Here is a 114410-nt window from a genome sequence, read left to right on the forward strand (position 1 = left end):
GCCAGCATGCCGCCGAGATAGGAACCTTCGTTCTGCTTGTACTGGATGGAATAGACATTGTCGTAGCCGCCTTCTTCATAAGGCACGCTCGCATCATAGAGGATGTATTTCTTGTCGGGATATTGCTGGGCAACGGAACCGACGGTTTCCGACATCTGGTAGGTGCCGCCGATGATCAGGTCCCAGTCCTGTTCGGACGCATCGAGGAACACCGGCTCCCATTTCGTCGGATCGTCGCCGATTTCGAGAATCTTGGTCTCGACGTCGTCGCCATACTTGTCCTTGATCATCTTCATGCCCTTGGCAGCGCTGTCGAAGAACGACTTGTCGCCGAGCGCGCCATTGATGATGAGCAGGATCTTGTCCTGAGCCTGTGCCGCCGTGGTGGCAAACGTGCCCATCGCCGTCGATGCGGCGAGAGCAAAGGCAAGGTGGATTATTCCCCGTCTGGTGGATTTGATCACAACAGAACTCCAATACTGTAGCGTTATAGAGATGGATTTTCTGCTTTGGATAATTTGCCTCCGCCCACAGAACCCCCACACCTGACAGCGATCAAACGCTGACGGCGTGTGTGAGTCAATCGCCAAACTTTTTGCCCGCTGTGGACAAAGCAAGTCTGTTGCGCGCAACGAGGCTAAAGCTTTCGATTATTTCAATAAAGCCTGATTTGGATGCCGCAGTGTCGGGTCGAATGGATTGAGCTTTTGCGAGATGATTGCCGCTTCCTTGCGCAGCAGTTCCGTCACCGTCTGCTGGCGCTTTTCAGTGAGGCGCGCGGCAAGCGTGCCGATGCTGAGCGCTGCCACGGCTTCGCCGTCGCCGTTCAAAATTGGCACGCCGAGACCTGCCATGCCGTCGATCATGTTGAAGTTGAAGGTTGCCGCACCGCTCTTGCGCACTTCCTCGATCATGATGCGCAGGTCGACCTCGTCCACTGACGATTTGTCCAGAATGCGGGGCATGTTGAAGCGTATGATCGCCTCTCGCTCTTCTTCAGGCAGGAAGGAGAGGATGGCGAGGCTGCCCTGACCGATGCCGAGCGGCACTTTGCCGCCAATGTCGCCGGTAAAGGAGCGGATCGGAAACGGGCCTTCCACGCGGTCGAGGCAGACCGCATCGAAGTTGCTGCGCACCAGCAGGAAGACCGTATCGTTGAACGTGGTCGAAAGCCGCAGCAGTGACGGGCGCGCAATGCTCAATATGCCGTCGCGCTGGCGCGCCTGCGCCGCCATTGCGAAAAACTCCAGCGACAGGCGATAGGCTTTCTTGTCGGGAAGCTGTTCGACAAGATTTTCCGCAATCAGCGTCTTCAGCAGGCGATGGGTCGATGGCTGGCTGAGTTCGAGGTCCCGCGCCAGATCGATCAGCCGCACGCCATCCTCGGTGCTGGATGCCAGACCTTTCAAAATATGGATTGCCTTCACCAAACTTGAGTTAAGTGCGGCGCCGGATTTCGGATTCTCAGATATATCATCCATAAGATTGCTTCCAAATTCTGTATTTTGAAAGAAATATATAATTTCTTCCGGATATGGAAATTATAATTTGCATTCCTGCGGGATTTTCCGCCAACTGGAACCGTCGCCAATGGGAAGGTCCGGCAAGGTATTGCAACCAATGCTGTAAGCGGGTCGGCGGTTTTAACTTGACGCAATGGGGAACGCTGCGGCTGCGTTAGCGGCTGGATAATCACGCGTTCAAAAGACCCAAGGTCCGGTCAGCGCAGAAAATGCGCGATCAAGCCGCTCCCGCCAGCCAGCCCCGATGAAGAGGCGACGTGAGACAATATCACGGCGTTTCTGCTCCCTGTCATTCAGGAGGAGATTGGGCCGAGAGGGAGATGCAATGAGCTTTTTGACCCTTTCCGGAATTTCCCGCCACTACGGCAAGTTCGCGGCTGTCGACAATTTCAACTTGGCGATTGAAAAGGGCGAGTTCATTTCGCTTCTCGGTCCTTCTGGCTGCGGCAAGACCACGACCTTGCAGATGATCGCCGGGCTGGTGACGCCGACGGCAGGTTCCATCACGCTTGACGGACGTGAAATCACGCGTCTCGCTCCGGCCAAGCGTGAACTGGGCGTCGTTTTCCAGAGCTATGCACTCTTCCCGCATATGACGGTGGTGCAGAATGTGAGCTTCGGCCTCGAAATGCGCAAGGTGCCAAAGGCAGAGCGCGAAAAGCGCGTTCGCGACGTGCTGGAACTGGTGCATCTCAGCGCACTTGCCGATCGTTATCCGCGTGAAATGTCGGGCGGTCAGCGCCAGCGTGTGGCCATTGCCCGTGCGCTGGTCATCAATCCGCCGGTCTTGCTGCTCGACGAGCCGCTTTCCAATCTGGATGCGCAGCTGCGTGAAGAAATGCAGTTCGAGCTGCGCCGCATCCAGCGCACTGTCGGCATTACCACCATCATGGTCACGCACGATCAGGCCGAAGCGCTTTCGATCAGCGATCGCATCGTGGTTATGGAAAAGGGCGTCATCACACAGGTCGATGCGCCCTACAAGCTCTATGAGCATCCGCATAACCACTTCATTTCCAACTTCGTCGGCAAGTCGAACTTCCTGAAGGCGCGCGCTGAAGGCGATATGATCGCGCTGGCCGAAACGACAATCCGCTTCCCTGCAAATGGCAGACAGGTTTCCGGCGAGCTTTCCGTCTTCATCCGTCCTGAAAAGGTGCAGCTCGTTGCAGCGGGTGAGGGGCATGTCGCCGGTGAAGTGACGACGCGTTACTTCATGGGTGCGCAGTGGCTGCTCGGCGTGACAACGCCTGCGGGCCAGCTTTCGGTGGCCCTGCCTAATCTTGGCAACCCGCCGCCATCGGAAGGCACATCGGTCGGTCTCAGCTGGAACCATGAGGATTGCCGTATCCTCACCGCAGGGGTGAACTGAACATGTCGGCCGTCACCTCACAGGATACATCCGCCGCGCCCAAAGGGCAGCGCGATCTGACGCCGCTCTTTCTGGTCGGGCCGTCGACGCTTCTGTTCTTCGCGCTGGTGCTGCTGCCGCTCGGTCTCACCGTGCTGCTTTCATTCAACAGCTACAGCTATGACAAGGGCATCGAGAACGTCTACACGCTTGCCAATTATACGCAGGTTCTCAAAGACCCCTATTACCTTTCGATCTTCTGGCGCACGCTCAAGCTGGCGCTGATCACAACCGTCATCACGGTGCTGATCGGTGTGCCCGAGGCCTATATTCTTTCCAATATGCGCAAGCCATGGCGCTCGATCTTCCTTTTGGTCATCATCGGCCCGCTTCTGGTTTCGGTCGTGGTCCGCACATTTGGCTGGAGCATGTTGCTGGGGCGCAATGGCCTCGTGAACAGCGCGCTCGATATGGTCGGCCTGCCGACGACGCAAATCCTCTACAGCGAAACGGCGATCGTCATCGGTCTGGTGCATATCATGCTGCCATTCATGGTGATCCCGGTCTGGACCGTGCTGCAAAAGCTCGATCCGTCGGTGGAAGCCGCAGCGCTGACGCTCGGCGCATCGCGCCTGACAGCACTTCGCCGTGTGGTGTTTCCGCAGGCAGTGCTTGGCATCCTGTCGGGCAGCCTCATCGTGTTTGCGCTTTCGGCCAGCTCCTTTGCCATTCCGGGCCTGCTCGGCGGGCGTCGTCTCAAGATGGCGGCAACGGTTGTCTATGACGAGTTCCTGATCGAGCTGAACTGGCCGCTGGGTGCTGCCATCGCCATCATCGTTCTGGTCGCCAACCTCGTGATCATGATTGCCTATAATCGTCTGCTCGAAGGGCAGGCCAAGAAGAAGCTGGGATAGAGCCATGACAAAGAACGGTCCTTTCGCTCTTTTCTTCCACACGCTGATCGTCATCTTCATGCTGGCGCCGATGGTTGTGGTGTGTCTGGTGGCCTTCACGCCGGAAAACACGCTGACAATGCCGTGGAACGGCCTTTCACTGCGCTGGTTCGCTGCCGTGTTTGCGCACAATGATTTCATGACTTCGTTCTATAACAGTGTGCAGCTCGCCTTCTTCTCGGCATCCATTTCGACGCTTCTGGCCGTGCCATCGGGGCTCGCGATTGCGCAGTATAATTTCCGTGGTCGCGATGCGTTGAACGCGCTTTTCCTGTCGCCGCTCATCATCCCGCATCTGGTGTTGGGTGTGGCGTTCCTGCGTCTGTTCTCGCTGATGGGCTTTACCGGCTCCTTCGTCTGGCTGGTTGCGGCACATTCGATTGTCGTCACGCCCTATGCGCTGCGCCTTATCCTTGCTTCGCTTGGCAGCATGGATCGCAATGCGGAAAACGCGGCGCGCACGCTGGGCGCCGGTGAATGGACCGTGTTCCGTCGCGTCACCTTGCCATTGCTTGTGCCGGGTCTGTCGGGTGGCTGGCTGCTTGCCTTCATCAATTCGTTCGACGAACTCACCATGTCGATCTTCGTGACCTCGCCGTCCACGGTCACGCTGCCGGTCCGCATGTATATGTATGCCAGCGAATCCATCGACCCGATGATGGCAGCGGTGTCGGCCCTGATGATCCTCGTCGCCACCGTGACCATGATTATCATCGATCGCATGTTCGGCCTCGACCGGCTGCTGGTGGGCAAGGGCTGAGCAGGCAGATCATGACGATCCCGGTTTCCCCTTCGGCGGCTCAGTTCCGCAGACGGTATCGGCTGACTGAGCAGCCGATCAGCTTCTCGCTTGACGGCGTTTCCTTCGAGGGACGCCGTGGCGATACCGTGCTGACCGCCATTCTCTCCGTGCAGGGAAAGCTGCGTCATACCGAGTTTACCGGTGAGCCGCGGGCAGGCTTCTGCCTGATCGGCGCATGTCAGGATTGCCACGTCATGACGGCTGAGGGCCACAAGCTTCGTGCCTGCACCACGCTTCTGGAAGACGGCATGGCCTTTGTGACGGAGCCTGCCATATGAGTGCGGTTCTCAATCCGGTCATTGTGGGCGCTGGTCCTGCGGGCATTCGCGCCGCCGAAACGCTGGTCAAGGCGGGTCTCAAGCCTATCGTGCTCGACGAAGGTTTTCGTTCCGGTGGTCAGATCTATCGTCGCCCGCCGCTCGATGACGGGCGCAGCTATCGCAGCCGTTACGGGTCGGAAGCGCATAGGGCCGAAGCGCTGCACAAGACATTCGACGCGTTGCGTAGCGTAATCGACTATCGTCCGGAAACACTGGTCTGGAATATCACGCGCGGTGAGAGTGATCGTCTCGATCTGCTGACCAAGGGTATGCATAGCCAGCTGCCTTACAGCCATCTCATTCTGGCGACGGGTGCGACTGATCGGGTTCTGCCGTTCAAAGGCTGGACCAAGCCCGGCGTCTATACGCTTGGCGCGTCGCAGACCGCACTCAAGGCGCAAGGCTGCACGGTTGGCGAACGCGTGGTGTTCATGGGTTCGGGGCCGCTGCTTTATCTGGTCGCCTGGCAATATCATCATGCCGGTGCGAAGGTTGCAGCCGTGCTCGACACAGCGCCCTTCGCTTCAAAGTTTCATCTGGCACATCTGGCGCTCTATGCACCGCGCATTGTCGCTCTCGGCGCTTATTACGGCCTGCGACTGAAGCTTGGTGGCGTGCCGATCCATTATAATGTGCGACCAGATGAAGTTCTGGGCGAGGGCCATGTCGAAGCCATTCGCTATCGCACGGGCAAGCGTGTTCGCGAGGTTGAATGCGATGCGCTGGCCTATGGTTTTGCGCTGCGTCCCGAAACCCAGCTTGCCGATCTCGCCGGTTGCGAATTCCGCTTTGAAGAACGTGACCGCGCATGGCTTCCTGCTGCCGACAAGCTCGGCCGTTCAAGCCGCGAAGGTGTTTACGTGGCGGGCGATGGCGCGGGCATCGCGGGTGCGGATGCTGCTGAAATTCGTGGGTCATTGGCCGCGATGGCCTTGCTGCGCGACAGGAGCCTGCCGTTTGACGAAGGCACCGAACGCGGCCTTCTCGCAAAGCTCGATCATATCTATCGCGAGCGCCTGATCGTCGAAAAAGCTTTCCCGTTCCCGCGCGACTGGTTCGATACAATCGCAGGCGATGTCACGCTTTGCCGTTGCGAAGAAATCGCGGTGCGTGATGCCAAGGCGGTTATCGGCAAGGGTGATGCGCGCGAGATCAACCGGCTCAAGGCGCTTACCCGTGTGGGGATGGGGCGTTGTCAGGGGCGCATGTGTACCGCTGCCGCCGCAGAACTTCTGGCGTCGATGCAGGACAAGGCGCCCGCAGAAGCGGGCCGCATCCGCGCCCAGGCACCGGTCAAGCCGATCCCGCTTGGCTTTGGCGCTCCGGCCAGAGAAGGCGCTTCGTCATGACAAAGCATCTTCAGGCCGATGTGGTCATTATTGGCGGCGGGATTGTTGGCGGTTCGGCGGCGCTTTTCATGCGTCAGGCCGGGTTGTCGGTCATTCTGCTCGACAAGGGCTTTTGCGGGGCGCAGGCAAGCGGCGTGAATTATGGCGGCGTTCGCAGGCAGGGTCGGGCGCCGGAACAGCTGCCGCTCGCACAGCGTTCGCACGCATTGTGGGCGCGTCTGCCGGAACTTATCGGCATCGATGGCGAATATATCCGCAGCGGCCATTTGAAGCTTGCCCGCACGGAAGCGCATTTTGCGAAGCTTGAAGCCTATGCGGCTACAGTGCAGCCGCTTGGGCTCGATGTCGAGCTGATCGGTGGCAATGCCGTGCGAGAGCGTTTCCCATGGCTTCCGGGCAACGTCGCGGGTGCTTCGCTTTGTGCGGAAGATGGACATGCCAATCCGCGTCTGGTTTCACCTGCCTTTGCCCGCGCAGCACTTGCTGCCGGTGCCACGGTGCTGGAAAACACCCCGGTCATCGAAGCGCGTGAAACCGGCGATGGTTTTGCCATTCTGGCGGGAAACGGCATCGAAATCCGCTCGCGTCTCCTGTTCAATTGCGCCGGTGCATGGTCGGATCAGTTTGCGGCCTCGTTTGGCGAGCCGGTGCCGCTCCAGCGTATCTATCCGTCGATGGTTGTAACCGAGCCAATGCCGTTTCGCCTGCCGATGAGCCTTGGCGAAGAGGGTGGCGGCTTCTACGGCCGTCAGGTCACGCGCGGCAATTATGTCATGGGTGGCGGACGCGGCACGCCGCTTGAGAACCCGGATTTTTCGCGGCCTTCGGTCAATGCGGCTTCATCGGTGATGCTGCGCGCCATCGAACTTTTCCCGCATCTGAAAAACGCCCAGGTCATCCGCTTCTGGTCCGGCACTGAATCGGAAATGCCGGACGACAATCCGGTGATCGGGCCAAGCAGCCGGGTCAAAAATCTCTTTCACGCCTTCGGATTTTGCGGCGCCGGTTTCCAGACCGGCCCGGCTGTGGGCGCCGTTCTTTGCGATCTCGCCGTTAAAGGCGAGACGGAAACACCGATCGATGCATTCCGCATCGACCGGTTCGATAAAAACTCAAACCACAAAGGGGAGTAGCATGAAAACTCAATTCACTAACAAGGCCATCACCAAGTCCGCCCTGTTGGCGCTCGGCCTGTCGGTCGCCTTTGCTTCCGCCGCATCGGCTGAAACCAAGACGCTCTATATCGGCATGAATGGCGGCAATATGGAGAAGGCCTATACCGAGCACGTTCTGCCGGAATTCGAGAAAGCCAATGACGTGAAGGTCGTTGTCGTGCCGGGCACCTCGGCGGATATTCTCGCCAAGGCAACCGCGCAGAAAGACAATCCGCAGATGCATGTCATGCTGCTCGACGACGGCGTCATGGTGCGCGCGATCAGTTCCGGCCTGTGCCAGAAGATTTCGGATGATCCGGTTCTGGCTGACATTCAGCCTGCCGCACGCCTCAAGGACGACATGGCCATCGGCATCGATATGGGCATGACCGGCATTGCCTATAACAAGAAGCTTTTCGACGAAAAGGGCTGGGCAGCACCGACCTCGTGGATGGACTTTGCCGACGAAAAATATGCGAACGCCGTCGTGTTCCAGTCGGCTTCCGCTTCGACTTTCGGCCTCCATGCCTTCCTGATGTTCAACCGCATTCAGGGCGGTGATGAAAAGAACCTCGAGCCGGGCTTCGAAAAATTCCCGGGCACAATCGGCAAGAACGTTCTGGAATACATTCCGTCATCGGCCAAGATTTCGGAAATGGTGCAGACCGGCGAGGCAGCGATCTTCCCGCTGACGCCGACGGGCGTCAACAATCTGAAGGCCAAGGGCATTCCGGTTGAATATGCACAGCCGAAGGAAGGCTCTGTCGTCCTCGCCGTGACCGAATGCGTGCTCGCAGGCAACAACGAACCGGAACTGAGCCAGAAGCTTGCTCACTATCTGCTTTCCGCCGATGCGCAGAGCAAGGCGCTCGACCATGGCAACCTCATTCCGTCGAACCAGAAGGCGAAGGCCGGTACGCCCGATGCGCAAGCCAAGCTCGACGCTTTCAACGGTTACATGAAGACAGCCAATACGCTCGACTGGGATGCCGTCAATGAAGGTCGCCAGCAGCTCAACAGCCGCTGGAACCGCACCATCGAAAAGTAAGATCAATATATGATCTGAGAAGCTCGCCTCGGGAAACCGGGGCGGGCTTTTTGCTGGAAAGCCGCTTACGCATCGCCCGCTGATATTGTAGCTTGCCCGCAAATCATCCGGGCAAATCGATGGATCGGGGCAAGCGTGAAAAAAGCGGCAGCATTCGCATTCCTTGGAATTCTGGTGGCGGCACCTGCACTTGCCGAAGATAATTGGAAAGCCGTCGAGGAAATCAAGACCTACGCCATTGCCGGGAAAACCGGTCCTGAACTTTATGAATCCATCGGCGAGCGTGGCCCGAAGATCGGCGGCGGCAAAACCCGTGTCATAGCCCATACCAGCTATGTGCTGACCTGGGACCGGGAGTTCGACCGCTCCAACAATGCCTGCACGATCCTGTCCGCCACGCCGAAGCTGAAGATCACCTATACGCTGCCGAGGCCCTCGCAGAAGCTCAATTCCCCGGTGAAAGAACACTGGGAAACTTTCTCCGAAGGCATCCGCAAGCATGAGCTTGTGCATGGCGACCATGCCAAGGACATGACGCGCGAGATCGTGCGCCGGACCGTTGGCCTGTCGGTTCCAAACGATCCGAAATGCCAGAAAATCCGCAAGGTGCTGATCAAGGAAATCACCGATATGGTGGATGTCCAGCGTGCTCAGGGCCGCGCCTTCGACAAGGTCGAGATGGGCAATGGGGGCAATGTCCATCAGCTTATTCTGGCGCTGGTGAACGGTGGCTGATTTTTCGTCAATAGCCTGTGCTTCGCACAGAAATCCGCTCTTTTGAACCAGATGGAACATTTCTGATATCCTTGTAATAAAGGCTTTCATGCGTTTGTTCAAACAGAACCGATTGACTTCCTAACCAGTTAGTACATTTTAGAGAGATGGCGCAGCTGACCGATGCGATTCCGTTCTGAAGCGGGATGGCTGAGGAGGATGGATTGCTGGTCACGATGAGGCACATGCCGGAGACCGGATTGGTTTTCTGGCAGGGCTTTCGTTGCGATGGTCGGCCCGGAATCGGTCAAGGACTGTGGGGAAAGCGATGTTTCGCCTCGGGATGTATGGGACATCCTGCCGGTGATGCCGCGTCGCTTTCACCCGAAACCCGAAAAGGGGCGGCAGTCTTTAAGTAATGCGCCGGGAGGAGGAACATGAAAGCTTTAGTCGATTTCTATTTTACCGCGGCGCGGTTCGCCATTGCCTGCCTTCTTGGTTGCATGGTCGTGCTCGTGTTCGGCAATGTGGTGCTGCGCTATGCCTTCAATCAGGGCATAACGGTTTCAGAAGAACTGTCGCGCATCTTCTTCATCTGGCTCACCTTTCTTGGCGCAGTGGTCGCCATGCGCGACCATGCGCATCTGGGCGTGGATTCGCTGGTGCGCCGCCTGTCGCCTACGGGCGCGCGCATTGCGCTGGTCGCCGGCCATATCATGATGTTCGGCGCGACATGGCTGGTTCTTTCGGGAAGCTGGACGCAGACACTCATCAATATTCCGACGCTGGCCCCGGCGACAGGCATGTCGATGGGCTGGTTTTATGGCGCAGGGCTGGCCTTTGCAGTCCCCGCACTCCTGATCATTGCGTGGAACGGTTTCGGCATCGCAACCGGGCGGATCGATGTCGCCGGGACGCATTTCGTGACGGATAGCGAGGAGCATGTCACGCCCGTCTCGACCGATGAAAATCGCAAGTAGGGCGCGCCGACCATGACCTTGCTCATCTTTCTTGCCGCCCTTCTGGTTCCGATGGCGCTTGGCGTCCCTGTTGCCTTCGCGCTCATCATCAGCGGTGCGGCGCTGATGATGTATATGGATTTGTTCGACGCCCAGATCGTGGCGCAGAACGTGCTGAACGGCGCAGACAGTTTTCCGCTGATGGCCGTTCCGTTCTTCCTGCTTGCCGGGGAAGTCATGAATGCGGGCGGCCTTTCGCGCCGCATCGTCAATCTGGCGCTGGTCATGGTGGGGCATGTGCGCGGCGGTCTCGGTTTCGTCGCGATCTTTGCAGCCTGTGTGATCGCAAGCCTTTCGGGTTCGGCGGTTGCCGATGCGGCAGCGCTCGGCGCATTGCTGTTTCCGATGATGCGCAATGCCGGACACGAGCCGGGTCGCGCCGCCGGGCTGATCGCCTCGGCATCGATCATCGCCCCGGTCATCCCGCCCTCTATCGGTTTCATCCTGTTTGGCGTGGTCGGCGGCGTTTCGATCACCAAACTGTTCCTGGCGGGGATTTTCCCCGGCCTGATGATTGCCGTTGCGCTGTGCGTGACCTGGTTCATTCTCGCGCGTCGCGAACAGTTCGAACTGCCGAAGAAAGCTGAACCCGGTGCACGGATGCGGGCTTTCCTCGACAGTATCTGGGCCTTGATGCTGCCGGTCATCATCATTGTCGGCCTTCGCTTCGGTGTGTTCACGCCGACGGAAGCGGGCGTGGTTGCCGCTGTCTATTCGCTGTTCGTCGCAACCGTGATCTATCGGGAATTGCCGCTTTCAAGGCTCTATCCGGCAATGGTCGATGCAGCGAAAACGACCGCCGTGGTGATGTTCCTCGTTGCCAGCGCCAGCGTTTCGGCCTGGATGATTACGGTTGCCGATGTGCCGGGTGAACTGGCCGAACTTGTGCGGCCTTTGATGGATAACCAGACGCTGCTGCTGCTTGCTATCATGCTCTTGGTTGTTCTCGTCGGCATGGCCATGGACATGACCCCGACAATCCTGATCCTGACGCCGGTGCTGATGCCGATCATCAAGGAGGCGGGCATCGATCCGGTCTATTTCGGTGTGCTGTTCATCATCAACAATTCCATCGGCCTCATCACCCCGCCTGTCGGCACGGTGCTGAATGTGGTGTGCGGCGTCGCGCGCCTGCCGTTTGAGAAGGTGATGACGGGCGTGCTGCCGTTTCTGATTGCGCAGCTGGTGGTGCTTTTCCTGATGGTACTGTTCCCGCAACTGGTGACGGTCCCGATGAACTGGTTCCATTAAATCAGAGCATGTCTCCCGAAAGTGGAAACCGGTTTCGGGAGACATGCGTAAAAACAGAGACAGAATTTTTGAGTGGGAGGAAGACATGAAGAAAATACTGAAGACAATGGCACTGGGCGTGGTGCTGCCGCTGGCACTGATGACGACCACCGCCATGGCTGAAATCCGTTCGCAGACGATCAAGTTTGCTGCCGCCAACAGCAAGGGCCATCCGCAGGTCACGGGCATGGAGAAATTTGCCGAGCTGGTGAAGGAAAAGAGCGGCGGGCAGATCAATGTGAAACTGTTCCCCGGCGGTGTTCTGGGCAGCGATCCGCAGACGCTTTCCGGCTTGCAGGGCGGCGTCGTGGAAATGACGGTGATGAATGCGGGCATCCTGTCCAGCACCGTCAAGGCATTCGAAGCGGTTGATTTGCCATTCCTGTTCAACAGCGGCGAGGAAGCCGACAAGGTCATGGATGGCCCCTTCGGTACCAATCTGATGAAACGCCTGCCCGATACGGGTCTGATCGGGCTTGCCTATTGGGAACTCGGTTTCCGCAATCTGACCAACAACCGTCATCCGGTCGCAAAGCTGGAGGATATTGCCGGGCTGAAGATCCGCACCCTGCAATCGCCGGTTCCGGTTGCCCTGTTCAATGCACTTGGCGCCAATGCGGTGCCGCTGCCCTATACCGAGCTTTATACGGCGCTTGAAACCGGTACGGTGGATGGGCAGGAAAATCCCAATGCCAACATCATCAATGCCAAATTCTATGAAGTGCAGAAATATCTGACGCTGACCCGCCACCAGTATAATCCGCAGATCGTCATGATCAGCAAGAAGTTCTGGGATCGCCTCAACGATGAGGAAAAAGCGGTGATCGAGCAGGCCGCTGTCGAGGCGCGCGATTATCAGCGCAAGGTTTCGCGCGAGCAGGATGCGACGGCGCTGGACGAGATCAAGAAGACCGGCATGCAGGTTACCGAGCTTACACCGGAAGAAACCACGCGCCTGCGCGATGCGGTAAAGCCGATCATCGACAAGTTTACCGCCGAAATCGGTGCAGAAACGGTCGATGAACTCTTTGCCGAATTGAAGAAGGTACGCGGCGAAAACTAAAACAGTACGGCTGAATATCTTGCCGATACTGAACTAGATGGTTCCGGGCCGATTTGTCCGGAACCAACAGTGGACTCCGGTCTGGCCGGAGACAGGAGTGTGACATGAGGACTTCGATAGCAACCGTCTCCATCAGCGGCGATCTCCAGCAGAAACTGGGGGCCATCGCCAAAGCCGGTTTCGACGGGGTTGAGATTTTCGAGAACGATTTTCTCACCTTTGACGAAAGCCCGCGTCAGGTGGGCCAGATGGCGCGCGACCTTGGCCTGGAGATCACACTTTTCCAGCCATTCCGTGATTTTGAAGGTATGCCGGAGCCTTTGCGCAGCCGCACTTTCGATCGGGCGGAACGCAAGTTCGACCTCATGCAGGAGCTGGGCACCGATCTCGTTCTGGTCTGCTCCAACGTGTCGCCAGCTGCCATTGGTGGCATCGACCGCGCGGCGGACGATTTTCGCGAGCTTGGCGAAAGAGCGGCACGGCGCAATCTGCGCGTCGGTTATGAGGCCCTCGCCTGGGGTCGCCATATCAGCGACCATCGCGATGCATGGGAGATCGTGCGCCGCGCCGATCATCCCAATGTCGGCCTTATCCTCGACAGTTTTCATACTCTGGCGCGCAAGATCGACGTGAACTCGATCCGCTCCATTCCGAAGGACAAGCTTTTCATCATCCAGATGGCCGACGCGCCACTGATCGATATGGATCTGCTTTACTGGAGCCGCCATTATCGCAACATGCCGGGCGAGGGTGACCTGCCGGTGCTGGATTTCATGCGTGCGGTGGCTGCGACCGGCTATGACGGTTATTTCTCTCTCGAAATCTTCAACGACCAGTTCCGTGGCGGATCGCCAGCCACCATCGCCGCCGATGGACGCCGCTCGCTGATCTATCTTGGCGATCAGGTTCGCCGGGTCGAGCCGGACAACAAGCTGACGGTTGCTGCCATGCCGCCCCGCGCAAAGGTGCACCGTGTCGGCTTTGTCGAGTTTGCCACCCATGCCGATGATGCCGAACGGCTGGTTTCCGCAGTTGGTGCGTTGGGCTTCAAACTCGCTGGCAGGCATCGCACGAAGGACGTTGCGCTCTACCGGCAGGGCGACATCAACCTCGTCATCAATACGGATACGCGCGGCTTCGCCAGCTCGGCCTATGCAGTACACGGCACTGCTGCTTATGCCATGGGGCTTGTCGTGGACGATGCGGCTGAGGCCCATGCCCGCGCAGTGGCCATGGGCGCGGAAAGTTTTGAGCAACCGCTCGATCCGGGCGAAATCGGTATGCCCGCCATTCGTGGCGTTGGCGGCGGGCTGGTCTATTTCCTCGATGAGAAGACCGATCTCAGCCGTATCTTTGATATCGAGTTCGAGCCGGTCGCAGGCAATGATACAGGGACCAGTGTCGGTCTCACCCATATCGATCACGTTGCCCAGACGATGAAGTTCGATGAACTTTTGACCTGGCTGCTTTTCTATACTTCGCTCACGGAATCGCGGAAGTCGCCCATGGTCGACATCGTCGATCCGGGCGGCGTCGTGCGCAGTCAGGTGGTGGAAAACGACGAGGGAACGCTGCGCATCACGCTCAACGGCGCGGAAAACCGTCGCACGCTGGCCGGTCGCTTCATTGCCGAGACCTTCGGGTCGGGCATCCAGCATCTGGCCTTTGCGACGGACGATATCTTTGCGACGGCTGCGGCTTTGCGCGACAACGGCTTCCATACGCTGGAAATCTCGCCGAATTATTACGACGATCTGGAAGCACGTCTCGGTCTCGATCCGGAATTCACCGACCGGCTCAAGGCCGCGAACGTGCTTTATGATCGCGACGAGAGCGGGGAATATTTCCAGCTTTACAGCCCGACCGACGATCAGGGCTTCTTTTTCGAAGTCGTGCAGAGGCGAGGCTACAAGGGATATGGCGCAGCCAATGCGATCTTCCGCATTGCGGCGCTGCGGCGATACATGCGTCCGGCGGGCATGCCAAAAAGTGCTGTGGCACTCTGAACGCTGAAGGGGGAGGACTATGGCAAAGGCACTCGCCAAGGCGCAGCCGCGCAAGAACGATCCTGACGCAACGCGCGAGAATATTCTCGATGTCGCAGCGCGGGAGTTCGTGGCATCGGGTTTCTCCGGCGCGCGCGTGGATGAAATCGCGGCGCAGACCCGCACGTCCAAGCGCATGATCTACTATTACTTCGGCAGCAAGGATGGGCTTTATCTCGCCGTTCTGGAACGGGCCTATGGCAAGATACGCACGCTTGAAAGCTCACTGTCGCTTGACGATCAGGACCCGGAATCCGCCATGCGCAGTCTGGTGGAAAGCACTTTCGACCATGACGATGCCAATCCGGATTTCGTGCGGCTCGTTGCGGTGGAAAATATTCACCGCGCCGAACATATGGAACGCTCCGATGTTCTGTCGCGCCAGAATGTAACCATTCTGGAAACGATCGAGAAAATCCTTGAGCGCGGGCGCGAGCAGGGCATCTTTCAACGGCGCATTTCAGCGCTCGACCTTCACATGCTGATCAGTGCGCAATGCTTCTTCCGTGTGTCCAACAGACATACGTTCGGCGCGATTTTCGGCACCGATCTGATGGCCTCCGACGTGAAGGCACGGCATCGCCGCCTGATCAGCGATACGATCATCGCTCTTTTGAAAAGCCCGGAATAACGAGGATCGACATGTCGTCCGATCCTGCGGAGATGAGAATTGATAAGTGAAGTGACCAAACGTCGTGTGCATGTGGGTCTGATCGGCGCAAATATTCAACGTTCGCTTTCGCCGGCAATGCATATGCGGGAAGGCGAGGCCGCCGGGCTGGCCTATCGCTACGACATTATTGACATCGCCGAGAACGGGCGTTCGGAACGCGATCTGCCAGCCCTTGTCGCGGAGGCTGACGCTGCAGGATTTGCCGGGCTCAATATCACCCATCCCTGCAAGCAGGCTGCGGTGGCGCTGGTCGATGAACTTTCGCCCCATGCCTTGGCCCTGCAATCAATCAACACGGTGGTGTTTTCCGACGGCAGGCGCATCGGTCACAATACCGACTGGTGGGGCTACGCTGAAGGGTTTCGCCGCGGCCTGCCGGATGCATCGTTGGAGCGTGTCGTGTTGCTCGGTGCAGGCGGGGCGGGCGTTGCCGTTGCCTATGCGCTGGCGGAAATGGGTGCACGGGAGGTCCACATCTTCGACCTCGATGCCGCGAAGGTCGATGCGGTAATTGGCAAGCTTGTTTCGGTACAGCCGCAATGCAGTTTCATTGCCGGGGCCGATCTGGAGGAGACACTGGCACAGGCCTCGGGTCTGGTCCATGCAACGCCAACGGGCATGGACGCGCATCCGGGTCTGCCGCTTGCGCCTGAGCTGGTGCAGCCGCACCTCTGGGTTTCGGACATTGTTTATTTCCCTCTGCAGACGGCGCTTGTCCGGCTTGCCAGGGAGCGCGGATGCCGCGTGCTCGACGGCGGCGGCATGGCTGTGTTTCAGGCGGTCGGCGCGTTTGAACTCTTCAGTGGCATCAAGGCCGAGCCGGACCGAATGCTCGCCCATTTCGCGCAGTTGCAGGCGCGGAGCTAGTCTGTTCCCAGTTTGTCATTTCAATAGGCGCGTCGGAAACCGACGCGCCTTTTTCCGTTCAGAAATTTTCTGGAATTGATGACGCGTCGTTCCAAGATCGTTCATTAAAAATATTCGGATTGTTGACAATATTTCGAACGCATGTTTAGCTTGAATATCCTTTCTCCGCCAAATGAGGGAAAGGTAAAGCTAAGTAAGGGGAACTAAAATGATCAATAGACGCGCAGTTGTTAAGAGCCCGACTCAAAATTCTAACCTTGCGATACGGCGTGTCATTCGTCTGATGGATGATATGAACATCCAAGCCTCTGACGATGCAATCGAGGCCTCCCAATCTTTTGCCAACCGACGGCAGCGGTTAAGCCACGCAAAGGTCCGCTCAACGATCCACCTTTTGGGCAGGATTACAAAGCCTTTGGCCTGATCAGAGCGCTTGACGATTTCGATCGCGAGCGCTTCGATATGTGCTACAGCCGTTGTCAGCTTTTCGCCAGCATAGCCGCCATCGACGAAGAGTCTCTTCACGGAGGGATAGTTCGCGCGGGTTCGCTCGATCAGATCCGGCGCGCCGTCCCGGTCTTGAACATCGGCACCATGCACGATGCCTTCCAGCATATTGCCGATCATATCGGCTGCGATATGGCGCTTGCGCCCTTTTATCTTTTTACCTGCATCATAGCCTCGTGGACCGCCAGCTTCCGTCGTCTTGACCGACTGGCTATCAATAATAGCGGCTGTCGGCTCCGCCTTGCGACCTTCCGCCAGGCGTGTCACCGCAACCAGCATCTCATTGATAAGATCAAGCAATCCGCTGTCTCGCATCCGGTAAAAATGGTACTGCACCGTCGTAAACGGCGGAAATTCCTTCGGTAATTGCGCCCATTGGCAGCCGGTTGTCGCGATGTATTGGATTGCGTTCCACAACGTGCGGGAATCGTGCTCGCGCGGACGACCGACTTTGCTCATCGGCTGTAAAAGCGGCGCAATGATAGTCCACTCATCGTCCGTGCAATCGCTTGCGTAACGCAAGCCTCGTCTGGCATAGTCACGCCGAGCGGTTTCAGTCCAGGCCATGTGATCCTCCGTAGTCTTGGTAAACCACAGAGAATCATAAACTCCTGAAATCGCTCAGCTTAATTTTCGGTTCGGCTCTAAGACTGCGGCGCTAGGCGCCGTTTCTATATTTGCGCTCATGTCCGCGTCGGCCTCCCAGGCAGCGGACAAGGAGCTGAAGATCGGTTTCGTCGGTGTCACCAGCGGCCCTGCGGCGGCCTGGGGCACATCCAATGTTCGCTCGATGCAGGTTCGTGCCGACTGGCTCAACGAGCAGGGCGGCGTGAAGATTGGCGACGATACCTACAAGATCAAAGTCGTTACCTTCGATGACCAGAAAGACCCGAAGCGCGCCATCGCCGGCATGGAAAAGATGGCACAGGAAGGCATTCACTACGTAGTGGGTCCGAATGTGGATGACGGCGCCGCTGCCGTCCGCCCGGTGGCGGAAGCCAAGGGCATCATCTATTTCCCTTATTCCTTCCCGAAGGAACTTTATACGCCACCGGCGTCCAATGCTGTTCTCGGCATGATTGCCAACTATCAGTCCGGCCCGGCGATCTATAAATATCTGAAAGAAAACAAGGGTATCAAGACGGTGGCTTTTGTGGCGGCCAATGAATCCGATCCGCTCAGCCAGCGTGACAGCGGCATCGAGGCAGCCAAGGCGCTCGGTCTTGAAGTCGTCTCCACCAACGACGCCTATCAGAACGATACGCGCGACTTCACGCCTGTTCTGACGCCGATTGTCATGCAGAAGCCGGACCTGCTGGTTCTGTCGGGCGTTGCGCCGGGCAATGCGCCGTTGCTGATCCGCGCTGCGCGTGAGCTTGGTTATCAGGGCTTCATTTCCACCGAAACCGCGCAGGACGCCAAGGTTCTGGAAGAAGGTGCAGGCGAACTCGCCAATGGCTTCATCTCGGTGGGTGGCGCTTCCACGCCTGAAATCGCATCCGACGTGATGAAGGAATTCGTTGACCGTTATACCAAGGCCTATGGCGAATATAATGACGAGTCCAACACCAAGGTCTATGCGCTCGAATACATTGTCGAGACGCTGAAGGCCAACCCGGCTGCGGTCGACAATGTCGAGGAATTCAAGAAGACGGTGGACACGTTCTCCGCGCCCAATCCTTTCGTCAAGGGCGATGGCGACGGTTCCAAGCTGACCTATGTCGGCACCTCGTCCTTCACGCAGAAGCGCCAGCTCGGTATTCCGATGGTTGTGACAGAATACAAGGACGGCAAGTTTGAAACGCTTTTCGTCGGCCAGGTCGATTAACCGATAGGCCTGTGAAAAGCCCGAAGCGGAAGAGGGGTACTTCTGCTTCGGGCCTCCCAATCGCTAGAGCGCATCCCGAAAAGTGCGATGCGGTTTTCGGAATAAGATGCGCGTTAAAACAAACAGTTAGAGCGTTTCCAATGGCTCATGCCAAACGGGAAATGCTCCAGGAACTGTCACGGAGTTTTGGGCCTGCCTTGCAATTTGCTCGACACTTCGCACGAGGGAGTCTGCCTTCATGGAACAAGTGATAGCCAATGGGCTATATCTGGGTGCGCAATATGCACTGATCGCGTTGGGACTGACGCTGATCTTCGCGCTCATGAACGTCCTCAATTTTGCGCACGGCCAGATGTATGTGCTGGGCGGTTTTGTCACCTATACGGTTTACGGACAGCTTGGCCTGCCGTTTGTTGTCGCTCTTCTGGCTTCCGCGGTCACTTTGATGATCGTTGGTGCGCTGATCGAAAAATTTCTCTTCCGACCGGTCATCAAGCGAAGTCTGCGCGATGAAAGCACGATGCTGCTTGCGGCGGCAGTCGCGTTCTTCCTCGATGCGGTGATCCTGCTTCTGTTTGGTGAAAAGCAACGCGGCGTGCCGAAGATCGTCAATGGCGTGTTCGTCTCCGACAGCCTGATCATGCCTTATGACCGCATTCTGATCGGTGTGCTTGCCGTGGTCTTCATCGCAGCTTTCGTTCTTTTCATGCAATACACCAAACCCGGTCGTGCCATGCGCGCACTTGCCCAGGACCGCGTGGCCGCGCAGTTGATGGGTGTGAATGTCGATCGTTATTCAATGATCGGCTTCGCGTTGGGGGCAATGCTTGCAGGTCTGGTGGGCGGGTTGCTGGTCGCGATTACCGGCGTCAATTCCGGCATCGGCGGCGCCATCTCCATCAAGGCTTTCATGATGGTGATGATCGGCGGCGCAGGCGTCGTGAGCGGTGCCATTGCTGGCGGCTTCATCCTCGGCATGATGGAATCCGTCGGGCTGACGGTGCTGCGCTCCTATGGCGACATCACCTATCTCGTCATCTTCGCCGCATTGATGGTGTTCCTGAGCATCCGTCCGAATGGACTCATGGGCAAGCCGTGGGGTTGAGGGGGCAATCATGACAAAGACAACAAAGCTTATCGGCGTTGCCGCCTTTCTGGCCCTGATCTTCATCGGTATTCCGGTCCTGATCGAGGCAACCGGACGGCACGACCTTTACTATACGCTCACTTCGGTGGCGCTTCTCTCCATCGTCAGTGGCGGGGTGTGGCTCACCTTCTATATCGGTCGCATCAATATCGGCCAGGGTGCCTATGCTCTTATGGGCGGCTATGTGTCGGCGATCCTGATGGTGAAATATGGCGTCTCCTTCTGGCTGACGCTTCCTCTGGCCGGACTGTTCTGCGCTTTCGCCAGCATCCTGATCGGCATTCCGATCCTGCGGCTTCGCGGCGTCTATTTCGCCATGGTCACGCTGGTTCTGACCGAAGTTGCCCGTCTTCTGGCGATGGCGCTGCCCATCACCAATGGCGCCAAGGGCATGGTCAGCATTCCGATGCCGGGTGGCATATCGCTTTTCGGCCTGACCATCCTGCCGGATTTCGCAACATTGCAGAACCCGCGCGCGGCCTTCTATTTCGTATCCATTGTGCTGATGGTGCTGTGCTTCGCGGGGCTTTATCGCCTCATCAATTCGCGCATCGGTGGTCTTTGCCAGTCGTTGCAGCAAAATGAGGAGCTTGCCTCGTCGATTGGCGTCAACATCACCAATCTGCGTGTGCTGGCCTATGCGATCTCGTCCTTCCTCGGCGGGCTTGGCGGTGCGATGTTCGTGGCGATCTCGCAGTCGATCTATCCGTCGAGCTTCACCGTCACGGACTCGGTCAATTTCATGCTCAACTGCTTCCTGGGCGGGCTTGGCTATGTCTTCGGTCCGATCATTGGAACCTTCGTCCTCTATTTCGGCTGGGACTTCCTGTTCCAGACCGGCAAGTTCCAGCTTCTGATCTTCTCCAGCGTTCTCATCATCCTGATGCTGTTCCTGCCTAACGGGCTTCTCAGCCTCAGACTGACCGGAAAGAAGGGAGCAGGATCATGAGCGATCTTCTGGAAGTCAAAAGCGTTACCAAACGTTTCGGCGGTCTGGTGGCGGTCAACGATGTCTCCTTTTCGGTGCGTGAAAAGGAAATCCTGTCGGTCATCGGGCCGAATGGCGCGGGTAAATCCACGCTGTTCAAGCTGATCGCCTCATTTCTCACGCCCACCTCCGGGGAAGTCCGCTTCAAGGGTGAGCGCATTTCCGGTCTGGCACCGCATATCGTGGCGCGAAAGGGCGTGGTGCGCACCTTCCAGGAAACGACGATCTTCAAGGGCATGACAGTGCGTGACAATGTGATTGTCGGCCACCATCTGCGCGCCAAGGCGAGTTTCCTCGGCTGTTATGTGGGGTCAAGCCTTGCTCGCCGGGATCAGGAGGAATTCGGACGCTCTGCCGACGAAATCCTGCAGTTTCTCGGCCTGTGGAAGCAGCGGGACGAGGTTGCGCAGAACCTGCCGCATGGTCACTTGCGGGCGCTTGGCATTGCCATCGGTCTCGCCACGGAGCCGAAAATCCTGCTTCTGGATGAACCCTTTGCCGGGATGAACCATGACGAAACCGTCAAGGCGGTGGAAATGGTGCGGGCGGTCCGTGACCGGGGTGTCACGGTGCTGCTGGTGGAACATGACATGCCGGCGGTGATGAATATTTCCGACCGGATCGTCGTCATCAATTTCGGCCAGAAGATCGCGGAAGGAACGCCGAAACAGATCCAGGAAAACGAGAAGGTGATCGAAGCCTATCTCGGCGCAGAAGACGAAACGATTGGATATTGACCATGGCAGAGCTTCTCAAAGTTTCCGATGCCGAACTCTATTACGATCACGTCTATGCGCTGAAAGGCGTTTCGCTGAGCGTTCAGGAGGGAGAGACAGTCGCGCTGATCGGCGCCAATGGTGCGGGCAAATCCTCGATCCTGCGGGCGATCACGGGGCTGAAAAAGATCCGCAAGGGCGAAATCCATTATGAGGGCCGCCGGATCGACGGCACCCGGTCGGACGAGATCGTCAAGATGGGGATTGCCATGGTACCGGAAGGCCGCCGCGTCTTTCCCTATATGAGCGTGCGCGACAATCTGATGATGGGGGCGTTCACCCGTTCCAGCAAGGCGGATATCGCCAACACGCTGGAGATGGTTCTGGGGCGGTTCCCGCGCCTGAAGGAACGCTATTCGCAGGCCGCAGGCACAATGAGCGGCGGCGAGCAGCAGATGCTGGTCATTGGGCGTGCGCTCATGGCCAAACCGAAGCTTTTGCTGCTGGACGAGCCGTCTCTCGGAGTCGCACCCAAACTGGTGCAGGATATCGCCCGCTCCATCGTCGCCATCAACCGCGACGAAAAGGTGAGCGTTCTTCTGGTCGAGCAGAATTCACGCATGGCGCTCCGCATCTCGCAGCGCGCCTATGCCCTGACGACCGGAAAGATCGTCCTGTCCGGCAATTCGGAAGAACTGGCGACGGATGATCGCGTCGCGAAACTCTATCTGGGCGGGGAAATCTGACCGCCGGTATTGCAGACTAGGCAGAGCGTCCGAAAGACGCTCTGGACCATCCAGAACGAAAACAAATATTTCGATGGTTCGAGGAAAATGGAAATACTTGTCATCAACCCCAATACAACTGCATCGATGACGCACAAGATCGGCGAGGCTGCACGCAGCGTGGCAGGTGCCGGCACAACAATCATCGCAAGCAATCCCGCCGACGGTCCGCCGAGCATCGAAGGATATTTCGATGAGGTTTTTGCCATTCCCGGCATGATCGGGGAAATGCAGAAGCGCCCGACCGCCGATGCCTGCGTCATTGCCTGTTTTGACGATACCGGCCTTGATGCAGCGCGCTGTGCCGGAACCATGCCAGTGATCGGCATCGGCGAGGCGGCTTTTCACATGGCAAGCCTGATTGCCGGAAAGTTCAGCGTTGTCACCACATTGTCGCGTTCGGTGCCTGCAATCGAGCATAACCTGTCCCGCTATGGTCTCATGTCACGTTGCGCCCGTGTTCGGGCCAGCGACGTGGCCGTGCTTGACCTCGAAATTCCGGGATCAGACGCGCGCAACAAGGTCTCGAACGAATTCGCAAAGGCCATTCGGGAAGACCATGCAGAAGCGATTGTGCTTGGTTGTGCGGGCATGGCCGACCTTGCCGCTTCTCTGTCCAGAGAGCATGGGCTGCCGGTCATCGACGGCGTGACCTGTGCGGTGAAACTGTGTGAAAGCCTTGTCGGTCTCGGCTTGAAAACATCGAAACTGGGTGGCTATCAGCTGCCGCGAATGAAGGATTTTCAAGGTATTTTTGAACCTTTTTCGCCCCAGAATTGACGTTCAGATGATTTCAGTCGGGTTTGTGCATCAAAACTCGCGACATTGTTGACACTCGCCGGACCTGTGTTCGATATGTAAGGAAATTGATAGAGGATTTGCGGATGCTGTATCGACCGACTGCATCTGCCATTTGAACAGCTTCTACTGGATGATGATGAACCTGGCTGCGACGAACATGACAGACCAAAACGGCGGGAATGTGCGTTGGCTTCCGGTCTATAACGGCTTGCGCGAGGCGGTCGTCAGCCATCGTCTGCTTCCCGGCACCAAGTTGCCGGAGGACGAGCTGGCGACGATCTATTCCGTCAGCCGTGCCTTTGTTCGCTCCGCCCTGCAGGCCCTGGCGCATGACAGGCTTGTGCGTCTGGAACCCAATCGCGGTGCCTTCGTTGCCGAACCCTCGCGCGAGGAAGCGCGCGAAGTGTTCGAGGCGCGCTTGCTGATCGAGCCGGAGGTGGCTTCGCTTGCGGCGAAGGTCATCAAGCCCCAGCAGGTCAAGCAGCTGCGCCAGCATCTCCATGACGAGCATGAAGCCCTTCATGCCGGACGCGACAGCGAGGCGATCATGCTGTCGGCGCTTTTCCATACGCATCTGGCCGAAATTTCGGGACACTCGATCCTGGCGGGTTTTGTCGGCGATCTGCTGCCGCGTTCCTCGCTCATCATTTCGCTCTATTGGGAACGGCGCGAGACGACCTGCCAGAGCGACGCGCATCACGCGCTGGTCGATGCCATCGAAGAGCACAGGAGCGACGACGCTGCGGCCCTGATGAAGACCCATATTCTTGATCTTCTGGCGGGCCTCAATCTCGAGCGCGTCGAAAAAGAACAGAAGCGTCTGTCCGATATTCTGCGTTAGAACGCAGATTTGATTCAATCAGGCCTGCGCTCTAACCTATTATATTTCAAGCATAATCTTATCGATCCTCGTTTCACTCCGGTCGGATTATGCTCTAGAACATGCCTCCCCAAAGCGGTTTCCCTTATGGGTGACATGCTCTGAAATATGGCGCGAAATAGCGCATTCACAGCAGCACGAAAGCACCGGATAACAGAAATCGCTCCATTTCAAAAATGGACGCAAGGATAAGATTCCGGATTCTACGCTAACGACTCAAGACTTCAGCCCGGCTATCTTCAATCATCTAGTAAAGCAATCGAAAAACACCGACCGGCGCGCTTCTATTCGGGTGCGTTGAGGGAAATTCTTTGCTTTTTTTCGGATCACGCAAGTGAAGAAGTAGCGTTGGAGGTTCTCGTGAGTATAAACTTCAGATCATCGGGTATATCTGCAGAGCGCATGTCAACACGGCGCATTCTTGTAGCAGGCGGTGCCGGATTTCTCGGTTCTCATCTTTGCGAACGTCTTTTGAACGAAGGAAACTTCGTTATCTGCGTCGATAATTTTTCGACAGGGCGGCTTGAGAACCTGCGCAATCTCCTGCGTTACGACACGTTCAGCTTCGTGCGCCACGATATCGTCAATCCGATCGATCTGCCGGTGGATGAGATTTACAATCTCGCATGCCCCGCTTCGCCGCCGCATTATCAGGCCGATCCGGTGCACACGATGAAGACGAGCGTCATTGGCTCGCTCAATCTGCTCGAACTTGCCGCGCATTATCAGGCTCGGATTTTTCAGGCTTCAACGTCGGAAGTGTATGGTGATCCGCAAACGCATCCGCAGCCGGAAGCCTATTGGGGCAATGTGAACTCTTTCGGCCCCCGGTCCTGCTATGACGAAGGCAAGCGCTCGGCCGAAACGCTGTTCTACGATTTTCACAAGCAGTATGGCGTCGACATCCGTATCGTGCGCATCTTCAACACCTATGGCCCGCGCATGCGGCCCGACGATGGTCGTGTCGTGTCGAACTTCATCGTTCAGGCCCTCAAGCGTGAAGATATCACCATCTATGGCGACGGCTCGCAGACCCGTTCCTTCTGCTATGTCGATGACCTGATCGAAGGCTTCAGCCGCTTGATGAGCAGCCAGGTTCAGAAGCCCGTCAATCTCGGCAATCCGGGCGAGTTTACTGTGCGTGAGCTGGCCGAGCAGATCATTGCGCTGACAAATTCGTCCTCGCGCATCGTCTATCGCCCGCTGCCAACTGATGATCCGCGCCAGCGGCGCCCGGACATCATGCTCGCCAAGCGTGAACTTGGCTGGGAACCACAGATTGCACTTGTCGAAGGGCTGAAGCAGACGATCGCCTATTTTGAACGCCAGCTGGTCAGACCATCGGGCGAGCTCTTCGAGGTGGCGAGATGACCCGGCAAAATATACTCGTCACCGGTGGTGCCGGCTTCATTGGCAGCCATACCGCCAAGCTTCTGCACAAGAGCGGATTCTCGCCGGTCGTCTATGACAACCTGTCGACGGGCCACCGGTCTTCCGTGCGCTGGGGCGAGTTTGTCGAGGGCGACACGCTTTCGCAGGAACAGCTTATCGCTGCTATCAGAACCTTCGATCCGGCTGCCATCATCCACTTTGCGGCTTCGGCCTATGTGGGTGAATCCGTCACGGACCCCGCAAAATATTATCGCAACAATGTCGGCGGCATCCAGTCCGTTCTTGAGGCCAGCCGCCTGACAGGTGGACGCCCGGTCATTTTCTCGTCGAGCTGCGCCACCTATGGCATTCCGGATGTGCTGCCGATCCGCGAAGGCGAAATGCAGAATCCGATCAACCCTTACGGACGCACAAAGCTGATCGCGGAACATATGCTGGCCGATTATTCGGCAGCCTATGGCATGCCCTATGCGGCACTGCGCTACTTCAATGCCTGCGGTGCTGATCTGGATGGCGAACTGGGCGAAAAGCACGATCCCGAAACTCATTTGATACCGCGCGCCATGCTGGCTGCGGCGGGCATGGCGGATTGTCTGGAAGTCTATGGCGACGATTATGAAACGCCGGATGGCACCTGCATTCGCGATTATATTCACGTGGTCGATCTGGCACGGGCACATGTGCTTGCGGTCGAGCACCTGCTGAATGGCGGCGGCAATCTGGTCCTTAATCTGGGAACCGGGCGCGGAACATCCATCAAGGAAATCGTGGATGCGATAGACCGGCTTACCGGACGCAAGGTGCCTGTCGAAATGCGCGCGCGCCGGGCTGGCGATCCGCCGGTGCTTTATGCCGACCCGGCTGAAGCGGCAGCGAAGCTTGGGTTTCGCACGATCCATTCTGATCTCGACACGATCATCCGCACGGCTGCGCCCTTCTTTGGTCTGGAGATGCGGACATGACACGGCGCGAAATTCATCCGGCCATTGACGGCGACAACGGCGAAAGGGAACCATTGCTGGCGCCCATCTTCACTGGCCGCAAGCGGGTGGAATATGTGGTGGGCATCATCCTGTGGGCGCTCGCTATCACCTATTTCTGGCAATGGTGGTTCATCAGCGCGAAGCACAATCATCTGCTCGGCTCCATTCTGGTGACGGCACTCTTGGCCTGGATCACGATCCTGCCGCTTTATTTCATCACTATTTTCTTCCATGCAGCGCGCCCGACAGGCCCGCTTCGCATCCCCGCCGGAAGCCGCGTCGCCATGGTCGTCACCAAGGCTCCGTCTGAGCCTTTCGAGGTGGTGGCTGAAACATTGCGCGCCATGCTGGCGCAGGATGTGCCGCACGATACATGGCTTGCCGATGAGGATCCTTCACCCTCGACACTTGCCTGGTGCCGTGAGCATGGCGTGTTCGTTTCCACACGCAAGGGCCGTGCCGACTATCATCGGCAGACCTGGCCGCGCCGTACCCGGTGCAAGGAAGGCAATCTCGCCTTCTTCTACGATCACTATGGCTATGAGCGCTATGATTTCGTCTCGCAGCTCGATGCCGACCATGTGCCTGAGCCGGGTTATCTCTTCAATATGCTGCGGCCCTTCGCTGATCCCGCTGTCGGGTATGTTTCCGCGCCAAGCATTTGTGATCGCAATGCGCATGAAAGCTGGTCGGCCCGCGGGCGTCTCTATGTGGAAGCCAGCATGCATGGCTCGCTGCAGGCCGGTTACAACGGAGGCTTTGCCCCGGTCTGCATCGGCTCTCATTATGCGGTACGCACGGCAGCGCTGAAGGAGATCGGCGGTCTTGGGCCGGAACTGGCCGAGGATCATTCCACGACCCTGTTCATGAACGCGCATGGCTGGCGGGGTGTTCATGCACTGGATGCCATCGCCCATGGCGACGGTCCGCGCACCTTCGCCGATCTTGTGACGCAGGAATTCCAGTGGTCGCGCAGCCTCGTGATGATCCTGTTGCAATATACGCCGAAGCTGATCGGTCGGTTGCCGCTGCGCCTGAAGATCCAGTTTCTGTTCTCGCAGCTCTGGTATCCTCTCTATGCTTTCTTTCTGGCGCTGACATTCGTTCTGCCGATAGCCATTCTGGCTTATGGCGATAATTTCGTCAGCGTCACCTATCCCGCTTTCCTGATGCACTTCATGCCGCAATCGCTCGTGATTTTGGCGCTGGCATTCTGGTGGCGGTCGAGCAAGACGTTCCGCCCTGTCGACGGCAGGATTTTCAGCTGGGAAGCGATGCTGTTCCTGCTGGCGCGGTGGCCCTGGGTTTTGGCTGGAACCTTCGCAGCTTTCCGTGACTGGCTGACCGGTTCCTTTGTCGATTTTCGTGTCACGCCGAAAGGCTCATCCGAGGTCGATCCGGTGCCACTGCGGGTGATCGCTCCCTATGCGCTGATCTCCGGTCTGTCCATTCTGCCTGTCCTCCTGGTCAGCGGTGCGGATCAGACGCGAGGCTTCTTCATCTTCGCCATCATCAATGCGTGTTTCTACCTGTTCCTGATGGCGATGATCGTGATCCAGCACACACGCGAAAATCACGTGCGGATGACGAGCCGCCTCTATCGACCGGCAATGGCATGCAGTTTTACGGCGCTGGTCGCGCTGACCGGCTTTACCACTGTCGAGCGCGGACGCGACGGCATCGAGGCACTGAGCTGGGGCACGAAAAGCTTCACGGTATTTGACGACCGATTCTCGGTTGCCGGTGCCGGTGTAGGCGGACGTGACGTCCACAGGACAATTTTCAATCCACGCTGGCGCACGAATACCGCCAGTGGAACGAACTAGCGGGAAAGGCGCGACGATTATGAAGATCGCTGTCATCGGTACGGGATATGTCGGATTGGTCAGTGGCACGTGCTTCGCGGCATGGGGACACGAGGTCGTCTGCGTCGACAAGGATGCCCAGAAGATTGTCCGGCTGGAGCGCGGCATCGTGCCGATCTACGAGCCGGGGCTGGATGAACTGGTGGAACGCAATTTCGCCTTTGGCCGGCTCAGATTCACCACCAATCTGGCGGAAGCCGTCAAGGGCGCGGAGCTTGTCTTCATCGCCGTCGGCACACCGGCACGGGCAGGTCACGGCGATGCCGATCTGTCCTTCGTCTATATGGCCGCTCGCGAGCTTGCGCCGTTGATCGAAGACCATAGTGTCGTCGTGGTCAAGTCCACCGTTCCGGTCGGCACAGGCGATGTGGTGCAGAAGATCATCGGCTCGGTGCGCCGACCCGGCACATTCTCTGTTGCTTCCAATCCGGAGTTCCTCCGTGAGGGTGTCGCGATCCGCGACTTCCTCGAGCCCGATCGCGTCGTCATCGGCGTGGAAGATGAGCGCGCTCGTTCTGCGCTCGTCGCCCTTTATGCTCCGCCGCTTGAGACCGCAAAGACGCCAATCGTGATCACGCAGCGCCGGACGTCCGAACTGATCAAATATGCGGCCAACGCCTTTCTCGCCACCAAGATCACCTTCATCAACGAACTGGCGGATCTGTGTGAGGAAGTTGGCAGCGATGTCACCGAGCTGGCGCTCGGCATGGGACTGGACAAGCGTATCGGCACCAGTTTTCTCAATGCGGGGCCGGGTTATGGTGGCTCCTGCTTTCCGAAGGATACGATAGCACTGCTTCGCACTGCGCAGGATCACGGGGTCGCCCTGCGGCTGGTCGAGGAAACGGTCACCGTCAATGAAGCGCGCAAGCGTCGCATGGCGCTGAAGGTGCTGGATGCGCTCGGCGGCAGCGTCGAAGGCCGGACGATTGCCGTCCTCGGCCTGACGTTCAAACCCGATACGGATGATATGCGCGATGCGCCGTCCATCCCGCTCATCGAAACCTTGCAGCGCTTCGGTGCCAGCATCCGGGCCTATGATCCGGCCGGAATGGAGAATGCGCGCCGTCTTCTCAGCGACGTCGAGTTTTACGACGATCCTTACGAGTGCCTGAGCACTGCCGATGCGGCAGTGGTCGTGACCGAATGGGACAGTGTCCGCAAGCTTGATCTCGTTCGGATGAAACAGGTCATGCGGGACGCCGTACTCGTCGACTTGCGCAATGTCTTTTCACCGGCGGTTGCCGAGAATCTGGGCTTCCGGATTTCGACAATCGGCCGCCCTGTTCAACTGCGGCAGGAAACAAGACCAACAAACGTTCTGCCGCACGCGCGCATCCGTCAATCGCAAGAACCCTTGGCGGGTGCGCGCAACCTGAAGGTCGTGGGAGGTTCAAATGAAACATGTGATGTTTGAAGGCCAACGGTCCCGATCTGGTCGGAACACTGATCGGAGCAGATGTGTCCTGCCGCTGGTTGTCCTGCTTGCGGGGCTAAGCGGACCGGCTGGAGCGGCAACGGTTCCGGCAGATGGTTTGCCCGACGGCGCCCGTGTGATGACGCCTGCCGAGCTTTACCTACTCTATCGTGACAAGAACTGGCAGTGGGCTGACGGTGCTGGCCGGATGGAAAGCCAGAACCGCCGTTTCACCGCCCGTGTCGATGGCGAAAAGGGCAAGGCCTGGGCTGAAGGCCGCTGGCGGATCACCTGGTCGGGCCAGATGTGCTTCGATGCGAAATGGCATCTGGCTCAGGGCGTCTTCCCGAACAAGACCTGCTTCTCTCACCGTATCGCCGATGGGACGATCTATCAGAAACGTGAGCCGGACGGTGTCTGGTACGTCTTCCGCCATGCCAGCGGAAACAAGGATGACGAGGCGCGTAAGCTCCTCTCCATCGAAACAATAACGCCCAAAACGGAAGCGCTGAATCTGGCGTTGCCCGTTGCCCAATCGCCCGTACAATAAAGGAGGCGGCGATGAAAACCTCATACAAAATAGCAACAGCAATTCTTTGCGGTGGGCTGCTTTCAACCGCTGTTTACGCAGCGAGCGGTGTTTCGGGTGCCAATGTCGACACCCGCAACATGTTCCACGACAAGCGCCCGGTCATTACCCCGCAATCCATCAAGTTCGGGGCCTATGATCCGCACGGGGATTTCACCAACGATCCCAATTCCCGCATCGAGCATCTGTTCCTTCCGTGGGAGGATGTGGACCTGACGAGCCTGTCAACCGCTGATGCCTATGCGCAGGAACGGGGCCGCGAACTGCTGATCACCGTCGAACCCTGGTCATGGGCTCGCGACTGGCGCGTTGCACCGGATGATCTCCTGAGCGGAATCGTGCGGGGGCATTACGATACAAACATGGCCGCCGTCTGCTCCGCTGCTTCGAAGCTGAAGAGCCCTGTGACCATTCGCTGGGCGCAGGAAATGGACGACAAGACGGGCCAGTTCACCTGGTCCTACTGGTCGGCACAGGGTTATGTCCGTGCCTATCAGCATGCGGTCAATGTCTGCCGCAAGTCATTGCCGAATGCCAAGTATATGTGGTCGCCGAAGGGAGATGCGGGGCTTGAGGCCTATTATCCGGGCGATGGTTATGTCGATGTGATCGGCCTGTCGGTGTTCGGCTACGAACCTTACGATATGCTGGAACTGGGACATGCGTCCACATTCGTTGAACGGACAAAACCGGGATACGACCGGGTGGTAGGCTTCAAGAAGCCGATTGTTATCGCCGAGCTCGGTTATGAAGGGAGCGACGCCTATGTCCGGGCCTGGGCACAGGAAACCAACAAGCCGCAGCCCGAATTTCCGGAACTGACTGCGACCGTCTACTTCAACGACCGCGAAGTCTATCCGTGGCCACGGGGTGTCGGGCGGCCTGACTGGCGGGTTGCGAACCATCCGCTTGATTGATGTCGCATTTACCTCACGCAAAACCGCTTCGCACTTTTGCTGGAAATGCTCCAACGTCTGAACAGGAATACGACAATGTTTTCGATCCGTTTGAGAACCGTAGGTGCGGCGCTGTCCGTACTTCTTCTGGCAGGCGCTGCCGATGCGGCGCCGAAACAGAAAACCGAGGACCCAATCGCCATCAAGGCTGCGGCGGCTGCACCGCTATCCGCCGACGCGCTTGAGGCGCTCTATTCCGGTAAGTCATGGAAATGGAAGGATGGCGGCGGCTATTTCTCTGCCGACAGACATCGTTTCATCGCCTGGTCGCAGAAAGGCAGGGCGTGGTCTTACGGGCAGGGGCGCTGGTATGCCACCAATCGCGGCAAGCTTTGCCTGCAGGCCTATTGGGTCAACAAGATGGGCGGCGGCAGCGATACGACCTGCTTCCTCCATCGCGAGAAAGATGGCGTCATCTATCAGAAGCGCTCACTGGGCGGCAGCTGGTATGTCTTCCGTAACAATCCGCCACGCCCGACCGATGAGGCCGCCAAGCTGCTGCGCGGCGACCGTGTTAGCAAGGGACTGGCGATCATGAAAGCCAAGGCGAGATAATCGCCAGGCAAGCATGCCGGCTCGCTGATCTGTATGGAGTTCTTGCGAGCCGGTATGCCATGGAGCGCATTCCGAAAACAGTTTCACGCCGGTCGGATTGTGCTCTAATCGCGGATGAAGCAGCGGGATTTCTGCCCGAAACCGCTCGGCGTGCACACATAGGGCGTACCGGCCGCATATTGCGTGGCGGAAACCCTGATGACCTTGGCCGATGCAGGCTTGTTGTAGCGCGCTTGGCTATTCACCTTGTACTTGACGAGGTAAACGGAAACCGTTTCGCTTTTCTGCTTGCGGGCATCCTTGGCTTCGGCGCCTGCCGTCAGGCATAATGAAGCGGACAGTCCAACGACAATAGCGGCAGCCCATTTCAAGCTTTCGCGGCGCACAGTATATGCAAATACATTGTTCATGCGATTGCCTCCGGTTGTTATTACCGTGCTTTCTATCGGACGCGTTTTAATATTCTGGCCGGATTTTCCTGAAAATTTTCATCAAATGGGATGCAATCAACTCATTTCAGAGACCGTTTTGCGCGCTCCGACACTTCCGGCCAAATCTGGGAAAAGGCCGGGAAAGCGGGGTTGTCGGCGCGTAAGAGGAAACGTCGGCTACCGGTCTGAACGGTTACGTGGCTGATAGTGTTCCAGCTTATTTTGATTTTATACGTGCAAATGCTACTATCAACGCAGGGCTTGGGTCGCCATTACCGCGCCTCGAGCCTCCGGGTTGGTTTAGGGAGTTGCCGTGACATCCCCGAGCGACAAGGCCTCGCGTGATCTGAAGCCCGATTTTGTGGAGCGCCGCCAGTCAGTGCGCGTTCCACTCGCGCCCCTTGGAGAAGATGCCCGAAGCACCAATATTCTGACCCCGCTGGTCTTTACGACCGAAGAGCTGGAACCCTGCGCACAGTTTCCCACATGGCAACAGCACGTGGCTCCCCTCTATGATGTGCGGATGCCGGATGGTGTGAACGCCGAAGACGGTTTTGCCGTTACCCAGAAAGTCTGGGATCTGCGCGGCATGCTGCTGATAGAACAGACTGTTCCTCCATTCAGTTATGAACGTACAGCGGAAAAGGTTCGTTTCAGCCCGATTGATCACTGGCAGATCAGTTTTCTGCGAAGCGGTCGCACATGGACGGCGGTGGATGATCGTGTGGCGGAAAACGAGCCCGGCATGATCAATATCCGTTCGTTTGGTTATCCGTTTCGCGGTCGTGCGCTGGCAACGGACGTGGTGCTGCTGATCATTCCGGTCGATCATTTCGCCGGTCTGGGCGGTATGCCGGAAGCGTGCAACAATGCGACGCTTGGAGGCTATCGCGCCAAGCTGCTGATCGATTTCGTATCGACGATCCAGGCGGGACTTGACCATATCAGAAGCGAAGACCTGCCGGAGCTGCGCGACGCCCTGCGTCAGATCGTATTTGACACGATCGCCCCTTTGGTAAAGGAAAACGATGCGAGCGAACACAATGCGTCTCTCGGGGCTTCTCTGGGGTTGATGACCAAGGCCAGACGCTTTATCCAGAAAAATCTCACGTCCCGTGAACTCACGCCCGATGCACTGAGCAAGGAGCTCGCCATCTCACGCACGCATCTCTATCAGCTGTTCGAAGGCTCGGGCGGGGTACTCAACTATATTCGCCAGAAGCGTTTGCTTGCAGCACATGAGATGCTTGCGGATGCATCCGAAAACCGCAGGGTGTCCGACATAGCGCAGCTGTTTGGCTTCGATACGGCAGCCAATTTCACGCGGGCATTCACGCAGCATTTTGGCTATAGTCCGAGCAATGTCCGCAAGTCGCTGTCGCGAAACGACGGCATCAGCGACAGCCAGTCTGACGCGAACCGCTCCCTCACTTTCTCAACCCTGCTACGAACGCTGGCAACGACCGGTGCGTAAAGTTCCAGAAGAATGATCGGAATAGTTTGACGATCTGTCTGAAGCAGGCCGCCAGAGCATTTCCTGTTTTGATTGAATCATAGGAAATGCTCTATCCGTTTGTTTTTACGCACGTCTTTATTCCGAAACCGGTTTCCTCTTTCGAGAGACATGCTCTAGTCGTTCTCCGGCAAACGTGGAAAGTGCTCCATCGTTTCATCAAGGAACACCCATTCATGCTTCGATTGCTCGAATACAGATAGGGTGGGCTGGGCAAAAGCCGGATCGGCAAAAAGGCCAACTGCCACGCCGATTACGGAAGGGGCCGCATCAGGCAGCCAATAGACAGTCGAGCCGCAAGCCGGGCAAAAATGCATCCGGACCTTGCGGCCACTTTCCGCCGTCCGAATGAATTCTGTCGATGCGCCTGAAATTTCAACGCAGTCTATCGCATAGAAGGCATTTGCACTGAATGGCGAACCTGTTCTCCGCTGACAGGCGAAGCAGTGGCACAGTGCCGTCAATTGCGGTGGCCCGTGGGGCGTTACTGTCAGATTTCCGCATGCGCATTGAGCATAGGTCATGGATTTCTCCTGCAAGGTGAGATCGCATCATCAGAAATGGAATGGAAATACAGCCCGAATGGCCAGAGTGTTCCGGAAGGAACTGGCTAGGGCTTCGGGTTCGGCTGCAACTCCAGCAGCATCTGAACCGAATACTTCGCATTATCATCTCTTAGCGCTCTATCCGCAAGTTCGGCTGGATAGGATTTCTCACGCTTGCTTTTGCGCAAGATATTGCGGACGTTGTTGTTGGACTCCCGTCCGGGAGAACACATGGGAGGAAAGACATGCAGCATTACAGACTGAAATCGCTTTCCCTTGCCGCTGTCATTGCCGTTGCAGGCCATCTGCCATCGGCTCATGCGGCATCGCCAGCCCCGGCCGAAGGCCAGAACGGCATGGTGGTTACGGCCCAGCATCTTGCGTCGCAAGTCGGTATCGATGTGCTGAAGAACGGTGGCAATGCCGTCGATGCGGCTGTCGCTGTCGGCTATGCACTGGCGGTTGTCTATCCGACTGCCGGTAATCTCGGCGGGGGTGGTTTCATGACGATCCGCTTCAAGGACGGCAAGAGCACCTTTCTTGATTTTCGCGAGCGTGCGCCGCTCGCCGCCACCAAAACCATGTATCTGGACAAGGATGGCAAGCCGGTCGAAGGCGCCAGCACTGAAACCTATCTCGCCATCGGCGTGCCGGGCACGGTGGCTGGCCTTGAGGAAGCACGCGAAAAATATGGCACCCGCAAGCGCGAGGAGCTGATCGACCCGGCACTGAAACTTGCCAAAGATGGCTTTACGCTTGAACTGGGCGATATTCTCTCCTTTGCTGACGGCAATGAAAGACTGGCGAAAGACCCGGCGGCGGCGAAAATCTTCCTGAAAGACGGAAAACCGATTCCGTTGGGCGAGAGGCTTGTCCAGCCGGATCTGGCAAAGTCGCTTTCGGCCATTTCGGAAAAGGGGCCATCGGCCTTCTATCAGGGCGATATCGCCGATCTGATTGTCAAATCGAGCAAGGAGAATGGCGGCATTCTCGCCAAGGCCGATTTCGAAGAATACAAGGTCCGTGAGCTCGAACCGGTCAAGTGCAGCTATCGCGGCTATGACATCGTTTCGTCGCCGCCGCCTTCTTCGGGCGGACTGATCATTTGTGAAATCCTGAACGTGCTTGAGGGCTACCCGATTTCCTATCTGGGCTATGGTTCCGCGGAAACCACGCGTTTGATGGTGGAAGCGATGCGCCACGCCTATGTGGACCGCAACACGGCGCTGGGCGACCCTGATTTCGTTGACAATCCGATCGAGAAGCTCACCAGCAAGGCCTATGCTGCAGAAATTCGCAGTCGTATCGATCCTTATCGCGCTGGCGTCAGCGAGGCGCTGAAGCCAGCTGAATTCAAGGAGTCCAACGAAACCACGCATTATTCCATCGTGGACAAGGACGGCAATGCTGTCGCCGTGACCTACACGCTGAACGGATCGTTCGGCACGGCCAAGGTGGCCGAAGGCACCGGAATTCTCCTCAACAACGAGATGGACGACTTCACCATCAAGCCGGGCGTGGCCAATCTCTATGGTCTCATACAAGGCGAAGCCAATGCCATCGAACCGCGCAAGTCACCGTTGTCCTCAATGAGTCCGACTATCGTATCGAAGGATGGCAAGCCGTTCATGGTCATAGGCAGCCCCGGCGGTTCGCGCATCATCACGATCACGCTTGAGGCGATCATGAATGTCATCGATCACGGCATGGACATTCAGGAGGCTATCGATGCCCCGCGCATCCATCACCAGTGGCTGCCGGATCGGGTCTATATGGAAGCGAACGCGCTTTCGCCGGATACGATCCGGTTGCTGACCGGCATGGGCTATACGGTCGGGGAAGACGCTGACTGGCCGGTCTGGGGCGAGGCAGCTGGCATTCTTGTCGGCGGCAAGGATATGGCAGCAATCGAAAAGGGTGGTGACAACCGCTATTACGGCGCTATCGACAGCCGTGCCGTCGCTGGTGCTGCAATAGGATACTAGAGCATGTCTCCCGAAAGTGGGAACCGGTTTCGGGAGACATGCGTAAAAACAAACAGATAGAGCATTTCTAATGATTCAATCAAAACAGGAAATGCTCTAAAACAGAACCGCTTTGCCGGTGGCCGAAGGCATAGACAGAGCGAGGAGACGAGATGAATTCACGTCTCCTCAATGTCTGTGTCGGATCAACCAATGCTTTTGTCGGTTATCCGTGCGCTCTTCAGTATTTCGATGACCATTTCGGAGGCTTTGTTAAGCGAACCGACCGGTAGAAACTCGTAAATCGAGTGGAAGTTGTGCGCGCCGCAGAACAGGTTCGGGCATGGCAGTCCTTTTTCGGACAGCACCGCACCGTCATAGCCGCCGCGCATCGGCAGCGGTGTCGGTGTCACGCCTATTGCCTTCATGGCCTGAAGGGCAAGAACGACCGGATAGCGATTTTCGCCTTCCAGGCTCTCGGCAGCGTTCCGGTAGACAGCCTTGTAGTCTACATGAACCGTGCCCTCGCCATGAAGCTGGTTGAAACTTGCGGCGAGGTTTTCGATGAATGCACGACGTGTTTCGTAACCGTCCTTCGTGAAATCGCGAATGTCGATGATCAGGTTGGTCTCGGCGACTGTTCCTTGAATGCCCTTGGCCCAATAATAGCCTTCGGTACCTTCCGTATATTCTGGGCGTTCGCCGCCCGGCATCATGGCAATGAATTGCTGGGCGTAGAGAATGGCATTGCGCAGCTTGCCCTTGGCCGACATCGGATGGGCTGGCTGGCCTTTGAAGGTGAGGCGGAATTCACCGGCGTTCCAGTTTTCATACACGATCTCGCCAACCGCACAGCAGTCGAGCGTATAGGCGAAATCGGCGTTCAGGGACGCGACGTCGAGCGCCTTGGCTCCGAGCAATCCGATTTCCTCATCGGGAACGAAAACAACCTTGACCGTGCCGTGCTCGATTTCGGGATGCGTGGTCAGGATCTGCATGGCATGCATGACCTCGGCAATGGCAGATTTGTTATCGGCGCCGAGCAGGCTGGTGCCGTCCGTCACGATGATCTGGTCCCCGACATAACGTTCCAGCTCCGGGAACTCGGCAAGCCGCATGACAGCACCGGTCGTTTCGTTGAGCAGGATATCTCCGCCCCGATAATCGACCACATGAGCACGGGTATCGGTCGTATATTCGCCGGACGTATCGAGATGGGCGACCCATGCAATCGTCGGAAACTGCTGATCGGCATTCGAGACATTGGCAGGCAATGTGCCGACAACAATCGAGTGGTCACGCTCTTCAACATCCATACCCATGGCGCGCATTTCGCTGGCGAGCAACTTTGCGAGATCGGTTTGTCCCTCGCTCGACGGGAGGTTGCCTGCATTCGGCACAGCGGTCGTGTTGATGCGGGTATAGGCTAGAAAGCGGTCTACGATATCCATTATATTTTCTCGGTTATTGGTCGGAATCGGCCCGGATTTGATCCGAGAACCAAAGAAGAATAGCGGGCGTTTAGAGCGCCGATCTGATTCAATCAGATCGGCGCTCTAAACTTTCTTTCCAAAGCATAATCTTATCGATCCTCGTTTCACTCCGGTCGGATTATGCTCTATGCCCGCTACCCAGAATTTCATCACCGGTCATCAAACCGGCGGAGGACGAAGCCTATTCTTCGATGTCGACATCTTCGAACAGATAGCCGCCAAAGGGATCGATGCGGAAGTCTTTGACTTTCTTGCTGATCGGCTGCTCGACAATCTGATGAGCAATGGTCAGCCAGGGAGCCTGTTCCTTGAACACGACCTGCGCCTGCTCGTAGAGCTTGGTGCGCTCGGCCTGATCGGTGGTCAGCTTGGCCGCCTGAATGAGCTTCTCGAAGTCCTGATCGCACCAGTTTGCGCGATTGGCGCTGCCGATGGCCTGGCAGCTCAAAAGAGCGGCGAGGAAGTTGTCGGGATCGGCAATGCCACCGGTCCAGCCAAGCATGACGGCACCATCGCGGTCCTTATCCAGCGAACGCTTGAGATATTCGCCCCAGTCATAGGTGACGATTTCCGCCGTTACCCCCACCTTGGCGAAGTCAGACTGAATGAGCTCGGCTGCACGGCGCGCATTCGGCATATAGGGCCGCTGCACGGGCATGGCCCAGATCTTCATTTTCAGGTCTTTGACGCCCGCTTCATCGAGCATCTTGCGCGACTGTTCAGGATCGTAAGCGTCGTCCTTGACGTTCTTGTTGTAGCCCCAGACACTGGGCGGGAGCGGATTGACCGAAGCGACCGCAGAGCCGAGATACACTGCATCGATGATAGCAGCCTTGTTGACTGCCATGTTCAGCGCCTTGCGGACACGCACATCGTCAAACGGTTTTTGCTGGGTGTTGTAGGCTAGGAAGGACAGGTTCAAACCTTCCTTGTGCAGCATTTCGACGGCCGGGTCTTTCTTCATCTCTGCAATATCGGCGGGATTGGGAGCGGCAATGACATGACACTCGCCCGACTTCAGTTTCTGATAGCGCACTGCCGCATCCGGCGTGATCGCAAAGATGAGATTGTCGATTTTCTGCTTGCCCGCCCAGTAATCGGGATTGGCCTGATAGCGGATGGCGCTATCCTTCTGATAGGCGACAAACTGATAAGGGCCGGTTCCGACTGGCTGCTGGCTGAACTCCGCAATGCGGCCTTCGGCGACCAGCTTGTCGGCATATTCCTTGGACTGAATGACGGCGAATGTCAGCGACAGCGTCGAGATAAACGTCGCTTCGGGATGCGTCAGCACAAACTTGACCGTGTGATCGTCGATCTTTTCGATTTTCTCGATCAGCGACGGGAAGGAATAAGCTCCGAATTGCGGCCATGTACCCTGATTGTAGTAGGGATTGTCCTTGTTCCCCTGACGGTCGAACGTGAAGATCACATCGTCTGCATTGAATTCACGCGTCGGAGTGAAAAAACTCGTGGTGTGAAACTTCACGCCCTTTCGCAGGTGAAACGTATATTCCTTGCCGTCGGCAGAAACGTCCCAGCTTTCCGCGAGGCCGGGTTCCAGTTCCGTCGAGCCGCGCTTGATCTTGATAAGTCCGTTGGACACATTGCGCGCCGACGCATCATACACGGCGCCGGATGTCGTTTGCGCCGCATCGAACATTTCAGGAGATGCCTCGGAGCAATAGATCAACGTCTTGGCAAAGACCTGTCCGACCGCCGTGCTGTTGAGCGCAGCCGCGACCAGCGCGGCTGAAAATAGTTTTCCGTATGTATTCATGAGGCTGCATTCCCTTGCTTGCGACGCGACCGACCTTCAACGGGTTGTTCAGTATCGACTTTTTCAGATGATTCTAAACAGCGGTGCGGCAGCATTTGAACGCGCAAAGGCTCGTGAAGCAAGCTCAAAAGGATCGGGAGGCATGCGTAGAAGTGGTTTAACTGGCGCTGCCGGTTCCGGGAATTTCGGGGATCATCTGACGCAGCAGGTTTCGCAGGATGGATCGTACGGCGACGGTGGCTGCAGACTGTTCGCGGTCGCGGGGCGTGATAAGGCGCACCTCGCGCACGATGGCCGGGTCCGTCAGGGGGCGGGCCACGATGCCGCGACCGCGCAGCGCGGTAAAGGCATAGGCGGGTAGAACAGCGATACCGGCATTGACCTCGACCAGCGACAACACCGAGTGAATCTGGTTGACCTCCATATGCGGTCGAAGCGCCAGTTTTGCCTGTTCGAAGCCGATTTCCGTCAAAAGCCGAATATTGCTTTTCTGGGTAAGCGTAATGATGGGCTGATCGTCGAGTTCTGCCCAACGGACCTGCTCATGCCCGGCGAAATCGTGATGGGGCGACACGAAAATCATCAGCTGATCGCGCAGTGCCATCTGGCTTTCGACGTCGGAATCTTCACCGGAAAACGTGCCAACGCCGAGGTCGCAACGCCCGTTGCGAACCTGTTCGATGACGATTTCAGGCCCGACATCCTCGATCTTGATGACGAGGTTGGGGTGTTCATCAGCCACGCGGCGAACCAGATGAGGAAGCACCGTCGTGCACAGCAAAGGCGGGGCTGCGATGCTGACCTGACCGCGCCGCAATTTCCCCAGATCGCGCACGACTTCGGCGGCGCGGTCAATTTCGGCAAGACCGGCAAGCGCACCTTCGGCAAAGGCACGTCCGGCATCCGTCAGGCTGACGCGCCGTGTCGTCCGGTCGAAAAGCCGCGCGTCCAGCACCGTCTCCAGATCACGGATCGTGTGGGAAAGATTGGCCTGGGTCGTCCTGACACGCTCGGCTGCGCGGGAAAAGTTTCCCAGTTCGACCACGGCTTGAAAACATTCAATCTGGCGGAGAGTGGGACGCATCGGCTCACTTATGAGTTTTTGTTTATGAATATATTCTACTTACAAGACTTCTCGAATGAAAGAAAGTCAGGCTCGATCAGGGAGACGCGGGTTTGGAGTGACCCGCCCCGAAGCGAGGATTCCGATGAAGTATGACCGTCAGAACGCCAAGGCCCATTCGCGCGCTACGATGCGCGGTATCTGGGCTGCGGCAAACACGCCTTTCAATCAGGACGGATCGATCGATGAAGGCGGCTTTCGCAAGAATGTCGACCATTGGATCAACGATCTGGGCATTGACGGACTTTTCGTCGCGGGAAAGCAGGGCGAATTCTTCTCGATGTCAGTTGACGAGCGCAAGCGCATGTTCGATCTGGCTGTCTCGGCAGTAGGTGACAAGGCGCAGACAATCATGTCCTGCTCGGACCAGAACATGGATGTGGTTATCGATCTGGCCAAGCATGCGCAGGCCTGCGGCGCGGACTATATCGTCGTCCATGCACCTGTTCTGCATTTCCTGCGTGCGCAGGACGAAACGCTGCTGCGCTACTATGAAACCATTGCCTCGAAGGTGGATATCGGCCTTGCACTCTGGTCGCATCCGGATAGCGGTTATCTGATGAGCCCCGAGCTCTGCAATCGTCTGGCCGACATCGAAACGGTTGTCGCGATCAAATATTCAGTCCCACGCGACATGTATCGCAAGCTCACGGAACTTGCAGGCGACCGCATTCTGGTCTCGACCGCATCGGAAGACGAATGGCTGGATAATATTCTCGAACTGGGCTGGCAGCTCTATCTCTGCTCTTCACCGCCCTACACGCTGCAGACCAAGGTTGATCGCCGCATGCGCGATTATACCGACCTGGCCTTTGCGGGCAAAGAGGCCGAGGCGCGCGCCGTCTGGCAGAGCCTCGAGTCTGTCCGTCATGCCTTTAAGTCGACGCGACCGGCTGAAAAGCCCACTTCGCATCAAAAATACTGGCAGGAGCTGCTCGGCCAGGTTGGTGGACCTGTTCGTGCGCCGATGCTTGAGCTGACCGACGCTGAAAAACGGGCAATCCGGGAGGCATTTGATAGCTGCGGTCTCAAACTGTCCTGATCGAACCGAAAAGGGGAACAAGAATGACAAAACTCAGCGCTTTCAATTTCCAGAAATGGATCGATGAACACAAGCACCTGCTGAAGCCGCCTGTCGGCAATCAGCTGGTGTTCAAGGACGCGGACCTGATGGTGACGGTCGTTGGCGGCCCGAACAAGCGCACCGATTACCACGACGATCCGGTCGAAGAGTTCTTCTACCAGCTCAAGGGCGACATGCTGCTGAAGCTGCATGATACGTCGACGGGCGAATTTTACGACGTGCCGATCCGCGAAGGCGATATCTTCCTTCTGCCGGCGCATATCCGTCATTCGCCGCAGCGCCCGCAGGAAGGTTCCATCGGTCTGGTGATCGAACCGGCCCGTCCTGAAGGCGTTCTCGATGCCGTCGAATGGTATTGTTTCGAATGCAGCGGTCTCGTTCATCGCGCCGAAGTGGATCTGGAATCCATCGTCGACGATCTGCCGCCGCTTTACGCTGCTTTCTACAACGATGAGAAACTGCGGACCTGCCCACATTGCAATACCGTCCACCCCGGCAAGAACCCGCCGGAAGGCTGGGTTGCGCTCTGACGAGGCATGCCCGGCGGAACTGCCGGGCGCCCATCCATAAAAAGACAAGGGGAAATGAAATGAAAAACAAACTCCTGATGATCGGCCTGCTGGCGGGGCTGACGACTGGTGCTGCTGCTGCTGAACCGGTCAAGATCGGCGTGATTACGACCTTGTCAGGTCCGGGAGGTTATCTCGGTCAGGACGTGCGCGATGGTATGAAGCTTGCCATTGATGCCGAAGGCGGCAAGCTCGGTGGTGTGCCGGTTGAACTGAAGGTCGAGGACGACGCTGCCAAGCCCGGCAACGGACGACAGATCGCCGAGCGGTTCATGTCGGAAGACGGCGTCAAGCTTTTTACCGGCATCATCTTCTCGAATGTAGCCGGCGCAACCGTACCGGATATCATCGATAATGACAGTATCTATATCAGCGCCAACGCCGCGCCATCGAACATGGCGGGCAAGGGCTGCGATGCGAATTACTTCGTGGTTTCCTGGCAGAATGACTCGCTCCACGAGGCATCGGGCATTGCTGCGGAACAGGAAGGGTTCAAGCGCGCCTTCATTCTTGCGCCGAACTATCAGGCAGGCAAGGATGCGCTGGCTGGCTTCAAGCGCCGGTTCAAGGGCGAAGTTGTCGGTGAAATTTACACCCAGCTCGACCAGACCGATTATTCAGCTGAGATGGCGCAAATTCGCGCCGCAAACCCTGATGTGGTTTTCCAGTTTCATCCGGGCGGCATGGGCATTGCGTTCATGCGCCAGTATCAGCAGGCCGGTCTTCTCGGCAAGATTCCGATGGTTCTTTCCGAACCGTCCAGCGATGCTGTGATCCTCAAATCACTGGGTGACGCTTCGGTCGGAATCATGGCCACCAGCCACTGGAGCCCGGATATGGACAATGCGGCGAGCAAGGAACTCGTGGCAAAGTGGAAAGCCGCTTATCCTGACCGGCCTCTGACCTATTACGGCACGCAAGGCTACGACGTGGCTCGCCTGATTGCTTCTGCCTTGAAGCAGACCGGCGGCGTTGACGATATCGATGCGGTGCGCGAAGCGCTGCGGAAGGCTGACTTCCAGTCCGTGCGTGGCAATTTTGCCTTCGGTCCGAACCAGCATCCGTTGCAGGACTGGTATCTCCTTGATGTCGTCAAGGGCGAGGACGGCAACCCGACCACCAGGATCAAGAAGAAGCTGATCGAAAATTACGGTGATTCCTATTCTGCAGAGTGCAAGCTCTGACAGCCACCGTCCGGCGCGCGCGAAAGTGCGCGCCACGCTTCTTTTCATTTCTCATGAAGGTCGTTTCCTCCAATGACACTCATCTTCGAGCAACTTTTGAATGGCCTTCTCTACGGCGTCATGTTGTTCCTTCTGGCAGCAGGGCTGACGCTGATCTTCGGGATCATGGGCGTCATCAACCTCGCTCATGGCTCGCTCTATATGATCGGCGCTTTCATCGGCACCTGGGTGGCCGTGCAGACCGGGAATTTCTGGTTGGGCTTGCCCGCAGCTATTCTGGCCGCGACGATTGCCGGTATCGTGATCGAGCTTGGCGTCATGCGAAAGCTCTATCAGCGCGATCATCTGGATCAGGTGCTGGCGACTTTTTCGCTCATTCTGATTTTCAATGAGCTGACCGTGCTGATCTTTGGCCGCCAACCGATTTTCACGCAGTTGCCTGCATCGCTCTCGCAGCCGATCGAACTGTTTTCAGGCCTGAGCTATCCGCCGTTCCGGCTGCTCATCATTGTGGCTGGCCTGCTGGTTGCCGGTGGTCTTTATCTGCTCATCAACCGCACCCGCATCGGCATGCTGGTTCGGGCAGGTTCGACCAACCGCGATATGGTCCGCGCGCTCGGCGTGGATATCCGTCTGCTCTATACGCTGGTGTTTGCGCTTGGTGCGGCTTTTGCGGGTCTTGCAGGATTCATGACCGGACCGATCCTTGCCGTTCAGGTCGGTATGGGCGAGCAAATCCTGCTTGCCACCTTCGTGGTTGTGGTTATCGGCGGCGTTGGCTCGATCAAGGGGGCCTTCATCGCGGGAATTTCGCTCGGTATCATCGATACCTGCCTGCGCGCCTTTCTGCCTTCCATTCTGCGTCAATTCATGGCCGGGGCCGAAGCTGACGCGCTTGGCGTGGGCATTGCGTCCATGGGCATCTATCTGCTGATGGCCATCGTTCTTCTGTTCCGCCCGAGAGGCCTCTTTCCGGTGGGAGCCTGAATCATGTCATATCGTATTTTGTTTGTTTTCCTCGGCTGCGTGGCGCTTGCACTCTTCCCCTTCGGGGCCGAAGCGCTGGGGCAGACGGCTGCATCCAGCCTTGTCGCCCGGATCATGATCTATGCCATCGCCGCGGCCAGCCTCAATCTGATCCTCGGCTATGGCGGGATGGTTTCCTTCGGTCATGCCGCCTTCTTCGGGATCGGCTCCTATGTCGTGGGTATCCTTTATTTCCACCACGCCGAAGAGACATTGCTTTTCGGCTTCATTCCGGGTTCCGACCAGTTTCTGATCACCGTTCCGGCGGCAATGCTGGTGGCAGGTCTTGCCGCGCTGGTCATCGGTGCGCTGGCGCTGCGCACTTCCGGCGTGCAGTTCATCATGATTACGCTCGCCTTCGCCCAGATGCTGTTCTTCCTCTTCGTTTCGCTCAAAACCTATGGCGGCGAAGACGGTATCATCGTGCGCCGGGCAAATGATCTTTTCGGCCTCAGCCTGCGTGACAAGACGACGATGTATTATGTCATCCTCGTTTCGATGATCCTGTATTTCGCTTTCCTGTGGCGGGTTGTCCATTCGTCCTATGGCGCGGTGCTTTCCGGCATTCGCCAGAGCGAGCGGCGCATGACGGCCATGGGGATCGAAACCTATCGCTACAAGCTTTACGGCTTTGTCCTTGCCGGAATGGGCGCTGGTCTGGCTGGCGCGCTTCTCACCATCTTTATGCGTTTTGCAAGCCCGGATACGCTGCACTGGACCAAATCGGGCGAGTTGATGGTGATGGTCATTTTGGGTGGGGTCGGCACGTTCTTCGGGCCGATCTGGGGAGCAGCCGCCTTCCTGATCCTGCAGACCTATCTCGCCTCCTGGACTGAACATTGGCAGCTTGCCATGGGCATCATTCTGCTCGTCGTTGTTTTGGGAACCAAGGGCGGCATTGTCGGCGGCTGGCGCGCGCTTTGCCGTCCGTTTCGCAAAGACCGGAAAGTTGAGGTGCCCGCATGACGACGATATTGCAGGTCCGCGATCTGGTGAAGCGCTTTGCCGGACTGGTCGCGACAGATCATGTGACGCTCGACGTCACGGAAGGGCATATCCATGCCCTGATCGGCCCGAACGGAGCGGGCAAGTCCACGCTCATCAATCAGCTGTGTGGTGAGCTGACGCCCACATCGGGGACGATCAGCCTGATGGGTGAATATATCACCAATCTACCCGCAGCAACGCGTGTCGGGCGCGGGTTGGGACGCACATTCCAGATATCGACGCTCCTGAACGATATGAGTGTGCGCCAGAACATCGCGATGGCGGTGCAGGCGCGCGAGGGGCACAATTTCCGGATTCTCGACAGTCTGAAAGGCCGCAGCGCCATCTGGCGTGAGGTTGATGCAATCCTTGCCGGAAGCCGTCTGGCCAATCACCCGGAGAAGCTTGCAGGCGATCTGTCGAGTGGTGGGCGCAAGCAGCTGGAACTGCTGATGGCGCTGGCCGGAAAGCCGAAGCTTCTGCTCCTCGATGAACCGATGGCTGGTCTCGGCCATGTCGAAAGCCAGGAAATGATCGAGCTTTTGCAGGGGCTGCGCGGCAAGGTTTCGATGCTGCTCGTCGAGCACGATATGGAGGCGGTGTTTGCGCTCGCTGACCGCATATCGGTGCTGGTCTATGGTCGCCTCATCCTCACAGGTACGGTGGAAGACATTCGGGCAAGTGAAGCTGTGCGGGAAGCCTATCTCGGCGGGGAGGAGGAACTGTGCTGAAAATCGAAGGACTTCAGGCCGCCTATGGCCATTCGCAGGTATTGTTCGACGTCTCGCTGGAGGTGAATGAAGGGGAACTGGTCACCCTCATGGGCCGCAACGGCATGGGCAAGACCACCACCATACGCACATTGATGGGTCTGCTCGTTCCAAAAGGGGGACAGGTCCAGATCGCGGGGCGCGACACGACCAGCTACAGCCCCGAAAAAGTGGCACGCCTTGGCGTCGGTCTTGTGCCGGAGGGCCGACAGATTTTCCCGACATTGACCGTGCGGGAAAATCTGGTCGCAACCGCATCCAACCGCTGCAAGCGACAGTCGCCATGGGATCTTGCCAAGATATATGCGCTTTTCCCGCGCATGCAGGAGAGGGCGGATCAGACGGCGGGCACGCTTTCAGGTGGCGAACAGCAGATGCTGGCCATCGGGCGTGCATTGATGACGAACCCGCATCTTCTGATCCTCGATGAAGCGACGGAAGGGCTTGCCCCCGTCATCCGCACGGAAATCTGGCATTGCATCATGCAATTGCGCGAAATGGGCCAGTCGATCCTTCTGATCGATAAGAATATCGCGGTTTTGAAGAAGTTGGCGGATCGCCACTATATTGTCGAGAAAGGCCGAACGGTCTGGCGCGGGACGAGTGCCGATCTCGAACGCGACCGTGAGCAGGTGCATGCTTATGTCGGGATCTGAGACGATCGTCCTCGTTGGATGGGGCGCTATCGGCAAGCGGGTTGCGGACCTTCTCGCCGAGCGGAAAAGTCCAGTAAGGATCGGCGCGGTGGCGGTGCGTGACCGGTCGGCATCCCGTGACGGATTGCCTGCGGGTGCCGTGCTTATCGAAAATCCTGCCGAGCTTGCAGCCAGCGGCGCAAGTCTCGTGGTGGAAGCGGCAGGTCGCCCCAGCGTCTTGCTGTGGGGCGAGGCGGCGCTTTCCGCCGGAATGGATTTTGCGGTTTCATCGACATCGGCTTTCGTCGACGATGCCCTGTTTCAAAGGCTGAAGGATGCGGCTGCGGCCAGCGGCACGAAGCTTATTATCCCACCCGGTGCGCTGGGCGGCATTGATGCGCTTTCGGCCGCAAGCCGGCTTTCGATTGAAAGTGTCGAGCATCGCATCATCAAGTCTGCAAAAGCATGGGCAGGCACGCAGGCCGCCCAGCTGGTGCCGCTCGATGAAATCAGTGAGGCCACGGTCTTCTTCACGGATACGGCCCGCAAGGCAGCCGATGCTTTTCCGCAAAATGCCAATGTCGCGGTGATTACTTCACTCGCAGGGATTGGTCTTGATCGTACCCGTGTCACATTGGTTGCAGACCCGGCAGCGTGTCTCAACACGCATGAGATCATTGCCGAAGGCGATTTCGGTCGGATGCATCTGCGTTTTGAAAATGGTCCGCTCGCGACCAACCCGAAATCGTCTGAAATGACCGCGCTCAACCTTGTGCGCGCGATCGAGAACCGTGTCGCCACGACGGTCATCTGATGCAGTTGCTTAACGAAAAGCCCCGCAGTAGCGGGGCTTTTTCTATTCGGAAGCCTTATTCCGCATCCATCTTGCATTGTGCGGCATAGATATCGCCATGCGCGGTCAGGACTTTCTTCTCGGTCTTCAGATAAGGCTTGCCGTTGGCGCCTTCGGCTACACCCAGCGCATACCAATCCTGAACGGGATGCTGGTTCGGTCCGAGTTTGAATTCTCCGCGCACGGAAGGAATTTGTGCGGAAAGCAACGCCTTGCGGAATGTCTTGGCATCGATCTCGTCACCCGAGACGCCAGCAAGACCGGCACCCATCATCAGCGCGGCATCATAGCCTTGTGCGGCATAATAGGTGATCGGGCGATCCCCGAATTTAGCCTTCCAGGCGGCAACGAATTTCTTGTTTTCCGCATTGTCGAAATCGTCGTTCCAGTGGCTGGTCACCCGCACGCCATCGGCTGCCTTTCCGACAACATTCACGATCACCTGATCGAGCGATGCAGGATGAACCACCATCGGGATTTCTTTCAGCAGACCTGACTGCTGATATTGCTGCAGAAACGCTATGCCCATGCCGCCCGGTTCGAATTCATAGACCATCGCTGGCTTTGCGGCACGGATCTGCGCGATTTCAGCGGCAAAATCGGTCTGGTCCATCTGGGTATAGACTTCGCCGACGATCTTGCCCTTGTAGAAGCGCTTGAACGCATCCATCGTCTCGCGCCCGGCCTGGTAATTCGGCGCGATCAGGAATGCCGAAGGATAATCCATTGATTGCGCCAGCGCGCCAGCGCTTTCTCCCTGGCTGTCATCCTGCCAGGAGCTGACGAAATAGTTCGGGTGGCATTCCTTGCCTGCAAATTCGGCAGAGGCGGTGTTGGGGCTGATATAGATGCCGCCTTCGTCGAGAATATCTGGCAGAGCCGCACCGGCGACATTGGCGAAGACCATGCCGGTAAAGAGTTTTACGCCCTGTTCGGACAACATGGCTTCGGCAATCTGCTTGGCGTTGCCTGGCTTGAGGCCGTCATCCTCGACCTTGAGCGCGACCGGCTTGCCTCCCAGCTCACCGCCATTCTGATCGATTGCGAGCTGGAAACCGTCCCGAATGTCCTGCCCAAGATAACCGGCAGGGCCGGACAAGGTTGTGATCATGCCGATGGTGACGGGTTCCTTGGCGAAAGCCGCGACAGTTCCGGCCAGAGATAGACAGAGTGCCGAAGCACCAAGCAGTGAAAGCTTGAGCATGAAAGTTCCTCTCTTGATTGCCCTTCACGACCTTTTCTCTGTCCCGCGCTTTAAAACGCTGTTCCGGACAGGAGGTCTTGCCGGTCATTTCATGCTGAAACTTGAAGTCCGTAAACTGAACACTCTTCGCACTGCTATGAGGCTCAGGAATATCAGAAGGGTGTATCGAGGATCGGAGGGAGCCTGTCTTTAACCTGTCTTCAACCTGTCCGGGCAATTTCCCGAAGCACCTGAATGAACAGGTCGGCCGTGGCGGAACGGTTGCTCTCAGGAAGCGTGGTGATCCCCAGAAAGCCGGAGGTCGCGCCAAGCTGGACCGGCAGGATGGCGAGCTGTCCCGACGCTTCTTCAATCCGCGCCACCTGCGCGGGCATGACGCAAATATAATCCGCCTGCAAGAGCAAGCCCCTATTGATGAGCGGTGAGACGGATTCGACGGACTGTGCAGGCGGCGGAACGCCTTCCTCGCGGAATGTGCGATCAATCTGGAGGCGGAGATTGGTTTCCTTCGGTGGCAAGATCCAGTCCCACTCGATCAGATCATGAAGGCGAAGTGCGGGGCGCAGCGTCAATGGATGGTCGCGGCGCACGACGACGACGGCATTATCCGGAATCAGGACTTCCTGCACGAGATTGACCGGTTCATGTCGCTCGGAAAGGCGGCCTATCACCATGTCCAGCTCACCCGCCCGCAATGCTGGCATCAGGACATCATCCGTTCCCGTCACGACCTTGACCACGATGCGGCGATTGTCGCGCCGGACTTTGGCGATGGCTCTGGGAAGCAGATCGGCGGATGCTGAAAGCAGGGTCCCGATGGCCAGCCGTCCGCCAATGCCATCGCGCAGATCGGCAAGATTTTGCTCGGCCACCATCAGATGAGCCAGAAGACGTCTTGCATCTGTGGTCAGCTGCATACCCGCATGGGTCGGGACAACGCCCCTGTTGGTGCGCGTGAAAAGCCGCAATCCGGTCAGGGCTTCGATTTCCTGCAATGCCTTGGTGACGGCGGATTGGGTAACGTTCAACCGATCGGCAGCGCGCGCAATGCTGCGCTCCTCCTCGATCGCATCGATGATGCGGATATACCGGATCGTCAGATGATTGGTGAGCAATGCCATATCGCCTCCTCAAGGATATGTCCGCTCACAGATATTCTATTTCCTCATATCTGTCGCGGTCAGAATTCACTTTCCTTTGTCGGCAGGACTTGGAAATCTCTCCTCGAAATGGGTTGAGGAGAATTGGAATGACGAAACGTCACGCGGAGATCGCTGGCGCAGGCATTGCGGGGCTGGCTTCTGCCACAGCGCTCGCCCAACGCGGATGGAACGTAAGGGTGCATGAGCGCTCGCCCAATCTGCGCACATTCGGCGCCGGGATTTATATCTGGAGCAATGGCCTGCATGTGCTCAAGGCCCTCGGCGCTTACGACGAGGCCGTGATCGGCGCTCATGAGGGGCCGGAGTTTCATACGCGCGATCACCTCAACGAAACGATGGAAGAGATTCCAATCAATGGCAACGGACCAGCGCGCCTTATAACGATCCTGCGTGAGACATTGCTGACGGCATTGCTCAATGCTGCGCGTCGCGCGGGCGTTGAAGTCGTCACCGGCGCGGAAGCTGTCGGGGCAACACCGGAAGGTGAATTGCTGCTGGCCGATGGTAAGCGCCTTGCCGCCGATCTGGTCATCGGGGCGGATGGCATCAATTCCAAGGTCAGGGATTCGCTCGATCTCATGATGTACCGCAAACCGCTTGGCTATGGTGCCGTGCGTATGATGATAAAGCGTGATAGCGCAGACGCTCCCGTTGAAGATCTGCCGCGCTATATCGAGCATTTCTCCGGCTCGCGCCGTATTCTTTATACGCCCGCCAGCGAGACCGATCTCTATATCGCACTCTGCGCATCGGTTGAAGACGAGGCGGCCTATCGCACACCGGTCGATACCGCGCTCTGGACCGAAAGTTTCCCGCACCTTGCATCTTTGATCGCTCGTTTCGGCGATGCGGGGCGGTGGGATGCATTCGAAGTCCTGAAGCTGAAATCATGGAGCAAGGGCCGGGTGGCGATCCTCGGTGATGGCGCTCATGCGATGCCGCCTTATCTCGGACAAGGTGGTGGTTGCGCTCTTATGAATGCGCTCGGGCTGGCGGTTGCGCTGGACGAACATGCGGATGTGAGCGAAGCGCTGGCTGCCTGGGAGGCGCGCGAACGCCCGCTGACCGAACATACGCAGGATACTGCGGAGCGACTGGGCGACATGAATTACTGGCCCGACGACGTGCGCTCGCAAGTGCTGAAAATTACCGGGAAATGCGCTCCGCTTGGTGCCGAACGCATGAAGACCGCTTTGCATATTCCAACAGGCGCAGCCTGAAACGCCGGATGATGGAGATTTCCATGAACTCGATGAAAATTGGCAACAATATATTTTCCTGGGATGAAACCGGAAGCGGCCCGGCCATCGTGCTGCTTTCTGGATGGTGCCAGGATCACCGCCTGTTCAAGACACTGGCGCCGGAACTGGCGAAGAATCATCGCGTCATCCGCTTCGACTGGCGCGGTCACGGCGACCATCGCGACCATGACGGCGACTTCGACATCAACCAGCAAGCCGACGATCTTGTTGCTTTCGCCGACGCGCTGGAGCTTGAGACCTTTCTTCCCGTCTCGACTTCTCATGGCGGCTGGGCCAATATCGAAGTCACCGACCGGCTGGGGTCAAGCCGCGTGCCGAAATCGGTTGTTATTGACTGGATCATGAACCAGCCGAACGAAACCTTCTTCGAACTGATCGACGGTATTCAGGACCGGCAGGTCTGGGAGAATGGTCGTGCAGGCTTCTTCGATTACTGGATCGGTGACACGAAGAACGCTGATATCGTCAATCACGTGAACAACGAGATGGCGGGCTATTCCTATGAAATGTGGGCCCGCTCGGGGCGGGAGATCGGCAAAGCCTATCGCAAATGGGGCAGCCCCATGCAGCGGATGGCGGCCATGGCCGAAAACCGTTCCATCACCCATATTTACTCGCAGCCATTCGAGCCGGAATATACGCAGGCACAGGTGGATTTTGCGGCTCGCAATCCGTGGTTCCAGCCCAAGAAGCTCCCCGGTACGACCCATTTCCCGACGCTTGAACAGCCTGCGAATGTGGCCAACGTCATCAGCGTGTTCAACGCATGATAAAACTCACTGAAGAAGCAGGCTTCGAGCCTGCCCGCCTTGATCGCGATTACAATGCCAAGGCCACCGTTTCGCCGGAAGCCTTCGCCGCCGAAATGGTGCGCTATCGCGAGACAAGCATCGCGCCCCGGGCCGATTGGGGCCGGCATTTCGACGTCGTCTATGATGAAGAAAGCGGACAGCGGATCGATATTTTCGGCCCGCCTTCCCGGAGCGGACCGTGTCCGGTCTTCGTGTTTGTTCATGGCGGTTACTGGCGCGCGCTATCAAAGGAAGATTCCGCCATGATGGCGGGGATGCTCGCGGCCGAAGGTATTGCGACCGTTGTCGTCGATTATCGTCTGGCGCCCGAAGTCTCCCTTGCGGAAATTACGCGGGAGGTGCGCGCAGCTCTGGCCTTCGTCTGGCGTCACGGTGGGGAGTACGGCCTCGATCCGGACCGGATAGCGGTTGGGGGGAGTTCGGCAGGTGGTCATCTTGCTGGTGCGCTTGTTGCAGAAGGCTGGCAGGACGATTTCGGTTTGCCGTCGGATGTTGTGAAGTTTGCCATGCCGGTCAGCGGGCTTTTCGAGCTTGCACCACTGGCGGCAACCTTTCCGCAGGAATGGCTGAATCTCGGGCCCGCCGATGTCGATCAGCTCAGCCCGATCCGCCACATTCCCGTGCGCGGTTGTCCGATTGCCGTGGCATGGGCAGAACATGAGGCTGACGGTTTCAAGCGTCAGTCCCGCGCTTATGCCGAAGGCTGGGCTGCAGCAGGCGGAGAGGCGAAAACCATCGAGGTCGCAAACCGGAACCATTACGATATTCTGATGGACTGGTGCTCGTCCGAAACCGAGATGTCGCGGGCTCTGCTCGCCGGTATTCGCAACATCGGTTAGCACTATAGTTGCATTCTTCGTGATGCCGGGCTGCAAAGAGCGCTTTATCTGCGTTCCGGTGCTCACGTACCTTTAAGTACGCTCCGCTCCGGTACTCGAAAATCACTCTTTTCGCCACGGCCTGACGAATTTGCAACTGTAGTGTTAGAGCGTATTCCGAAAAGTGTGAAACGGGTTTCGGAAAAGATGCGCGGTTCAAAGCAAACATTTGGAGCACCGATCTGATTCGATCAGGTCGGTGCTCTGATCGGCTTTCGAAAAGAAATTGTACGGTCGCGTAGCGAAGCGCGGCTGGCGGTTTCGCGCGGGCAAAACTTGCCAGCTTTATACTAATTCATGCGGTTATCCTCATGGATATATGGTTTTAAGATGAATTGTCGCATGAATTAAAACATCCCATTCTGACCGTAACGATGATCTGGGCGTGGCCCGAATTTTTAGATTGCAGAGGCTTTCTGATGCAAAAATCCGACGTGCAGCTTTTCATAGGTGGTGAATGGCGCAAGACCGCCAATACGCTTCCCATCATCAATCCCGCAGACGAGACTGAAATCGGGCAGGTTGCGGTCGCGGAACGCGAGGATCTGGAGGCGGCACTTCAGGCGGCGTGGGACGGTTATCAGGTCTGGCGCAACACTGCGCCTGCGGCCCGTGCTGCGATCATCATGAAGGCCTCGGCGCTCATGCGCGAGCGGCAGGAAGAGATCGCACGCGCGATTACACTGGAAAACGGGAAACCGATCAGCGAAGCCCGGCTTGAGGTTATTCGCGGCTGCGAATTCTTCGAATGGGATGCTGGCGAGTGCATTCGTTTCTATGGCCGCGTCATTCCGAGCGCGCCCGGCATTCGCTATATCGTCGTGCACGAGCCAATCGGTCCGGTCGCAGCGTTTGCGCCGTGGAATTTCCCGATGAGCCAGCCAGCACGCAAGATTGCGGGTGCTCTGGCTGCCGGTTGCTCCATTATCCTGAAAGCTTCCGAGGAAACACCGACGGCGGTGACACATATTGCGCGTGCATTCGAGGATGCAGGCCTGCCGGACGGTGTGCTGAATCTGGTCTTCGGCGTTCCTGCCGATATTTCGCAGTTTCTTATCCCGCGCCCCGAAATCCGGGCGATTGCGTTCACCGGATCGACTGCCGTCGGCAAACACCTGACCGAAATCGCTGCGCGCCACATGAAACCGGCGCTGATGGAACTTGGCGGCCACGCTCCTGTCATCGTTTGCGAGGATGCCGATCCGGTCGTTGCGGGTATTGCCTCGGCGCGCCGCAAATACCGCAATTCGGGTCAGGTATGCACCTCGCCGACGCGCTTCTTCGTTCATGAAAGCCATTATGAACGTTTCACTGCAGCCTTTATCGAAACGGCGCAATCGATCCGTGTGGGTAACGGCATGGATGAGGGGGTCCAGATGGGCCCGGTCGCCAATGATCGCCGCGTCATGGCTCTCGAAGAGCTGGTCAGCGATGCAGAAGCGAAAGGTGCGAAACTGCTTTTCGGTGGTCGTCGCCTGAAGAACAATGGCTATTTCTTCCCGCCAACGGCTCTGGCTGAACTGCCGGACGATGCCCGCGCGATGTCGGAGGAGCCATTTGGTCCGCTGGCGCTGATCAATCCGGTTGCCTCTCTTGATGCGGCTATTGAAAAGGCGAATTCGCTTCCGTTTGGTCTGGCGGCATATGGTTTCGCAAACTCAGCGGAAAATGTGGACCGTCTGATGACGGGGCTGGAAGCTGGAAACGTCTCCATCAACACGCTTGAGGCTTCTGTTGCCGAGACGCCATTTGGTGGTGTCAAGGATAGCGGACTTGGCCGCGAAGGCGGCGCCGAAGGACTGCATCATTATACGGTCGTGAAAAACGTCTCGCACCGTCTGGTGAACAGCCTGTAGGCGACTTCTCTTTAATCGCTTCTCGGACCCGTCGCCATTGATCACTGGCGGCGGGTTGGCCTGCTTCGGTACTCAAGGTGTCAAAGACACCGGCAAGTTACATGCCCTGTTCACTGACTTGAAATGCTGTCCGTGACGATTACTCATCCGGTCATCATTCGATAGATTGCCGGTAGAGCGACAGGCAGTTTCGATAATTTGGCGACAAGAGCGTAGTTTCTACGGCCGAAAAGCGTGGGAAGGTATGCATTCGCCTCCCGATCAACGGTCACGGCAAAGACGTTGACGCCTGTTGTGCGTGCTTCAGCAACGGCCCTGCGACTGTCTTCGAGTGCGAACCGGCCTTCATAATGGTCAACATCGTTCGGTTTGCCGTCCGTCAGGACCAGCAGAAGCTTCTTTCTGTTGGGCTGTTCGGCAAGCTTTGCTGTTGCGTGACGGATGGCGGCTCCCATGCGCGTGTAGAAACCGGGCTTCAGCGCCGCAATCCGGTGTTCTACGGCAGAACCGAAAGTTTCGTCGAAGTCCTTTACCGTTTCGACCCGCACCCATGAACGACGGCGCGAGGTAAAGGTCTGGATGGAACAGCGGTCGCCACAGGCAGCAATGCCATTGGCCAGAACCAGAAGCGCCTCCTTTTCCACATCCAGCACACGCCGATTATCGATCCACGCATCGGTGGACAGCGACACATCGACCAGAATGGTGACGGCAAGGTCGTTTGCCTTGGGGCGGCTCATCAGGTGCACGTGGTCGCTGCCCTGTCCTCCGGCGGCAAAATCGCATCGTGAACGGACCACGGCATCAAGATCGAGATCGTTGCCATCGATCTGCGCACGCATCAATTCGCGGCCTGGCCGCAGGATCTCGAACTGGCGGCGAACCCGGCGCACAAGGCTTTGCGCTTCATCATCCAGTTCCAGCGCTTCTTCACGGTCCTGCGCTGGTGCTGCCAGAACACTGCAATGGTCGGGAAGATAGGTTGCCTTGCGGTAATCCCATTCCGGATAGGTCAGTTTGGCGGCGAGAGCCGTTCGATCGACCGCTTCTGGCGGCAGATCGAGATCGAAACGGAAACGGGCCGCAGGTCTGCCCTTGCGTTCGCCCAATGTAAGATCGTCAAGCTCGTCTGCAGATTTTGCATTCTGCTCGTCGCTATCGTCCGTTGGTCTGTCGACGCTCACCATCTCCGCCATGGCAAGGATTTTCTCAAAGCGATTGAGAATGAACGGGCTTCTGTCGGCCAGCCTCGGATCCTGCTTCTCGCGGTTGGCAATCTGCCGTCCGGTTTCGACACCGTCCGCCTTGCTGTTCAGCACTGGCTGGTCATCGTTATCGCGCGGCGCGGTCTCTTCGCGTCTGATCAACTCCGGCCAGAGCGGGACGGGCAGGGCGGGCAGATAGCTCGCGGGTGCGCAATGCGGGAAGATGGTAGCGAGACTGTCGTCCGGCAGTCCTGCTCCCTGTTTCAGAAGCGCCAGAATGCGCTCCTCCACTTGTTGCTCCAGACCATAGAGCGGACGTTTGGGGCGCACAGCCAACACCGATTCGCACAATCGCGCATAACGTTTCTGCAGGCCCGGAAATATCCGGCAAGTCTTCGCAACCGTATCCGATGCCACTGCAAGCGCTGCAAGATTACGGCGCAATGGGTCATGCGGAAGCTCGCCCACTTCAGTCGGCATAACCGCCATATAGCCCGTGAGCCAGACATAGAGATCGTAATTGAGCGTTCGATCTGGAAAGAGCGCAATTTCGGGCGGCAGCATCAATGTCGCTTCATCCCGCAACGGCTGACTAAGTTTCTCTTCGCCCAGAGCCATGCGCTGCCGCAAGCCCAGCCTGTGCCCTGAGGTTCGCGCACGGGCCGGGGCAATCTGTACGGCAACATCGCCACCAAAACCACGAAAGCAGATGGCGAGCTTCTGGCGAATATCGCCAAGCTGCACGGCGTGCTGGGGATAATGCGGCCACGATCCGGTCTTGCCGATCAGGCGGTGCCAGGCCCGGCCAACGGTTTCCTCCAGTTCCAGAAAATCCAGCATGATATGCCCGCCTATTTCAGCATTGCATCGGCAACTTCAATCAAAGCGGCTTTCACGTCAGGCTCATCGGTCAGCGGCTCGATCATCGCGGCACGCGCCGCTTCGCGTTGCGACATGCCGGCGTCGATCAGCGTGGCGCAGTAGACCAGCAGACGGGTTGAAACGCCTTCTTCCAGATCATGGCCTTTCAGCCCGCGCAGCCGGTGAGCCAACGCCACCAGTGGCGCAACCTTTTGAGCCGCGAGGCCGCTCTCTTCGCTCACCACTGCGATTTCCTGTTCCTTGGGCAGGAAGTCGAATTCAATGGCGACGAAGCGCTGGCGCGTGCTCGGCTTCAGTGATTTCAACAGGTTCTGGTAACCCGGATTATAAGATACGACGAGCATGAAGCGGTCTGGTGCTTCAAGCAACTCGCCGGTACGTTCCAATGGAAGAAGACGGCGGTCGTCAGTCAGTGGGTGCAGAACCACGGCCACATCCTTGCGCGCCTCGACAATCTCATCGAGATAGCAGATACCGCCTTCACGCACCGCGCGGGTCAGCGGACCGTCGACCCATATTGTATCGCCACCTTTCAGCAGATAGCGCCCGGTCAGATCAGCAGCCGCCAGATCGTCATGGCAGGAAACCGTAGAAAGCGGCAGGCCGAGTTTTGCGGCCATATGGCTTACAAACCGCGTCTTGCCGCAGCCGGTCGGTCCTTTGAGAAGCAGTGGCAGCTTGCGCGTCCAGGCCATTTCGAAGAGCGTGCATTCATTGCCGGACGGGCTGTATGGTGGGATCGAGACATTGGCATTTTCTACATTTCTGAGAATGGGGTTCATGGCCGTTTTCCTTTGTATCAGGCAATGAAGCCCCGCCTGATGGCGGGGCTTGGTGTCGATCATTCAGCGGGTTGTACGAAGCCGGAGGTATTTTCGCGGCGTTCCTTGCCCGGAACCAAGACGGCCCAGATGAACATGAAGGCCGAGATCACCACGACGACGCCTGAGCCGAGACGGATCCAGTAGAACAGCGCCAGCTGGTCCTGCACGACCATGAAGCTTTCACCCAGAACACGCTGCAGGTGGGTCTGGACAACACCTGCGAAGGTCAGTGCAAAGGTCATCACGGACATGGCCGTGCACATGGCCCAGAAACTCACCATGGAGAGCATCTGATTGTATGGTGCCCGTCCGCGCAGTTCCGGGATCGCATAGGCCATGACTGCGAGATTGAGCATGACATAGGCACCGAAGAAGGCGAGGTGTCCGTGGGCGGCGGTAAGCTGCGTGCCGTGGGTGTAATAGTTGACCGACGACAGCGTGTGCAGGAAGCCCCATACGCCCGCACCGAAGAAGGCCATCACCGAGCAACCGATGGACCAGAGAAGGGCTGCACGGTTTGGATGTTTGCGACCGGCCTTCCATGTCATCACGAAGGTGAAGATGACCATGGTGAAGAACGGAGCGACTTCCAGTGTCGAGAACAGCGAACCGATCCACTGCCAGTAGCCCGGCGCACCGATCCAGTAATAGTGGTGACCTGTTCCGAGAATGCCGGAGAACAGCGCCAGACCGACGATGACATAGAGCCATTTTTCGACGACTTCACGGTCGATGCCGTTCAGCTTGATCATCAGGAAGGCGAGGATCGACGCCATGATGAGTTCCCACACGCCTTCAACCCACAAATGGATGACATACCACCAGTAGAGCTTGTCGAGGGCGAGATTGATCGGATTGTAGAAGGCGAACAGGAAGAACAGGGCAAGGCCCCACAGACCGAACAGAAGGATGTTGGTCACGGTCGTCTTGCGGCCCTTGAGCGCCGTCAACGTGATATTGAACAGGAAGATCAGGCAGACGACGACGATGCCGACCTTGATGATGAATGGCTGTTCGAGAAATTCACGCCCCTCGTGAATATGGAACAGATAGCCGACAACGGCGACACCGGCCGCCACGAAGAACAGCCAGAACTGGATGACGGCGAGTTTGGTGCTGTAAAGCTCGGTTTCCGTTTCTTCCGGCAGAAGATAATAGGTCGAACCCATGAAGCCCATCAGCAGCCAGACGACCAGTGCATTGGTGTGGATCATGCGAACGATGTTGAAGGGCAACAGCTCTGACAGCGTATTGGGCAGAACATAGATCGTACCGGCGAGAACACCGAATGCGACCTGCGCGATGAACAGCACGAGCGCTCCATAAAAATAGAGCATCGCGACCTTTTGGCTTTCATATTTCATATCATAAAACTCCGTTCATCCCGCGCTCAGCCTGCCTCGTTGGGCGGCCAGTTCTGCGTCTTGATGCGACTCGTCCATTCGAGGAAATCAGCCAGATCGTTGAGTTCCTGTTCGCTCAGGTTGAACTGGGGCATCTGGCGACGCCCTTCTATCCCCGTGGGCTGCGCCTGCATCCAGGCTTTCATCGTCTCGCGTGCGCCTTCCGGATCTTCTTCGCCACCCCAGCGCTTCCAGACATTGCCAAGCTCGGGTGCAAAATATGCGCCTTCGCCAAGCAGTGTGTGGCAATTGATGCAGGAGTTTTTCTCCCAGATGTGCTTGCCGCGCGCGACCGCATCGGTCAGCGTCGATTCATCCGTGGAGGTGGTTTTCATGTAGTAATGGCTGTGCGCCGTCAGCCCCACGAAGATCGCGAAAAAGAAAATAGACCCGCCGTAGAAGACGTTTCGTGCGCCGGTCTTGGTTAGGCGTTCTGCCATCCCCTTCGTCCTTTCATTGGCCGAAGGCGGAGCCTCGGCATCAAATCCCCCGTCGATAGTGCGGCTGGTCAATCCCCTCGCCAGCATCACGGGACAGGACTGTTCTATCGGTCGGAGGAAAGCCTTCTTTGCGATTTGGCAAAGACCGGAGCATTTCCGAGCCGAAAGTGCGAAGCGGCTTTGCGTCGGATAATACGTAAAAACAAAGAGATAGCGTGCTGCTCAGAGGAGGAAGCGCACTGCGACAGAACGCACCAGTGCCAGTGTGAGCAGAACGGCGGGCCAAGCCAGCAAGGCAGGCTTCAATATGCCGTCGGTTCCGCGCATTTCCATGAAGTCGAGGATGACGAACCAGCCTTTGGCAAAAGCGAGGATCAGTACAATGACGATAGCTGCGAGCATCCCGGCGCTGGTGCCTGCGATAAATGCACCGCTCATAGCGAGAATGATCAGAACGACGAATGTACGGGTCAGGGATGAATGGTCACGATCGGACACTGCGGGCCTCAGGCAAGATAAAGGACAGGAAACATCACCAGCCAGACGAGATCAATCGCGTGCCAGAGCGTCGTGATCAGCAGAACATTGGAAGCAGATGGTCGCCATGCGACCAGCGCCAGAATGATCGATCCGAACAGCACATGCATGAGGTGAAAACCGGTCAGGAGAAAATAAAGCTCGAAGAACGAACCAGTTGCTTCATCACCAGCAAACTGGATTTCATGCGAATATTCGACGAGCTTGATTGCTACAAAAACGAGGCCGAAAAGGGCGGCATATAAAAGCGGACGGCGAGCCTGACTAGCATTGTGACGTCTGCGCACGGCAATTGCCGCCTGCCAGCCGCTCATCAGCAGCACAACGGTGTTGGCTGCAGCGAGGCCGGGGCTGAGATGCGCGCGCAACTGCGCAACGCCTTCCACATTGATGGCCGACATCACCATGAACGCAATCAGCAGGATTGCGAAGGCAACGAGTTCGCTCCACACGAGGATCCAGAGCAGAAGATCATCTTCCGCGCGATCCTCCGCGTTGATTGCAGTTATGGCCAAATCTTCGGTTCCAGACATGGAACATGCCTAGCGCCCGCAGTTCAGGCCTTCTTTGCGTTTTGGCAAAGAAGAAATGCACTGACGGCGACATTGTATCCTCGCCATAGAAAAGGAAATTTCAATGACGGATGCACAGATCGGGCTCATGGTCGCAACACCGGCGATCATCGGCTTTTCACTGGTTCTTTATCGTATGGGAGCTTTACAGGGCGCGGGCACGCTCTCCGCCGTTGCGGCTTCCATCGTGATTGCAGCCGTTCTTTTCCTTGGTCAGTAGGTAGAGGGAAGAATTATGGACGCGCCGTCAGTCTTGCACGCGACCGATATCAGCCGCCTCGAGGCCCACCATCATGATCTGCTGGAACTGTGTCTGCGGTTGGAGGAAATCGCTGAGGATCTCGAGACCGGCACCTCTATGCAGGAATACCGGCGAATCTCGACGCTCATTCCGCGTCTTGTTGGTGAAACCCATGCGCTTGAAGAAGAAGTTCTGTTTCCAGATTTCAGCCGGCAGGCTCATTCCCATTTCGCCAACGCCATCATTGAACGCCTGAAGGCGGAACATCGTTGTGACCGGCTGGCCGCCGAAGAATTGTCACAGACATTGATGGCAGTTGCAGACGGTCGTTGCCGTCTCGCTTCCGACACCATTTCATACATGGTGCGTGGCTTTATGGAGAGCGTGCGCCGCCACATCCTGTCGGAAAAACTGATGATAGAGGCGCTGCTGGCAGCGAAATCCGAGGAGCGGGAAGTTTTTGGATGAGGCGAAGGCGATATGCCGGGCGTCTTTCGTTCGGCATACCGTGTTTCCGGCTGTTCTACCGTTCGCCGTCGGCAAGCCGTCTCACACCTGACATATTGAGTACGGTCAGTTTCTGGCGGCCGCCCCGAACAAATCCTTGCGCTTCCCAGCCGGTGAGAATGCGTGACACTGTATGCAGTGTCGTTCCGGTCATCTCGGCAATATCCTGTTTGGTGATCGGAAAATCGATCCGGATGCCGTCATCTTCTTTCCGGCCAGCCTGACGGGCGAGGCGCAGAACGGTGTGCGCGACACGCCGTTCCACTTCTTCCGTCGACATCTCACGGATACGCGTGTGGGCTTCTTCCAGCCTTTTGCCGATTGTCTGGATCGCATTCATTGCCAGACCGGGATTCTGCTCGACAAAATAATCCCAAAGCTCGGTTGGCCAGGCCAGTACGATGCTTTCCGCCACGGCAATCGCTGTGCCCGGATAATCGCTTCTCTGCAAGGCTCGGGCAAAGCCGAAAAGGTCCCCCGGATGCACCATGCGGACGATGATCTGCTGTCCGTCCGGGGTGATCTGATTGACCTTCAACCGCCCGTGCAGGAGGAGGTAGAAAAGAACGGCATCGTCGCCTTGCTCGAAAATCGCCTCTCCCGGAGGAACGCGCTTTGTAGTTGCATACGAAACAAGCTTATCGAGTTCGCCATCACTCATTTTGGCGAACAAGGACAGTTTCCTGACTAGTCCGCGATCTATCAAGGACATTGCGTTTCTCACACTCCAAGACCCTGCATCTACCTTAGCACAGCAAGGCGGGCTTGGAATTGTTTTCGGAGCCGGGGATCGGGCATTCACAATTAATCCCTCATGCGCCGATGTTCTGGATGCGCTTCCATACCACAGCATACCAGCGGTTGTCTCGGACCAGCCGGAAACCGAGATTGTCGGGTGGAACGCCGACGCTGCATCCTCCGGTTTTCGGGTTGCGAATGAACGAACTCATCGCAGCGCGGTGCTTGCCATTGACGACATAAACGCCGCACGATGGCACTTCCGCGACCTGCTTGCCGTAGGCATCGATATTGACGCGGCGGTGGCAGGTCTGCGTCCATTCCCACACATTGCCTGCGATATCGGCTACGCCCAGCTCGTTGATACCGAAAGCGCCGGTGGGGCGTCTGGTCGGGCTCCTGTCCAGCTTGCGAGCGCTTTGCTTTTCATAGTCTCTCAGCCAGCGGATTGCCGGATTGGCCGCAGCATCGTCCTCAATGCCAAGGGCATCGTCGGGAAAGCGCGAGCCAGCAGCGAATGCCCATTGCTCGTCTGTCGGCAGATGCCAGATTTCGCCGGTTTTGCGTGAAAGCCAGTCGGCATAATTTTGCGCATCATCATAGCTGACGCCAACGATCGGACCTTCTGCATCGGATGCATCGTGATTGTGCGGCAGGGCCTCGGCGGACTGGCAGTCGCCGTCGGCGACGCAGCGCTCATAGTCAGATGTGCTGACCTGATACTTCATGATCTCGAATGCCCGCTGCAGCTTGCGGGTCGTCAATGGGGCGTCAACGGGGTAATTGTTCTTCTGAAAGTCGCCATCGGCCCGATACGTCATGGTACGAGGAGCGATAACGATCATTTCCGGACCAACGGCCGACGCGCGCGGCATTGCGCGGTCTGGACGTCCAACGACATCAACGACGATCAATCCCGCGATGACCGCCAGCAGAACCGCCGGAACGGCCACGGCAAGCTCGCGCAGGCACTTTTTTCCTTTGCCTTCGTTCATCGGATATCAGGGGACCGCATCCGTCCGGGAGGCAGATGGATGCAGCCCCGAGCCTTTCATCCTAAAGCATGGTCAGAGCATTTCCAGCGAATGTGCGAAGCGGTTTCGCGTGGATAATGCGTGCAGAGGGAGAGAGCGGTTCCGATTCCGTTTTGACTGGAGCCGCTCCAGGTTTGCCAAAGGCGCTCTGGGAGGCGAAGCGCCTTCATACATTCGCTTTACGTGCCAGATGGTGCGAGAACCGACGTCATCAGATCGTCGTTCCATTCACCCGTGACCTTGAAGTGGGCGGCAGCGCCGAGTTCAAAAGCCTCGATCAGATTGTGGTTCACATAGGCGTAGATGCCGGGCTGCTGGAACGTGTAGAAGGCTGCTCCGGCGGCACCACCCGGAATGAACCAGGTTTCCTGATCGACGTCGGGCGGCGTATTGAACTTGCCGGTCGCCCAGACATAATCCCCATGCCCCCCGATCAGATGTGGTCTCGTATCGCGGTTGGCCTGCGAGTGGACGATCAGGACTTTCTCGCCAACCGCCGCCGTCATGGCCTTGTCGCCAGTCAGTGCGCCCACAGCGCCGTTGAACACCACATGGGTCGGAGTGAGAGTGCGCATGACCTTGACGGTGTCTTCATAAGCGTCGCCGGGCGCCTCGTATTTCTTGTATTTGCCGTTCTCGTCGCGCGGTACATAGAAATCCTGTTCGCCGACATAATAAATCTTGTCGTAGGTCAGTGCTTTGCCTTTGCCGTCATGCAGACCCTCGCGCGGCAGCACCATGATCGCACCATTCATGCCCGATACGACATGCCAGGGAACCATTCCGGGAGGTGCGCAGTGGTAGACGAAGACGCCGGGCTTGGTCGCCTTGAAGCGCAGGATGGTCTTTTCTCCCGGATTGATTTCGGTCAGCCCGCCGCCGCCCAATGCACCGGTTGCCGCATGGAAATCGATATTGTGCATCAGCGTGTTGGTTTCAGGGTTGATGAGTGTCAGTTCGAGATAATCGTCCTGATGCACGACCATCAGCGGTCCTGGTACGGTGCCGTTGAATGCCATGGCGTGAACTTCGGTTCCCGCATCATCGATGACGATCTTCTTTTCCTCGATCACCATGGTGAATTCGACCACCTTGGGTCCGCCTTCTGCAACCTGACTATGGGCATGCACGAAGGGAGGGTCCACAAGCTCCACCTTCTGGCGTGGAAGTGCTGCTATTTCTGCCGCAGTTGCCTTCCGCACCGCGCCTTGTCCCCAGGCGGATGTGGTTGCCAGAACCGGCGCAAGCGCCCCAGCCAGGGCGGCTCCTGCCAATATGGTGCGGCGACTGATTTGCATCTGTTCGGCCATCGATACTCTCCTTTACGATAGGACCGAGCATTTCCTGCTCTGTCATGCCGACTATAGGAAGAGGCACTTCGATGTTCCTTGACTGCGATCAAGGTGACACAAAAAATTGGGTAATATTAGACGTTTAATATCAATAACTTAAGCTAGCTTATTGATGTCTGTCCCGCTTTATTTGCGCTGGAACAAAGGCTCAGCCGAAGGGGTTTGGCCAAAAGTGAAACCAGCGAACAGATTGGCTCTGTTCGCTGGTTTCGATGATGCGGATATGCGTCGGGAGATTAATCTCCAAATCGCGCTTGTACTTCAGGCATCGCCATCTCCGGAATCCACTCCGGCTCGTAGGTCAGTTCGACATTGACTGCATGAACCCCTTCGACAGATTCGGCGCTCGCACGAACGGCATCAGTCAGATAACCCGCAGCCGGGCAACCGGGCGTTGTCGTCGTCATACTGATATCGACAGTTCCGCCATCACCAATGTCGATACTGTAGATCATGCCAAGGTCAACGAGGTTGAACCCAAGTTCGGGATCGAGCACCAGACGCAGATGTTCGATGATCTGCCTCTCCAGCTGGTCATGTACCGTGTGTTGCATGACGACTACCTCGCATCTCCAACACGGATCATTATACGATAGGCGGTGCCGGTCTCATCGAAATTGCCGACCCATTCGTGACCACGGTTTTCGAGTTCGGGAAAGAGGAATAAAGGTTCGCGGTGCAGCAGGGCGAACAGAACCGCGCCTGCAGGCATCTCTTCCACTTCCGCAAGAATGCGCACCATTGGTTCCGGCGGCTGCATGTCCGAACAATCGAGATAGCGTGATGGTTCAGGCCAGACATCCGGTGAACCGACATTGTCCGAGAACCGCAGTTCAGGCGCGGCGTCCATCGCCGGACTGAACAGGACTTGCCAGTCGCCATCCTCCAGCGGCTCCGCTTTTGCGGAAAAGCCTTTTCGCTCCATGACACTGAAAAGCGGTGCCGGTTTGAACGGGGCGATCAGCAGGAGGCTTTGTCCCGGCAAAAGACCGTCAACTGCTTCCATGATGGCATTGAACGGTTCCACGCCGCCCTTGATCAGAGGGCGCACGTCCAGCACATGATGCGTGATGTCCTGAACTGAGAGTGTCATTTCGATCTCCTGAGAATTGGTTCACCGGCATAGATGAGATGTGGCAGGGTTGCCCCTTTTGGCAGGCGTAGGCCGTGCGGTACATCGAGAAGCCGCCGGGCGCGGAAGAAGTGCACGATCAATGCAAGGATCGCCATGAGATTCAACGTAATGGCCAAACGAAACACGGTTGGATATTCGGCAATCAAAGCCAGCGTCGCGACGGCAACGCCAGTATAATAAAGAGAGAACCACTGACGTGTGCGGCGCTCGCTGACCATATCCTGCACACGCGGCGTCGGTGCCCTGCCCATGACAGGACCATAACATTCGAGCCAGGTCAGGAACGGCACGATCTTGTATAGCTGGGCAAGGCTGAGGCCGGTCAGCCAACCGAAGGCGAACAGATAGACGAGGGCTGCAATCATCGCATCGGTAGTGCCTGTCCAGAACAGGGCAATTGCCAGAAGAAGCGAGAGCCCTAGCGCGATGAAGGCTGGAATACTGGCGGCACTGTTCAATTCTATCGTCTTGCGCTTGCGCTGCCGGTAGATCGTCTGAATATCGACGATATAGAGCGCAATGCAGGCGATTCCGGGAATGAGAGCCGCCGTGACGGCGATTTCGACCGATCCCCTTTCCAAGGCGACAACGACAATTCCGACAGCGAGGATGGTCAGGGCAGCAGCGCCTTCCCACCAGATAATTCTGGTTGTTTGCCGCGCAGAATCAGGGGACAACATGAACATTGTCAGTAGTCTGTAGCTTACACCCATAGCTGTGAAAGTCATCCAGCCACCGAGACCAAGCGCTGCGTGAACCGGCAATGCCGCTCCCGCAATATCGAGCAGAACGGCTTGCTCCGTAAAGCCGGAGAGCGCGAAGGTGAAAACACTGCCAAGCAGAGCTGTTGTCATAAGGCAGCAGATGCCTGCCGCAACAAACCGCGCGGGCAAGGCGATTGGGCGAGCGAGCCAGAGCGTCATGCCCAGTATGGCGAAAATGGTGGAAAATCCGCAGGTCAACAGGATGCCAGAGACCGGAAGCAACCATGCCGGGCTCTCCGTCAGCCCAGCCATGCCCGCAAAACCAATGAGCAGGCCGGACAAGCCTGTCACGAGCAGAAGCAAAGCCGGGAGGCTTGCCCGGCTTCCCCACAGGGATTTGTTCACGAGAACCGGCACAAATTGCAGGAGTGCGCCGCTCATGAGCAGTGCAAGCCATCCAATAGCGATGGCGTGCACAACTATCAGTGTTTCCGCAGCGCGAATTCCATGACCCGGAAAGCCGAAACCGCCTGCCATCAAGGCAAGTCCAAAGACAAGGAAAGCCAGCGAAGCGGTAAAGTAGGATAGGGTCCAACGGGAAAGCGTCGCGCCGATCATCTCAGTTCGTCCTGGACGTTGTGCCTACAAGACTTCAGTGATTGCCGCAGGTGCACTCATGGTCAGCACCATGATGGCCTTTTCGGCGACCGATTTCGACCCGCCATAATGGACCGGTTTCCTTGTAGACCCACGAGAATGCACCCGGATTGCGGGTTTCAAGCTGGTGGTGCAGTGGCACCGGATCGTGATCATTGATGATTTCCAGCGCTTCGCCGGATTCAAGCGAATCGATCATCGAGAAGATCGTCGCATGCCGCGAAATGGGCGGTATGGTGCGAACATCAATTACGGGGGATAGTGAGACAGGTTCTGCCGACATCTGATTGTTCCGTGGCTGTCAGGCTTCGAAGCATGATGATGACAGCCGCATCATCATTCGAGCCATTCTAGAGTGACAGTCACAAACCGGATTTGTTGTATCTCAAAGAAGGTGGGAATTTTCCTTGCGATCGAAAAGCGTGTGAGCCACCCGGCGCAGTGGCTCAGTTGCAAAAGTTCAAGATGGGGCCGATCACCGGTTGCTTGAGAGTGCCTGCACCAGATCGGTTTCCAGATCTTCCGGATCTTCCAGGCCGATCGAGATGCGAATGAGCTGAGCGCCAATTCCCAGGTGGTTTTTCTGGTCTTCAGGCACAACCGCGTGGGTCAGGGAATATGGATGCTGAATGAGACTTTCCACGCTTCCGAGGCTGACTGCAAAGTGGAAATAACGGGTCGAAGTCAGAATACGTTCGACGCGTGTCAGGTCCCCGGAAACCTCGATAGAAATGACGCAGCCGAAATTGATCATTTGTTCAGCGGCCAGTTTATGCTGCGGATGGCTGGCAAGGCCAGGATATACAACCTTGGTCAGTCCCAGTTCTTCAGCTCTTTTTTCGAGACTGGTCGCCAGCTTCAGTGCCGTTTCCGATTGCCTTATGCTGCGGATTTCCAGGGTTTTCAGCGAACGGTGCAGAAGAGCGCAATCTGTCGGTGACATGACCGAGCCGAGGGCGTTCTGCAGATAACCAACCCGTTCGGCAAGCTTGGCGGGTGCGTTTGCAGAAACCGCGACCACGCCCCCCAAAAGATCCGAATGCCCGTTCAGCATCTTCGTTGCCGAATGTACAACCACATGAATTCCATGATCGATTGGACGCTGGCCTGCCGGCGATGAGAAGGTGCTGTCACAAACCGTAATTGCACCGGCCTGTTTGCCAAGTTCAGCAACCAGCGACAGATCGACAATGCGAAGCGTTGGATTGGACGGGGTCTCAAACCAAAGCAGAGCTGGCTTATGGTCGAGGACAGCCTGGCGCAGTGCAACTTCGTCGGAAAAATCCACGAAATTCACATTGTGCGCGGCGGTGACTGGTCTGACATCGGCTAGCAGTCGGTAGACACCACCGTAGAGATCGTTATGGGCCAATATCGACGAACCGGCCGGAAGCGCCTCCAGCAATGTTGCGGCCGCGGCAAGCCCGCTCGGGAAAACGAAAGCTGCTGCCGCGCCCTCGAGATCGGCAAGACAGCGTTCAAGACCGTTTCTGGTCGGATTGCCGCTGCGGGTATAGTCGTACCCCTTGCTCGCTCCTATGCCATCCTGCACGTAGGTCGTCGCATGATAGATCGGAGGGATCACGGCTCCGGTCAAAGGGTCAGGTTCCTGACCGACATGGATCGCACGTGTTGCAAAACCGGCCTGATTGCGAGGAGGGTTTCTGGACAATTTTTTGTCTTTCTGAAGTTGGTCTGTCGGACCCGGATTGCTTACCAGCTACTCACCGGTTTCATAATATGATTTTCCAGCTCTATCGGGCACATTTCCTTACGCTAGCCAAATTCACGGCTTCTAGCGGCTTTCGGGGTAAGTGCAGTCTCACTCGCCCGCAGGATCAGGTTTGCCCCAACCAGTATCTTTACCGGCGGTTGCGGTTCCGCTGTATTGATCAGGTCGTCGAGAACGGTAACTGCGAGATTTCCGATTTTCCGTTTGGATACGTCAACCGTTGTGAGACCCGGCTCCATGGTTGCACTTTGCGGCAGATTATCGAAGCCAATCACCGAAACATCGTCAGGAATACGAAGACCCTTGCCCTTCAGTGCGCGGATGAAGCCATAGGCGATGATATCGTTCGTGCAGAAATAGCACTCGGCCAGATCGAGTCCTGAATGCAGCATCGCACAAGTATCGCGATGGGCGCCTTCATAGGTCGATTCAACCGAAAGGATATCGCGCTCCTGAACCTTCAGGTCCAGACGCTGCATATTCTTGAAAAACGCATCGCGACGAAGACGGAAGTTTGTCGTTTCCGTATGACTGGCGACAAAACCGATCCGCGAAAAACCAAGCTGCTTGAAGCGCGACAGAACCTTGAAGACGGCGTCCTCATTGTTCATGTCGACGAAATTGGCTTCAATGACCTCATAAAAGGTATCGATGAAGACTGTGGGCAGGCCGAGCCCCTGTATCATGTGGATGTCTGCCGCCGAAAGCTCGGTCCCAAGCGCGATCACACCGCGCACTGGCGCACCGGCAAGCGATTCCGCTACTGCACTTATCGGCTGCCCGTCGAAACTTACCACTTCCAGCGTATAGTTTCGGCGCGTCGCTTCCGAGGACATGCCGTCAATATAATCCGAGACAAAAACACTGTGATCGCGGTTGACCGTCTCGCCATGCTTGGCAATCTTGAGAAAGCGGATCGTCTCCCCGGTGCTTGGCGCAGTTTTTGACGCGCGTGGAACATAGTTCAGTCTGGAAACGGCTTCGAGGACACGTGCACGCGTTTCGCCCGAAATTTCGCCCTTACCGTTGAGCACAAGCGAAACCGTAGCCGGAGAAACGCCGGCAGTCTCTGCGATGTCTCTGATCGTAAAAGACTTTTTCTTTTTCATATGCTCCGCACGATTATAGGAATTCGGTTAAGGACATAGGCTCCGGGAACGAGAATATCTGCCATTTGTATGGCATCTGCTCTCGGGAACTTCAAATCCGCAATTGGCACCAGATTCAATATGTTGCCGGTTTTGGTCTCAGATCAAGAATTAACAGGCCCCATCTTTTCAACGGCAAACGTTCGATTTTGCATCCTGATATGAATCATATGTTTAGTAAACAATATGAGCGATAATTAAACCGATTAGGGTAAAATCGATCCACAGGCAACGGAAATTTGCCGATATTGCGCTTGACAGCTGTATGCCATCTCGTCATTTATTTAGTGAATAACAGTTTTGTTTACTAAACGCGGTAGGAGGAGACCATGCAGAAGACAAGCAATCAGCTTGCTATGCTTGTTGTCATCAATCTCGGATTGCTCGCGCTTGGCGCGTATATTTCGGGAGGATCTTTCCTATCCCTGTTCAATCTGCAGTCCATGGCAGGTCAGGTGCCTGAAATCGGGCTTCTGGCAATCGGCGTCATGTTGGCCATGTGCGCTGGCAATGGCGGGATCGATCTCTCGGGCATTGCGCTAGCCAACCTTTCCGGTGTGCTCTCCGCTGTTATCGTTTCGATGTTTATCTCAAGCGCCGAAAACCAGCTTGGCTTCAGCCTCGCCTTTATCGGACTGGCACTGGTGATCGGTCTTGCGGGCGGCATCGTCAACGGAATCCTGATTGCGCGCTTCAACATCACCCCGATCCTCTGCACGCTTGGCACGCAGATGGCTTTTACGGGTCTTGCGGTTGTTGTGTCTGGTGGTCGCGCTGTCATGGTCGGCAGCCCCGATCTTCTGTCGCGCATCGGCAATGACATGTTTTTGGCTGTTCCGATCAGCTTCCTGATCTTCATAGCGGTAGCCTTGCTGATCGCAGCGGTCGTGCGCTTCACACCTTATGGCTACTGGCTGATGCTGATGGGCACCAATCCGAAAGCCGCTGTCTTTGCTGGTTTCCCGCGTAATGGCGTGTTGATTGCGACCTATGCCACGAGTGGATTTCTCGCAGCGATTGCAGGCATCATTATTGCAGCGCGCAACGTCAACGTGAAGTTCGACTATGGCAGCTCGTATCTGCTGGTCGCCATTCTCATCGCCGTCATGGCGGGCGTGAAGCCTGAAGGTGGCTATGGCCGTGTTATCTGCGTGGTGCTGAGCGCTATTGCTTTGCAGCTCATGTCTAGCCTGCTCAACTTCGGCGGCCTTTCCAACTTCGTCCGCGACTTCGCCTGGGGCCTGCTGCTGCTCGCCTTCCTTGCAGTCGGAAAATACGACATCGCGGGATTCTTTACCCTCGGCAATCGCCAAAAGGGAAACATCGGTGCTCAACCCTCAGGCACCCGAACATAGACTTTGGGGGATGGTAAGTGTGGAGGAAATGATGAAAGCAACAACGAAAAAACTGCTCACCGGAACCATCATTGGTGCAGCGATCGTCGCGGGCAGCGCGGGCACGCTCGTCGCACAGGAAAAGCCGGTTATCGCAACGGTCGTCAAGATTAGCGGTATTCCTTGGTTCGACCGCATGAACACAGGCGTTGAAGCCTATCAGAAGGCCAACCCGGACGTGGTTGCAACGCAGAGCGGACCGGCAACGGCAGACGCAGCACAGCAGCTTCAGATCGTGCAGGATCTCGTTGCCAAGGGCGTTAACGCACTTGCAGTCGTCCCGATGGACCCGGCCGTTCTCGAAGGCACCTTCAAGCGCGCCATGGAACGTGGCATCATTGTTGTGACGCATGAAGCCGACAACCAGGTCAACACCATGGCCGACGTCGAAGCTTTCGATAATGCCGATTACGGCACGGCCCTCAATGAACGTCTCGCAGAATGCATGGGCAAGAGCGGCAAGTGGACCACCTTTGTTGGTTCGCTCGGCAGCCGTACGCATATGCAGTGGGTTGGTTCGGGCGAAGAAAACGCCAAGAAGTATCCTGACATGCAGCTCGTCGATCCGAACAACGAATCCTTCGACGATGCCAACGGCACCTATGAAAAGGCCAAGGAAATCCTGCGCAAGCATCCTGACCTGAAGGGCTTCCAGACTTCTGCCGGTAACGACGTTCTCGGCGTTGGCCGCGCTATCGATGAAGCTGGCCTGAGCGGCAAGGTATGCCTGGTCGGCACCGGTCTGCCAAACCCTTCAGCTGATCTGCTGGAATCCGGTGCGATCACAGCAATCGGCTTCTGGGATCCGCAGAAGGCTGGCATGGCTATGAATGCGGTTGCCAAGCTTCTGCTCGAAAAGAAGGAAGTCAAGGAAGGCACCGACCTCGGCGTTGAAGGCTATAACAAGGTCAGCGTCAAAAAGGGTGCCGGTGAAGGCCTTCTCGTGATCGGCAACGGCATGGTTATTGCTGACAAGGCGACCTACAAGGAACACCTGTTCTAAGAGCGCTGCTACAGGCTGACTGACCATCGTGTGCGGACATCGTTCAGCCGCACGCGGTGGTGTCAAAAGCCCGGATGCTTCACTGCATCCGGGCGCCTGAACCAAACGAACTATCTAAAATCAAGACATTAGCGCGTGGCGAACGAAAGCCAACGGTCCTACAGCCAGCCCAATCGCTTTGGCGAACGGTGCGGCGACAAAGGAATTTAACGTGTCAACTACGACGAAGAATGGGACGAGCAGCGACCGGTCGCCGGATCGTTTTCTCGAACTGCGCAACATCCATAAGCGGTTTGGCGGCGTTCACGCGCTGCGCGGCATTGATCTGACAATCGATCTTGGCCAGGCCTATCACCTGTTGGGTGAAAATGGCTGCGGCAAGAGCACGGTCATCAAGATCATGTCCGGCGCACATGCACCCAGCGAAGGCGAAATCATTCTCGATGGCAAAACCTATACTTCGCTGAACCCGATCCAGTCGCTGGCAGCCGGTATCGAGACCGTCTATCAGGATCTGTCACTTATCCCCAATCTGACCGTCGCTGAAAACGTAGCGCTGAATGAGCAGCTTGTTGAAGGCAATGGCCGACTGTTCCGCAGCGTCAAGCTTTCGCAGCTTCGCGAGACTGCGGAACGGGCATTGAGCACGGTTGGTCTGCCAACCGACAAAGCCTTCCTGAACACAATCGTTTCCGAGCTGCCGCTTGCCATGCGCCAGCTGGTTGCCATCTCACGCGCAATCGCAACCCGCGCCAAGCTCGTCATCATGGATGAGCCGACCACATCGCTGACCCGTCGCGAAGTGGATAATCTGATTGAAGTCGTTGAACGCCTGCGCGCAGAACGCGTCGCCGTGCTGTTCGTCACCCACAAGCTTGATGAATGCTATCGCATCGGCGGCAATGCAGTCGTCTTCCGCGATGGCCAGTGCGTGGCACAAGGCCCGATCGAAAACTATACCAAGCAGCAGCTCTCCGAGCTGATGATCGGCAGGGAAATCGACGCTGAGCGTTATCGCACGGCACAGCCTGGCGACACCGAACTGCTCAAACTCGACGGCCTTACCGCATCGGGCTTCAAGGACATTGGCTTTACCCTTCGTAAGGGTGAAATCCTCGGCATTACCGGCCTTGCAGATTCCGGACGCAACGAGCTGGCCATGGCAATCACCGGCGTTGTACCTGCTGATAGAGGTTCAATCCGCCTCGAAGGTCAAAAGACCGAAGTTAAAAGCCCGGCGGAAGCCATCGAGCGTGGCATTGGCTATGTGCCGGAAGACCGCCTTGCAGAAGGCCTTTTCCTCGATAAATCGATCTTTCAAAACGAGATCGCTCTGATCTTCAGAAAGCTCTGCAACAGCCTTGGCATCGTCGATCAGAAACAGGGCCGCAATATCGCCGCCTCGCTGATGAAAGAGATGCGGCTGAACACCACCAATCTGGACCTGCCGGTTGGCGCGCTTTCGGGCGGCAATCAGCAGCGCGTTTTGATCGGTCGCTGGCTGAGCATTGGCCCCAAGCTTCTGGTGCTGCACGGCCCGACCGTCGGCGTCGATGTGGGATCGAAAGACACAATTTACCGCGCAATTCAGGCGCTGGCCGAAGCTGGCATGGGCCTCATCATCGTCAGCGATGATCTACCGGAGCTTCTGCAGAATGCAGACCGCATTCTCGTCATGAACTCAGGCAGCATCGTTGCCGAACTGGATGCTGCACAGGCCACCGAAGATCAGCTCTATCAAGCCATGATGTCGTCGCAGAAGGAAGTTGCCTAATGAGTGCGTCGCAGTATCAACAGGATGTGGGTCGGGCTCACTCCTTCAAACTGGGTGACTTCATTCGCAGGCGCCCGGAATCGATCACTTTCTTTCTGCTCGTGGCAATCTGCACGATTGTCTCGATCATCAACCCTGCATTCCTGCAAGCCTCGACACTGATCGATATTGGCCGTGCCAGTGTGGTGATGGGCCTGTTTGCGCTTGGCGTCTTCATCATTCTCGCCGCTGGTGGCATTGATGTTTCCTTTACGGCGATTGCCGCCACGACAGTCTATTCGCTGACGCTTCTGGTGCAGGCCTATATGCCGGAACTGCCGATCATCTTCATCATTCTGATGGCGATTGCGGGCGGTATTTTCCTCGGCGTCCTCAATGGTCTTCTGGTGCATTACCTCAACGTACCGTCACTGATCGTCACCATCGGCACGCAATATCTCTTCCGTGGCTTCCTGCTGGCCTTTGTCGGCACGGTCTGGATCATGTCCCTGCCCCCGACAATGGGCGCCTTCGGTCGCCTGCCGCTGTTCCAGTTTGAATCGGCGACCGGTGCCACCATCACCATGCCATTCTACTTTCTGGTGCTGCCTGCGGCCGCAATCCTGACCTGGTGGATATTGAACCGCACTTTGATGGGCCGCGCGATTTTTGCGATGGGTGGTAACAGCCAGATCGCAAGCCGCCTCGGCTATAATCTGCGCACCATCCATATCTTCCTGTTCGGCTATGCAGGTGGTCTGGCCGGACTTGCAGGCATCATCCATGTTTGCGCCAATCGCCAGTCGAGCCCGTTCGACTTCGTCGGAACCGAAATCGCCGTTATCGCCGCTGTGGTTCTGGGTGGTGCACGCATCACCGGCGGCACCGGCACAGTCTTCGGCACCCTTCTCGGTGTGCTGCTCATCACCGTCATCAACAGTGTTCTGGTGCTCGTCGGCATCCCCAGCACATGGCAGCGTCTCGTCGTTGGCTGCTTCATCCTGCTGGCTGCCGCCTTCTTCGTCACCCGCCAACGCAAGAAATAACCCGATACTCTCAAGAGGAAATCATGAAGAAATTCCTGAACGATCCCGTCAATTTCGTGGATGAGATGCTCGAAGGCATCTATCGGGCGCATCCCGAGCTTACCTTTGTCGACAACGACAAGCGTTGCATGGTCACAGCCAATACCAAATCCGGCAAGGTCGGCATTGCAACAGGCGGCGGCTCCGGCCACCTGCCGCTGTTCTTGGGCTATATCGGTGAAGGCATGATCGATGGCGCAGCTGTCGGTGGCGTCTTCCAGTCACCAAGCTCGGAACAGATGTATCAGGTCACCAAGGCTATCGATCAGGGCGCTGGCGTTCTCTACATCTATGGCAATTACAGCGGCGACATTATCAATTTCGATATGGCTGCAGAACTTGCCGATCTTGATGGCATTACCGTCAAGCAGGTTGTCGGCAATGATGATGTGGCTTCCTCGGTTGTCGGTGAAGAACACAAGCGTCGCGGTGTCGCCGGTATCTTCTTTGTCTACAAAGCAGCCGGTGCAGCAGCAGCCAACGGTCTGTCGCTTGATGAAGTGACGCGTCTTGCCGATAAGGCACGTCTGCGCACCCGCACCATGGGCGTTGCGCTTTCGAGCTGCGTTGTGCCGGAAATTGGTCACGCAACCTTCTCCATCGGCGAAGATGAAATGGAAATCGGCATGGGCATCCATGGCGAACCGGGCATCAGCCGCAAGAAGCTTGCCAGTGCCGACGCCGTTATCGATGAGCTGATGGAACGTATTTTTGCCGAACAGACCTATGCCAAGGGCGATGAAGTTGCCGTGCTGGTCAATGGTCTTGGCGGCACACCACTGGAAGAACTTTACATCATGTTCCGTCGCGTTTCGCAGCTCTTTGACGAGCGTGGCGTCGAGGTCAAGCATGTCTGGATCGGCGAGTTTGCCACTTCTATGGAAATGGTTGGCGCGTCAGTTTCCGTGCTGCATCTCGATGGCGAACTGGAACCGCTGGTTGCCGCTTCCGCCAACACCCCATTCTTTAAGCATTTTGCGGGTTGAGGTGCGGTCATGAACGTCATTACAGCATCTGATCTGATCAATCTCTTCGACAGCTGGAAGCAGCTTTTTGCAGAACAGCGCGAATTCCTCATCGCGCTGGACGGTAAGGTTGGCGACAGCGATCTCGGCATCACCATGAGCAAAGCCTTTACAGCAGCTTCAGAAGCTGTCCATGCGGAAGGTGAAGCTGCAGGCATCGCGAAGCTTCTGCGCACAGCTGGCGCCACCATGGCGCGCGTTGCGCCATCGACCATGGGTACGCTGACCGCAACGGGCTTCCTGCGTGCAAGCAAGGCCTGCGATGGTATCGACGAACTAGGCACTGCAGAGATTGCCGCCTTCTGGCGTGCCTATCGCGATGGCATTGCCGAACGCGGCAAGGCAAAGGTTGGCGACAAGACACTTCTCGATGTGCTTGATCCGATCGCCGTGACGCTTGAAGCCCAAGCCGCAGCGGGTGCTTCATTGGCAGATGCGCTTGCAGCTGCGGCCAAGGCCGCCGAAGATGCGCTTGAAGCGACTAAAACGATGGTTGCCCAGCACGGCAAGGCCGCAGCTTTTCAGGAAAAGACCATCGGTCTTCAGGATGCAGGCGCAACTGTCGGTATGCTGCTGATCACCAGCATGTCGGCTTTTGTTTCGGCAAACACATAAGAAGATCAGCGAATGGCTGATAAAGTTCTGCCCATGACGAAGACTCTGGTCCTCCGGCTCTTTATCAGCTGATCGGCCCTTCACAATCTGAAGGAAATGTTGGCAGAACCTGGCATCGCGCTAAACCACTTGGTTACGCATCGTCGGGTTCTGTTTTTCAGATCAAATCTGCCGGGGCGCTTATTGTGATCAACAGCTCGACAATGTTGGCCTGAAACAGTTGGGCTGGCGACGCATGGGATGGAATACTATTGATTAAGTCGGCGTCTGTTTTGCGCCTTCATTTCGAGCTCGATGGCTTTGACATTCACCCGAAAGCCGAGATCGGATAGGGAGGAACGGAGGGTTTGGGGGCGAGGCGACGCGCTTCTTGCTGAAAAGCCGACTGACACCAAGCTGGTTATGGTTCCAGCTGCCGCCGTTTCTCGACGAGGAAATCGACGAAGGCGCGTAGTTTGGCCGGCATTTGCTCGCGCGATGACACATAGAGATTGAAGCCCTCGAAAGGCAGGCACCACTCCTCCATCACCCGCACCAATGCGCCTGAGGCCAGATGCTGACGGACAGCAAAGTCCAGGTGCATTACCAAACCGACACCTTGGAGTGCGGCGCTCAACATGACGTCGTCGCTATTGGTGGCAAATGTTCCGAAAGGCTGAAACAGCTGCTCTTCGCCCGAGCGGGGATCCGTCAGTTCCCAGCGGAAAACGGTCCCGCTGCTGGTTTGGCGAAAGCCGAGGCAATTATGGTCTGCCAGATCCTCGAACCGTTTCGGGGGTGGATTGGCTGCGAAATAAGCTGGCGAGCCGACGATAGCCAGCGAAACAGGAAGCGTGATCGGTACGGCAACCATCGTGTCTGTCACGCTTTCGCGCAGACGAATGCCCGCATCGCAGCCTTCCCGCACAATGTCTCCCAATCCATCGTCAACGAACAGTTCAACACGCACTTCAGGATATCTGCGCGCGAACTCACCCAGATGTGGTTCGATGAAATGATGCGCGACGACGCGCGGCGCATTCAGCCGGATCTCACCACTCGGCTTATCGCGCGCTTCGCCAACCGCGACCACCGCATGCGAGATCATTGCCAGCCCTGGCTCGACCTGAGACAGCAGCTTCCTGCCGTCATCCGTCAGTGACACCGAACGTGTCGACCGGTTGAGCAGACGCACGCCAAGCTGTTGTTCCAGGGTTCTGATTGCTTGCGACAGACCCGACGGAGAAATGCCAATCCGGCCGGCGGCGCGCGTGTAGCTTCCTTCGCGGGCGACTTCCGCGAAAGCGGCGAGGGCAGGAAGGAGATTGCGGTCCATGTGCGCTCATTATGAACTACTGCTTCAAACTCATTGAAGAGTGCCCCCATTTTTCCTTGCCGTCTACTGGCTTATATTTAATTCCATGCAATAAACTGCAGGGAGAATGATGTGGTCAAAATCCTGATCCTTGGTGCGAGCGGGCAGATTGCCCGGCATGTCGTCGACATGCTTGTCAGTCGCAACGATGCCGAACTGACCCTGTTCCAACGCGACGCGGGGAAGTTGAGCCGCGACGTAGCCGTTAATGCCCGCATCATTGAAGGCGACGTTCACAACGCTGCCAAACTGAAGGAAGCGATGCTCGGCCAGAATGTGGTCTATGCCAACCTTGCCGGTGATGTCGACGCACAGGCTGATGCCATCATCAATGCTATGCAGGGCACCGGTGTCCGCAAGCTGATCTTCTGCACCACTCTCGGCATCTATGATGGAGTGCCGGGCAAATTTGGCGATTGGAACAAGCGGGAAATCGGTGAATACCTGCCGCCTTACCGCAAGGCTGCCGATGCCATTGAAGCTTCGGGGCTGGACTATGCCATCCTGCGGCCTGCCTGGCTGACTGATGTCGACGAGGTCGACTACGAAATTACCGAGCGAAACGAGCCGTTCAAGGGTACCGAAGTCGCCCGGAAGAGTGTGGCAGCCCTCGTCGTTGAATTGCTTCAAGCGCCGGGCGCACTCGGCGATCGTAACATCGGCGTGAATAAGCCCAACACCGATGGCGACAAGCCGGCCTTCATGTGAAAGCGCCAGCCCATCAGCCGATGAAATGCCTCTTAATACCGAAATCAAGGAGAACCCATCATGGAAACCGTGAAAATCCGTAATCACGATATGTATTGGGATATTGCCGCCGATATCCATTTCCCGCCAAACTTTGACAAGTCGAAAAAATATCCGGCTATCATCAGCGCACACCCTATCGGAAGCTGCAAGGATCAAACCTCAGGCAACGTCTATGGTGTTGCTCTTGCCAAGGAGGGCTTCGTTGTCATCGCTTTCGATGCGAGCTTCCAGGGTGCCAGCGGCGGTGAGCCGCGTTTCATCGAAGACCCAACATTGCGCGTGGAGGACTTTCGCCATGTGGCCGATTATCTGGTGACGCTTCCCTATGTCGACGAGGATCGCATCGGTGTCCTCGGCATCTGCGGTGGTGGTGGTTACTCGATCAACGCTGCTATGACCGAGCGTCGCATCAAGGCAGTGGGCACTGTTACCGGCGCGAACTATGGTCGCCTGATGCGGGGCAACTTCACCGGCCTCAACCCAATCGGTGCTCTGGAGGCAATGGCTAAGCAACGGACCGCTGAGGCTCGCGGCGGATCTCTCCACGTCGACAATTTGTTGGCCAATTCTGTCGAGGAAGCCCGTGCTGCCGGTGTTACCGACCGTGACCCGCTGGAAGCGACCGAATATTACCGCACGCCGCGTGGCCAGAAGCCGAACGGTCTGAACCGCTCGCTCCTGTCGCATCAGGCGGCGGCAGTTGGCTGGGACGCATTCCACCTCGCTGAAGTTTTGTTGACACAACCTCTCTGCATAGTGGTCGGTGATCAGGTAGGCGCTTTCGGTGCGTACCGTGATGGCTGCGAAATAATCGAACGGGCGGCCTCGAAGAAGAAGGAACTGGTCGTCGTCGAGGGTTGGTCGCACTACGATCTTTATGACAAGCCGGAACCGGTCGGAAAGGCATTGGCGAAGCTGATTCCATTCTACAAGGAAAACCTCTGAGCATGACCAAACGGCCGCCACGCATAGTGGCGGCGGCCTTGCAATTGCGAACGAGCAGCGGTTCGGGATGCATATCTGCGTCAGCAGATCGTAAACGACTGCCGCTGGACAAGCGTGAATCCGCTACCTCCTCCATCTGGGATAACTGTCTGAACCTAACTGATGGTCGAAACCTCTTTGACAAGCCAGTCGCGGAAGAGCTGCAACGCCGGGTTGGAGGCAATGTTTTCGTGGCTGCATATAAACTTGTAGGATTCCTTGGGCTCGAAATATCGCTCGGACACGATGCGGAGGCTTCCGCGCTGCACGTCGTTTTCGACCAGAGGCCGATGAGAAAAACCAATGCCCTGTCCGGAACGAGCAGCCGCCAACAATGTGTGTTGATCGTCAAAAAAGAGGTTTGAATTGGCGGTTAAATCATCAAATCCGTGGTGGGATATCCATCTTTTCCAGTCGTTTACGTCCCGATAATGCAAGCGAGGAATGTCAGGATTCACGAGAAGGTCTTCTGGATTTGTCACATTGGCCAGAAGTGAGGGGCTGCAGACAGGTACCAGTTTTTCTTTTAGAAGTTCGATGTTGTACATGCCTGCAGGCGGATGCAGACAATACTTTATCTGTGCGTCTTCTCTATCCTGAGCGATGGAATCTATATCGAGATTATTCAAGTGAAGCTGGATGCCTGGATTTTGCTTCAAGAAGCCAGCTATCCTGCTTGCGATCACTTCCATTGCGAAAAAAGGACCGGCGCGAACCCGGAGAATTTGGGTCTTGTTGTCCTGTCCGATCAGCGTCGTAACTGCGCCGATTTCATCAAATGCCCGAGCACAAACCTCCAGCAGCAGCGCACCTTCTGCGGTAACGGATACACCGCGCGAGCCGCGAATAAGCAACTGACAACCCAAAGCCTGTTCCAGAAGCTTGATTTGATGGCTCACAGCGCCCTGACTGACTGCAAGCTCTTCTGCGGCGGCAGTGAAGCTTTGGCAATGCGAAACGGCCTCAAAAGCCCTTAAGGCTCTCAAGCTTGGGAGTTTTCGCCGCTTCGCCCTTGACGTCATATCATTATGAATTTTTCTAATACCATTGAATAGATCTTTTGCATTGATCGACCCACGGCACAAGCATAATCGTCAATCAATAAAAACTGCCCCTGGGTGTTTGAGCTCTGCTGTTCCTGATCATGGATGACAGCGCGCAGGCGACGAAGCCGGTAAGGGCATATAACAGGAGAACGAAACGTGCTTAAGCAAGCTAAAATGGGAATTGTTGCCGCCTTTATCGCCGTATGTGGTGCCCTTCCAGCCCATGCCGAAGAAATCCGCATGGGAGCCGAAGGTGCCTATGCCCCTTTCAATTATCTGGATCCGAGCGGGCAGCTCAAAGGTTTTGATATCGATGTCGGCAATGCGATCTGTGAAAAACTGAAAGCTGATTGCGTATGGAGCGCCAACGAGTGGAGCGGAATTATTCCGGCGCTTCAGTCAAAGAAGTTCGACATCATGGCTTCTTCGATGGCTATTACTGAATCGCGTATGCAGCAGGTCAGCTTCTCCGATCCGTATTACTACAACACCATGCGGTTTGTCGCTTTGAAGGAGCTTGGCCTGAAGGATGTGACGCCTGAAAGTGCCAAGGGCAAGGTCATAGGCACCCAGACGGGCTCCATCGCAGTTGATGCTTTGCAGCGCTTTTTCCCGGATAATGAGGTGAAGCTCTATCCGACACTGGAAGAAGCCTTCCTGGATATCGAGAACGGCCGCATTGACCTCTTGCTGGAATCCAAATTCGCGCTCAGCGACTGGATTAAGAAGGGTGCGGATTGCTGCGAATTTGTCGGCAACGAGTTCCTTTTAGATGGAACTCTGGGTGCCGGAATGGCCTTCCGCAAGGATGACGAAGAACTGCGCACGCGCGTCAACAAGGCGCTTGCGGAGATCATCCAGGACGGTAGCTACGACAAGATCAGTGCCAAGTACTTTGATTTCGACATCAGGGAAAAGCCGAAATTCGCGAGCGAAATCTTCGCGAAGTAGTTCGCTCCACCCTCACATACAGAGTGACTGATTTGAGACACCACATCAGATCAGGTGCTCACTGCGTGTGGCATAGTCAGGCCTCAGCCATTTCGTTTCGACCAACACAGAGTGGTCTTCGCCGACAAAAGAAAGGTCGATCCGTGTCCTATCGTATTGCGATCATCGAACTCATCAATGAAAGTAATACCTTCACGCAAAATCGCACGAGCATCAGCGATTTTCGGGCGTCGCATTATTTCAAGGGCGATGAGATTCCAGCCAATTTCCGAGGTACCGGCTCTGAGGTCGGTGGCGCGATAAAGGTCGCGGATGAAAAGGGCTGGACGCCTGTTTATATCACCGCAGCCCATGCGGAGCCGAACGGACCGGTGCTTGAAACTGCGCGTCAGGAAATCACCGGCGAGTGCTTGCGACGGCTGAAGGAAGCCGGACCTTTTGACGGTATATTTGTTGCCCTGCATGGTGCCATGGTGACGGAGACCGATCAGGATGGCGACAGCCAGTTCCTGCGGGAGATCCGATCCGTGGTCGGATACGATGTTCCGGTCGCCATCACCCTAGACCTTCACGCGAATATTTTTGATGAACTGGCTGATCTGGCGCAGATCGCCGTTTCATTCCGGACTTATCCTCATATCGATATGAGTGAGGTCGGAGTTGAGGCCTGTTCGTTGCTGGATCAAGCGATGAAAGGGGAAATTGAACCCGCGCTGGCCATTGGGCGCCCACCAATGCTTCTCGGTTGTGATGATGGTCGCACGACAGATAACGGTCCGATGTGCCGCCTGCTCGAAAGTGCAGGCCGTGAGATGCAACAACCGGGAATCCTGAATGTGGCGGTCAATGCCGGATTTACCGATGCTGATGTCTGGGCGGCTGGGCCGAGTGTGATCGTGACCTTCGATCGTAAATGCGTTAGCCGACAAACCGCTAGCGATGTCGCGGACAAGATGTGCGACGAAATCTGGGCCTATAAGGATCAGTGGTCGCAGCCGATGCCTCTCGATGAATGTATCCGGCAATTGAAGGAGGCCCGGGGTGCTGAAGGCACGATTGTCGTCGCTGATTTCTCCGACAATCCCGGCTCGGGGGCCTATAGCGATTGTACTGCGCTCATTGCGGCGATGCTTCAGGCGGGTGTGACCAATGCCGCCGCAGGCGCGCTTCTCGACCCTGAAGCGGTGGCAGAGATTGCAGCCAAGGCGATAGGCGAGACTGTTACGGTGACGATTGGCGGCAAATCCGATCCATCTGTTGGTGGCGGTCCTTTGACTGTGACAGGCCGTGTCATGTCGGTCAGCGACGGTACCTTCGTCTTTGAAGGGCCGATGTTTACAGGTTTGCCTGGAACGACCGGAAAAGCCGTGTGCCTGCGTGTGGAGGGGATCGATATTATGATCGTGTCGGAACGCATGCAGATGCTTGATCAGAACATTTTCCGTATCGTCGGCGTCGAGCCGAAGGAAAAATCCGTTCTGGCGGTCAAATCAATGCAGCATTTCAAAGGGGCGTTCGGCCCGATTGCAACACAGATCATTGTTACCGATGCTGGTGGTCTGAGCTCACCGGACCTGTCGAGACGGGTCTACGCTTGCCTGCGGCGTCCGGTTTTCCCCCTGGACACACTGTCGGATCAGCATCAGTAAGAGTGCTGACGAAACTATTGGACTTTTGACAGCGAACAGGGAATTTAATTCGGTCGAGGGGAACAATTAGGATGACGTTTCGTCACCGTGGAACTCCTGGACCAGATTGATCATTTGTACTCACGGATGGAGTGTCCGATGCACGTAGCGCCAATCTTCGCCGGGTTAAAAATCGAGGCGGCTGAAATACGGGTCATACGTTTGCCGCTGCTCGTGCCTTTCGTGATTTCCACCGGAACAATGACTGAAAAGATCATTCCGATCCTCACCTTGCGGGCTGAAGGCCTGGAAGGTTATGCCGAAGGTGTGATGGATCCGTTGCCGGATTATCTGGAGGAGACCATCTCCGGTTCGCTCTCTTTCCTGCGCGATGTGCTGTTGTCCCAGATTGTTGGCAAACGCTTTAACGGCCCCGCCGATCTTGCAGCCATTCTCGATCCATGGCGCGGACACAGAATGAGCAAGGCCATGGTTGAGATGGCGATATGGGACCTGTGGGCAAAAGCACTGAACCTACCATTGAGCGTTGCGCTTGGTGGCGTTCGCGATGCTATCGACGTGGGTGTCAGCCTTGGCATTGCCGATATTCCAACGACGATTGACCGGGTCGCTGCCTCGCTCGATGCCGGTTACAAGCGCGTTAAGCTGAAGATCAAGCGCGGTCATGATCTCGCTATGATTCAGGCGGTGCGTGAGCGCTTCCCGGAAGCCAAGCTGACGGTTGATGCCAATACAGACTACCGGCTTTCCGACTTGCCGCTTCTGAAAGCGATGGATGCTTTCGCACTCGATTACATCGAACAGCCGCTGGCTTTCGATGACATTACCGATCATGTCCATGTGCAGGAAAAGCTGCTGACTGCCATCTGCCTGGATGAGAGCATCCGGTCTTCGGTGGATGCGCGCAAGGCGCTTGTCGCAAGAGCTTGCCGTGTCATCAATATCAAGGTGGGTCGAGTCGGTGGACATAGTGCATCACGCGCAATTCACGATGTCTGCGCAGCCTTTGATGTGCCTGTATGGTGCGGTGGGATGCTTGAAGCAGGCATTGGTCGGGCGCACAATATTCACCTGTCCACACTGCCAAATTTCACCAAACCGGGGGACACATCGTCCGCCAGCCGCTACTTCCCGCGCGATATTGTCAACGAGCCGCTGGAAGCCGAAAATGGACGAATGGCCGTTCCCAAGAACGGTCCGGGTATCGGTGTGACCTTGGATCATGCATTTCTCGATACGGTCACCAGCCATCGCGAGGATTTCGTCGCATGAGCGAAATATTGGTCCGCGAGCTCGCCTCTCTCGACGAGATGAAGGATTCGGAGACTGTTCAGCGGCTGGTGTGGGGAGACGACGATCCTGTCGATGCCTCAGACCTATTGCTCGCCATCCAGCACGAAGGCGGCCTTGTCGCCGGAGCGTTCGATGGCGGGAAGATGATAGGCTTCATCTTTGGTTTCCCAAGTGCAACGCCGGGTGTTCAGCATTCTCACCGTCTGGCGGTTCTTCCGGAAGCAAGAGGCTTGAAACTTGGCGCGCGGATGAAGTGGTTCCAGCGCGATTGGTGCCTTGCGAGAGGCATTACGCATGTGCGCTGGACCTATGATCCGATCCGGGCGGTCAATGCCAGTCTGAACATTGCGAGCCTCGGGGCCACATCGTCCACTTATCATATCGACTATTACGGCCCTATGGTCGGTATCAATTCTGGGTTGCCTTCGGACCGGATCGTGGCTGACTGGCAATTGGACGATCTGCGTGTAGAAGCTCGATCTCGAGGCCAGAAACTTGAGTTTCCTGCAGATGCTCGACGCGTGAAAATACCGGGCGATATCGATCGCCTGCTTGCAATTGATCCGGCGGCGGCAATGAATGCAAGGTTGTCGCTTCGCGAACAGATGCTGACTGCCTTCGATGAAGGTAAGCGTATTGTTGGCTTCGACCCGCAGGCCACGACGTATTTATTGGTTTAAAGCCGATAGCTGAAACTACAAGCAAGCCGGATGCGCTATCCATTCGTTGGTACAGCCGTTTGACCATCAATCGGTCATCTGTGCTGTCAGTCGGCGAGCACTGCTTCATGTTGTAGCGTGGCTGATTTCAGCCGGGTTCTTCGGTTCGCTAGACCGCAGGCCTGGTTAAGCAACCGTAAATGACCTTGACCGCGTAGACAGTGATCGTTCACAAGATGACGGATCAATAGCAGCTCCAGGAGTTTCTCCAAGAGCGTCTGGCCAAGGCTAATGGAAATAATCATGCATGAAATCATCTGCCCGCATTGCAACAAGGCATTCAAGATCGATGAGACGGGCTATGCCGATATCCTGAAGCAGGTGCGTGACAGTGATTTCGAGAAGCAGCTGCATGAGCGCTTGGAGTTGGCTGATCACGACAAGCGTAACGCTGTTGAGCTTGCACAGGCTAAAATTGCCAATGAATTGCAGAAGACTGCCGCAGCCAAGGATTCTGAAATCCAGGAACTGAGGGCAAGACTTGAATCCGGTGAAGTCGCGCAGAAACTCGCAGTTGCTGAGGCGCTGAGTGCTGTCGAAAAACAACGCGATACTCTTTTGCATGAGCTTGAGAAAGCAAGACGGGAGCAGGAGGCTGCATCAAAACTGGCCGAGGCGAAGCTTATTGCTGAACTACAGAAAGCAGCCACCACTAAAGACGCGGAGATCCAGAGCCTGAAGGCCAGGCTCGATGCAGGGGAGCTTTCGCAGAAGCTCGCGGTCACCGAAGCCGTCAATACGGTTGAGAAAGAGCGTGACGAACTGAAGAATGGGCTTGCTCGGATCACGCTCGAAAAACAGCTTGCCGAAACTGCACTCAGGGACAAGTACGAAACGCAGCTGAAGGATCGCAACGACGCAATCGAGCGTCTGAGGGATATGAAAGCGAAACTATCGACAAAAATGATCGGCGAGACGCTGGAGCAGCACTGCTCAATCGAGTTTGACCGCATTCGTGCGACGGCTTTCCCCCGTGCGTATTTTGAGAAGGATAACGACGCGCGCAACGGTAGCAAGGGCGACTTCATCTTCCGCGACATGGACGATGCAGGTTCTGAAATCGTCTCGATCATGTTCGAGATGAAGAACGAAAATGACGAGACGGCTACCAAGAAGAAGAACGAAGACTTTCTCAAAGAATTAGACAAGGACCGGAGCGCGAAAGGCTGTGAATATGCCGTTCTGGTCTCGTTGCTTGAGCCCGAGAATGAGCTCTACAACACCGGGATCATTGACGTATCCCACCGCTATCCGAAAATGTACGTCGTCCGACCGCAGTTTTTCATCCCGATCATCACGCTGCTGCGCAATGCGGCGATGAACTCGCTCCACTACAAGAATGAGCTGGCACTGGTGAAGGCGCAAAATGTCGACATAACAAACTTCGAATCCCAGCTTGATGACTTTAAAGCCGCATTCGGGCGCAACTGGCGTCTGGCTTCAGATGGCTTTGAGGAAGCAGTCAAACGCATCGACGAGGCTATCAAGGATCTGGAGAAAACGAAGGAAGCGCTTCACAAGTCGGCCAACAACTTGCGGCTTGCAAACGACAAGGCGGAGGACCTGACAGTCAAGCGGCTCACGCGCGGTAACCCAACGATGGTTAGCAAGTTTGCCGAACTCAAGCAGAACGGCATGCCCGATAATGAATGAGCAAATAAGCAGATTTTGGTGAACTCGCTGCCTATTCTCCCATAGCGTCAACCGATGCGTAACCACCATCCGGTGTCGGGAAAGTGGCAGAGTTATGCCGCTATGGCCGGGCGCGCTTCGGCGAGAAGTTCGATCGTTTTGAGCCGATGGCTTCCTTCGGAAACCGGGCAGTCGATGACAAACTCAGCGATGCCAAACTCACGGTGCAGGCGTTGAAGCTCAGTGTGAACGTGGATGGCCGTGCCACGGATCACACGTGGCGTGCGTTCTTCAATCGTGTATTGCGTGGCGCCTGCCTGCCTTACATATTCGAGCGCTTGTTCGTGGCTGCCGACGTTGACCGGCTGCAAACCTTCGGCTGCAACACGGAAGCGCCGAATATCAACTGCAAGCCTCTCTGCCTCGGCATCGCTTTCCGCAACGATTACGCCGACAGCTAAAATGGCAGGACGGTTTGTGATTGCCTGATAGGCGTCAACGGCTTCCTTTATGGCTGTCGGGTCACCCTGAATATGAGCCGCATAGACGAAGTTCCAGTTGAGACGTGCGGCAAGCTCAGCACTTTCGACGCTCGCACCCAGCAGGAAACGTTCAGGTTTTTGTGGCGGAACCGGATAAGCGGCAAGGCCGTTCCGGTCGGCGGTATTTTCCGGGCTTTGGTCGAGAAATTTATCTAACTCAATCAGTTGCTCATTGAAGGATGGTTTCCGATCAGGGGCATAGGCGCCCTGCAAGGCACGGGTTGAAAGCGGCAGTCCCCCAGGGGCTTTGCCCACACCCAGATCGACACGTCCGGGCGCCAGTGAAGACAGGAGATTGAAATTTTCTGCGACCTTGTAGGTGCTGTAATGCTGCAACATAACGCCGCCTGAACCAACTCGGATATGTTTGGTATGTGCCAGCAAAAAGCTGATCAACACTTCCGGTGATGAACTGGCGAGCTCTGGTGAGTTGTGATGTTCAGCCACCCAGAAGCGATGAAAACCTGCGGTTTCTGCTTTCTGCGCAAGCTTTATCGTGCGGGCCAGTGCCGTTTGAGCCGCTTCGCCGTCATGAATGGGACTTTTATCGAGAAAACTGAGCGCGTAGGGCATTTCATCCTCATCAACAATTTGATGAGGAGTAATCTATGTTTTTTGTAGAATATTAATCGAGCAACGATCTTCCAATATTTGCACACTCATTAAACGTTCATGCCGTGCAAACGTGCAAGCAAAGAGGCACCGTTAAAGGAAGATACTGTTCGACGGCGGCTTTTTGCTCCCACTCAACAAAGTCGGGCAGCATTTGTTCAGCGGAGGCTTTCCATGGTTGATATTATTGTCCAGTCCTCTCTTTTGAATCCGGCAGCGCAGCCCCTTATTGATGGTCTGGCTCACGAATATGATCTTCGTTATGCCGATCTGGACCGACCCGGTGGTGCGCGCGCAGAAATTCTGCGTTACCCCACGGACGCATTTGCACCGCCGCTTGGCGGATTCCTGTTGCTTCAACGCGATGGGGAAACCATTGCCGGTGGCGCCTATATGAGCCACGACGATGAAACCGTGGAGCTCAAACGTATCTGGACCGCGTCGCATTTGCGCAGGCAGGGGCTGGCACGCCGCATTGTGCTGGCGCTCGAAGAAAGTGCAGGCAATCTGGGCTATACGCGCGCTTATCTGTCTACGGGCTTCCGCCAACCAGAAGCAACTGCGCTCTACATCGCACTCGGCTATCGTCCGCTTTTCGATACATCCGTCGATGTTCTGCAATATCGCTCACTGCCCTTTGAAAAGCACATTGGCACCAAATTGGGCCAGCCGATCTCCTCGCCACTTTATCCAGCATCAGCCTCCTTCGAAGAAGCAACCCAGCGTGTACAGGAGCGTAAGGTGGTGCAGGAAGCAAACATTCTGGCGCGGCTTCAAAGCTATCGCGAAGCCGCTGCATGAGCAGGGAAACAAACCATGCCCCTTTCACACATTGGACATTTTGCCTTTCTCATTCCTGGCAGTCATCGCGAAAATGATCCCGCGCAGGGTTTAGAGGATACATTGCAGCTTTTCGAGCATGGAGAGCGGCTGGGATACGACAGTGCATGGGTGCGGCAGCGCCATCTGGAGCGCGGCATTTCATCCGCCGCCACCTTTCTCGCAGCAGCTTCGCAGCGGACAAAACGGATTGGTCTTGGCACCGCGGTTATTCAGCTTGGCTATGAAAATCCGTTTCGTCTGGCTGAGGATCTGGCGACGGTCGATCTGCTTTCGAATGGCAGGCTGAATGTTGGTGTTTCGGTCGGCGAACCGCCCTTCGCTCATCTGATCGCGGACTTTGTCGATGCCGTTCCAATTGCAGATTACAGTCACTCACGGGCTGAAAAACTGGCGCGTGCCCTACGTTCAGAGCCACTGTCCGGCAAGACGGAGGCAGGCAATGCCGCTGGTGCCCAAATCCCGCGTTTGAGACCGTTTGCGGAAGGGCTGACCGAACGCCTGTGGTATGGCGGGGGTTCGCAAAATTCTGCCAAATGGGCGGGACAAGCCGGCTTTAATCTTTTGACTGGAAATATTGTCAGCGGTGAAAACACCGACAGTTTTCTGACTGCGCAGAAAGCATTGATTGAACGTTTCCGTCAGGAATGGGCGCATGAACGTGCGCCGCGTGTTGCACTTGGGCGTGTGATATTGCCAACAGATGGCGCCAGCCCGGACGCGCGTCGTCGTTATGCGGAATTTGCGGCTGAACGTGATAAGCGAAAGGGGTTTTCCCATGGTCCACGCCGCACACTGTTCTTGCCTGATATTGTCGGGACGACGGAAGAAATTCTCGAAAAGCTGGCAGTCGATCCGATTCTGCCGCTTGTGTCTGAATTCCGCCTGGAGCTTCCCTATGAATTCCACGCAGAGGATTATGCGCAAATCCTCACGGACTTTGGGCGGCTGCTTCCCGCATCTGGCACAAGGAAACCAGAACTCAGTGTCGTTTGGGCAGGTTAGCCCTCCGATCAATTCAATTACGATTGGAATAAAGTCATGAAACAAATCTCGAGATCTGTTTCTGATTATTTTCGAGACGGTTCTAATGAACCAAAATTGTAAGTAATTTGGGCTTTTCAGCGTAACTGCTGCGAGCATTAATCAGTGGCACATAGTGACATTGCCGCACATCTACTTCCGTTTTAGAGGCGGGTTCTAATTTTCTACAAAATCAGTCGATTATAGAAATGGCATTCTCGGCCAATTTGCCGAGCGCTGCTACCGTATGGCAGATTGATAAATCTGGAGTAATAAACAGAGATGGGATCAACGGTAACATATCTCCGCGAGAGTATTCCGCAATATGTTGAAGAGCCTGAAGATATCGAGGTTTCTCCAGGCGAACTTAAAGTAGCCATGAGACAGCTTGCAGGTGGCGTGAGTGTTGTCACGGCGGGTTTCGATGAAGGGCGCACCGGGGCGACAGTGACGTCAGCCACAGCGCTTTCGGTTGAGCCGCCAACGATTATCGTAAATATCAATCGCGGTTCATCGGTCTGGTCGGCGATTAGTCGCCATAACCATTTCTGCGTGAATGTGCTGTCCTCCGGCCATCAGTCCATTGCCGATCGTTTTGCTGGCAAGGGTGGCATCAAGGGCGTTGAACGTTATGCGGATGCTGAATGGTATGCACTAGAAAGCGGTGCGCTAGCACTTGCTGGCGCATTGGCTTCCGTTGATTGCGCCGTGGAAGACGTGATCGAACGTCATACACATGCAATCGTGATCGGTCGCGTTCTGAAAATCGTTACGGGTTCCGGTGAGCCGCTTCTATATCACAATGGCGGCTATCGCCTTCTGGACACTATATCAGGCGCTTAACTGCGCCCAAGCGGGCGCAGAGCGGTCGTCTTCCAACCCACCGTTGCGGGTAAACTGTTCCAGCGTCATCCTATCGAGAACGCCTGCTATTGCTTCGCGCACCAGCAGCATGGATCGACGTACCTGACAGGCGCGATGATCCTCGCAGTCGTTGCACGGCTCGTACGCTGTGCGGCTGGCGCAACGGATTGGTGCCAGTGGTCCGTCGAGAACACGGACGACCTGACCAATGGTAATTTCCGACGCAGGCTTGGAAAGGCTATAACCGCCACCGGGACCTTTCTTCGACCGCAGAATGCCGTCATTGCGCAATTCCAGCAGGATTGCGTCGAGAAATTTCTTGGAGATATTGTTCTGGGTGGCAATATCGGCGACGAACGCACTTTCTCCCGGTTCAAGTGCGGCGAGATGAGCCAGAGCCTTCAGACCGTATTTGCCCTTCTTCGTAAGCATAACCACTCCGCCGATGTTTCGCCGGAATGCTTTGCATGAAATCGAGAGAATTAATAGCTTACCGTGGCTGGCCGAGTGTCGCAGTATCGTGGCTGTTTTAACCGATTTCGCGCGATGCGGTCGGTGTATGATAATAAAGCGGGAAAATTAGACCGTAGGGAATGGTCACGATATCGGCCATCTGATCGTCGGTCGGGCGATCGTCATTCATATCCTCGGAGTCCCGGCAATCGGCTTGGATGTCGGCTTCCGACAATACGAAGATAATCGCGCTCCAAAGCAGAAACGGGAGCAGGGCGATGATGATATAGGTATAGCTCGTATCCATGTTTGAATGGTGGGCCACCAAACATTCTTCCTCAAGGAACAGACGTCTCAAAATCCACCTCTTTTCAGTCAGATTTTTCTTTTGAGCTTGTCACGGACAAGAATGAATGACGTCATAACCACGCTATCTAATTGACTCTATGGCATATTCTGTATTGTGCCGCTTTATGCTGCATTGCAATTTTAAAGTATATAAAAATTATAGAATTACTTTTCTTATCGGCAGGCCGACGGGTGCTTACGCTGCTCCCCATGGAAAACGTCTAGCTGCTCGGTGCGGATGCAGCGCGACCGGAACTGCAAGATGGACGCATGGCGTCGAACTCTTCCTTGGAGAAAAGACATGAGTGAACGAAAACAAATCACGTTTGGCGTCATGCTGCAGGGGGCCGGTGGCCATATGAACGCATGGAAGCATCCAAGTGGACCCGCCGATGCAAGCACCAATTTCGAGTTCTTCGTCAATGCCGCGCGCAAGGCAGAGGCGGCGGGGATCGCCTTCGCCTTTGTTGCTGACGGACTTTACGTCAATGAACAGTCAATACCGCATTTCCTCAATCGTTTTGAACCGATCTCGATCCTTTCGGCACTCGCTGCTTCCACCTCAAAAATTGGTTTGGTAGGTACGGTATCGACGTCCTACAGTGACCCCTTCACCATCGCGCGCCAGTTCGCTTCGCTGGATCTTATTTCTGGCGGACGCGCCGGATGGAATGCTGTTACCTCCCCGCTGGAAGGGTCAGGCCGTAATTACGGGCGCCCGCATCCGGAACACGAACTACGCTATGAAATCGCGGACGAATATCTCGACGTCATCAAAGGGCTCTGGGATTCCTGGGATGACGATGCTTTCGTCCGCGATCGCGAAAACGGCGTCTATGTCGATAAAAACAAGTTACGTCGCATTAATCACAAAGGGCGGTTTTTCAATGTCGAAGGACCGCTGAATATCAGCCGTTCCAGGCAGGGGCAGCCAGTGGTATTTCAGGCCGGATCGTCGGATTCGGGCATCCGGCTTGCCGGTAAACATGCCGATGCGGTGTTTACGAACGGTGCCAAGATTGAGGACGTGCGATCTTTCTACAGGCAGGTAAAGCAAAGTGCCGTTGCACAGGGGCGCAGTTCTTCCGATGTAGGAATTTTCCCCGGTATTGGCCCGATTGTCGGGCGGACGCAGGAGGAAGCCGACGCGAAGTATCAGGCGATCCGTAATCTGGTGTCGGTCGAAGAGGCGCTGCTTTATCTCGGTCGCTTCTTCGATCATCACGATTTCAGCATCTATCCGCTCGACGAGCCTTTCCCTGAACTCGGCGAGATCGGCAAGAACAGTTTCCGCGCTACGACAGATCGCATCAAGAAGACGGCAAGGGAAACCGGTGCCACATTACGCGAGATCGCACTCGACGTCGCGACACCCCGCACCGCCTTTATTGGAACGGCGGAGGCCATTGCCAATGAACTGATCGATTGGGTGGAAAGCGAAGCCGCCGATGGTTTCATTCTCGGCTTTCCCGTCATTGCGGAAGGTCTCGACGATTTCATCCAACATGTACTGCCGATTCTGGAAGAGCGTGGCTATTTCAACCCGGAACTGAGCGGTGAAACGCTGCGCGATCATCTGGGGCTGCCGTTCCGCGAAAGCCGTTATTCGTCGGCGGTAGATCAACCGGTAAACAAGGCCGCACGGGCCTGAGGAGCCGGTTTCATGGATGTTACCTCCCGATCCCGCAACAGGCTTGATGCCGCCAGAGAAGGCATTGCCGCGCATCTCGATGAATTCATAGCGCTTCGCCATGACATTCATCAGCATCCGGAGCTTGCCTTCAACGAGCATCGCACGAGCCGCCTCATTGCTTCAAAACTTGCCTCCTGGGGCTATGACGTCACGACGGGAGTTGCGGGAACCGGCGTGGTTGCAACCTTGGTGCGAGGGGAAGGTCAGCGCCGTCTCGCGATCCGGGCAGATATGGACGCTCTACCGATAGAAGAGGCAACGGGGCTTCCCTATGCCAGCCGAAACAAAGGTGTGATGCACGCTTGCGGTCATGACGGGCATACGACGATCCTGCTCGCGGCTGCGCGATATCTGGCCGAGGCGGGGAATTTCAGCGGTACGCTCGATCTTGTTTTTCAACCGGCAGAAGAAATCGGTGCCGGAGCACGCAAGATGATAAGCGAAGGGCTTTTCGAACGGTTTCCCGCTGATGCCGTGTTCGGATTGCACAACTGGCCGGGTGTCACCGCAGGACGTTTCGGGTTTGTCGCCGGACCGGCGATGGCATCTGTAGACAAGGCTGTCATCAAGATCGTCGGCAAGGGTGGTCACGGGGCTGAACCGCACAATGCTGTCGATCCTATTGTCGCCGCTGCGTCTCTCATTACCGCCTTGCAGAGCATCGTTTCGCGCAATGTCGATCCACGTGAAATGGCGGTTGTCACGGTCGGTTCCATTCATGGCGGTGAAGCTTCGAACGTCATTCCTGGTTCGGTGGAACTGCAACTGACGATCCGTTCCTACAGCGAAGAGGTGCGGCGCGGATTGCAGATACGCATCCCGGCGCTTGCTCGCGCTCAGGCTGAAAGTTTTGGTGCCGTTGCGGAGGTCGACTATAGATTGGGCTTCCCTTCTGTCATCAATCCGGTTGAGGAGACCGCATTCGCCCGCAAGGTTGCAGTCGACGCCTTCGGCGATGACGCTCTCGACAGCGCATTTGCGCCACGCACTGCCAGCGAGGATTTTGCTTTCATGCTGCAGGCAAAGCCCGGCAGCTATCTCTTCGTCGGTAACGGCGACAGCGCGCCGCTGCACAGCGCCGAATACAACTTCAACGATCAGATCATCGCGCCAGCTGCCCTCTATTGGGTGCAGCTTGCCGAAGCCTTTCTCAACGAAAACAGACGGTGATGATGATGAGCGATATCTTTCTGTACACCAGTTCTCTTGATCCACGTGCGAAGCCGCTCATCGATGAGCTTCTGTATGAATATGACAGTCGTTACGGCACATATTTCAATGCGGAAGGTGCGGCGGCAGAAATGAACCGCTATCCGCCCGAGGCGTTTGCGCCACCCGGTGGTAATTTTGTGCTGTTGATCCGGGACGGTGAAACCATCGGCGGCGGTGCCTTTAAGGCTTTTGATGCGCGTACTGCGGAGTTCAAGCGCATCTGGACGCGGTCGGATCTGCGGCGACAGGGGCTGGCGCGCAAGCTTCTCGTGGAACTGGAAGAACAGGCAGCAAGACAAGGCTATTCCCGCATCTACCTGACGACCGGCTTCCGTCAGCCTGAAGCCGTCGGTCTCTATCTGAACAATGGTTATACGGCGCTTTTCGACACAGGTGCGGATCCTGAAATTTACAAGACGCTGCCTTTTGAAAAGGAGATCGGCCATCTGGTCGCTCCGCTCGGGCGCGGCAACGATCATCACATCACGGACCGACAACATATCGCCAGCCAGTGAACATCATCACAGGGCTGAAGGCCAAGGAATGACCAGATGGCAGTAACGACAGAATTCTCAAACGCGCAGATTGCAACCCGCCCCGTGGAGCGCAAGCAGGACTATTCGCGCTACAGGATCGTTCCGGCAAAGCATCCAGCACGCTTTGTGGGTAGTGTGTTCGCGGCCCTCGTGATCGGGCTTGTGCTCTATTCGATCTTTACCAATCCGCAGTGGGGCTGGAACGTTTTTGCTGAATGGTTCTTTGCCGAACCGGTGCTCGTCGGCCTCGGGCGGACGCTGCTGCTGACAGCACTCGCGGCTGTATCAGGTTCCATTCTCGGCACGCTGCTGGCCTTAGCCCGTGTATCGAGGTCGCCGCTGCTTTCAGGCCTTTCCTGGGGTTATATATGGTTGTTGCGTTCCATACCGCTGATCGTATTGCTGCTTATCCTGAACAATCTCGGTTACCTCTATGCGAACATCACGCTGAGTGTGCCTTTCACAGATCGCGTATTGTTCGATTACCCGACGGTACAATTGCTGACACCGTTTGCAGCTGCCTTTCTCGGCCTGACCCTCAACCAGTCAGCCTTCTTCGCCGAAATCGTACGCGGCGGCATTCTCTCCGTCGATCAGGGTCAACATGAAGCTGCTGCCGCGCTTGGCCTGCCGCGCAACCGTCAAGCCTTGCGAATTGTTCTGCCACAAGCCATGCGTTCCATCCTTCCGACGGGTTTCAACGAGATCATCGGTCTCGCCAAGGGCACTTCCATGGTCTATGTGCTCGCCTTGCCGGAGCTGTTCTACACAGTTCAGGTGATCTACCGGCGCAATCTGGAAGTCATTCCACTGCTGATGGTGGCGACGGTCTGGTATCTGGTCATCATGACCGTGCTTTCAGTGGCGCAGTATTATATCGAGCGTTATTTCGCCAAGGGTGCGGTTCGCAATCCGGTTCCCCTGCCATTCCAGGCATTCTTCAATCGCTACAAGCGCTCCTTGCCGCTGACCTCGGAGTTGTCGGGACAAGTGCACAGGACGGTTCCGGTCGCGGGTTTCCGCGATGTCGGCACAGTGTCTGCAGGCGCACCTATTCATATCCACGATATTTCCAAGCGCTTCGGCCCGAACACGGTGCTGAACCATGTGGAATTGTCCCTTCCGGCAGGCAGTGTGACGGCAATTCTCGGCCCGTCCGGCTCCGGTAAGTCCACGCTGCTGCGCTCGATCAATCATCTGGAGCGTGTGGATGAAGGCTTCATTTCCGTTGATGGCGCGCTGGTCGGTTATCGTCAGGACGGAGACACGCTCTATGAGTTGAAGGAAAAGGACATTCTCAAACGCCGTGCCGATATTGCGATGGTGTTCCAGAACTTCAATCTCTTTCCACACATGACAGTTCTTGAAAACATCATCGAAGCGCCGATCCAGGTACGCGGTCTTGCGCGGGAGGCAGCGGTCCGGCTGGCGCTTGATCTGCTGGCGCGTGTCGGCCTCAGTGACAAGGTTGAAGCCTATCCGCGTCAATTGTCCGGAGGGCAGCAGCAGCGCGTGGCGATAGCGCGGGCATTGGCGCTTCGTCCGAAGGTCATCCTGTTCGACGAACCGACTTCGGCGCTTGATCCGGAACTGGTCGGTGAGGTGCTCGACGTCATCAAGGAACTTGCCCGTACTGGCACTACCCTTGTGATCGTCACTCACGAGACCGGCTTTGCGCGTGAAGTTGCCGACACGGTTGTCTTTATGGAAGCCGGGCAGATTGTAGAGGCCGGTCCGCCATCCCGCATTTTCAACGACGCGCAGCATCCGCGCACACGTGAATTTCTGGCCAAGGTTCTTTGAACCGGTGCTGGAAGAACCGACACAACAAGGAGACGGGAAATGACATTTATCAGAAAAGCGGGTTACTGGACCGCCGGAGTTATCGCTATTGGGTTGCTTGGTTCCGGTGCCGCACGCAGCGAGGGGAAATTCGATCTCAGCCCGGAACAGCCGAACCGGCTGCGCGTCGAGAAGATCGCCAAGCGTGTCGAGGAAATCAGGAACTTCAAGTTCGTCAAGGACGGCGTTCTGACTATCGGCATAAGCACCAGCGGACATCTACCACTGCATGACTATGCGTCGGATTCCAAGACCGTCATCGGTTACGACGTCGATCTGGCGCAGATCATCGCCGATAGTTTGGGCCTCCAGTTGGAACTGGTTTCTGTCGCATGGGCTGACTGGCCGCTGGGTCTTTCCTCTGGCAAGTTCGATGCAGTGATTTCGAATGTGACGGTGACGGAAGAACGTAAGGAGAAATTCGATTTCTCCACCTATCGCAAGGATGAGCTTGGCTTCTATGTGAAATCCGACAGCGAGATCGGCGAGATCAAGTCTCCGAAAGATATTGCCGGTCTCAAGGTCATCACAGATGCGGGCACCAATCAGGAAAAAATCCTGCTGGAATGGGACCGCCAGAACGTAGCTGCCGGTCTGAAAGCCGTTGAGGTGCAGTATTACGATGATGATGCGGTTAAGGATCTCGCCGTCCAGAGCGGACGCGCCGACGCCGTTTTCAGCGTAAATGCGACGCAAGCTTACTCTGCAGGCATTAACGGCAAGACGAAGCTGGTCGGCACTGTGAGCGGGGGCTGGCCGATTACGGCTGAAATTGCCGTCACGACGCGCAAGGGAAGTGGCCTTGCCCAGCCGCTGACCGATGTCCTGAATGATTTGATCGCAAGCGGGGCATATCAGAAGGTTCTGGAAACCTGGAATCTTGGACCGGAAGCAATCACCGAAGCCAAAACCAACCCGCAGGGACTGCCGAAGAGCGGCTCGTGAGTTGAAAGGTGAGGGACGGGTCGGTTTGAGGGGACGCGAACTGACCCGCATATTTCTGTGATACTGGAGAAAATTTACATGAGAGCAGGAGCTCTGTTGATCGCGGCCCTTGCATGGGTGGCATTTCCGGTTCTGACGGCCGTGGCAGGAGACGGTTTCGACCTTTCTCCGGAGCAACCGGGTCGTATTCATACGAAGAAGAATGAGACGGCGGCCACAGCCATTCCCGCTGACTTCAAATTCGTTGCGCCGGGTAAATTTACCGTGGCCGTGGCTCCCGGTGGCCCGCCTCTGGCGACTTATGCCACTGATGCGCGAACGGTCGTCGGCGCCGATCCGGAATATGCTTCTGCGATCGCTGAAAGTCTGGGCCTGCAGCTGGAGCTCGTTCCGGTGGCGTGGATCGACTGGCCGCTGGGGCTGGCTTCCGGCAAGTATGATGCCGTCATTTCAAACGTTGGCGTGACCGAGGAACGCAAGGAAAAATTCGACTTTTCGACTTATCGGCAGGGTCTGCACGGGTTCTTCGTCAAGTCGGACAGTCCGGTCACCTCTATTAAGGAACCGAAGGATGCTGCGGGTTTGCGCATCATTGTAGGTGCGGGGACAAATCAGGAGCGCATTCTCGTCAAATGGAGCGAGGAAAACGTTGCCGCCGGTCTGAAACCGATTGAATTGCAATATTACGACGATGAAGCCGCAAGCCTGCTTGCGCTCCGGTCAGGACGGGCCGACGTGATTGTGCAGCCACATGCGCAGCTCGTTTTCATTGCAGCGCGTGACAAGAATATCAAGCGGGTCGGAACATTGAGCGCAGGTTGGCCGGATCGTTCCGATGTCGCGATCACAACCCGCAAGGGGAGCGGTCTGGCCGATGCACTGACGGTAGCTACCAATGGTCTGATCGAGGATGGAGCCTATGCCAGAATTCTCGAGCGCTGGCAGCTGGAGGAAGAAGCGCTTCCCCGATCCGAAACAAACCCGCCGGGACTGCCGAAGTTCAACTGAGCCGAATATTGTTTCCCTGTAACTGAAGGATCGAAAGTGCCCAAAACTGTCGAATATTTCTTCTCCATCGGATCGCCGTGGTCATATCTCGGGCTGGATACGTTGGAGGAGCTGTCCTCAAGACATCTGTTTGAAATCAAGCCTCATCTGGCGACTGTCATCGAGGAGAATGGCGGAATATTCGCCAGAAACCGTCCCGATGCGCGCCGTGCCTACGGCACGCGTGATCTGAAACGATGGGCGAAGTTTCGTGGTAAACCTTTGCTGGTGGAAAATCGCCCGGCACTCGGCGACCCGACGTCTGCTTCCTTTTTGGTGATCGCCGTCTATCTTGACGGCGAGAACTGGTTGCAGCTGGTGCGGGCGCTGCAACATGCCTTCTGGGAAGAAGCGAAGGATATAGGGCAACCGAATGTCCGCCGCGCGGTGGCTGACACCGCAGGCTTCGACGGGGCCTATCTCCTGTCACGGGAGCAGGACGAGGACGTCCAGGGAAAATGGCGAAATGATCGCGAGATTGCCGTCGAAAAGGGCGTATTCGGATTTCCAACCTACATCTATGAAGATGAAGTTTATTGGGGACAGGACAATCTGGGCTTCCTGTCGAGCCATCTGCGCGGCGAGATACCTTAGGTTCATAGCAGGATTCTAGAAAGCCGCGTTCGGATGCTTTGCCCGGCTTGGTGTCGGCGAGCCTTTAACACGTTGGATTTCTGCTTGTCGTGTTGTTGGGTGATTTCTTATTGTATTTGTTCCAAATCAATGAACTCTCTGTCTGATCCGATAGTTTCCAACCGAAAGACATGCTCGCAAATAATAGCAGAGCAAATGCAGGTTGGACGTGAAAATAGCATTATTGGGCCGTGTGGTCGCTCCAGCTTTCCGACTGCCGGAACAGGGTTTTCCAAGTGTCAGTCAGCCATTTTCATTTTTACTAGAAGCCGCCAGGGTCGTCGCGTTGGCGGCGATGGTTCTGGCGCTCTGCTGGCAGACCACAGCATCCGCCGCTGATCTGGAAAAATACCTTCCCAAGGTTGAGGCAAGCGCGCTCTTCAAAGAGGCCGATGCTATCGGCAAGCCGCAGGGCGAGCCGCCAATCGCACCACTGATGAAGCGGGGTGAGGTAATCGGTTATGCTTATTTGAATTCTGATTTCACCAGTTCCATCGGTTATTCCGGCAAGCCTATCCATATTGTCGTCGGCATTGATACCAAAGGCGTCATACGCGGCATAAAACTGGTCGACCACAAAGAGCCGATCGTGCTGATCGGCATTCCCGAAGCGAAGGTTGTGGCTGCGCTGAACTCGCTGGTCGACAGTGACATGAGTGCTGTCGCGGCTGGCCAGAACAAGCCTCCGCAGGTGGAGATCGTCAGCGGTGCCACGGTTACTGTGCTCGTCATGGGAGACAGCGTCGTTCGTTCGGCCGTCGGGCTCGTTCGTAGTGGGCGGCTCGGTAATGCGCCTGTGCAGGTCGCCGCAGCCGATGCGCAGCGCACGGTTGATCTGCAGCTCCGTGATGAACAGGACTGGCAGGCATTGATCGGTGACGGATCGGTCCGCAGCCTGAAACTGTCGGTTGGTGATGTGACACAGGCATTCCGTGACGCCAAACATGATCGTGCCGCCGAAAATCCCGAAACAACCAACCCTGAAGACGAATTCATCGAACTTTATGTTGCGCCAGTCTCGGTGCCGTCGATCGGTATCAGCCTGCTTGGCAAGGATGGCTTCGAACGCTTGCAAAAGCGGCTGAAGCCAGGACGTCAGGCGATCCTGGTTGCGGGCGACGGAGCCTATTCTTTCAAGGGCTCCGGATATGTGCGCGGCGGTATCTTTGACCGCATCGAGTTGATGCAGGACGGGCAGGGCGTACGTTTCCGCGACAAGAACCATACCCGTATCGGCGATATCATGGCCGAAGGCGCACCGCGTCTGCGCGAGATAGCACTGTTCGAGGTGCCTGACGGGTTTGGCTTCAACGTGACGGAACCGTGGGATCTGCAGCTTCTGGTACAGCGCGGTTTCGGTGCGCGGGACAAGGCCAATATCAGTTACGATCTCGGCTACAGTTTGCCGGAAAAGTATCTGGCGAAGCAGCCGGAACCAGCTCCCGTGCAGCCTGCAGCAACGACAGCAGATGCACCGCGTCAGCCGCAACCGGTCGGCGAAGCCAATGCTGCCGACATTCTGGGCGAGGGCAATCCGCTCTGGGTCCGGATGTGGGAGATGAATCGTGCCAATGTGGTCATCACCGCTTTTGCCATAACGGTTCTTGTCGGCATCTTCTTCTTCCAGAACAGTCTGGTCAGGCATCCGCGCTTCTTCACCTGGCTGCGGCGCAGCTATCTTCTGTTCATCCTTGTCTGGCTCGGTTTCTACAACAATGCACAATTGTCGGTCGTCAACGTCCTGACCTTCACCAACTCCCTGATTACCGGCTTTAACTGGGAATTCTTCCTGACATCGCCGCTGATCTTCATTCTGTGGGCATCGGTGGCGGCGGGGCTGCTGTTCTGGGGGCGTGGCCCCTTCTGCGGCTGGCTGTGCCCGTTTGGCGCCCTGCAAGAACTTACCAATAATCTCGCCCAATGGCTGAAGGTGCCGCAGGTCAAGCTTCCATGGGGACTGCACGAACGCCTCTGGCCTCTCAAATACATGATCTTCCTCGGCCTGTTTGGGTTGTCGCTCTATTCGGTCGCTCTGGCGGAAGTGTTTGCAGAAGTCGAACCATTCAAGACCTCGATAATTCTCAAATTCACACGTGAGTGGCCGTTCGTCATTTATGCGCTGACACTTCTGACTGCAGGCCTGTTCATCGAGCGCTTCTACTGCCGTTATATGTGCCCGCTCGGCGCGGCTCTCGCCATCCCCGGACGCATCCGCATGTTCGAATGGCTGAAACGTTGGCCGGAATGCGGTTCGCCCTGCCACCGTTGTGCCAAGGAATGCCCGGTCGAGGCGATCCATCCGGAGGGGCAGATCAATGTCAATGAATGCATTTACTGCATGCATTGTCAGGAACTCTATCACGACGACCAGCGCTGCCCGCACATGATCCAGGTGCGCGTGAAGCGTGAAAAATTCGCAGCCCGCAATGCCCCCCTCGCAGCGGCTGCCGAACGTGGCGGTGGACCGGCCAGACCCGTCATCTCAGTCAAAGGAAAACCGGTTGAAGGCATTGCCGATACCGGTCCTGCTGTCTGACTTTTCTAAAGGAGAGAAGCATGTCTGAAGAAACCAAAAAAACGCAGCTTAGTCGAAGACAGCTGCTCGGCTCGTCAGCCTTTGTGGCTGCTGCCGGCGCAAGTGGTCTTGGTGGCGCGCTGTTTGCAGGTTCAACCGAACCGGCAATAGCAGCTGCCGGCGGTGCTGGCCACAGTGCGGAGGTGAAGCCCGGAGAACTGGACGAATATTACGTCTTCTTTTCCAGCGGTCAGAGCGGTGAGGTCCGTATTGTCGGCTTGCCATCAATGCGCGAACTGATGCGCATTCCGGTGTTCAATCGCGATAGCGCGACCGGCTGGGGCCAGACAAATGAAAGCCTTAAGGTGCTGACCGAAGGCCTTCTGCCGCAGGACCAAGAGTTCCTCAAAGATCGCGGGGGCATTTTCCTGAATGGTGACTTGCACCACCCGCACCCGTCCTTCACGGAAGGCACCTATGACGGGCGCTATCTCTACGCCAACGACAAGGCCAATACGCGTGTCTGCCGCATCCGTCTTGATGTGATGAAATGCGACAAGATCATTCAGCTCCCGAACCAGCACACCGTGCATGGCTTGCGCGTGCAGAAATATCCGAAAACCGGATATGTCTTCTGCAACGGTGAAGATCGCGCGCCGATCCCGAACGACGGCAGCAATCTGACCGATACCAAGCAATATCACGCGATCTTCACGGCCGTTGACGGCGAGACCATGAAGGTTGCCTGGCAGATCATGGTCGATGGTAATCTGGATAATGTCGACTGCGATTATCAGGGCAAATATGCTTTTGCCACCTGCTACAATTCGGAAGAGGGTACGACGCTCGCCGAAATGATGTCGAGCGAGCAGGACTGGATCGTCATCTTCAACCTGAAGCGTATCGAAGAGGCGGTTGCCAAGGGTGATTTCAAGGAAATCAACGGTGTGCCGGTCATCGATGGACGTCACGGTTCCAAATATACGCGTTACATTCCTGTGCCGAACAGCCCGCATGGCATCAACACTGCGCCAGACGGTATTCATGTGGTTGCCAACGGCAAGTTGTCGCCGACCGTTACCGTGTTCGACGTTCGCAAGTTCGATGAGCTTTTCGACGACAAGATCAAGCCCCGCGATGCTGTGGTTGCGGAACCTGAACTCGGACTTGGGCCATTGCATACGGCTTATGATGGCAAGGGCAACGCCTATACAACGCTCTTCATCGACAGCCAGATCTGCAAATGGAATATCGAGGACGCCAAGCGAGCCTTCAAGGGTGAAAAGGTCGATCCGATCCGTCAGAAACTCGATGTGCATTATCAGCCCGGTCACAATCACACTTCCATGGGGCAAACCAAGGAAGCCGACGGTCAGTGGCTGATCTCGCTCAACAAGTTCTCCAAGGATCGCTATCTCAATGTCGGCCCACTCAAGCCGGAAAATGACCAGCTCATCGATATTTCCGGTGAGAAGATGGTGATTGTCCATGACGGACCAAGTTTTGCCGAACCGCACGATGCAACGATTGTTCATCGCTCCAAGATCAATCCCGTCAACTTCTGGAGCCGTGAGGATCCATTCTTCGCCGATGCTGTCACTCAGGCGAAAGCCGATGGCCTCGACCTGATGGACGCGAATGAGGTGATCCGGGATGGCAATAAGGTGCGCGTTTATATGACGTCTGCCGCGCCAGCCTTCGGTCTAACCGAGTTCACCGTCCAGCAGGGCGATGAGGTGACGGTGTATGTCACCAATATCGACGAGATCGAAGATCTTACGCACGGCTTCGCCATCATCAATTACGGGGTCAACATGGAGATCGGACCACAGGCGACCGCGTCTGTCACCTTCACGGCCAACAAGCCGGGCGTGTGGTGGTATTACTGCTCGTGGTTCTGCCACGCCATGCACATGGAAATGAAGGGCCGGATGCTCGTGGAACCGAAGAAGGCCTGACTGCCATGAGGTTCCCCCGCCGGTTTCAGTCCTTCAGTGCCGCAATGCTGCTGACCGTCGTTCTTTGCGACGGTTTGCAGGCACGGCAGATCGATGTCGTAGCAGGCGAAGGCGTACAGGCGGCTATCGACAAAGCGGAGCCGGGCGATGTCGTCCGGCTTCTGAAAGGCAAGCACAATGGCGCGGTTACGATCGACCGCGCCATTGAACTGACCGGCGAGCAGGGCGCCATTGTGGACGGACTTGGCTCGGGCAATGCCATAACGGTCAACGCGCCGGACGCGATTGTGCGCGGGCTGGAAGTGCGCGGTTCGGGCGATAACATGCCCGACCTCAACTCCGGAGTTTTCGTGGCCAAAACCGCCACGGGCGCACGCGTCGAGAACAATCGACTAATCGATAACCTATACGGGATTTATTTGCATGGCGCCGCAAATTCCATCGCGAGCGGCAATGAGATCGTTGGCCGTCGAGGCGTGCGCATGGCACAAACGGGTAGCGGCGTTTCCATCTGGAATGCGCCCGGCGCACAGGTTATCGGCAACGTCATTCGCTACGGGCGCGACGGCATCTATACCAATGCCAGCCGCAAGAATATCTTTCGCGACAATGTGATGGAGAATGTCAGGTTCGCCGTCCATTACATGTACACGGATGACAGTCAGGTCATCGGCAATGTTTCGCGCAACAATTCGGTTGGTTTCGCGATCATGTACACCAACCGTCTCAAGGTGCTGGACAACCTGTCTGACGGCGACCGGGATCATGGCTTGTTGCTCAATTATGCAAACAGTTCGGTCATTTCCGGTAATCGCGTGATCGGGCGCATGCAACCGATAGATCGCTGGCTTGATGCCGGTGTTCAGAAGGCTGAACACGGTCTTCCTGCGGACGACCAGACGGAAACCCAGACGGGCGAAACCTCGCGGCTCGGTCCGGAAAAATGTGTTTTCATTTACAACGCCAACAAGAACAAGTTCACCGAAAACAGTTTCGAGAACTGCAGCATAGGCATTCACTTTACTGCCGGTTCCGAGGGCAATGCCATGAGCGGCAACGCCTTCATCAACAACCGCAATCAGGTGAAATATGTCGGCACGCGCAACCTCGACTGGTCGGTCAATGGACGCGGCAATTATTGGAGCGACAATCCGGCCTTCGATCTCAATGGCGATGGTATCGCTGACAGCCCTTACCGGCCCAATGATCTGATCGACAAGGTTTTGTGGACTGCGCCACAGGCAAAAATTCTCATCAATAGTCCGGCAATCGAGACAATCCGCTGGGCACAGACCCAGTTCCCGGCGCTTTTGCCGGGCGGTGTCGTCGATAGCTATCCCCTTATGAAGCCGCCGCATCCGGCCGATCCGGCGAAAGGAAAACCAAATGACTGAGACTGTCATTCTTGATCAGGTCACAAAGTCCTATGGCGGGTTCAATGCTATCAGCGATGCGAGTTTCCGCCTCCACGCTGGAGAAAGCATTGCGCTGGTCGGCCATAATGGTGCTGGAAAAACGACGATGATAAAGCTCATGCTCGGTCTGATCCGCCCGACCAAGGGCGCGGTTCGCGTGTTGGGCGAAGATCCGGCGACCGGTGCCTTTGCCGCCAGATTGCGGCTTGGCTATCTGCCTGAGCACGTCTCTTTCAATCTGGCGCTGACTGGAGCGGAAACGCTCGGCTTCTATGCGCGGCTCAAGAGAATGCCGGTTGCCCAAAATGTAGAACTGCTGGAGCGCGTCGGCCTTGCCCATGCCGCAAACAGGCGGGTCGGCACCTATTCGAAGGGGATGCGCCAGCGACTGGGGCTTGCTCAGGCATTGCTCGGGCAACCGTCCGTTCTGTTGCTTGACGAGCCGACGACCGGTCTCGATCCCGCCTTGCGTCAGAGCTTCTATGAAGTTCTTGAAGAATTGCGGAGCAAAGGCGCGACAATCCTGATGTCATCCCATGCCTTGACCGAACTGGAAACCAAAGTCGGGCGCGTCATCATCGCGAACAAGGGCAAGATCATTGCCGATGGCTCCATCGATGCGTTGCGCCGGATTTCACAATTACCGCTTCGCATACGGGTGCAGACGCCAGACGTCTCCCGGTTGCCTTCGACAACCGCCAATGCTGCATTGCGCTGGCATCGTCTCGGCTCGGATATCTTCGAAACGGAAGCTCCGACGGAAGGCAAGATGGCTCTTGTCCGTGAAATCGTGGCCATGAACGACAATCTCACGGAACTCGATCTCGTTCCGCCGACGCTGGACGAACTTTACGCCCACTTCCTCAATACCGGGGAAGCGGCCCTCGCGGAGGCAGCGGAATGAACAATATTCTCATAATCGCTTCCAAGGAAATTCAGGAAGGGTTGCGCAATCGCTGGGTTCTGGCGACAACGCTATTGCTTGCGGCATTAGCCTTGAGCATGACTTTTCTCGGCAGCGCACCCACCGGCAGTTCGGTTGCCGCGAGCAAGCTGGACGTTGTGATAGTCAGTCTCTCCAGCCTGACAATCTTCCTCATCCCTCTTATTGCCCTTCTCATTTCGCATGACGCGATTGTCGGGGAAATGGAACGCGGTACGATGCTGCTGCTTCTGAGCTATCCGATAAGCCGGTTTCAGCTGGTTCTTGGAAAATTCATTGGTCAGCTTGCTATTCTGTCCTTCGCGACATTGTTCGGGTACGGCGCGGCGGCTGTGGCGCTGATCGTGACCGGGTCCGGCGTGGATGCTGGAAGCTGGCTGTCGCTGTTCAAACTTATTATCTCGTCGGTCCTGCTGGGAGCCGTGTTCATCGCCATCGGTTTTCTTGCAAGCACCTTGGTGCGGGAGCGGAGCACGGCAGCAGGTATCGCCATCGGCGTCTGGCTGTTCTTCGTGCTGATCTATGACGCAGCACTTCTTGCTCTGCTGGTTTTCGATCAGGGCCGCATTGTTGGCGGTGGCATACTCAACGGTCTGCTTCTTCTCAATCCAGCCGACTCTTACCGGCTTCTCAACTTCGGTCTCGGACAGGCCGGATCTTTGACTGGCATGGGCGGAATAGCCGGTAACGCCACACTCTCGGCTCCAGCTCTGACGCTAGCGCTCGGCCTCTGGGTCATGCTGCCACTGTCCCTTTCCATGCTGGTTTTTTCGAGGAAAGAATTATGAAACGCGCTCTGTTTCTTGCCCCCCTGTTTCTGGTTCTGCTTGCAGGATGCTCTCCGGACGAGAAGAATGATGCCGTGATGGCTCCTTTCGCGCTGACGGAAAGCGCAATGGGCCGATATTGCGGAATGAATGTTCTGGAGCACCCCGGCCCCAAGGGGCAAATCATTCTCGAGCCGACAAACGAGGCAGTATGGTTCTCTTCCGCCCGTGATACGCTCGCCTTTACGATGCTGCCTGAGGAGCCAAAAGGGATCGCGGCGATCTATGTTTCAGATATGGCGAAAGCGCCAAGCTGGGAAGAGCCGGGAGCGGAAAACTGGGTCGATGCGCGCAAAGCCTTTTTCGTGATTGAAAGCGCTGCTGTAGGTGGAATGGGGGCACAGGAGGCCGTGCCGTTTTCGACACGAGAAGCAGCGGAGAAGTTCGTTGCGGCAAAGGGCGGCCGTATTAGCACGTTCACCGAAATACCGGAGGATTACGTTCTCGGCGGTCAGTCGGCGCGGCCCTCCGATCTTGGAGCCGAAAGCCATGCGCATTGAAGGTGGACAGCGTGTCAGTCGTCGGCTTGTACTTGCGGGTGGTGCGGCTGGAGTAGTGTTCTGGGCCACTCCAAAACACGCAGTTTCACTCGACCTTCCTGAGCCCATCATCTGGCGTGGCCAGGCGATGGGGGCACCTGCCAAGATCATACTCTATCATCCGGATCGTTCGATTGCCGAAAGGTTGCTGCGCGAAGTTGTTCAAGAAGCGGAAAGGCTGGAGAACATCTTCAGCCTCTATCGTGAAGATTCAGAACTTGCCGAACTTAATCGCAATGGGGCGCTGGCATCGCCTTCGCCTGATCTGGTCGAGGTATTGCGTATCTGCCATGAATGCTGGCAGGCCAGCGACGGCCTTTTCGATCCGACGGTACAGCCCCTTTGGAACTGTCTGAAAAAGTACTTCTCACAAGAACATCCTTCTCCCGACGGACCATCGCGACAGCTTTGGGACGAAGCTCTTGCAAAGGTAGGGTTCAGTCACGTTCTATTCGATGATAACCGCATTGCATTCTCCAAGCCATCTATGTCTCTGACGCTAAACGGTATTGCGCAGGGTTATGTCACCGACCGCGTGACGGCATTGTTGCAAAGGGCAGGGGCCGAACATGCACTGGTCGATATGGGGGAGTATCGCGCTCTCGGCTCAAGACCTGACGGCACGGCATGGCGCATTGGCATCGCCGATCTGGAAGCCGGAGCTGCTGCCGAAGAACATGTCGATATCCGCAATCAGGCGCTCGCAACATCCAGCTTCACGGGCTTTCAGTTTGAGGAGTCCGGACGGTTTAACCATTTGCTCAACCCAAAAACCGGATTCTCAGCGGCACTTTATCGCCGGGTGACTGTGGTTGCCCGTGATGCAGCGCGAGCCGATGCCTGGGCAACTGCGTTCAGCCTAATGGACAAGAAGCAGATCAAAGCAGTTATCGGTAGCGAGCCGGATATGTCTGTGATTGCACAGACGCGCTCTGGCGAACGAGTAGCCCTGGGCTCGTAGGATAATGGGCGGCGTTATCGTACTGATCACAGGCGCATCCCATCCCAAGCAGGTTGATACTCAGGAGGCGCAAAAATGATACGTTTTTTAAGAATCAGGGCGTCTTATGCGAACGTGGCGATGGATGTTGTTGATCTTTAGAATGAATGCCAGGAAACTCTGAGCAATCGGCATTTGCCGATACAAGCACCGTCGCGCAGTCATGCTTTTTTAAGTTGCCAGACTGAAAACCTGTTCTGGAACCAATGCTCAGTCGAGCCAAGTTATCGCAATAATTCCAAGGGGATCGAATGGTGGGCGTGACAGGGATTGAACCTGTGACCCCTACGATGTCAAGGCCCAGGAACCGTAAGAAATCGGTGATCGGCAGTTAGCATGTGTTACCAGCATTCGCCATCCCAAACACTGTAATTTCAGAGGAAAATCAAAAGTCACGTGTCAGCAGCGTGTCAGTCCTGTGTCGCAGGGAGGATTGCATATGATCGTCGTGATCTCGTGAAGATCGCCGCCGCTCGATCCGACAGGTGAGCTGCTAACGAATTCTTTAATAACGGCGGAGCACCATTCGAAGTCCGCCGCAGTCAACATCTTGAGAAGTTGATCGCAGATGACCCACGACTTAAAAGGTACGGCGGCAAAGTTGGCTAAGCTGGTGGAAGAGGAGGGCTCCTACGAGTTCGAGGGGTTCTCGTGGTTGCCAACTACCATAGAAGGAGTTGCTGACTATCTCAGCAAACATAAGAATACTATTCGCAAAATCATCGATAAACCGCCATTTCACTACATCACCCGCAATACGGAAGAGGATGGCAGGCACATTCTGTTGAAACTGGGTACAGAGCTTTGTGAAACCGACCACGTCTTCAAGCTACGTGCGATATGGTCAAAGGGTCTAATCATTTACAACAAGACGTTGGCCACGCACCTAACGATGAAGGTAATGTATTTCAAGCAGATTGGTGCTGAAAAGAAACTCTACGAGCGCCTCTTGGTCCGCATTGCCGAGGCTGAGAAAGGCGCAAAGAACTTGGAGAAGCTCAAAGCCGGAGAAAAAGTACCATTGAACGTTCCGCCGTCACATATGGGCCAGCTGCGTGGCGTTGTGCAGAAGCTTGGTGACGATGCCACCAACGTTACCGCATCCCTGGTTACGTTTGAAGGCTGGACGCGGTTTATGGCTTATCTCAAAACAGCCGAGAGAGAGATGAGGCACCTCCATTGGCCATATCCTGGCGCGATCAAGGACAACCCGGATCTTGCTCTGCAAGCCTACCTTGATGATCTACAAGAGGAGCAAAAGATTGAGCCTGCCGACAGCGCCCGATTACTCGCCAAGATCAACGAGTTGAAGCCGCAATAGGTAACCTGAATAGAAAGTGTGTTTTCTCTTGTCCCCTGTATACAAGGTTAAGAACATAATCCTTCCTATTAATTCCAGGGGGACAGAGAAAATACACTATAGGAAGGATCGTGTCGCTTACGCTCCACGCCCTTCCATTTTCGGGGAAGATACAAGTTTATCAAAAATGTGGCCGAGAGATACAAACGCGGGCGCCTGCGAGCCAGGCGCATCCGCAATTAGCAACCAACCTCAGTAATTGACAGAATAAGAATAAAAATACTCGTTATATTATTGTTTTTGCTGTGTTATTTTTGATTTCCCTGTGCAAGGATTGCTCACATACGGAGGCAATGTCTTGCAGAACACTATATTCTCGATAGGTCATTCAAATCTGCCATGGGAGCATTTTAGTTCTTTGCTCGAGCGGTCGGACATCAGCGTCGTCTTGGATGTTCGTTCCACCCCTCGATCTCGGCTGCATTATTTCAACCAGCATGAACTGCGGTACCGGCTGAACGGCGCTGGCGTCAGCTATCTGCATTTGGGAGACCAGTTGGGTGGTCGTCCAAACACCGGTACCATCAATTATGAGACGATGGCAGAAACGGCTTCGTTTGCTCAAGGGATCGCGAGGGTGCTGGAGATCGCCCCTCGCTGTCGGCCCGTTTTAATGTGCTCGGAGCATGAGCCGCTGGGATGTCATCGCTGCCTATTGGTGGGGCGTCATCTGGTTGAACAATGCAACGCTACCGTCACGCACATTCTGCGTGATGGCAGGATTGAACCTCACCGAGATACAGAAGACCGGTTGCTGGCCAAGTGGAAGGTCGGCAGCGATTTGTTCCAAACCCGCGCTGAGCGCCTCAACGTCGCCTATCGTCTTCAAGCGCGTAAGCTGGGGGTAGGGGCATGAAGCGTGAGTATTCCCAGACCGAGTTTTCGAAAAATCATCCTGTTGATCATGCAGGGGTAAATTCGACTGGGCTCGGCACGTCGTGTCATGTTCCATCGGATGCGTCCGAAAGATTTTTCGACAGATTGGTAGAATACGAGATTACGGCTTCACTGAACAGAAATCCGAGCGCTGATAGAATTGCAATTAATTGCACAAGCCAGCGCGTAGATAAGTTTTGTGCAATTAATTGCAATTCTGAGAACCATTTCCAAATCGGGCTTTCCAAGCCTGTTCGCGATTTCATTTCCCAATCTTTATCCCCAGCAACAAAACGAGCCTACGCGGCGGATATGGCTCATTTTGCAGCATCTGACCGCGATCTTCCTGCATCGCCCAATGATGTAGCCGAGTATCTTGCCGAAATGGCAGGCGCGTTTGCTGTCGCCACCATCCAGCGACGCCTTGTCTCCGTTTCCAAGGCGCACCGGGCGCTTGGGGCTGACGATCCGACCCAATCGGAACTGGTCAAAGCAACCATGCGAGGTATTCGGCGCACCTATGGTGTGGCTCAAAGACAGGCGGCGGCTTTGCTGCGGGATGATCTGTTTGTGATGCTGGATAAGCTGGGGGATCGTCCGAAGGATGTTCGCGACCGGGCCCTGCTCTTGTTGGGCTTCGCCACCGCCATGCGGCGCTCGGAGATCGCGGCGCTCGACGTCTGCGATGTAGAGTTTGTGCCCAAGGGAATGCTGGTCAAGCTACGCCGCTCGAAAACCGATCAGGAAGGCCATGGCCGGATAATCGCCGTTCCTTTCGGACGGACCCGGCATTGCCCAATTGCGGCGCTGAAGGCATGGCTTGAACTTGCGGATCGTCGGGAGGGACCGATTTTTACCACGCTGGACAAGCACGGCCATATGTTCGAGCAGCGGATTTCCGGTGAGGCTGTGAGCCATGTCGTCAAAACCCGTATCGCGGCAGCGGGTTACGATCCCTCAACGTTCTCGGGCCATTCGTTGCGGGCGGGTTTTGCGACTTCGGCGGCGCAAGCCGGAGCGTCAACCTACAAGATCAGGCAAATAACGGGGCATCGATCCGAAGCGAGCCTATCACGCTATGTCCGCGATACCGGCTTGTTTACCGACAACGCTGCCGCTCGTGTCCTGTAGCTCCGGCACTCCGCGCTATTTCTTTTGTTTCAGGGCAGCGTCGATCACGCCACTGATCCACCGCAGGTCGTTTTCGCCCAAACCGGCAAGGCGAACAGTCAAAGCTGTCAGCGTCGGGTTTCGTTTCGCGGCAGAAGTCAATTCGGTCGTGAACAGCTCAGCCGGATCAATCCGTAATGCAATGGCAAGTCGTTCAATCAACGGGAAGCGTGCACCGGTCGCGCCGGTTTCGATTTTCGAGATCATATCGACACTGATCGAAGCCGCTTCCGCGAGCTCGTCTTGTGTCATCCCGGCTTTGCGCCGATGGGCCGCGACCAAACGCCCAAATCGCTTCCGAAGATCGTCCATACTGCTCTCCACGACCCTGTGTAGAGAGGCAGTTGTGAGAATAGCAGTGACGTAAATTCAGACATTTACCAATTTCCGTAATCTAATTACAAGAAACGGTAATTAGATTGCTATGCTAAGATCAATTCGTAAGCTGGATGGGTGACAATGCGCAAACCAATCGCCGTGACCTTTTTTGTCCTTATTGGAATGCTCGATGCGGCGTCCGCCGATGTCTACGACTGCAAGTTTCCGAAGACCGGTCGGGTGATCATCGATACTCGTGAACCGGGAGTCTCGATTACGGTCGGCGGCGAGAAAAAGTCCGCACAGTCGGGCAGCTATTTCTACGAGACCGACGATGGTGCCTTTGCCGTCGCTTTCAAACCGGACATGAAGACGTGGGAAGTGCTCCCAGATGGTGAAGCCGCCACCAGCTGCAAGGTGAAGAAATGAGCGCCGATCCCGTAGCCCAGCTCCGCACAATGAAGGTGCGTGGTGAAATCTCGGCAGACGAATACGAGCGTGCCAAAGAGCTGCTGGCCGAAGAGATGAAGAAGGGCAAACCGTCCTTCCTCGACCGCATGGCGGCGGAAAAAGCGAAAAGCCCTTGGTACATGTCAGGTTGGGTAACGATTGCGTTCATCATTGGTGGAGTTGCCCTGTTCAATCAGGTGTCCAAACCTTCCGATGTTCTTGAAGGATCGGTGGAGGTGGTCAGCGATTACGGGCCGGGGTTCAGAGTGAGCCGAGCAGAATACGGGGACCGGTGGCCGTACTACCGGTTTGACGCTGCAACGATCCGCTGCCAATCGGATAAGCTCACCGGCAGACCTTTTGTGACAATCCAGTATGACGGTGCTTCCGTTGTTTACGGATTGAACGGTGCCGCCATGGGTGTCGGCGGATTTCCAGATCCACGCCCGTTTCTTATGAGGAATGTGGATGGAAGTCCTAAGAGGTCTATTCCGGTTGACTGGATTGAACGCGGCGTGGAACTGTGCGGTTAGACGTGCTCCACATGGTCAATCAAAATTAACCCCAAGAGTTCTTTCCCGAGATGGCGGCAATTGCTATGTCCTTTAGAGCTAAGGGGGGCAAAGGGCAATGTCAGCACCAATCGATTGGACATTTCAGGAATTATCGTCAGCAGTCGAAGCCTATTTGCAGATGCTCGCGCTTGAACGACAAGGAGAGAAATACAATAAGGCTGCAGTACAGCGAATGCTACTGTCAGGGCCTCTGAAGAGAAGAACCAGCGCTGAGCATAGAATGCAAAACATTTCTTATGTATTGCAGACCATGGGGCGTACTTGGATTAATGGTTACAAGCCCTATCCAAATGTTGGTGCTAAGATTGAGGCAACTATCCGAAAGATCGTTTCGGACCTCACGAGCAGTGATGCAGCGCCAATACCTCTGTACCCACCAGTGCCAGCCAGTGTAACCAGAACGCTTCCGCCTACCGGGTATTGGATGTTCGTTTGCAATCGCGCGATCTGGAATGGCGAGGCCTGGTTGCAGGACCGTAAAGATCAACTTCTTTACAAAGTATCAGACCATAACCATGCCGAAATCCAGCCAGGAGATTTGGGCATAATGAGGCTGAATGCTAGGGCCGAGAGAAGGGATAGGCCAGGTTTGCCAGCGGCAGTTTATGCTATTGTCCAAATCGCAGGATCGGCGCAACTTCAGTCTGACCCAGATACAGATCAATATGCAAATATAAACGATGCCGCTGAGACCGTTTGGCGAGTTCCCCTTACCGTACTGGCAAATTTGGTTGATCGACCTGTATCTGTTGACACATTGCCAGACGGTGATGACTTCACACACTTCCGCAAACCACT

General features: G+C 56.3%; 111 protein-coding genes (2 of these 111 only partly in view). 80 read left to right on the top strand and 31 right to left on the bottom strand.

Going from position 1 to position 114410, the window contains the following annotated elements; genetic code table 11:
* On the bottom strand, positions 1-464 hold the 5' portion of the coding sequence (locus ABDF71_RS19700) for a BMP family ABC transporter substrate-binding protein (RefSeq protein ID WP_010660552.1). It extends 643 nt beyond the left edge of the window; the window shows 464 of its 1107 coding nt (coding positions 1-464); it begins with the start codon at positions 462-464; the stop codon falls past the left edge of the window.
* 186 nt (positions 465-650) lie between these two features.
* Positions 651-1481 (bottom strand): IclR family transcriptional regulator, encoded by an 831-nt coding sequence (locus ABDF71_RS19705; protein WP_010660553.1) that lies wholly within the window; start codon positions 1479-1481, stop codon positions 651-653.
* A gap of 367 nt (positions 1482-1848) precedes the next feature.
* On the opposite strand from ABDF71_RS19705, the gene ABDF71_RS19710 reads away from it, so the two are divergent.
* The 14 genes from ABDF71_RS19710 (at position 1849) to ABDF71_RS19775 (ending at position 16171) form a co-directional block, all read left to right on the top strand.
* Positions 1849-2895, top strand: a complete 1047-nt coding sequence (locus ABDF71_RS19710; RefSeq protein WP_258124648.1) for an ABC transporter ATP-binding protein — start codon at positions 1849-1851, stop codon at positions 2893-2895.
* Positions 2896-2897: 2 nt separating this feature from the next.
* Positions 2898-3788 (top strand): ABC transporter permease, encoded by an 891-nt coding sequence (locus tag ABDF71_RS19715; protein ID WP_010660555.1) that lies wholly within the window; start codon positions 2898-2900, stop codon positions 3786-3788.
* Positions 3789-3792: 4 nt separating this feature from the next.
* Positions 3793-4587, top strand: coding sequence for an ABC transporter permease (locus ABDF71_RS19720; protein ID WP_010660556.1), 795 nt, complete (start codon positions 3793-3795; stop codon positions 4585-4587).
* Positions 4588-4598: 11 nt separating this feature from the next.
* Positions 4599-4907, top strand: coding sequence for a (2Fe-2S)-binding protein (locus ABDF71_RS19725; RefSeq protein ID WP_036588165.1), 309 nt, complete (start codon positions 4599-4601; stop codon positions 4905-4907).
* Positions 4904-6298 carry an FAD/NAD(P)-dependent oxidoreductase gene (locus ABDF71_RS19730; RefSeq protein ID WP_258124649.1) on the top strand — a complete coding sequence of 465 codons (1395 nt, stop codon included), beginning with the start codon at positions 4904-4906 and terminating at the stop codon, positions 6296-6298. The genes ABDF71_RS19725 and ABDF71_RS19730 overlap by 4 nt, the downstream gene beginning before the upstream one ends.
* On the top strand, positions 6295-7431 hold the full coding sequence (locus tag ABDF71_RS19735) for an NAD(P)/FAD-dependent oxidoreductase (RefSeq protein ID WP_029928677.1): 1137 nt from the start codon (positions 6295-6297) through the stop codon (positions 7429-7431). The genes ABDF71_RS19730 and ABDF71_RS19735 overlap by 4 nt, the downstream gene beginning before the upstream one ends.
* A 1-nt stretch (position 7432) precedes the next feature.
* On the top strand, positions 7433-8500 hold the full coding sequence (locus ABDF71_RS19740; RefSeq protein ID WP_010660560.1) for an ABC transporter substrate-binding protein: 1068 nt from the start codon (positions 7433-7435) through the stop codon (positions 8498-8500).
* 135 nt (positions 8501-8635) lie between these two features.
* Positions 8636-9235, top strand: a complete 600-nt coding sequence (locus tag ABDF71_RS19745) for a DUF922 domain-containing Zn-dependent protease (protein ID WP_151665167.1) — start codon at positions 8636-8638, stop codon at positions 9233-9235.
* 416 nt (positions 9236-9651) lie between these two features.
* Entirely contained in the window at positions 9652-10194 is a 543-nt protein-coding gene (locus ABDF71_RS19750) for a TRAP transporter small permease (RefSeq protein ID WP_010660562.1), read from the top strand.
* Positions 10195-10206: 12 nt separating this feature from the next.
* Positions 10207-11484 (top strand): TRAP transporter large permease subunit, encoded by a 1278-nt coding sequence (locus tag ABDF71_RS19755; RefSeq protein ID WP_258124651.1) that lies wholly within the window; start codon positions 10207-10209, stop codon positions 11482-11484.
* 85 nt (positions 11485-11569) lie between these two features.
* On the top strand, positions 11570-12586 hold the full coding sequence (locus tag ABDF71_RS19760; RefSeq protein ID WP_010660564.1) for a TRAP transporter substrate-binding protein: 1017 nt from the start codon (positions 11570-11572) through the stop codon (positions 12584-12586).
* Between the two features lie 104 nt (positions 12587-12690).
* Positions 12691-14592 (top strand): bifunctional sugar phosphate isomerase/epimerase/4-hydroxyphenylpyruvate dioxygenase family protein, encoded by a 1902-nt coding sequence (locus ABDF71_RS19765; RefSeq protein WP_258124652.1) that lies wholly within the window; start codon positions 12691-12693, stop codon positions 14590-14592.
* A 19-nt stretch (positions 14593-14611) separates the two neighbouring features.
* Positions 14612-15262 (top strand): TetR/AcrR family transcriptional regulator, encoded by a 651-nt coding sequence (locus ABDF71_RS19770; RefSeq protein WP_010660566.1) that lies wholly within the window; start codon positions 14612-14614, stop codon positions 15260-15262.
* Between the two features lie 39 nt (positions 15263-15301).
* Positions 15302-16171, top strand: coding sequence for a shikimate dehydrogenase (locus ABDF71_RS19775; protein ID WP_258124653.1), 870 nt, complete (start codon positions 15302-15304; stop codon positions 16169-16171).
* Positions 16172-16414: 243 nt separating this feature from the next.
* On the opposite strand, the gene ABDF71_RS19780 is transcribed toward ABDF71_RS19775, so the two are convergent.
* Positions 16415-17245: an IS5 family transposase gene (locus ABDF71_RS19780; protein ID WP_151610747.1), complete on the bottom strand. Its 831-nt coding sequence runs from the start codon at positions 17243-17245 to the stop codon at positions 16415-16417.
* A 118-nt stretch (positions 17246-17363) separates the two neighbouring features.
* Between ABDF71_RS19780 and ABDF71_RS19785 the strand changes: the two genes are divergently transcribed.
* The 14 genes from ABDF71_RS19785 (at position 17364) to ABDF71_RS19850 (ending at position 31580) form a co-directional block, all read left to right on the top strand.
* Positions 17364-18506 (top strand): ABC transporter substrate-binding protein, encoded by a 1143-nt coding sequence (locus tag ABDF71_RS19785; RefSeq protein ID WP_500061706.1) that lies wholly within the window; start codon positions 17364-17366, stop codon positions 18504-18506.
* A 238-nt stretch (positions 18507-18744) separates the two neighbouring features.
* Complete coding sequence (locus tag ABDF71_RS19790) at positions 18745-19611, top strand: branched-chain amino acid ABC transporter permease (protein ID WP_010660569.1); 867 nt, start codon at positions 18745-18747, stop codon at positions 19609-19611.
* Positions 19612-19621: 10 nt separating this feature from the next.
* Positions 19622-20602, top strand: a complete 981-nt coding sequence (locus ABDF71_RS19795) for a branched-chain amino acid ABC transporter permease (protein WP_010660570.1) — start codon at positions 19622-19624, stop codon at positions 20600-20602.
* Positions 20599-21378, top strand: a complete 780-nt coding sequence (locus ABDF71_RS19800) for an ABC transporter ATP-binding protein (RefSeq protein WP_012093692.1) — start codon at positions 20599-20601, stop codon at positions 21376-21378. The genes ABDF71_RS19795 and ABDF71_RS19800 overlap by 4 nt, the downstream gene beginning before the upstream one ends.
* Positions 21379-21380: 2 nt before the next feature.
* Positions 21381-22103: an ABC transporter ATP-binding protein gene (locus tag ABDF71_RS19805; protein ID WP_010660572.1), complete on the top strand. Its 723-nt coding sequence runs from the start codon at positions 21381-21383 to the stop codon at positions 22101-22103.
* 87 nt (positions 22104-22190) lie between these two features.
* Complete coding sequence (locus tag ABDF71_RS19810; protein ID WP_500061707.1) at positions 22191-22922, top strand: aspartate/glutamate racemase family protein; 732 nt, start codon at positions 22191-22193, stop codon at positions 22920-22922.
* A 157-nt stretch (positions 22923-23079) separates the two neighbouring features.
* Positions 23080-23784: a GntR family transcriptional regulator gene (locus ABDF71_RS19815; RefSeq protein WP_029928696.1), complete on the top strand. Its 705-nt coding sequence runs from the start codon at positions 23080-23082 to the stop codon at positions 23782-23784.
* 441 nt (positions 23785-24225) lie between these two features.
* Complete coding sequence (locus ABDF71_RS19820; RefSeq protein ID WP_010660575.1) at positions 24226-25194, top strand: UDP-glucuronic acid decarboxylase family protein; 969 nt, start codon at positions 24226-24228, stop codon at positions 25192-25194.
* A complete protein-coding gene (gene galE, locus ABDF71_RS19825; RefSeq protein WP_258124656.1) occupies positions 25191-26177 on the top strand; it encodes a UDP-glucose 4-epimerase GalE in 987 nt (328 codons plus the stop codon). Before ABDF71_RS19820 ends, galE begins: the two co-directional genes overlap by 4 nt.
* A complete protein-coding gene (locus ABDF71_RS19830; protein ID WP_151607361.1) occupies positions 26174-28024 on the top strand; it encodes a glycosyltransferase family 2 protein in 1851 nt (616 codons plus the stop codon). The genes galE and ABDF71_RS19830 overlap by 4 nt, the downstream gene beginning before the upstream one ends.
* 19 nt (positions 28025-28043) lie before the next feature.
* Positions 28044-29480, top strand: coding sequence for a UDP-glucose dehydrogenase family protein (locus ABDF71_RS19835; protein ID WP_258124658.1), 1437 nt, complete (start codon positions 28044-28046; stop codon positions 29478-29480).
* Positions 29473-30030, top strand: coding sequence for a DUF995 domain-containing protein (locus ABDF71_RS19840; protein WP_373418756.1), 558 nt, complete (start codon positions 29473-29475; stop codon positions 30028-30030). The genes ABDF71_RS19835 and ABDF71_RS19840 overlap by 8 nt, the downstream gene beginning before the upstream one ends.
* Positions 30031-30041: 11 nt before the next feature.
* Complete coding sequence (locus ABDF71_RS19845; protein WP_010660580.1) at positions 30042-30986, top strand: glycoside hydrolase family 26 protein; 945 nt, start codon at positions 30042-30044, stop codon at positions 30984-30986.
* A 75-nt stretch (positions 30987-31061) separates the two neighbouring features.
* Entirely contained in the window at positions 31062-31580 is a 519-nt protein-coding gene (locus tag ABDF71_RS19850; RefSeq protein WP_258124660.1) for a DUF995 domain-containing protein, read from the top strand.
* Positions 31581-31684: 104 nt separating this feature from the next.
* Here ABDF71_RS19850 and ABDF71_RS19855 read toward each other — a convergent pair whose 3' ends face one another.
* Positions 31685-31990: a hypothetical protein gene (locus ABDF71_RS19855; RefSeq protein ID WP_010660582.1), complete on the bottom strand. Its 306-nt coding sequence runs from the start codon at positions 31988-31990 to the stop codon at positions 31685-31687.
* 334 nt (positions 31991-32324) lie between these two features.
* Here ABDF71_RS19855 and ABDF71_RS19860 point away from each other — a divergent pair, with 334 nt between their 5' ends.
* Positions 32325-33485 (top strand): helix-turn-helix domain-containing protein, encoded by a 1161-nt coding sequence (locus ABDF71_RS19860; RefSeq protein WP_036588186.1) that lies wholly within the window; start codon positions 32325-32327, stop codon positions 33483-33485.
* A gap of 155 nt (positions 33486-33640) precedes the next feature.
* Here ABDF71_RS19860 and ABDF71_RS19865 read toward each other — a convergent pair whose 3' ends face one another.
* On the bottom strand, positions 33641-34048 hold the full coding sequence (locus ABDF71_RS19865; RefSeq protein ID WP_029928713.1) for a GFA family protein: 408 nt from the start codon (positions 34046-34048) through the stop codon (positions 33641-33643).
* A 266-nt stretch (positions 34049-34314) separates the two neighbouring features.
* Here ABDF71_RS19865 and ggt point away from each other — a divergent pair, with 266 nt between their 5' ends.
* A complete protein-coding gene (gene ggt, locus ABDF71_RS19870) occupies positions 34315-36054 on the top strand; it encodes a gamma-glutamyltransferase (protein WP_029928720.1) in 1740 nt (579 codons plus the stop codon).
* 185 nt (positions 36055-36239) lie between these two features.
* On the opposite strand, the gene pepT is transcribed toward ggt, so the two are convergent.
* The 3 genes from pepT to ABDF71_RS19885 all read right to left on the bottom strand — a co-directional run bounded on the left by pepT (position 36240) and on the right by ABDF71_RS19885 (position 40390).
* Positions 36240-37484 (bottom strand): peptidase T, encoded by a 1245-nt coding sequence (pepT, locus tag ABDF71_RS19875; RefSeq protein WP_029928721.1) that lies wholly within the window; start codon positions 37482-37484, stop codon positions 36240-36242.
* Positions 37485-37707: 223 nt separating this feature from the next.
* Positions 37708-39306, bottom strand: coding sequence for an ABC transporter substrate-binding protein (locus tag ABDF71_RS19880; RefSeq protein ID WP_151665157.1), 1599 nt, complete (start codon positions 39304-39306; stop codon positions 37708-37710).
* Positions 39307-39463: 157 nt separating this feature from the next.
* Positions 39464-40390 carry a LysR family transcriptional regulator gene (locus ABDF71_RS19885; protein ID WP_010660588.1) on the bottom strand — a complete coding sequence of 309 codons (927 nt, stop codon included), beginning with the start codon at positions 40388-40390 and terminating at the stop codon, positions 39464-39466.
* 124 nt (positions 40391-40514) lie between these two features.
* Here ABDF71_RS19885 and ABDF71_RS19890 point away from each other — a divergent pair, with 124 nt between their 5' ends.
* The 8 genes from ABDF71_RS19890 (at position 40515) to ABDF71_RS19925 (ending at position 47498) form a co-directional block, all read left to right on the top strand.
* A complete protein-coding gene (locus tag ABDF71_RS19890; RefSeq protein ID WP_258124661.1) occupies positions 40515-41471 on the top strand; it encodes a dihydrodipicolinate synthase family protein in 957 nt (318 codons plus the stop codon).
* 23 nt (positions 41472-41494) lie between these two features.
* The gene (locus tag ABDF71_RS19895) at positions 41495-42043 is read left to right on the top strand and encodes a 3-hydroxyanthranilate 3,4-dioxygenase (RefSeq protein ID WP_010660590.1); all 549 of its coding nucleotides are present in this window, start codon (positions 41495-41497) and stop codon (positions 42041-42043) included.
* Positions 42044-42102: 59 nt separating this feature from the next.
* Positions 42103-43266, top strand: coding sequence for an ABC transporter substrate-binding protein (locus tag ABDF71_RS19900; RefSeq protein WP_010660591.1), 1164 nt, complete (start codon positions 42103-42105; stop codon positions 43264-43266).
* A gap of 72 nt (positions 43267-43338) precedes the next feature.
* Entirely contained in the window at positions 43339-44253 is a 915-nt protein-coding gene (locus tag ABDF71_RS19905; RefSeq protein ID WP_010660592.1) for a branched-chain amino acid ABC transporter permease, read from the top strand.
* 3 nt (positions 44254-44256) lie between these two features.
* On the top strand, positions 44257-45258 hold the full coding sequence (locus ABDF71_RS19910; RefSeq protein WP_010660593.1) for a branched-chain amino acid ABC transporter permease: 1002 nt from the start codon (positions 44257-44259) through the stop codon (positions 45256-45258).
* Positions 45255-46010 (top strand): ABC transporter ATP-binding protein, encoded by a 756-nt coding sequence (locus tag ABDF71_RS19915; RefSeq protein ID WP_258124662.1) that lies wholly within the window; start codon positions 45255-45257, stop codon positions 46008-46010. Before ABDF71_RS19910 ends, ABDF71_RS19915 begins: the two co-directional genes overlap by 4 nt.
* Positions 46004-46705 (top strand): ABC transporter ATP-binding protein, encoded by a 702-nt coding sequence (locus ABDF71_RS19920; RefSeq protein WP_258124663.1) that lies wholly within the window; start codon positions 46004-46006, stop codon positions 46703-46705. The genes ABDF71_RS19915 and ABDF71_RS19920 overlap by 7 nt, the downstream gene beginning before the upstream one ends.
* The gene (locus ABDF71_RS19925; RefSeq protein WP_258124664.1) at positions 46692-47498 is read left to right on the top strand and encodes an aspartate dehydrogenase; all 807 of its coding nucleotides are present in this window, start codon (positions 46692-46694) and stop codon (positions 47496-47498) included. The genes ABDF71_RS19920 and ABDF71_RS19925 overlap by 14 nt, the downstream gene beginning before the upstream one ends.
* Before the next feature lie 55 nt (positions 47499-47553).
* Here ABDF71_RS19925 and ABDF71_RS19930 read toward each other — a convergent pair whose 3' ends face one another.
* Positions 47554-48741: an ABC transporter substrate-binding protein gene (locus tag ABDF71_RS19930; RefSeq protein ID WP_258124666.1), complete on the bottom strand. Its 1188-nt coding sequence runs from the start codon at positions 48739-48741 to the stop codon at positions 47554-47556.
* 200 nt (positions 48742-48941) lie between these two features.
* Positions 48942-49862: a LysR substrate-binding domain-containing protein gene (locus tag ABDF71_RS19935; protein WP_258124667.1), complete on the bottom strand. Its 921-nt coding sequence runs from the start codon at positions 49860-49862 to the stop codon at positions 48942-48944.
* A gap of 128 nt (positions 49863-49990) precedes the next feature.
* Between ABDF71_RS19935 and ABDF71_RS19940 the strand changes: the two genes are divergently transcribed.
* From ABDF71_RS19940 to ABDF71_RS19955, 4 genes are all read left to right on the top strand, one after another.
* Complete coding sequence (locus ABDF71_RS19940) at positions 49991-51124, top strand: FAD-dependent oxidoreductase (RefSeq protein ID WP_258124668.1); 1134 nt, start codon at positions 49991-49993, stop codon at positions 51122-51124.
* 23 nt (positions 51125-51147) lie between these two features.
* Complete coding sequence (locus tag ABDF71_RS19945; protein ID WP_029928739.1) at positions 51148-51936, top strand: alpha/beta hydrolase; 789 nt, start codon at positions 51148-51150, stop codon at positions 51934-51936.
* Positions 51933-52817, top strand: coding sequence for an alpha/beta hydrolase (locus tag ABDF71_RS19950; protein ID WP_029928741.1), 885 nt, complete (start codon positions 51933-51935; stop codon positions 52815-52817). The genes ABDF71_RS19945 and ABDF71_RS19950 overlap by 4 nt, the downstream gene beginning before the upstream one ends.
* Positions 52818-53275: 458 nt before the next feature.
* Positions 53276-54712 carry an NAD-dependent succinate-semialdehyde dehydrogenase gene (locus ABDF71_RS19955; RefSeq protein ID WP_151576772.1) on the top strand — a complete coding sequence of 479 codons (1437 nt, stop codon included), beginning with the start codon at positions 53276-53278 and terminating at the stop codon, positions 54710-54712.
* A gap of 143 nt (positions 54713-54855) precedes the next feature.
* On the opposite strand, the gene ABDF71_RS19960 is transcribed toward ABDF71_RS19955, so the two are convergent.
* The 6 genes from ABDF71_RS19960 to ABDF71_RS19985 form a co-directional block, all read right to left on the bottom strand.
* Entirely contained in the window at positions 54856-56757 is a 1902-nt protein-coding gene (locus ABDF71_RS19960) for a nitric oxide reductase activation protein NorD (protein ID WP_258124669.1), read from the bottom strand.
* Positions 56758-56768: 11 nt separating this feature from the next.
* The gene (locus ABDF71_RS19965) at positions 56769-57581 is read right to left on the bottom strand and encodes a CbbQ/NirQ/NorQ/GpvN family protein (protein WP_010660605.1); all 813 of its coding nucleotides are present in this window, start codon (positions 57579-57581) and stop codon (positions 56769-56771) included.
* A 59-nt stretch (positions 57582-57640) separates the two neighbouring features.
* A complete protein-coding gene (locus tag ABDF71_RS19970; RefSeq protein WP_010660606.1) occupies positions 57641-58987 on the bottom strand; it encodes a nitric-oxide reductase large subunit in 1347 nt (448 codons plus the stop codon).
* A 26-nt stretch (positions 58988-59013) separates the two neighbouring features.
* Entirely contained in the window at positions 59014-59466 is a 453-nt protein-coding gene (locus ABDF71_RS19975; RefSeq protein WP_010660607.1) for a c-type cytochrome, read from the bottom strand.
* Positions 59467-59688: 222 nt separating this feature from the next.
* On the bottom strand, positions 59689-59964 hold the full coding sequence (locus tag ABDF71_RS19980) for a cytochrome C oxidase subunit IV family protein (protein WP_029928748.1): 276 nt from the start codon (positions 59962-59964) through the stop codon (positions 59689-59691).
* Between the two features lie 8 nt (positions 59965-59972).
* On the bottom strand, positions 59973-60536 hold the full coding sequence (locus ABDF71_RS19985; RefSeq protein ID WP_010660609.1) for a cytochrome c oxidase subunit 3 family protein: 564 nt from the start codon (positions 60534-60536) through the stop codon (positions 59973-59975).
* Positions 60537-60639: 103 nt separating this feature from the next.
* On the opposite strand from ABDF71_RS19985, the gene ABDF71_RS19990 reads away from it, so the two are divergent.
* Both ABDF71_RS19990 and ABDF71_RS19995 read left to right on the top strand, forming a co-directional pair.
* A complete protein-coding gene (locus tag ABDF71_RS19990) occupies positions 60640-60795 on the top strand; it encodes a hypothetical protein (protein WP_010660610.1) in 156 nt (51 codons plus the stop codon).
* A 15-nt stretch (positions 60796-60810) separates the two neighbouring features.
* Positions 60811-61284 carry a hemerythrin domain-containing protein gene (locus ABDF71_RS19995; RefSeq protein WP_258124671.1) on the top strand — a complete coding sequence of 158 codons (474 nt, stop codon included), beginning with the start codon at positions 60811-60813 and terminating at the stop codon, positions 61282-61284.
* A 55-nt stretch (positions 61285-61339) separates the two neighbouring features.
* Here ABDF71_RS19995 and ABDF71_RS20000 read toward each other — a convergent pair whose 3' ends face one another.
* From ABDF71_RS20000 to ABDF71_RS20040, 9 genes are all read right to left on the bottom strand, one after another.
* Complete coding sequence (locus ABDF71_RS20000) at positions 61340-62035, bottom strand: Crp/Fnr family transcriptional regulator (RefSeq protein ID WP_010660612.1); 696 nt, start codon at positions 62033-62035, stop codon at positions 61340-61342.
* Between the two features lie 100 nt (positions 62036-62135).
* Complete coding sequence (locus ABDF71_RS20005) at positions 62136-63056, bottom strand: SUMF1/EgtB/PvdO family nonheme iron enzyme (protein ID WP_258124672.1); 921 nt, start codon at positions 63054-63056, stop codon at positions 62136-62138.
* Between the two features lie 218 nt (positions 63057-63274).
* Entirely contained in the window at positions 63275-64405 is a 1131-nt protein-coding gene (nirK, locus tag ABDF71_RS20010; protein WP_010660614.1) for a copper-containing nitrite reductase, read from the bottom strand.
* Positions 64406-64683: 278 nt separating this feature from the next.
* Positions 64684-65001, bottom strand: coding sequence for a metal-sulfur cluster assembly factor (locus ABDF71_RS20015; protein ID WP_010660615.1), 318 nt, complete (start codon positions 64999-65001; stop codon positions 64684-64686).
* A gap of 5 nt (positions 65002-65006) precedes the next feature.
* The gene (locus ABDF71_RS20020) at positions 65007-65540 is read right to left on the bottom strand and encodes a DUF2249 domain-containing protein (protein WP_010660616.1); all 534 of its coding nucleotides are present in this window, start codon (positions 65538-65540) and stop codon (positions 65007-65009) included.
* A complete protein-coding gene (locus ABDF71_RS20025; RefSeq protein WP_258124673.1) occupies positions 65537-66904 on the bottom strand; it encodes a hypothetical protein in 1368 nt (455 codons plus the stop codon). Before ABDF71_RS20025 ends, ABDF71_RS20020 begins: the two co-directional genes overlap by 4 nt.
* Positions 66905-66938: 34 nt before the next feature.
* Positions 66939-67226 carry a DUF2249 domain-containing protein gene (locus ABDF71_RS20030; protein ID WP_258124674.1) on the bottom strand — a complete coding sequence of 96 codons (288 nt, stop codon included), beginning with the start codon at positions 67224-67226 and terminating at the stop codon, positions 66939-66941.
* Positions 67227-67418: 192 nt separating this feature from the next.
* Positions 67419-68615, bottom strand: a complete 1197-nt coding sequence (locus ABDF71_RS20035; protein ID WP_258124675.1) for a trans-sulfuration enzyme family protein — start codon at positions 68613-68615, stop codon at positions 67419-67421.
* 104 nt (positions 68616-68719) lie between these two features.
* Positions 68720-69784, bottom strand: a complete 1065-nt coding sequence (locus tag ABDF71_RS20040; RefSeq protein WP_012093655.1) for a LacI family DNA-binding transcriptional regulator — start codon at positions 69782-69784, stop codon at positions 68720-68722.
* A 368-nt stretch (positions 69785-70152) separates the two neighbouring features.
* On the opposite strand from ABDF71_RS20040, the gene ABDF71_RS20045 reads away from it, so the two are divergent.
* From ABDF71_RS20045 to ABDF71_RS20070, 6 genes are all read left to right on the top strand, one after another.
* The gene (locus ABDF71_RS20045) at positions 70153-71178 is read left to right on the top strand and encodes an ABC transporter permease (protein ID WP_010660621.1); all 1026 of its coding nucleotides are present in this window, start codon (positions 70153-70155) and stop codon (positions 71176-71178) included.
* Positions 71179-71209: 31 nt separating this feature from the next.
* Complete coding sequence (locus tag ABDF71_RS20050; protein WP_012093653.1) at positions 71210-72220, top strand: substrate-binding domain-containing protein; 1011 nt, start codon at positions 71210-71212, stop codon at positions 72218-72220.
* A 211-nt stretch (positions 72221-72431) separates the two neighbouring features.
* Positions 72432-73994: a sugar ABC transporter ATP-binding protein gene (locus ABDF71_RS20055; protein WP_010660623.1), complete on the top strand. Its 1563-nt coding sequence runs from the start codon at positions 72432-72434 to the stop codon at positions 73992-73994.
* Positions 73994-75019 carry an ABC transporter permease gene (locus ABDF71_RS20060; protein WP_258124676.1) on the top strand — a complete coding sequence of 342 codons (1026 nt, stop codon included), beginning with the start codon at positions 73994-73996 and terminating at the stop codon, positions 75017-75019. Before ABDF71_RS20055 ends, ABDF71_RS20060 begins: the two co-directional genes overlap by 1 nt.
* A 23-nt stretch (positions 75020-75042) precedes the next feature.
* On the top strand, positions 75043-76044 hold the full coding sequence (locus tag ABDF71_RS20065) for a dihydroxyacetone kinase subunit DhaK (RefSeq protein ID WP_500061708.1): 1002 nt from the start codon (positions 75043-75045) through the stop codon (positions 76042-76044).
* 9 nt (positions 76045-76053) lie between these two features.
* Positions 76054-76698, top strand: a complete 645-nt coding sequence (locus ABDF71_RS20070) for a dihydroxyacetone kinase family protein (RefSeq protein WP_258124678.1) — start codon at positions 76054-76056, stop codon at positions 76696-76698.
* Between the two features lie 400 nt (positions 76699-77098).
* On the opposite strand, the gene ABDF71_RS20075 is transcribed toward ABDF71_RS20070, so the two are convergent.
* Positions 77099-78013, bottom strand: a complete 915-nt coding sequence (locus ABDF71_RS20075) for a LysR family transcriptional regulator (RefSeq protein WP_036588216.1) — start codon at positions 78011-78013, stop codon at positions 77099-77101.
* Between the two features lie 111 nt (positions 78014-78124).
* Between ABDF71_RS20075 and ABDF71_RS20080 the strand changes: the two genes are divergently transcribed.
* Both ABDF71_RS20080 and ABDF71_RS20085 read left to right on the top strand, forming a co-directional pair.
* The gene (locus ABDF71_RS20080) at positions 78125-78760 is read left to right on the top strand and encodes an SDR family oxidoreductase (protein WP_258124679.1); all 636 of its coding nucleotides are present in this window, start codon (positions 78125-78127) and stop codon (positions 78758-78760) included.
* A gap of 60 nt (positions 78761-78820) precedes the next feature.
* Entirely contained in the window at positions 78821-79747 is a 927-nt protein-coding gene (locus tag ABDF71_RS20085) for an alpha/beta hydrolase (protein ID WP_029928774.1), read from the top strand.
* 155 nt (positions 79748-79902) lie between these two features.
* On the opposite strand, the gene ABDF71_RS20090 is transcribed toward ABDF71_RS20085, so the two are convergent.
* On the bottom strand, positions 79903-80808 hold the full coding sequence (locus tag ABDF71_RS20090; protein WP_010660630.1) for a LysR family transcriptional regulator: 906 nt from the start codon (positions 80806-80808) through the stop codon (positions 79903-79905).
* A gap of 180 nt (positions 80809-80988) precedes the next feature.
* On the opposite strand from ABDF71_RS20090, the gene ABDF71_RS20095 reads away from it, so the two are divergent.
* The 5 genes from ABDF71_RS20095 to ABDF71_RS20115 all read left to right on the top strand — a co-directional run bounded on the left by ABDF71_RS20095 (position 80989) and on the right by ABDF71_RS20115 (position 87097).
* On the top strand, positions 80989-81783 hold the full coding sequence (locus tag ABDF71_RS20095) for an ABC transporter substrate-binding protein (protein WP_235691822.1): 795 nt from the start codon (positions 80989-80991) through the stop codon (positions 81781-81783).
* 143 nt (positions 81784-81926) lie between these two features.
* Positions 81927-83432 (top strand): M81 family metallopeptidase, encoded by a 1506-nt coding sequence (locus ABDF71_RS20100; RefSeq protein WP_258124681.1) that lies wholly within the window; start codon positions 81927-81929, stop codon positions 83430-83432.
* 138 nt (positions 83433-83570) lie between these two features.
* Positions 83571-84704: an o-succinylbenzoate synthase gene (gene menC / locus ABDF71_RS20105; RefSeq protein WP_258124682.1), complete on the top strand. Its 1134-nt coding sequence runs from the start codon at positions 83571-83573 to the stop codon at positions 84702-84704.
* Positions 84701-85405 carry a GNAT family N-acetyltransferase gene (locus ABDF71_RS20110; RefSeq protein WP_258124683.1) on the top strand — a complete coding sequence of 235 codons (705 nt, stop codon included), beginning with the start codon at positions 84701-84703 and terminating at the stop codon, positions 85403-85405. The genes menC and ABDF71_RS20110 overlap by 4 nt, the downstream gene beginning before the upstream one ends.
* A gap of 282 nt (positions 85406-85687) precedes the next feature.
* Positions 85688-87097: a DUF2130 domain-containing protein gene (locus ABDF71_RS20115; RefSeq protein ID WP_258124684.1), complete on the top strand. Its 1410-nt coding sequence runs from the start codon at positions 85688-85690 to the stop codon at positions 87095-87097.
* 92 nt (positions 87098-87189) lie between these two features.
* Here the strand turns inward: ABDF71_RS20115 and ABDF71_RS20120 are convergent, their stop codons facing one another.
* Positions 87190-88191, bottom strand: a complete 1002-nt coding sequence (locus tag ABDF71_RS20120; RefSeq protein ID WP_258124685.1) for an LLM class flavin-dependent oxidoreductase — start codon at positions 88189-88191, stop codon at positions 87190-87192.
* Between the two features lie 213 nt (positions 88192-88404).
* Here ABDF71_RS20120 and ABDF71_RS20125 point away from each other — a divergent pair, with 213 nt between their 5' ends.
* From ABDF71_RS20125 to ABDF71_RS20135, 3 genes are all read left to right on the top strand, one after another.
* Entirely contained in the window at positions 88405-89031 is a 627-nt protein-coding gene (locus ABDF71_RS20125; protein ID WP_258124686.1) for a GNAT family N-acetyltransferase, read from the top strand.
* Between the two features lie 15 nt (positions 89032-89046).
* Positions 89047-90075 carry an LLM class flavin-dependent oxidoreductase gene (locus ABDF71_RS20130; protein WP_258124687.1) on the top strand — a complete coding sequence of 343 codons (1029 nt, stop codon included), beginning with the start codon at positions 89047-89049 and terminating at the stop codon, positions 90073-90075.
* Between the two features lie 300 nt (positions 90076-90375).
* Positions 90376-90936, top strand: coding sequence for a flavin reductase family protein (locus tag ABDF71_RS20135; RefSeq protein WP_036578116.1), 561 nt, complete (start codon positions 90376-90378; stop codon positions 90934-90936).
* On the opposite strand, the gene ABDF71_RS20140 is transcribed toward ABDF71_RS20135, so the two are convergent.
* Entirely contained in the window at positions 90925-91389 is a 465-nt protein-coding gene (locus ABDF71_RS20140) for an RrF2 family transcriptional regulator (RefSeq protein WP_258124688.1), read from the bottom strand. The two genes, ABDF71_RS20135 and ABDF71_RS20140, sit on opposite strands and share 12 nt — an antisense overlap.
* 97 nt (positions 91390-91486) lie before the next feature.
* On the bottom strand, positions 91487-91735 hold the full coding sequence (locus tag ABDF71_RS20145) for a hypothetical protein (protein WP_010660641.1): 249 nt from the start codon (positions 91733-91735) through the stop codon (positions 91487-91489).
* A 324-nt stretch (positions 91736-92059) separates the two neighbouring features.
* Between ABDF71_RS20145 and ABDF71_RS20150 the strand changes: the two genes are divergently transcribed.
* The 17 genes from ABDF71_RS20150 (at position 92060) to ABDF71_RS20230 (ending at position 112230) form a co-directional block, all read left to right on the top strand.
* Positions 92060-93409: an LLM class flavin-dependent oxidoreductase gene (locus tag ABDF71_RS20150; RefSeq protein ID WP_258124689.1), complete on the top strand. Its 1350-nt coding sequence runs from the start codon at positions 92060-92062 to the stop codon at positions 93407-93409.
* A 12-nt stretch (positions 93410-93421) separates the two neighbouring features.
* The gene (locus tag ABDF71_RS20155; protein ID WP_258124690.1) at positions 93422-94621 is read left to right on the top strand and encodes a M20 aminoacylase family protein; all 1200 of its coding nucleotides are present in this window, start codon (positions 93422-93424) and stop codon (positions 94619-94621) included.
* A gap of 5 nt (positions 94622-94626) precedes the next feature.
* Positions 94627-95178, top strand: coding sequence for a GNAT family N-acetyltransferase (locus tag ABDF71_RS20160; protein ID WP_036596283.1), 552 nt, complete (start codon positions 94627-94629; stop codon positions 95176-95178).
* Between the two features lie 36 nt (positions 95179-95214).
* On the top strand, positions 95215-97002 hold the full coding sequence (locus ABDF71_RS20165; RefSeq protein WP_308669814.1) for an amino acid ABC transporter permease/ATP-binding protein: 1788 nt from the start codon (positions 95215-95217) through the stop codon (positions 97000-97002).
* A gap of 39 nt (positions 97003-97041) precedes the next feature.
* Positions 97042-97986 carry an ABC transporter substrate-binding protein gene (locus tag ABDF71_RS20170; protein ID WP_010660646.1) on the top strand — a complete coding sequence of 315 codons (945 nt, stop codon included), beginning with the start codon at positions 97042-97044 and terminating at the stop codon, positions 97984-97986.
* A gap of 78 nt (positions 97987-98064) precedes the next feature.
* Positions 98065-98994 (top strand): ABC transporter substrate-binding protein, encoded by a 930-nt coding sequence (locus ABDF71_RS20175; RefSeq protein WP_010660647.1) that lies wholly within the window; start codon positions 98065-98067, stop codon positions 98992-98994.
* 36 nt (positions 98995-99030) lie between these two features.
* Positions 99031-99627 (top strand): 2-hydroxychromene-2-carboxylate isomerase, encoded by a 597-nt coding sequence (locus ABDF71_RS20180; RefSeq protein ID WP_258124691.1) that lies wholly within the window; start codon positions 99031-99033, stop codon positions 99625-99627.
* A 334-nt stretch (positions 99628-99961) separates the two neighbouring features.
* Complete coding sequence (locus ABDF71_RS20185; protein WP_258124694.1) at positions 99962-102202, top strand: regulatory protein NosR; 2241 nt, start codon at positions 99962-99964, stop codon at positions 102200-102202.
* 20 nt (positions 102203-102222) lie between these two features.
* Positions 102223-104139, top strand: coding sequence for a TAT-dependent nitrous-oxide reductase (gene nosZ, locus ABDF71_RS20190; protein WP_010660650.1), 1917 nt, complete (start codon positions 102223-102225; stop codon positions 104137-104139).
* A 5-nt stretch (positions 104140-104144) separates the two neighbouring features.
* The gene (locus ABDF71_RS20195) at positions 104145-105533 is read left to right on the top strand and encodes a nitrous oxide reductase family maturation protein NosD (protein ID WP_010660651.1); all 1389 of its coding nucleotides are present in this window, start codon (positions 104145-104147) and stop codon (positions 105531-105533) included.
* A complete protein-coding gene (locus ABDF71_RS20200; RefSeq protein WP_258125316.1) occupies positions 105526-106458 on the top strand; it encodes an ABC transporter ATP-binding protein in 933 nt (310 codons plus the stop codon). Before ABDF71_RS20195 ends, ABDF71_RS20200 begins: the two co-directional genes overlap by 8 nt.
* Positions 106455-107285 (top strand): DUF2705 family protein, encoded by an 831-nt coding sequence (locus ABDF71_RS20205; RefSeq protein ID WP_029928810.1) that lies wholly within the window; start codon positions 106455-106457, stop codon positions 107283-107285. The genes ABDF71_RS20200 and ABDF71_RS20205 overlap by 4 nt, the downstream gene beginning before the upstream one ends.
* Complete coding sequence (locus ABDF71_RS20210; RefSeq protein WP_029928813.1) at positions 107282-107824, top strand: nitrous oxide reductase accessory protein NosL; 543 nt, start codon at positions 107282-107284, stop codon at positions 107822-107824. The genes ABDF71_RS20205 and ABDF71_RS20210 overlap by 4 nt, the downstream gene beginning before the upstream one ends.
* Positions 107814-108824 (top strand): FAD:protein FMN transferase, encoded by a 1011-nt coding sequence (locus ABDF71_RS20215; RefSeq protein WP_500061709.1) that lies wholly within the window; start codon positions 107814-107816, stop codon positions 108822-108824. Before ABDF71_RS20210 ends, ABDF71_RS20215 begins: the two co-directional genes overlap by 11 nt.
* 607 nt (positions 108825-109431) lie before the next feature.
* Positions 109432-110184: a hypothetical protein gene (locus ABDF71_RS20220; protein ID WP_258124993.1), complete on the top strand. Its 753-nt coding sequence runs from the start codon at positions 109432-109434 to the stop codon at positions 110182-110184.
* 337 nt (positions 110185-110521) lie between these two features.
* Positions 110522-111079 (top strand): DUF488 domain-containing protein, encoded by a 558-nt coding sequence (locus tag ABDF71_RS20225; RefSeq protein WP_258124994.1) that lies wholly within the window; start codon positions 110522-110524, stop codon positions 111077-111079.
* Between the two features lie 332 nt (positions 111080-111411).
* Positions 111412-112230, top strand: coding sequence for a site-specific integrase (locus tag ABDF71_RS20230; RefSeq protein WP_258124995.1), 819 nt, complete (start codon positions 111412-111414; stop codon positions 112228-112230).
* 15 nt (positions 112231-112245) lie between these two features.
* Here ABDF71_RS20230 and ABDF71_RS20235 read toward each other — a convergent pair whose 3' ends face one another.
* Complete coding sequence (locus ABDF71_RS20235; protein WP_258124996.1) at positions 112246-112581, bottom strand: helix-turn-helix domain-containing protein; 336 nt, start codon at positions 112579-112581, stop codon at positions 112246-112248.
* Positions 112582-112728: 147 nt separating this feature from the next.
* On the opposite strand from ABDF71_RS20235, the gene ABDF71_RS20240 reads away from it, so the two are divergent.
* From ABDF71_RS20240 to ABDF71_RS20250, 3 genes are all read left to right on the top strand, one after another.
* Positions 112729-113016 (top strand): hypothetical protein, encoded by a 288-nt coding sequence (locus ABDF71_RS20240; protein ID WP_258124997.1) that lies wholly within the window; start codon positions 112729-112731, stop codon positions 113014-113016.
* Positions 113013-113570 carry an SHOCT domain-containing protein gene (locus tag ABDF71_RS20245; protein ID WP_258124998.1) on the top strand — a complete coding sequence of 186 codons (558 nt, stop codon included), beginning with the start codon at positions 113013-113015 and terminating at the stop codon, positions 113568-113570. Before ABDF71_RS20240 ends, ABDF71_RS20245 begins: the two co-directional genes overlap by 4 nt.
* 97 nt (positions 113571-113667) lie before the next feature.
* On the top strand, positions 113668-114410 hold the 5' portion of the coding sequence (locus ABDF71_RS20250; RefSeq protein ID WP_258124999.1) for an HNH endonuclease. 496 nt of this gene lie beyond the right edge of the window; 743 of the gene's 1239 nt are visible here — the first part of the coding sequence; the start codon lies at positions 113668-113670; the stop codon falls past the right edge of the window.

The organism is Ochrobactrum sp. WV_118_8, assembly GCF_039631535.1.
Taxonomy (GTDB): domain Bacteria; phylum Pseudomonadota; class Alphaproteobacteria; order Rhizobiales; family Rhizobiaceae; genus Brucella; species Brucella anthropi.

Excerpts from the sequence above, each read along its gene's own strand:
- ABDF71_RS20115 (WP_258124684.1), top strand. The coding sequence starts at position 85,688 with ATGCATGAAATCATCTGCCCGCATTGCAACAAGGCATTCAAGATCGAT.
- ABDF71_RS19970 (WP_010660606.1), bottom strand. The coding sequence starts at position 58,987 with ATGAAATATGAAAGCCAAAAGGTCGCGATGCTCTATTTTTATGGAGCG.
- ABDF71_RS20065 (WP_500061708.1), top strand. The coding sequence starts at position 75,043 with ATGAAGAAATTCCTGAACGATCCCGTCAATTTCGTGGATGAGATGCTC.
- ABDF71_RS19810 (WP_500061707.1), top strand. The coding sequence starts at position 22,191 with ATGGAAATACTTGTCATCAACCCCAATACAACTGCATCGATGACGCAC.
- ABDF71_RS19765 (WP_258124652.1), top strand. The coding sequence starts at position 12,691 with ATGAGGACTTCGATAGCAACCGTCTCCATCAGCGGCGATCTCCAGCAG.
- ABDF71_RS20025 (WP_258124673.1), bottom strand. The coding sequence starts at position 66,904 with ATGATCGGCGCGACGCTTTCCCGTTGGACCCTATCCTACTTTACCGCT.
- ABDF71_RS19880 (WP_151665157.1), bottom strand. The coding sequence starts at position 39,306 with ATGAATACATACGGAAAACTATTTTCAGCCGCGCTGGTCGCGGCTGCG.
- ABDF71_RS20210 (WP_029928813.1), top strand. The coding sequence starts at position 107,282 with ATGAAACGCGCTCTGTTTCTTGCCCCCCTGTTTCTGGTTCTGCTTGCA.
- ABDF71_RS20075 (WP_036588216.1), bottom strand. The coding sequence starts at position 78,013 with ATGGACCGCAATCTCCTTCCTGCCCTCGCCGCTTTCGCGGAAGTCGCC.
- ABDF71_RS19945 (WP_029928739.1), top strand. The coding sequence starts at position 51,148 with ATGAACTCGATGAAAATTGGCAACAATATATTTTCCTGGGATGAAACC.
- ABDF71_RS19730 (WP_258124649.1), top strand. The coding sequence starts at position 4,904 with ATGAGTGCGGTTCTCAATCCGGTCATTGTGGGCGCTGGTCCTGCGGGC.
- ABDF71_RS19950 (WP_029928741.1), top strand. The coding sequence starts at position 51,933 with ATGATAAAACTCACTGAAGAAGCAGGCTTCGAGCCTGCCCGCCTTGAT.
- ABDF71_RS19785 (WP_500061706.1), top strand. The coding sequence starts at position 17,364 with ATGTCCGCGTCGGCCTCCCAGGCAGCGGACAAGGAGCTGAAGATCGGT.
- ABDF71_RS19710 (WP_258124648.1), top strand. The coding sequence starts at position 1,849 with ATGAGCTTTTTGACCCTTTCCGGAATTTCCCGCCACTACGGCAAGTTC.
- ABDF71_RS20165 (WP_308669814.1), top strand. The coding sequence starts at position 95,215 with ATGGCAGTAACGACAGAATTCTCAAACGCGCAGATTGCAACCCGCCCC.
- ABDF71_RS19990 (WP_010660610.1), top strand. The coding sequence starts at position 60,640 with ATGACGGATGCACAGATCGGGCTCATGGTCGCAACACCGGCGATCATC.
- ABDF71_RS20220 (WP_258124993.1), top strand. The coding sequence starts at position 109,432 with ATGACCCACGACTTAAAAGGTACGGCGGCAAAGTTGGCTAAGCTGGTG.
- ABDF71_RS19850 (WP_258124660.1), top strand. The coding sequence starts at position 31,062 with ATGTTTTCGATCCGTTTGAGAACCGTAGGTGCGGCGCTGTCCGTACTT.
- ABDF71_RS19715 (WP_010660555.1), top strand. The coding sequence starts at position 2,898 with ATGTCGGCCGTCACCTCACAGGATACATCCGCCGCGCCCAAAGGGCAG.
- ABDF71_RS19960 (WP_258124669.1), bottom strand. The coding sequence starts at position 56,757 with ATGCTGGATTTTCTGGAACTGGAGGAAACCGTTGGCCGGGCCTGGCAC.
- ABDF71_RS20155 (WP_258124690.1), top strand. The coding sequence starts at position 93,422 with ATGGATGTTACCTCCCGATCCCGCAACAGGCTTGATGCCGCCAGAGAA.
- ABDF71_RS20070 (WP_258124678.1), top strand. The coding sequence starts at position 76,054 with ATGAACGTCATTACAGCATCTGATCTGATCAATCTCTTCGACAGCTGG.
- ABDF71_RS20020 (WP_010660616.1), bottom strand. The coding sequence starts at position 65,540 with ATGACACTCTCAGTTCAGGACATCACGCATCATGTGCTGGACGTGCGC.
- ABDF71_RS20005 (WP_258124672.1), bottom strand. The coding sequence starts at position 63,056 with ATGAACGAAGGCAAAGGAAAAAAGTGCCTGCGCGAGCTTGCCGTGGCC.
- ABDF71_RS20235 (WP_258124996.1), bottom strand. The coding sequence starts at position 112,581 with ATGGACGATCTTCGGAAGCGATTTGGGCGTTTGGTCGCGGCCCATCGG.
- ABDF71_RS20110 (WP_258124683.1), top strand. The coding sequence starts at position 84,701 with ATGAGCGAAATATTGGTCCGCGAGCTCGCCTCTCTCGACGAGATGAAG.
- ABDF71_RS20200 (WP_258125316.1), top strand. The coding sequence starts at position 105,526 with ATGACTGAGACTGTCATTCTTGATCAGGTCACAAAGTCCTATGGCGGG.
- ABDF71_RS19865 (WP_029928713.1), bottom strand. The coding sequence starts at position 34,048 with ATGACCTATGCTCAATGCGCATGCGGAAATCTGACAGTAACGCCCCAC.
- ABDF71_RS19910 (WP_010660593.1), top strand. The coding sequence starts at position 44,257 with ATGTCATATCGTATTTTGTTTGTTTTCCTCGGCTGCGTGGCGCTTGCA.
- ABDF71_RS20140 (WP_258124688.1), bottom strand. The coding sequence starts at position 91,389 with ATGCTTACGAAGAAGGGCAAATACGGTCTGAAGGCTCTGGCTCATCTC.
- ABDF71_RS19885 (WP_010660588.1), bottom strand. The coding sequence starts at position 40,390 with ATGCGTCCCACTCTCCGCCAGATTGAATGTTTTCAAGCCGTGGTCGAA.
- ABDF71_RS19800 (WP_012093692.1), top strand. The coding sequence starts at position 20,599 with ATGAGCGATCTTCTGGAAGTCAAAAGCGTTACCAAACGTTTCGGCGGT.
- ABDF71_RS19795 (WP_010660570.1), top strand. The coding sequence starts at position 19,622 with ATGACAAAGACAACAAAGCTTATCGGCGTTGCCGCCTTTCTGGCCCTG.
- ABDF71_RS19965 (WP_010660605.1), bottom strand. The coding sequence starts at position 57,581 with ATGAACCCCATTCTCAGAAATGTAGAAAATGCCAATGTCTCGATCCCA.
- ABDF71_RS20160 (WP_036596283.1), top strand. The coding sequence starts at position 94,627 with ATGAGCGATATCTTTCTGTACACCAGTTCTCTTGATCCACGTGCGAAG.
- ABDF71_RS20215 (WP_500061709.1), top strand. The coding sequence starts at position 107,814 with ATGCGCATTGAAGGTGGACAGCGTGTCAGTCGTCGGCTTGTACTTGCG.
- ABDF71_RS20175 (WP_010660647.1), top strand. The coding sequence starts at position 98,065 with ATGAGAGCAGGAGCTCTGTTGATCGCGGCCCTTGCATGGGTGGCATTT.
- ABDF71_RS19940 (WP_258124668.1), top strand. The coding sequence starts at position 49,991 with ATGACGAAACGTCACGCGGAGATCGCTGGCGCAGGCATTGCGGGGCTG.
- ABDF71_RS19720 (WP_010660556.1), top strand. The coding sequence starts at position 3,793 with ATGACAAAGAACGGTCCTTTCGCTCTTTTCTTCCACACGCTGATCGTC.
- ABDF71_RS19995 (WP_258124671.1), top strand. The coding sequence starts at position 60,811 with ATGGACGCGCCGTCAGTCTTGCACGCGACCGATATCAGCCGCCTCGAG.
- ABDF71_RS20045 (WP_010660621.1), top strand. The coding sequence starts at position 70,153 with ATGCAGAAGACAAGCAATCAGCTTGCTATGCTTGTTGTCATCAATCTC.
- ABDF71_RS19750 (WP_010660562.1), top strand. The coding sequence starts at position 9,652 with ATGAAAGCTTTAGTCGATTTCTATTTTACCGCGGCGCGGTTCGCCATT.
- ABDF71_RS20120 (WP_258124685.1), bottom strand. The coding sequence starts at position 88,191 with ATGCCCTACGCGCTCAGTTTTCTCGATAAAAGTCCCATTCATGACGGC.
- ABDF71_RS20185 (WP_258124694.1), top strand. The coding sequence starts at position 99,962 with ATGGTTCTGGCGCTCTGCTGGCAGACCACAGCATCCGCCGCTGATCTG.
- ABDF71_RS20040 (WP_012093655.1), bottom strand. The coding sequence starts at position 69,784 with ATGAAAAAGAAAAAGTCTTTTACGATCAGAGACATCGCAGAGACTGCC.
- ABDF71_RS19955 (WP_151576772.1), top strand. The coding sequence starts at position 53,276 with ATGCAAAAATCCGACGTGCAGCTTTTCATAGGTGGTGAATGGCGCAAG.
- ABDF71_RS20125 (WP_258124686.1), top strand. The coding sequence starts at position 88,405 with ATGGTTGATATTATTGTCCAGTCCTCTCTTTTGAATCCGGCAGCGCAG.
- pepT (WP_029928721.1), bottom strand. The coding sequence starts at position 37,484 with ATGGATATCGTAGACCGCTTTCTAGCCTATACCCGCATCAACACGACC.
- ABDF71_RS19780 (WP_151610747.1), bottom strand. The coding sequence starts at position 17,245 with ATGGCCTGGACTGAAACCGCTCGGCGTGACTATGCCAGACGAGGCTTG.
- ABDF71_RS19805 (WP_010660572.1), top strand. The coding sequence starts at position 21,381 with ATGGCAGAGCTTCTCAAAGTTTCCGATGCCGAACTCTATTACGATCAC.
- ABDF71_RS19900 (WP_010660591.1), top strand. The coding sequence starts at position 42,103 with ATGAAAAACAAACTCCTGATGATCGGCCTGCTGGCGGGGCTGACGACT.
- nirK (WP_010660614.1), bottom strand. The coding sequence starts at position 64,405 with ATGGCCGAACAGATGCAAATCAGTCGCCGCACCATATTGGCAGGAGCC.
- ABDF71_RS19705 (WP_010660553.1), bottom strand. The coding sequence starts at position 1,481 with ATGGATGATATATCTGAGAATCCGAAATCCGGCGCCGCACTTAACTCA.
- ABDF71_RS19845 (WP_010660580.1), top strand. The coding sequence starts at position 30,042 with ATGAAAACCTCATACAAAATAGCAACAGCAATTCTTTGCGGTGGGCTG.
- ABDF71_RS19890 (WP_258124661.1), top strand. The coding sequence starts at position 40,515 with ATGAAGTATGACCGTCAGAACGCCAAGGCCCATTCGCGCGCTACGATG.
- ABDF71_RS20060 (WP_258124676.1), top strand. The coding sequence starts at position 73,994 with ATGAGTGCGTCGCAGTATCAACAGGATGTGGGTCGGGCTCACTCCTTC.
- ABDF71_RS19975 (WP_010660607.1), bottom strand. The coding sequence starts at position 59,466 with ATGGCAGAACGCCTAACCAAGACCGGCGCACGAAACGTCTTCTACGGC.
- ABDF71_RS20015 (WP_010660615.1), bottom strand. The coding sequence starts at position 65,001 with ATGCAACACACGGTACATGACCAGCTGGAGAGGCAGATCATCGAACAT.
- ABDF71_RS19740 (WP_010660560.1), top strand. The coding sequence starts at position 7,433 with ATGAAAACTCAATTCACTAACAAGGCCATCACCAAGTCCGCCCTGTTG.
- ABDF71_RS20245 (WP_258124998.1), top strand. The coding sequence starts at position 113,013 with ATGAGCGCCGATCCCGTAGCCCAGCTCCGCACAATGAAGGTGCGTGGT.
- ABDF71_RS19840 (WP_373418756.1), top strand. The coding sequence starts at position 29,473 with ATGTTTGAAGGCCAACGGTCCCGATCTGGTCGGAACACTGATCGGAGC.
- ABDF71_RS20195 (WP_010660651.1), top strand. The coding sequence starts at position 104,145 with ATGAGGTTCCCCCGCCGGTTTCAGTCCTTCAGTGCCGCAATGCTGCTG.
- ABDF71_RS19830 (WP_151607361.1), top strand. The coding sequence starts at position 26,174 with ATGACACGGCGCGAAATTCATCCGGCCATTGACGGCGACAACGGCGAA.
- ABDF71_RS20050 (WP_012093653.1), top strand. The coding sequence starts at position 71,210 with ATGAAAGCAACAACGAAAAAACTGCTCACCGGAACCATCATTGGTGCA.
- ABDF71_RS19855 (WP_010660582.1), bottom strand. The coding sequence starts at position 31,990 with ATGAACAATGTATTTGCATATACTGTGCGCCGCGAAAGCTTGAAATGG.
- ABDF71_RS20205 (WP_029928810.1), top strand. The coding sequence starts at position 106,455 with ATGAACAATATTCTCATAATCGCTTCCAAGGAAATTCAGGAAGGGTTG.
- ABDF71_RS19815 (WP_029928696.1), top strand. The coding sequence starts at position 23,080 with ATGAACCTGGCTGCGACGAACATGACAGACCAAAACGGCGGGAATGTG.
- ABDF71_RS19895 (WP_010660590.1), top strand. The coding sequence starts at position 41,495 with ATGACAAAACTCAGCGCTTTCAATTTCCAGAAATGGATCGATGAACAC.
- ABDF71_RS20090 (WP_010660630.1), bottom strand. The coding sequence starts at position 80,808 with ATGACGTCAAGGGCGAAGCGGCGAAAACTCCCAAGCTTGAGAGCCTTA.
- ABDF71_RS19820 (WP_010660575.1), top strand. The coding sequence starts at position 24,226 with ATGTCAACACGGCGCATTCTTGTAGCAGGCGGTGCCGGATTTCTCGGT.
- ABDF71_RS19905 (WP_010660592.1), top strand. The coding sequence starts at position 43,339 with ATGACACTCATCTTCGAGCAACTTTTGAATGGCCTTCTCTACGGCGTC.
- ABDF71_RS20240 (WP_258124997.1), top strand. The coding sequence starts at position 112,729 with ATGCGCAAACCAATCGCCGTGACCTTTTTTGTCCTTATTGGAATGCTC.
- ABDF71_RS20000 (WP_010660612.1), bottom strand. The coding sequence starts at position 62,035 with ATGTCCTTGATAGATCGCGGACTAGTCAGGAAACTGTCCTTGTTCGCC.
- ggt (WP_029928720.1), top strand. The coding sequence starts at position 34,315 with ATGCAGCATTACAGACTGAAATCGCTTTCCCTTGCCGCTGTCATTGCC.
- ABDF71_RS20030 (WP_258124674.1), bottom strand. The coding sequence starts at position 67,226 with ATGTCGGCAGAACCTGTCTCACTATCCCCCGTAATTGATGTTCGCACC.
- ABDF71_RS19925 (WP_258124664.1), top strand. The coding sequence starts at position 46,692 with ATGTCGGGATCTGAGACGATCGTCCTCGTTGGATGGGGCGCTATCGGC.
- galE (WP_258124656.1), top strand. The coding sequence starts at position 25,191 with ATGACCCGGCAAAATATACTCGTCACCGGTGGTGCCGGCTTCATTGGC.
- ABDF71_RS19760 (WP_010660564.1), top strand. The coding sequence starts at position 11,570 with ATGAAGAAAATACTGAAGACAATGGCACTGGGCGTGGTGCTGCCGCTG.
- ABDF71_RS19930 (WP_258124666.1), bottom strand. The coding sequence starts at position 48,741 with ATGCTCAAGCTTTCACTGCTTGGTGCTTCGGCACTCTGTCTATCTCTG.
- ABDF71_RS19915 (WP_258124662.1), top strand. The coding sequence starts at position 45,255 with ATGACGACGATATTGCAGGTCCGCGATCTGGTGAAGCGCTTTGCCGGA.
- nosZ (WP_010660650.1), top strand. The coding sequence starts at position 102,223 with ATGTCTGAAGAAACCAAAAAAACGCAGCTTAGTCGAAGACAGCTGCTC.
- ABDF71_RS19790 (WP_010660569.1), top strand. The coding sequence starts at position 18,745 with ATGGAACAAGTGATAGCCAATGGGCTATATCTGGGTGCGCAATATGCA.
- ABDF71_RS20150 (WP_258124689.1), top strand. The coding sequence starts at position 92,060 with ATGAGTGAACGAAAACAAATCACGTTTGGCGTCATGCTGCAGGGGGCC.
- ABDF71_RS19735 (WP_029928677.1), top strand. The coding sequence starts at position 6,295 with ATGACAAAGCATCTTCAGGCCGATGTGGTCATTATTGGCGGCGGGATT.
- ABDF71_RS19935 (WP_258124667.1), bottom strand. The coding sequence starts at position 49,862 with ATGGCATTGCTCACCAATCATCTGACGATCCGGTATATCCGCATCATC.
- ABDF71_RS19725 (WP_036588165.1), top strand. The coding sequence starts at position 4,599 with ATGACGATCCCGGTTTCCCCTTCGGCGGCTCAGTTCCGCAGACGGTAT.
- ABDF71_RS20085 (WP_029928774.1), top strand. The coding sequence starts at position 78,821 with ATGGAAACCGTGAAAATCCGTAATCACGATATGTATTGGGATATTGCC.
- ABDF71_RS20135 (WP_036578116.1), top strand. The coding sequence starts at position 90,376 with ATGGGATCAACGGTAACATATCTCCGCGAGAGTATTCCGCAATATGTT.
- ABDF71_RS19835 (WP_258124658.1), top strand. The coding sequence starts at position 28,044 with ATGAAGATCGCTGTCATCGGTACGGGATATGTCGGATTGGTCAGTGGC.
- ABDF71_RS19770 (WP_010660566.1), top strand. The coding sequence starts at position 14,612 with ATGGCAAAGGCACTCGCCAAGGCGCAGCCGCGCAAGAACGATCCTGAC.
- ABDF71_RS19755 (WP_258124651.1), top strand. The coding sequence starts at position 10,207 with ATGACCTTGCTCATCTTTCTTGCCGCCCTTCTGGTTCCGATGGCGCTT.
- ABDF71_RS20130 (WP_258124687.1), top strand. The coding sequence starts at position 89,047 with ATGCCCCTTTCACACATTGGACATTTTGCCTTTCTCATTCCTGGCAGT.
- ABDF71_RS20170 (WP_010660646.1), top strand. The coding sequence starts at position 97,042 with ATGACATTTATCAGAAAAGCGGGTTACTGGACCGCCGGAGTTATCGCT.
- menC (WP_258124682.1), top strand. The coding sequence starts at position 83,571 with ATGCACGTAGCGCCAATCTTCGCCGGGTTAAAAATCGAGGCGGCTGAA.
- ABDF71_RS19985 (WP_010660609.1), bottom strand. The coding sequence starts at position 60,536 with ATGTCTGGAACCGAAGATTTGGCCATAACTGCAATCAACGCGGAGGAT.
- ABDF71_RS20230 (WP_258124995.1), top strand. The coding sequence starts at position 111,412 with ATGGCTCATTTTGCAGCATCTGACCGCGATCTTCCTGCATCGCCCAAT.